This window comes from Kocuria marina, from assembly GCA_014652975.1.
Lineage (GTDB): Bacteria > Actinomycetota > Actinomycetes > Actinomycetales > Micrococcaceae > Kocuria > Kocuria marina.
On sequence record BMZV01000001.1, the window covers coordinates 684,259 to 798,951 of the forward strand.

Below are 114,693 nucleotides of genomic sequence, written 5' to 3' on the forward strand. Positions count from 1 at the left end.
GAGGGAATCCAGGGCCCTCTCGATGCCCTCGGCGGCACTCACGAACTGTCGACCCAGATCCGTGGGCTCCCACGCCCCGTCCGATCGGACCAGGGCGTCCTGGCGCTCGCCCCGAAGGACGCCCTCCTCATCGACAGTTCCACGATCGACGTGGAAACCGCCCTGGAGCTTCACAAGGCCGTGGCGGAGAAGGGTTTCGCGTTCGTGGACGCCCCGGTCTCGGGCGGAATCAGCGGTGCTGCGGCGGGAACACTCACGTTCATGATCGGGGGCGACAAGGACACCGTGGCCCGGGCCGAGCAGGTCATCACTCCCATGGCGGGTCGGATCGTGCACACCGGCGGGCCGGGCATGGGGCAATCGGCCAAGATCGTGAACAACATGATGCTCTTCGTCAATCTCGAAGCGTGTGCGGAGGGTTCCGTCCTGGCCGCCAAGGACGTGGGGCTCGCGCTGTCCGCCGGTGAGCAGACGGGCGTGGACCTCCCCGCGGCCGCCCGGAGCACGACACGCGCTCAGACCCCCGCGCCCACGACCAGCATGGTGGCGGTGAAGACGATTCCGGAGACCAACAACACCACGGTCGTGTAGCCCAGGATGTCCCGGATCTTCAGTCCCGCGATGGCCAGCAACGGCAGGGCCCAGAACGGCTGGATCATGTTCGTCCATTGATCGCCGTAGGACACGGCCATGATCACCACGGCGGGGTCCACGTCCAGGCGGGCGGCGGCGTCCAACAGGATGGGTGCCTGGATGGCCACCTGCCCGCCGCCGGACGGGACGAAGAAGTTGACCAGCCCTGCGGACAGGAAGGCCAGCAGGCCCAGCGTCTGGGGCGATGCCACGGCGACGATCGAGTCGGAGAGCACCTGGATCAGCCCCGTGGCGGTCATGATGCCCATGATCCCGGCGTACAGGGGGAACTGCAGCAGGATGTCCCCCACGTTCGACGCGGCGTTCTTGACCAGGCCCATGACCTCGAACGTGTTGCGGGACAACAGGAAGATCAGCCCCAGGAACATCCAGTTCACGATGTTCAGGGTGACCGTTCCACCCCCGGCGAAGTGGATGACCAGGTAGGCCACCAGTGCCAGGCCCACGAGAGTCGTGGGGATGCGGGAGGCATCCAACCGGTCGGCCGGGGCCTCTATGACCGGACGCTCGATCTCCTGTTCGGACTGGGCGAGCGCCTCGGCCGTGACCGTGTGGGACTCGGGAACGCTGCGCGGTGCCACGAGCCAGAGCGCCAGGGCCACCAGGATCAGGGTGACGACGATCGCGCTGATGTTCCATTACGAGAAAATGGTCTCCCTGATGGGAATGATGTGGCCCACCTGCTTCTCGATGAACGAGCCCGGGGTCGCGGCGGTCAGTGGGCCGGAGCCCGAATACCCCATGTGCCACACCACGAACCCGGAGAACCCGGACGCCACGAGCATCGGGAAGCTCACGGCCTGGCGCCTGCGCGCGAACTCCGCGGCGACCTCCCGGGCGAGCAGACCGCCGACCACCAGGCCGAAACCCCATGTGATGAGGGAGGCCACCGCAGCGATGACGAACACGAAGATGTAGGCGCGCAGGGGTGAGCGGGGCACCGAGGCCAACTTGCCGAGACCGGCGCGCACGGGCCGGGTACTGGCCAGGGCATGACCGAGCAACAGCACCAGCGCCATCTGGGTCATGAACTCCAGCAGCCCAGACAGTCCCGTGCCCCATCCCTGGATCACGGCCACGGGCCCGGAATCGGTCAGCAGCAGGGCCATGAGGGCCACCAGGACGGTGAGGACTATGGCGAAGATCAGCGCCGAGGGGATGAACCTCTCCACGGCGGTGTTGAGCGGCCGCATCACGCGGGCCAGCGGCGGTTCGGACCGGGCGGCGGTGGCCTGCGGGGTTCCCGGGGTGCTCATGACAACGGCTCTCGATGGTGGCGGGACACGGGTGGTTCTCCGATCTGGGTCAGGGTTGGGGACATGCGATCGGTTGCCGGGCGCGGGCGCGTGGCCCGGTGGTGGTCCAGGAACAGCAGGACGATCAGCAGGACGTCCACGACGTCGCCGCCGTAGTACATGACCTGCGCGCCCACGTGGGCGTCGTGGGGCGCGACTCCCGCGGGCGGATGCGCGTAGAGCCACTTGGCCAGGACCGAGTGCGCCGCGATGAAGAGCACCAGGACCACGGCGCGCACCCGGAAGGACGAACGATGCGGATCGGGGTCCGGTCCGGCAATGGCCGCCGTGAACACGTAGCCGGCCAGGAAGATGTGGGTGTGGACGAGCGCGTGGCCCCACGCGGAGGCGTGCATCCAGTGGAACAGCGCGGTGGTGTAGAGCAACCACAACCCGCCGGCATTGAGGATCGCGGCCACCACGGGGTGCGTGACCCAGCGGACGACCGGGAACCGCAGCACCCGCGAGACCCGGCGCGCCCCGGCGGTGGACAGCCCGCGCAGCGCCACCCGCACGGGCGCGCCCAGGACGAGCAGCAGGGGTCCGAGCATCCCCACCAACAGGTGCCCCACCATGTGAGCGGTGAAGCTGGTGTGCCCGGCGTGGGCGAGGGGCCCCACGAGGCCCACCCCCACGCCCAGCAGGCCGACGTAGAAACTCACGGGACGCCACGGACTCGGGCCCGTCCTGTGACGGCCCGACCACAACAACCACCCGTACCCCGCGGCAGCCAGTACCAGCACCACCACGACCAGCCACTCGAACACAGGCCATCCGACAGCAGCGGTGGTCTCCGCGTGGTGGGTGTGATCCGCATGGTGGGCGTGGTCCGAGGACATCAGCGGGTCCGATAGGCCCGCGCGCCGCGCCGCAGCACCACGAACCCGATGAGCATGAGGATCACCGCGGTGCCGTTCCACACGAGGTCGTACGGCAGGATGTCCACCCCGTAGCGGATCTGGTGGATGCCCAGCAGCTTGTGGTCCACGATGCCATCGAAGAGCTGGAAGGTCCCCACACCCAGGATCACGGCCCCGATCCAGTGGGGCCAGTGCACCCCACCCCGTCGGCGCACGTCAGCGAACAGGAACAGACCCCAGATGGTGATGAACCACCCGAAGGCGTGGAAGAACCCGTCCGTCACGAGGGCCACCTCGTGCGTGGAGAGGTCGTAGAAGTGATGCCACTGCAGGCCCAGGTGGAAGATGAACAAGTCGATCATGGAAGCGGCGATACCGCATCCGAACAGGAACCCGGACAGCGCCGCCCGCTTGCGGGTGCGCCGCGGGTCCGGGACAGGCCCGCCCCCTGATCCAGGGCCCTCCAACGATGTCGAGTCCGGTGTGGATGCCGTGTGCGCCATAGTTCCTCCTGAATCCATTCGATCAACCCGGCCGCCCGCCCCCGGGGACCACACGGGCCGGTCAGCCGGCTCGAGCCGGGCCGCCCCTGGTGCGGGTCACGCCCGCCCCGGGTCCGGGACGGGCGTGACCCACCTGCAAGGCTCAACGGCTCAACAACAACGCCTCACCCTGACCGCCGCCACCGCACAGGGACACGGCGGCCTTGCCGGAGCCACGCCGCGCCAGTTCCAAAGCGGCATGCAGCGCGATCCGCGCGCCCGAGGCCCCCACGGGGTGGCCCAGGGCGATCGCACCACCGTGGATGTTGACCTTCTCGGGGTCCACGCCCAGGTCGCGCACCGACTGCACGGCCACGGCCGCGAACGCCTCGTTGATCTCGATGAAGTCCAGATCCTCCAGGGTCCAGTCGGACCGCGAGAGCGCGTGCTCGATGGCCCGGGAGGGCTGGGAGTGCAGGGAGGTATCCGGACCGGCCACCTGACCGGGTTTGCCCACCACGGCGAGCCACTCGAGTCCGTGCTCCTCCGCGTAGCCGCGCGTGGTCAGCACGAGGGCCGCAGCGCCGTCGGAAATGGGGGACGAGTTGCCCGCGGTGATGGCGCCGTCCTTCGTGAAGGCGGGGCGCAGCTTGCCGAGGCCCTCCGCGGTGGAATCCGGGCGCACGCCCTGGTCCTCTGACACCGTGATCGGATCGCCCTTGCGCTGGGGCACCTCGATGGGCGCGATCTCGTCCGCGAAGATCCCGTCCTGCTGGGCCTTGCCCGCGAGTTGGTGGCTGCGCGCGGCCACCGCGTCCTGCTCGGCGCGGTCGATCTGACGCTCGCCGTTGCCGGACTCGGTGAGCTCACCCATGGGCACGCCCTTCTCGACGTCCACGAGCCCGTCGTGGGCGAGCGAGTCCGCGAGCCGCATGTCCCCGTAGGACTTGCCCTTGCGGGCGCCCAGGGCCAGGTGTGGCGCGTTGGTCATGGATTCCATCCCGCCGGCCACGACGACGTCCGCCTCACCCAGGCGCAGCATTCGTGTCGCTTCCGTGACGGCCACCAGACCGGACAGGCACACCTTGTTCAGGGCAGCCGCCGGGACGGTCTTAGGAAGTCCGGCCTTCACCGCGGCCTGCTTGGCCGGGTTCTGCCCGGTGCCCGCCTGCACCACGTTGCCCATATAGACGTAATCCACGTCCTCGGGGGAGACCCCCGCGCGCTGCACGGCGTGCTTGATCGCGTGCGCGCCCAGGTCCACGGCGCTCAGGTCCGCGAGCGCGCCCAGCAGTTTGCCCTGGGGTGTGCGTGCTCCGTTGACGATCACCACGTCATTGGCGTTCTCTGTCATTTCTCCTCCTGTACGGGCACGGAGTCCGGGGTGACGTCCATGAGCTCAACCCGGTATTCGGCCTCGGTCTTGGCTGCTACTTCTTCTTCGGTCACACCCGGGGCGAGGGTCCGCAACACCAGCCCGTGTTCCTCCACGTCGAAGACGCACAGGTCGGTGATGATGCGGTTCACGACCCCGACACCGGTCAGGGGCAGATCGCACTCCCGCTTGAGCTTGGCGGAGCCGTCCTTGGCGACGTGTTCCGTCAAGACCAGCACACGGGGTGCTCCGGTCACAAGGTCCATGGCCCCGCCCATTCCCTTGACCATCTTGCCGGGAATCATCCAGTTGGCCAGGTCGCCGCGCTGCGAGACCTGCATGGCCCCCAGGATCGCCATCTTCACGTGTCCACCGCGGATCATCGCGAAGGACATCGCGGAGTCGAAGATCGCGGCCCCCGGCTGCAGGGTGATCGTCTGCTTCCCGGCGTTGATCAGGTCCGGGTCCTCGTCCCCCTCGTACGGGAACGGGCCCATGCCCAGCGCCCCGTTCTCGGTCTGCAGCACCACGCTCACGCCCTCGGGCAGGTTGTTCGCCACGAGGGTCGGGATCCCGATGCCCAGGTTCACGTAGTCGCCGTCATGCAGTTCCGACGCCGCGATGGCCGCCATCTCATCACGCGTCCAGCTCATGCCACCGCCCCTTCCGCTCCGCCGTTGCCCGCGCCCCGGGCGGCACCACCGCCGGTCCGCACGTCCGTTCCGCCCTCCGACGACGACGCCGCGCCGCGGGCCTCGGTCGCGTGGTGCGCTGCTCGATCTCCTTGGGCGCCCCCGAGTACTGCACCACGTGCTGCACGAAGACCCCGGGGGTCACGATGTGGTCCGGGTCCAGCTCACCCGGGGCCACGACCTCCTCGACCTCCGCGAACGTGATCCGCGCGGCCGTGGCGCACACCGGGTTGAAGTTGCGCGAGGTCCTCCGGTAGATCAGGTTGCCGTCCGTGTCCCCTCGCCACGCGTGCACCAGGGCGATGTCCGCGACGATCCCGCGTTCCAGGATGTAGGTGCACCCGTCGAACTCCGCGGTGGGCTTCCCCTCCGCCACGCGCGTGCCCACACCGGTGGCGGTGTAGAACGCGGGGATCCCCGCACCGCCCGCGCGCAGCCGTTCGGCGAGCGTGCCCTGCGGGTTGAACTCGACCTCGAGCTCACCCTCCAGGTACTGGCGGGCGAACTCCTTGTTCTCCCCCACGTACGAGGACAGCACCTTACTCACCTGCTTGTTCTCCAGCAGCAGACCGAGCCCTTTGCCGTCCACGCCCATGTTGTTGGACACCACGGTCAGGTCCTTGGCTCCGTTGTCCCGGACCGCTTCGATGAGGTCCCGCGGGATCCCGGACAGTCCGAAACCGCCCACCGCCACGGTCATCCCGTCCCGCAGCGTCTCGGCGAGCAACTCGGCCACGTTGTCCCTGAGTTTGGACATGGTCACCCCTCCAGTGCGTGATCTGCCTCTCAGGCTAGAAAGTGACCACATCTTGGTCAATGCTTCACCCGTAATCGTCGGTGAAGGGATCACAATCTGAAAAACTGTCGCTAGTCTGTCCATATTGTGAACGTCCCGACGCAGGAGCGTGTATGACCCCGCAGAAATCCCGGAACCCGCAGTCCTCCCCGCAGGGCACGCAGGTGGTCTCCCGGATCGCCGCGATCCTGCAGGCCGTGGCATCCGGGGAGTCAGCCGGATCCACCGCGGCCATCGCCCACCGCACGGGGCTGACCCGGCCCACCGCGCACCGATTGCTCGCAGCGCTCGCCGCCGAGGGGTTCGTGGACCGCACGGAGGACGGCAACTGGGCCCTGGGTCCCGAACTGCACATCCTGGGCACGGTGGCCGCCCAACGTTATCCCGCCCAGGACCTCGCGACCCCGTGCCTGCAGCGGCTCGCCGAGGCCACGGGCGAGTCCGCGTTCTTCTCCGCTCGCCGCGGCAACGAGGTCATCTGCCTGGCCCGGGTGGAGGGGGCGTTCCCGGTGCGCTCGCACGTGCTCTACGAGGGCCTGCGGTTGCCCCTGGGCGTGGCCTCCGCGGGACTCGCGATCCTCGGTCACCTACCCCCGGACCAATTGGAGACCGCCCTCGCGGACACCCGGGAGGAGCGGACGCGCCTCGGTCCACAGCACGACGACGCTCACGTCCGCCGCCTCGTCGCCCAGGTCCGGGAGGACGGCTGGTCCCTGAACCCCGGACGTATTGTGGAGGGCTCGTGGGGCATGGCGGCCGCGGTGTTCGACGCGACCGGCCAACCCCGCTACGCACTCTCCCTGACGGGGATCGAACCCCGGTTCACCGCGGAACGCAGACCCCGCCTCGGGGCGGCTTTGCTGGACCAGGCCCACAGGCTCTCCACGGCGCTGCGCGCGGGGGCCACGACCGTGTGAACCGGACGCAGCGGCGTCGTCCCGTACCGTCAGACCCCGCGTTCTCGCACCCCGGAACATCTGTGTCCCGATACCGCATGCGTTGTGCGACTGCGGGTGTTTTTTCGGGACGCAGATGTTCGGGCCCTTGGCCGGAGAGGGGCCGTGGAACGCGGGCCATTGCCTCGACACCGAACGGCAGCGAGGGTGGACGCGGCGACGTCGCCCCGCACTCAGAACGCCGTCCAGCCACCGTCCATCGTGTAGGACGCACCCGTGACCATGCCCGCGGACGGGCCGGCCAGGAACGCGATGAGCTCGCCAACCTCCTCGGGTTCCACGAGGCGCTTGATCGCGGACTCGGTGAGCATGATCTTCTCGATCACCTGGTCCTCGGGGATCCTGTGGGTCGCGGCCTGGTCCTTGATCTGCTTGTCCACGAGCGGGGTGTGCACGTAGCTGGGGTTGACGCAGTTGCTGGTCACACCGTGCTCAGCGCCCTCCAGGGCCACGGTCTTGGACAGCCCTTCGAGCCCATGCTTGGCCGTGACGTACGCGGATTTGTACGCGGACGCGCGCAGACCGTGGATGGAGGAGACGTTGATGATCCGGCCCCATCCGCGCTCGTACATGTGCGGCAGTGCGGCACGGATCAGCAGGAACGGAGCCTCGAGCATGAGCGTGAGGATGCGGTGGAAGTCCGCGGGGTCGAAGTCCTGCACGGGGGCCACCTTTTGGATCCCCGCGTTGTTGACCAGGATGTCCACGTCCAGGCTCAGTTCGGCGAGCGCGGCGGTATCCGAGAGGTCCACGACCCAGGCTTCCCGCCCACCTCGGAGGCCGTCGTCTGAGCGGCTTCTTCATTGATATCCGCGACGACCACGTGGGCGCCGCGGTCCGCGAACGCCTGCACGGCGGCGCGGCCGATCCCGCTGGCCCCACCGGTGACCAGGGCCTTCTTTCCCTCGAGTGATTGCTCCATGACAGCCTCTTTGCGCGTGGACGGTTCTCCTACCGCGTCACGCTACGCCCCGGGGGGGGGCCGCCGGGTCACGATCCGGAACGGACCACCCCGGACCAGCTACGAGTCACAGCCCGCACCGGAGTCCGCCGGGTCACGGAAGCCCCGGTGACCCCAGCCCGAGGGGCCGGGGCAGGAGGAACCCGGGGAGCGGCGTCGTCGTCCGACACACCACGACTGGCGTCCGCTCCTCGCGATGCTGTTGGATGGAGCAGTACCCATCCAGAGCGGCCGAGAGATCTGGCTCGTGGAAGCCGCAGCAACCGGGGTGACACCGGTGCTAACGCCAGGACCGATGGAAAGGAACAGCACAGCCATGCCCTTGAACACCGATCGCATCCAGACCACCCACGTGGGCTCCCTGCCTCGCACGCCCGAGCTGCTGAAGGCCAACAACCGTTTCCAGGCGGGCGAGATCGACCTCTCCCAGCTGGGCGAGGCGCTCGACGAGGGCGTCACAGAGATCGTGCGCACCCAGCGCGAGATCGGCATCGACATCGTCAACGACGGCGAGTACGGCCACACCACGTCCGGCGCCGTGGACTACGGGGCCTGGTGGAACTACTCGTTCCACCGCCTGGGCGGGCTGACCCCCACGGACGAGGACCGCTGGAACGAGGGCGAGAAGCACCGTTCCAGCCCGGGACACATCGTGCTCACGAGCTTCCCCGACCGCCGCGACCGGGAGCGCTTCCGGGACGCCTATGAGGACCCCACAGCGGGCGTGCTCGTGCACCGCAACACGGTCTCCCAGCCCAAGATCACGGGCCCGCTGACCTACACGGGTCAGGAGGCTGTGGCCGGGGACATCCGCCGCGTGAAGGACGCGATGGCCCTGAACGGTGCCACGCAGGGCTTCGTCGCGGCACTGTCCCCCGGCTCCTGCGCGCGCGTGAAGAACGAGTACTACGCCACGGACGAGGAACTGGTCTACGCGTGCGCGGACGTGATGCGCGAGGAGTACAAGGCCATCGTAGACGCCGGACTGACCGTGCAGATCGACGACCCCTCGATCGCCGAGTCCTGGGACCAGATCAACCCCGAGCCCACCGTGGAGGACTACCTGGCCTTCACCCAGCTGCGCGTGGACGCGCTGAACTACGCACTGCGCGACCTCCCCGAGGAGCAGATCCGCTTCCACCTGTGCTGGGGTTCGTGGCACGGCCCGCACACCACGGACCTCGAGTTCAAGTACCTCGTGGACCTCATGCTCACCATCCGCGCGCAGGGCTACAGCTTCGAGGCGTCCAGCCCGCGCCACGGCCACGAGTGGAAGGTCTGGAAGGACCACCAGCTGCCCGAGGGCAAGGTGGTCTACCCCGGTTTCGTCTCGCACTCGACCAACGTGGTGGAGCACCCCGAGCTCGTGGCGGACCGGATCGAGCAGTACGCGTCCGTGGTGGGCAAGGAGAACGTGATCGCCTCTACGGACTGCGGTCTGGGCGGGCGGTTGCACCCGCAGATCGCGCTGGCCAAGCTCGAGTCCCTCGTGGAGGGTGCGCGGATCGCGTCCGAGCGCCTGTTCTGATCAGGCCGCGCGGCTGGTCCTGCAGCTTTTAGTCCCACCGCGTCGCTGACCGTTCCGGTTCCCCGATCTTCCCGGACGACGCCGCCCGCCCCCTTCCGCTGCGCCCGCACCTTCCACGGTGCGGCACGGCGGGAGGGGGCGTTGCCGTGTCATGAACGCGTCACAACGGCCGACATGCTGCCCGCCCGGGTGAACGGCCCGGGAAAAATATACGATTTAGTACACGAAACGTGTGGTGCGCTTCACATTCTTTCGTACACTTATTTCGAGACCAATCGGTCGGTTATTCCCCTGATCCACCCCGCCACTGGCACCCCACGGACCCCGCGTCCGCCGATCCTGGAGACCCACATGGCATCCACCACCTCAGCGCCCGCTCAGCCGGCGCACACCATGACCCGAGAAGAGCGCAAGGTCCTTGCGGGCACCCTCGTGGGCACCACCATCGAGTGGTACGACTTCTTCATCTATGCGCAGGCGGCCGCCTTCATCCTGGCCACCCACTTCTTCAACCCGGCGGGCGAGCAGAACGCCACGCTGGGACAGATCGTCGCCTGGGCGTCCCTGGGCATCAGCTTCCTCTTCCGTCCCCTGGGTGCGATCGTGGCCGGTCACATCGGTGACAAGTACGGGCGCAAGATCACCCTGGTCATGACCCTCTTCGGGATGGGCGCGGCCACCACGCTGATCGGCCTGCTGCCCACGTACGAGCAGATCGGTATCGCGGCCCCCATCATCCTGCTGGTCCTGCGTATCCTGCAGGGCTTCTCCGCCGGTGGTGAGTGGGGTGGTGCGGCCCTGATGTCCGTGGAGCACGCGCCCGCGAACAAGCGCGGCTTCTTCGGCGCCTACCCCCAGATCGGTGTGCCCCTGGGCGTGCTGATGGCCACCCTGTTCATGTTCGGTCTGAGCACCATCCTGACCCCCGAGCAGTTCGAGGCCTGGGGCTGGCGCGTTCCGTTCCTGTTCTCCATCGTGCTGATCTTCGTGGGTTGGCTGATCCGCCGCTCCGTGGACGAGTCCCCCGTGTTCCTGGAGATGCGCCAGCGCGCCAAGGAGTCCTCCGCTCCCCTGGACCAGCTGTTCCGGACCAACTCCCCGCAGGTCATCCTGGCCGCGCTGATCTTCGCCGCGAACAACGCCGCGGGCTACCTGGTCATCGCGTTCTTCGCGTCCTACGGCACCAAGGCCCTGGGGATGTCCCGCCCCGAGACGCTGATCGCCACGCTCGTGGGCGGCGTCGGGTGGCTCATCTTCACGATGTTCGGCGGGTGGATCTCGGACAAGATCGGGCGCAAGCTCACGTTCCAGATCGGCTACGGCATCATCATCCTGTGGGCCATCCCCATGTGGTGGATGCTCAACACGGCGTCCCTGCCCCTGTTCGCGGCCGCGATCTTCATCCTGACGATCGGCCTGGGTCCGTCCTACGGGCCGCAGTCCGCCATGTACGCCGAGATGTTCCCGGCCCGCGTCCGCTACTCCGGTGTCTCGATCGGTTACGCCCTGGGGTCGATCATTGGTGGCGCGTTCGCCCCCATGATCGCCCAGCTGCTGCTCAACCGCACCGGCGCCGCGTGGACCATCGGCCTGTACATCTCCCTGATCTCGCTCGTGTCCTTCATCGCGGTCTCCTTCGTCAAGAAGTCGGACCAGGGCAAGGACCTGCACGTCGCGGAGGTGCACCAGGAGTACGTCCGGGCGCACCCGGACGAGATCGTTCCCCCGGTGGCCGGCGAGCCCGAGACCACCGCTCCGGCGCGCATCCGCCGCCACTGATCCCCGACATACGAACCAACCGTCCCGGCCTCTGATTCGTCGGAGGTCACGACGGCGCACGGCGGGCCCCGCAGCCATACGGTTGCCGGGCCCGTCGCGCTCTTCCCCGCGTAACCGTCATCGATTGACGTGGCTCACATGATCGGGGAACCTTTACAGTGAACGATCGGTCGGTTATTGCCCCACTTAGGAGTTGCCATGTCCTCGATGCCCCAAGCCTTCCTCGTCGGAGGGGCGCGAACCCCCGTGGGTCGTTACGGCGGTGCCCTGTCCTCGGTACGCCCGGACGACATAGCCGCACTGTGCATCCGTTCCGTCGTGGAGGACGCCGGCATCGATCCCGCGCTCGTGGACGAGGTGATCCTGGGCAACGCCAACGGCGCCGGTGAGGAGAACCGCAACGTGGCCCGGATGGCGTGGCTGCTCAACGGGTACCCGGACACGGTCCCCGGGATTACGGTCAACCGGCTGTGCGCGTCGGGGATGTCCGCGATCACGATCGCGTCCCAGATGATCAAGTCCGGGGCCGCGGACATCGTGGTGGCCGGTGGCGTGGAATCCATGTCCCGCGCGCCGTGGGTCATGGAGAAGCCCCGTACGGCGTTCGCCAAGCCCGGGGAGGTCTTCGATACCTCGATCGGGTGGCGGTTCGTGAACCCCGCGTTCGTGGAGGGCCCGCTCTCGCGGGACGGCAAGGCCACCTACTCGATGCCCGAGACGGCCGAGGAGGTCGCCCGGGTGGACGGAATCTCCCGCGAGGACGCGGACGCCTTCGCCGCGCAGTCGCACGAGAAGGCCCTGGCCGCGATCCGCGCCGGTCATTTCGACGCCGAGATCGTGCCCGTGGAGGTCCGCGGCCGCAAGGGTGCGGTCACGGTCGTGGACACGGACGAGGGCCCCCGCGAGGGCTCCACCCCGGAGGTGCTCGCCAAGCTGCGCCCCGTGGTCAAGGGCGGGTCCGTGGTCACGGCCGGTAACTCGTCCTCGCTCAACGACGGCGCGTCCGCCGTGATCGTGGCCAGCGAACGGGCCGTGACCAAGTACGGGCTCAACGCCCGAGGCCGCGTCGTGGACGGTGCTTCCGCCGGTCTCGCCCCCGAGATCATGGGCTTGGGCCCGGTGCCCGCATCCGAGAAGGTCCTGGAGCGCGCCGGCTGGAGCGTGGGCGATCTGGGCTCCGTGGAGATCAACGAGGCGTTCGCGACCCAGTCGCTCGCATCGATCCGCCGGCTCGGCCTGGACCCGGAGATCGTGAACCGGGACGGCGGGGCGATCGCCCTGGGCCACCCCCTGGGTTCCTCGGGCTCGCGCATCGTCATCACCCTGCTGGGCCGGATGGAGCGGGAGCAGACCGCCAAGGGCCTGGCCACCATGTGCATCGGCGTGGGCCAGGGTGCAGCACTGCTCGTGGAGCGGGTGTGATCCGGCCATGACGCAGCACGACACCCCCGAGTGGGCCGCGCAGTTCACGGCCCTGCGCATCACCGACACCCCGGACCGCATGCACGTGGCGCTGGACCGCCCCGCGGTGCGCAACGCCATCGACGAGGTCATGGTGGACGAGTTGCACGCTGTGTGCACCCGTCTGGAACGCGATCCCCGGATCATGATCCTGAGCGGCACGCACGTGAACGGGAAGGGGATCTTCGCCTCCGGTGCGGACATCGCGCAACTGCGCGAGCGGCGTCGTGAGGACGCCCTGCGCGGCGTGAACTCGCAGCTGTTCGACCGGATCGCCAAGCTACCCATGCCCGTGATCGCGGCCCTGGACGGCTACGCGCTGGGCGGGGGCGCGGAACTCGCGTGGGCCGCGGACTTCCGGATCGGCACGCCGCGGGTCACGGTGGGCCAACCCGAGACCGGCCTGGGCATCATCGCCGCCGCGGGGGCCCTGTGGCGACTGCGGGAACTGGCCGGTGAGTCACTCGCCAAGGACATCCTGCTGGCCGGTCGGACCCTCTCCGCGCAGGAGGCCCTGGAGGCCCACCTGATCACCGAGATCCACGAACCAGACGAGCTGCTGGCCGCGGCGGACGCCCTGGCCGATCGCATCGCCGCGCAGGACCCGCTGGCCGTGCGCGTGTCCAAACGTGTGTTCGCCATGCCGCGCGAGGCGCACCCCCACGTGGACGAGCTCGCGCAGGCCATCCTGTTCGAGTCGCAGGCCAAATTCGACCGTATGCAAGCGTTCCTGGACCGCAAGAAGGAGCCCAAGACATGACCGAGAACACCACCGCAACCGTCCCGTCCCGCGTGGGAGTCCTGGGAGGCGGGCGCATGGGCGCGGGGATCGCCCACGCGTTCCTGATCTCCGGAGCGCGCGTGACCGTGGTGGAGGTGGACGGGCCGGCCGCGGAGAGCGCCAAGGAGCGGGTGGAATCGGACCTCGTCAAGTCCCTCGAGCGCGGGAAGATCGACGGCAACCTGGACACGTGGACCCAGAACTTCTCCGTGAGCGTGGACTACGCGGACTTCGCGGACTGCGAGCTCGTGATCGAGGCCGTTCCCGAGACCTGGGACCTCAAGGTCTCCTCCCTCCAGCGGGTCGAGAAGAACCTGTCCGAGACGGCGTGGCTGGCCACCAACACGTCCTCGCTGTCCGTGGACGGGCTCGCCGATGAGCTCCAGCGCCCCGAGCGGTTCTGCGGCATGCACTTCTTCAACCCCGTCCCGCCCTCCAAGCTCGTGGAGATCGTGATCGGGCGCAAGACCCGTCAGGAGCTGAAAGAGCTGACCCTGCAGTGGGTCGCGGGCATCGGCAAGACGCCGGCCACCGTGAACGACGCCCCCGGCTTCGCGTCCTCCCGGCTCGGGCTGGCCCTGGGCCTCGAGGCCATTCGCATGGTCGAGGAGGGTGTGGCGTCCGCGGAGGACATCGACAACGCCATGGTCCTGGGCTACAAGCACCCCGTGGGTCCGCTCGCCCTCACCGACATCGTGGGTCTGGACGTGCGCCTGGGGATCGCGGAGTACCTCGAATCCACGCTCGGCCCCCGCTTCGCCCCGCCCCAGCTCATGCGGGACATGGTCGAGCGCGGCGAACTGGGCCGTAAATCCGGCAAGGGGTTCTACGACTACTCCTGAGCGCGTGCACGGCCGTACTCGTGGCGGGTCGGGTGCGCATCGGCTGTTCCGCGCGTCGAACCCCTTCTGACTTGGGGTTCGACGACGCCGCGGGGTTGTTCCCCACCCCCGGCCCGGTCACCGCTGCGAACACCGCGGGTGCGGGCAGCACCCCGGCCGCGTCAGCCACCGCTACGGCGCCGTCCCTGCCGGCCGTCGCGGACCCCTGCGCGGGGCCGTGCGACAAGACCGCAGCGATCCCGGTGCACCACCCCGTCTTCGGCGCCATGGAGATCGTGAGCTACGAACGTGTCGTGGAACCCGGCAGCGCCCCCGCGGGCAAGCAGGCCAGCTACGCCGTGTACCAGAACGGTCAGGCCGTGGGGTACGTGCCGCCCAGGGAGGGCACCACGGTGGTCTCCTTCGGCCCCGCTCCCGTGCTGGGAGCTCAGGAGTGGGATCTGCGCACCAACTCCACCGTGGACAAGTACGGCAACGTGTACCTGACGGACGGCCAGGAGTTCGTGGCCCAGAAGTAGTCACGACACCCGGCCCCCACCGGAACGACGACGGCGAACCCCGCGGGTGCGGGGGGTCGCCGTCGTATATCCGTCCAGCGGAGGTGGCGGGTTCAACGCTCTACCAGGACCCCGTCCTCGTCCGCCCACAGGGTCCTGCCCGGGCGGAAGGTTACGCCGCCGAAGGTGACGATCACGTCCACTTCCCCGGAGTCGTTGGGTTCGGACTTGCGGGGATTCGTGCCCAGCGCCTTGATGCCGATGTCCAGGGTGCCCAGTTCCACGCGGTCCCGCACGGGGGCGTTGATGATCAGCCCGGCCCACCCGTTCTCCATGGCGGTGCGGGCCACGTTGTCCCCGAGCAGCGCGCGGTTCATGGATCCCTGCCCGTCCACCACGAGCACCGCGCCCTCACCGGGGGTGGCCACGAGCTTCTTGACGTCCACGTTGGACTCGAAGCAGCGCACCGTGCGGATGGGTCCGGTGAACCGGTGGACACCACCCACCGAGATGAACTGGGTGGTCACGGACTGCAGGTCCTCGCCGTGTTCGTCGTACAGGTCGGCGGTCGCGAAGCTCATGGGTCACCTTTCGTGCCTACGGATCGCCGACGACGCTCGGGGCCCGGGCACGCGGCGTCCGGACACGGACGGTCTGGGCGCGTAGGGGTGGCGCGGCGTCGTCGGCGGGAACGTGATGGAGGTTACGCGAGGTCGCCAGATGAGGCAACGGGGGCGTGTCGCTGCAGGAAGCGGTAGACCTCGGTCTCGTCCACCCCGGGGAACGCGCCGGCGGGCATGGCGGCGAGCATGTGGGACGCGGGGCGGGCGGAGGGCCAGGATTGGCCGTCCCACTGCTCGGCGAGCGCCGGGGCGGGCTGTTGGCAGCACGCGGGGTCGGGGCAGGTGGAGGTGTGGCGCACCGTGGTGGCGCGGCCCCGGAACCATTTGACGTGCTCGTACGGCACACCGAAAGAGATGGAGAATTCCCCGTTCTCGGATCCCTCCACGCGGGCCGAGCACCAGAACGTGCCGTGCGGGGTGTCGGTGTACTGGAAGTGGGACAGCAACCGGTTGGTCCCCGAGAACGCCTGCCGTGCGGAGAAGAACCGGCAGGCCCTCTGCCCCTCCACCGCGCCGCTGTGGTCGGTGGGCAACTGCAACCCGTCGTTCTGCCAGGCCTTGTGGATGATCCCGGAGGAGTGCACCTTCTCGAAGTGGGTGGGGATGCCGAAGTGGTGGGTCATCAAGTTGGTCATCCGGTGTGCCGCGGTCTCGTGGGACACCGCGAACGCGTCCCGTAGGTCGTCCACGGACAACTCCCGCTGGGACTTGGCGCGCCCCAGCAGGTCCACCGCGGAGGCCTCCGGGATCATCAGGGCCGCTGCGAAGTAATTCGTCTCCACGCGCTGTTCCAGGAACTCGCCGTAGTCCGCCGGGCGGTGGTGTTCAAGCAAGTGATGCCCCACGGCCTGCAACAACACCGACCACGGCGAGCCCGCCCCGGCGGTGGCCGGCAGGTAGAACCGGCGGTTGCGCAGGTCCGTGACCGAGCGCGTGGAGTGCGGCAGGTCCGGGACCTGGTGGATCTCGAATCCCACGTGCTCCACGAGCCGCGAGATGTGGTGCTCGGACAGCGGTCCGCCCGTGTGGCGGATCGCGGCGAGCAGGTCCGCGGCCATGGTCTCGATGCGTTCGAAGTAGTTGTCGATCCCCCGCATGCGTGCTCGCAATTGCGTGTTGGCGCGCCGGGCCTCCTCGGGCGTGGCCGCTTGTTCCTCGAGCCGCTGGGCGAGTTGCCGCTGCAGTGCCGCGAGCGCCTCGAGGGTCTCGGTACTCGTGCCCGGCCCCACCCGCACCGTGGGCAACCCGAGGGACGCGTACATGGGTCCGCGCTGCACGCGCTCCACCTGGATCTCCAGTTCCATGCGGCGCGACGGCGCCTTGGTCCCCAGCAGTTGCTCCACGCTCATGTCCAGCGCGGCAGCGATGGCGGACAGCGCGCTGAGCTTGGGTTCGCGCTTGCCGTTCTCGATCAGCGACAGCGCCGACGCCGCCATGCCCACGGTGCGCGCGAGCTCCTCGAGCGTGATTCGCAGTCGCTTGCGGCGGTAGCGGATCCGCCGCCCCAGCACGATCGGATCGGTCGGGTCACCGGACTCCTCGGGTGGCACGTCGGACGACGAGCGCGCGGGGACCCGCGTGCCGGACGCGGGGTCCGTGCGCCGCGGTGTTGCCGTCCGGGCGGGCTCCGTACCCCGCGACCGCGCAGCGCGCGCGGGTTCCAAGCCGTGAGCGCTCCGCGGTGCGGCGGCGCGAGGGGGAGCGCCGTCGCCGGTGCGACGACGCCTGCGGGGTCCTGTGTCCGGGGTCATAGTCCGAGTTTAGGCAGATTTTTCTCAAACGTGAAGAAAATCAATTCTTCATCCTAAAAACCTCTATGCGGGAGTGCAGATCGCGGCAAAAGTGGAACACATCAAGTTACCCGTGCGGAGCTCCCACCGAGGCCGCCGGCTCGAACGATCAAAGGAGAACGAGATGAGCAACGAGAACAGCAACCTCCGCAGCGCCGAGGAACTCGCCCGGGACTGGGAGGAGAACCCCCGCTGGGCCGGCGTGACCCGTGACTACGCCCCCGAGGAGGTCCTGCGTCTGCAGGGTTCCTTTCGAGAAGAGCACACCAACGCCCGCCGCGGTGCGGAACGGCTCTGGTACCTGCTCAACTCGGAGGATTACATCAATGCTCTGGGCGCTCTGACCGGTAACCAGGCCGTCCAGCAGGTCAAGGCCGGGCTCAAGGCGATCTACCTCTCCGGTTGGCAGGTCGCCGGTGACGCGAACCTCGCGGGCCAGACCTACCCGGACCAGTCCCTCTACCCGGCGAACTCGGTTCCCCAGGTGGTGCGCCGGATCAACAACGCGCTCAAGCGTGCGGACCAGATCGAGCACGCCGAGGACGTCCACACCGTGGAGAACTGGATGGCGCCGATCGTCGCGGACGCGGAGGCCGGCTTCGGCGGACCGCTCAACGCCTTCGAGCTCATGAAATCCATGATCGACGCCGGTGCGGCCGGTGTGCACTGGGAGGACCAGTTGGCCTCCGAGAAGAAGTGCGGTCACCTGGGCGGCAAGGTGCTGATCCCCACCCAGCAGCACATCCGCACCCTCAACGCGGCCCGCCTCGCAGCGGACGTGGAAGACGTCCCCAGCATCATCATCGCCCGCACGGATGCCGAGGCGGCCACCCTGATCACCTCGGACATCGACGAGCAGGACGCCGAGTTCATCACCGGCGAGCGCACCCCGGAGGGCTTCTACAAGGTCCGCAACGGTGTGGAGCCCTGCATCGCCCGCGCCAAGGCGTACGCCCCCTACTCGGACCTGATTTGGATGGAGACCGGCACGCCGGATCTCAAGCTGGCCCGCCAGTTCGCGGATGCCGTGCATGAGGACTTCCCGGACCAGATGCTCGCGTACAACTGCTCGCCGTCCTTCAACTGGAAGAAGCACCTGGACGACGAGACCATCGCCAAGTTCCAGCGCGAACTCTCCGCCATGGGCTACCGCTTCCAGTTCATCACCCTGGCCGGTTTCCACGCGCTGAACTACTCGATGTTCGATCTGGCCCACGGCTACGCCCGCAACCAGATGACCTCGTACGTGGAACTGCAGGAGCGCGAGTTCGCCGCCGAGGAGCGCGGTTACACCGCCACCAAGCACCAGCGCGAGGTGGGTACCGGGTACTTCGACCTGGTCTCCCAGGTGGTCAACCCCAACTCCTCCACGATCGCCCTCACGGGCTCCACCGAGAGCGCCCAGTTCTGAACCCGGCGCCCTGAAGACCCGCGGAGACCGGAGCACGGTCACTGAGGCCAAAGAACTCCGGGCATCCGGTCTCCGCGTCCACCCTGTCCGCGCGGCATGAGAGGGGACTCCTCAGCCCTCCCGCGGGCCACGAACCGCCCCGACACCGTTCCCACGCGGTGCCGGGGCGGTTCCGTGTGTTCCCTGCGGTGCCGGGGCGGTTCCGCGCGCCCTCCGCGGTGCCGGAGCGGCTCCGCGGACGACGACGCCGCGGTGCCCTTCCCAGGGACGGGCACCGCGGCATCGTCGGACGAATGCTCAGGAGCGCTTCGCGGGCTTGAGGTAATTGGTGATCCGCACGGTGCACAGGCGCTTGCCGGTGTCGATGTGGGTGATGACCACCTCGTGGTTCGTGACGCTGCGCCCCAGGTGGATCGCCGTGGCCACGCCGCGCACCCGGCCGCTTGTAGCGGAGGCGTGGTGGGTCGCGTTGATGTCCACGCCCACGGCCACCTTGCCCATGGTGGAGCCGTGGATCACCGCGGCCCACGAGCCCAGCATCTCCCCGAGCGCCACGGACGCGCCGCCGTGCAGCAGCCCCAGGGACTGCCGGTTGCCCTCCACGGGCATGGTCGCCACCACGCGCTCGGCGGACTGCTCCTCCACCACCACGCCCATCTTCTCGTCCAGTTCACCCAACTCGATGATCCATGGCTCGTACGCCTCACCGAACTCCTCGGCGGGGGACGCGACTCGTGCGTTCTCGGCGCGGACGTCCGCGCGGGTGGGATCCTCGTGCATGCTGACTCCTCGGTGATCAGGCCCCACGCCGCGCCGGTGGGCCGCGCTGAGCGGCGTCGCAGAGCGGCGTCGAACGCCGACGGCGGAGCGTGGTGACCATGGTGCCCTTGTGTGACCTAGGTTATCCTGGAGCAAATACTGACCGATCGTTCGACTGATGGCCGCGAAAGTTCGGAGGACCCCGCGTGAACACCCAGCCCCAGGCATCCGAGGCCCAGGAACCGCAGATCCTGCCCAGCTTCGTCGCCGGGAAGTGGTGGCGGCCGAAGGACCCGCAGAAGATCGCGGACGTGCGCAATGCCACCACCGGGGAGCTCGTGGCCCGGGTGAGCACGGACGGGATCGACACCGCGGGCGCCCTGGACCACGGACGCACCGTGGGCCAGGCCGCACTGGGGCAACTGCGCATCCACGACCGCGCCCTGATCCTCAAGCAGCTCGCGCAATACCTGGGCGAGCACAAGGAGGAGCTGTACGAGATCTCCTACGCGACCGGGGCCACGGCCAAGGACCACCTGATCGACATCGACGGTGGGATCGGGACCCTCTTCACGTTCTCGTCCAAGGGACGGCGCGAACTGCCCAACGCCAACGTGATCGTGGACGGCGCGGTGGAACAGCTCTCGCGGGACGGCTCGTTCCTGGGTGAGCACGTCTACACCCGCGTGCCCGGTGTGGCCGTGCAGATCAACGCGTTCAACTTCCCCGTGTGGGGCATGCTCGAGAAGTTTGCGCCCGCATTCATCGCCGGGGTGCCCACCATCGTGAAACCCGCGACCCCCACCGGGTACGTGACCGAGGCGTGCGTGCGGCTCATGCTGGACTCCGGGCTGCTGCCGGAGGGTTCCCTGCAGCTGATCTCCGGCGCCGCGCGCGATCTGCTGGACCACCTGGACGCCCGCGACCACGTGGCCTTCACCGGCTCGGCCGCCACCGCCCAGTCGCTGCGCGCCCACACCAACGTGCAGGAGAAGGGCGTGCGTTTCACGGCGGAGACCGATTCGCTCAACGCCGCGATCATGGCCCCGGACGTCACCGAGGACTCCCCCGAGTTCGAGGCGTTCGTGAAGTCCGTGGTCCTGGAGATCACCGCCAAGGCCGGGCAGAAGTGCACCGCGATCCGCCGGGTCATCGTTCCGCAGGCGCTCAAGCCCGCCGTGATCGCCGCGCTGCGGGAGCGGGTGGCGCAGCGCGCCGTCGTCGGCGACCCGCGCGATTCCGCCACCACGGTGGGCCCGCTCGCGTCCGACGACCAGCACTTCGAGGTGCTGCGCTCCGTGCGCGCCCTGATCGACGCCGGCGCCACCGTGGAACTCGGCGGTCCCGAGGAACTCGCGTCCCTGCCGGAGCAGGGCGCCTTCTTCCCCGTCACGGTGCTCTCGTTCGACGATGCCCGCACCCCCGCCGTCCACGAGCTCGAGGCGTTCGGCCCGGTCACCTCGGTGCTGGGTTACTCGGGGGACATCGCGGACGCCGTGGAGATCGCCGCGCTGGGCGGCGGCTCGCTCGTGGTGACCGTGTGCACTCACTCCCCCGAGCTCGCGGCGCAGTTCGCCTCCGGAATCGGTGCGTACCACGGTCGCGTGCTCTTCCTGGATCGCGACGACGCTAAAACCTCCACAGGTCACGGCTCCCCCGTTCCCCACCTGGTCCACGGCGGCCCCGGCCGCGCCGGTGGTGGGGAGGAACTCGGTGGCGTGCGCGCGGTCAAGCACTACATGCAGCGCACCGCCGTCCAGGGCTCCCCGGACCTGCTGACCGGGATCACTGGCCAGTGGCACTGGGGCGCGACCGCCAACACCGTGACCCGCGAGGACGTGGAGAACGGCACTGGGGAGCATCCCTTCCGGAAGTCGCTGCAGACCCTGCGGATCGGGGACCAGTTCGTCTCGGACCTGCGCACGGTCTCACTCGAGGACATCCTGGAGTTCGCGGAGAAGACCGGGGACACGTTCTACGCCCACACGGACGAGGAAGCCGCCATGGCCAACCCGTTCTTCCCCCGGCGGGTGGCCCACGGCTACCTGCTGGTCTCGTGGGCCGCGGGGCTCTTCGTGGAGCCCGCCCCCGGGCCAGTACTCGCCAACTACGGGCTGGAGAACCTGCGGTTCGTCACCCCCGTGACGCATGACGACGCCATCCGGGTGACCCTGACCGCCAAGAAGATCACCCCGCGCGTCACGGACGAGTACGGCGAAGTCGTCTGGGATGCCCGCCTGACCAACCAGAAGGACGAGATCGTGGCCACCTACGACGTCCTGACCCTGGTGGCCAAGACCTGGCCCCCCGCCGAAGGCGTGGCCGCTGACTGAACCGGGGGCGGCGTCGGCAGGTGGTCACTGCCCCAGCAGCAACGACGGGCCACACCTGCGGAGAGTTGAGCGGCCGGGGAACTACGCCCGCAAGCCCGAGAACACCATTTTCACGACCGTGTCCGCGAGCTGGTCCACGGTGCCCGAGCGGCCGGGCTGATACCAGTCCACGATCGAGTTGACCATGCCCAGCATCAGACGCGGCGCCGACCTGCCGGAGATGTCCGTGCGCAGCTCGCCCTCCTCCTGCGCCTGCCGCACGAGTTCCTCCACGGTACGCGTCAGCGTACGACGCCGCTGCAGCGCCGCGAGCTCCACCTCCGAGTTGCCCCGCAACCGCAGGAGCAGGGTCACGTAGGGCATCTGGTCCACGAGCACGTGCACCGAACCGTCCAGGATCTGCTCGAGCTTGTTCACCGGCCCGCTGCCCCCCGCCAAGACCCGTTCGAACACGGCCTCCAACGCGTCGAGGGCACGGTCCAGCGCCTGCTCGAGGATCGCCTCCTTGGATTCCACGTGGTGGTAGATCGCGGACTTGGAGATCCCCAGGTGCTTGGACAGCGTCCCCATGGACGTGGCGTCGTAGCCGTGCCGGTTGAACACGTCCACGCACACGGACAGCAGGGTCTCGCGGTCGTAGCCGGGACGGCCGCGCCGCGGCGCCACAGCGACGTCGGCGGAGGAGTTGAGCTCGGTGGGCATGGACGTGGCCTCGACCTTCTGGCGGGGACGGAATACCTCAGGTTACCCGGTCGTCGCTTTCTCACCGCCGGGAAAGTGGCGGGGCGGCGTCGGGCGGGAATCAGGCGACGTCGCCGCGGAGGGGCCTACTTGTCGCGGTGGTCGTAGACGCGGCGCAGCTTGCCCGAGGAACGTGCGAGGGTCCCGGGCTCGGCGATGTCGATCGTGGCGCTCGATGTGGATGGTCATCTGGTCCATGCGGTTGGGCCGGGTGATCTCGAGCGTGAAGTGCGGGGAGAGCGCGGGGATCTTCAGCGCGAGTTCCTCGATCTGGGACGGGAAGAGGTTCACGCCGCGCAGGATGATCATGTCGTCCGAGCGCCCCGTGATCCGGCCCATGCGCCGGTGACCCGGACGCGCGGTGCCCGGCAGCAGGCGGGTGAGGTCGTGGGTTCGGTAGCGGATGATCGGCAGCGCCTGCTTGGTCAGCGCGGTGAACACGAGCTCGCCGGGGCGCCCGGTGGGCAGCACCGTGTCGTCGAACGGGTCGATGACCTCCGGGCGGAAGTGGTCCTCCCAGATGTGCGAACCGTCCTTCGTCTCGCAGGACTCGCCGGCCACGCCGGGGCCCATGACCTCGGAGAGGCCGTAGATGTCGCACGCGGAGATGTTGAACGTCTTCTCGATCTCGTGGCGCATCTCCTCGGTCCACGGCTCCGCCCCGAGTACCGCGTGCCGCAGGGAGGTCTCGCGCGGGTCGAGACCGAGCTTGCGGAAGCCGTCCGCGATGGTGAGCAGGTACGTGGGGGTGGAGAGGATGGCCTGCGGCTCGAAGTCTCGGATGAGCTGCACCTGTTTTTCCGTCTGCCCTCCGGACATCGGGATCACGGCGCATCCCAGGCGCTCCGCACCGTAGTGGGCGCCCAGCCCGCCGGTGAACAGCCCGTAGCCGTACGCGTTGTGCACCTTGTCCCCGGGCTTCATTCCCGAGAGCCGGAAGCAGCGTGCCACGAGGGCCCCCCATGTCTGCAGGTCCTCCTCCGTGTAGGCCACCACGGTGGGCTGCCCGGTGGTGCCCGACGACGCGTGGATGCGTCGGATCTCGGACATGGGCGTGGCAAAGGACGTGAACGGGTAGGCCTTGCGCAGGAATTCCTTGTCCGTGTAAGGGAACTTCGCGAGGTCCTCGAGCTCCCGGAAGTCATCCGGGTGCACCCCGTGCTCGTCGAAGAGCTCCTGGTAGGCGGGCACGTTCTCGTACGCGTAGTGCAGGGTCCAGTTCAGGCGCTCCGTCTGCAGCGCCTCGATCTGGTCCCGGCTCATCAGCTCCTCGGGATCCGGCTGAGAGGAGTCCCCGGAGGCCACGGGGTGGTACGGGCTGGGCACGGAGCACGACGTCATGGGTTCACGCTTTCTGGCGAAGGGGCACGGTGCGGCTGCGGCCGCGGAACTGGGCGACGACGTCCCCGTCCTGGGTGGAGACGGTGATGTCGCACAGGCCGCTGCGCCCGGTGGTGGCGATCTGGCGTCCCTCCGCGACGAGGGTCTGGCCCGGGTGGGCCGAGCTGAGGAAGTTGATGTCCACGCCCTGAGCCACGGTCATGGAGGTGCCGTCCGGTTCCGGGTCGTTGCACGTCATGGCGAAGCACGAGTCCGCGAGCGCGAAGATCATCCCGCCGTGCACGATGCCGAAGCCGTTGAGCATCTCCTCCCGCACGGCCATGGAGATCACGCAGTGCCCGGGGTCCACGCGCTGCACGGTGATCCCCAACCACTCGGAGGCACGGTCGCCAGTGAGGACGGGATGGTGTGGCACGGGGGCTCCTCAGATTTTCAGAACGATCGGTCAGTAGGTAACCGCGAAATGTGACGTGTGTCAACAAGTCCAGGGCTCCGCCGCGGCGTCGCCACCCCTGCACATCCATTGGCGGGTCCCCGCCTCCCGGGCGGAAATTGTGTTGACGACCACACCGGGGGCCTATATTCTGAACGAGCGGTCAGTTATTATTGTCGGCAGCGTACAGAGTTCATCCTCCGCTCCCATCTCACCCGCGAACCGAGGACACACACCATGACTGAGCAGACCACCTCTGCGGACCAGGCGGAATCCACTGCCGAGCAGCAGCACTTCGAGCACCTCCTCAGTGAGGACTCCCGCGTGGAGCCCCGGGACTGGATGCCGGAGGCCTACCGGAAGAGCCTGACCCGCCAGGTCTCCCAGCACGCGCACTCCGAGATCATCGGCATGCAGCCGGAGGCCAACTGGATCACCCGCGCCCCGAGCCTCAAGCGCAAGGCCGTGCTGATGGCCAAGGTCCAGGACGAGGCCGGCCACGGGCTGTACCTCTACTCCGCGGCGGAGACCCTGGGCACCCCGCGCTCCGTGCTCAACGAGCAGCTGCTGAGCGGCAAGGCCAAGTACTCCTCGATCTTCAACTACCCGGCCCGCACCTGGGCGGACATGGGCGCGATCGGCTGGCTCGTGGACGGCGCCGCGATCTGCAATCAGGTGCCGCTGTGCCGCGCCTCCTACGGCCCGTACGGCCGCGCGATGGTGCGCATCTGCAAGGAGGAGTCCTTCCACCAGCGCCAGGGCTGGGAGATCCTCTACGAGCTCTCCCACGGCACCGAGGCGCAGAAGCAGATGGCCCAGGAGGCCGTGAACCGCTTCTATGGCCCCGCCCTGCAGATGTTCGGTCCCCCGGACGCCGACTCCCCCAACTCGCAGCAGTCCATGGAGTGGAACATCAAGCGCTTCTCCAACGACGAGCTGCGCCAGCGCTTCGTGGACATGATCGTCCCGCAGGCCGAGGCCCTGGGTCTGACCCTGCCGGACCCGGACCTGAAGTGGAACGAGGCCCGCGGCCACTACGACTACGGCCAGCTGGACTGGAACGAGTTCATGTCCGTGATCAAGGGCTCCGGCCCGTGCAACGTGCAGCGCATGAAGCGCCGCCGCGAGGCCCACACCAACGGCGCCTGGGTCCGCGAGGCGGCCGAGGCCTATGCCCAGCGGCAGGCGCGCGAGGCCGCCGAGGTGGAGGCAGCGGCGTCGTCCCCCGAGGCCGCCGTGGCGATCGACGAGACCACTGTGATGGCGGGCCGCGGCTCCGCCGAGCTGATCGGAGCCTGAGCATGAGTGAGAACCAAACCGGCAACTGGCCCCTGTGGGAGGTCTTCGTGCGTTCTTCGCGCGGGCTGTCTCACGTGCACGCGGGCTCCCTGCACGCCCCGGACGCCACCATGGCCGTGCGCAACGCGCGTGACCTCTACACCCGGCGCAACGAGGGCACGAGCGTGTGGGTGGTCCCCGCGGACGCCATCACGGCCTCGGATCCGGACTCCAAGGGCGGCTACTTCGAGTCCGCGCAGGGCAAGAACTACCGCCACGCCACGTACTACACCAAGAGCGAAGGGGTGAAGCACCTGTGAGCGCGTTCGCCTCCCACGACTCCGCCACCAAGCAGTCCGCGGGTGACGCGATCACCGCCGAGGAGATCGCGGAGACCGGCGGCAAGGCCTCGGAGGCTGTGGCCCAGTACGCGCTGCGTCTCGGCGACGACGCCCTGATGCTGTCCCAGCGTCTGGGCTGGTGGATCTCGCGGGCACCCGAACTCGAGGAGGACATCGCGCTGGGCAACATCGCGCTGGACCTCATCGGCCACGCCCGGTTCCTGCTGACCTACGCGGGCTCCGCGTGGGGCAAGACCGAGGACGAGCTCGCGTACTTCCGCAACGAGGAGGAGTTCCGCTCCGTGCGCCTCGTGGAGCAGGAGAACGGGGACTTCGGCCAGACCATCGCGCGTCAGCTGCTGTTCTCCTTCTACCAGTACGAGCTCTACTCCGCGCTGCAGTCCTCCACGGACCAGACCCTTGCAGCGATCGCGGACAAGGCCCTCAAGGAGGTGGAGTACCACCAGGACCACGCGGCCCAGTGGATCCTGCGCCTGGGCCTCGGCACCGAGGAGTCCAAAAGGCGCATCCAGGACGGGCTCTACTACATGTGGCCTTACCTGGACGAGCTGTTCGCGGACGAGCCGCTGCACGACGAGCTCGAGGGCGTGGCCGTGCGCCCCTCCACGCTGCGCGAGCGGACCATGGACCGCGTGACCGCGCTGCTGGCCGAGGCCGAGCTCGAGGTCCCCAACGTGGCCCAGGCCCGTCTCTCCGCGGAGCCCCGTGACGGCGCGTATTCCGAGTACCGCGGGTACATCCTCGCCGAGATGCAGTGGCTCGCCCGCCAGCATCCCGGCGCCAGGTGGTGAGTTCCGTGTTCTCCCGCGTTCCACCCCGTTCCCTGCCGCCCACGGGTGGCGTGGCACCCCGTGAGGTCCCCCTGGGGCCCTCGCAGCGCCCGGACGACCCGGCCGACGCCGCCCTGTGGGACGTCGCCGCCACCGTGTGCGACCCCGAGATCCCCGTGCTCACGCTCGAGGACCTCGGGGTGCTGCGGGACGCCGTGGCCGGGCAGGACGAGACAGTGGTGGTGATCACCCCCACCTACTCCGGGTGCCCCGCCATGGACACCATGGCCGCGGACCTCGAGGCGGCCGTGACCGCCGCCGGCTACGAGAACGTGCGCGTGGTGCAGGTGCTGCGCCCGGCGTGGACCACAGACTGGATGTCCGCCGAGGGCCGCGCCAAGCTCAACGAGCACGGCATCGCGCCTCCCACCGGGCGCACCGCCGCCGGTCACAACTCCGGGCCCGTGCGGCTGAGCCTGTCCGTGAAGTGCCCGCGCTGCGAGTCCCTGCGCACCCACGAGATGACCCGCTTCGGGTCCACGTCCTGCAAGGCCCTGTGGGTCTGCGACGACTGCAAAGAACCCTTCGACTACTTCAAGGTGCACTGATCATGAGCGAAACCGCGGACACCTCCACGCTGGAGGACGCCACCGAAGCCAGCGCGGGCGGCGGCAAGCGCCGTGCCGTGTTCAACACCCTCACGGTCTCCGAGGTGCGCAAGCTGACCTCCGGCTCCGTGGAGGTCACGTTCGACGTGCCCGAGGACCTCGTGGCGGACTACGACTACCTCCCGGGTCAGTACGTGGCCATCCGCGCGCAGATCAACGGCCACGAGGTGCGCCGGTCCTACTCCATCTGCGCCGATCCCACCCCCGGTGAGATCCGCGTGGCCATCAAGAAGGACATGGGCGGCGTGTTCTCCACGTGGGCGAACGAGCAGCTGGCCGCCGGGGACACCCTGGACGTGATGAACCCGCAGGGCGCGTTCACCTCCAAGGTCAACATCACCTCCATGAACGACCCCGAGAAGCTCGCCGAGCGGGAGGTGGCCAAGAAGCGCAACGTGCACCTGGTGGCGTTCGCCGCCGGGTCCGGGATCACGCCCATCATGGCGATCGCCCGCGCGCTGCTGCGCGCCTCCGACACCGCCGCGATAGACGTCATCTACGCCAACCGCTCGTCCATGGACGTGATGTTCTCGGAGGAGCTCGGGGACCTCAAGGACAAGTACCCCGCCCGCCTGGCCGTGCACCACGTGCTGTCCCGCGAGCAGCGGATCTCGCCGCTGATGTCCGGGCGGATCGACCACGACAAGCTCGAGGAGCTGCTGGACCACGTGATCCAGGTGGACTCCGCGGACGAGTGGTTCCTGTGCGGCCCGTTCGAGCTCGTGCAGCTGTGCCGGGACGTCCTCAAGGAGCGCGGCGTGGACGATTCCCGCGTGCACTTCGAGCTGTTCACCACGGGCAAGCCCACCGCACCCCAGGGACAGCAGGGCCGCCCCGTCGTGGCCGACCCCGAGGGCGAGAACTACACGATCGTCTTCAACCTGGACGGCACCTCAGCCCAGGTGGAGTCCCCCAAGTCCGCCGCGGAGACCGTGCTCAACGCCGCACTGCGCGTGCGCCCGGACGTCCCCTTCGCGTGCGCCGGCGGGGTGTGCGGCACGTGCCGCGCCAAGGTCACCTCCGGCGAGTTCGAGATGGAGGAGAACTTCGCGCTCGAGAAGGACGAGCTGGACGCCGGGTACGTCCTCACGTGCCAGACGCGCCCCACGTCCGACCGGTTGAGTGTGGACTTCGACGCCTGAGTCCCATGCACTCCGCCGACGACGCCGCGCCGGGACCACGCGGCGTCGTCGTCGTACCTGCCCGCTCGCCCCGCGGGGCGCACAGGAACCCCGAACCGCAAGGAGAACCCCATGATCGACCTGACGATCGAGGACGCGATCGCCCGCGTGGTGCTCGACGCGCCCAAGAAGCTCAACTCGCTGGACGAGACCGCGCTGGACGATCTCGCCGCCGCATACACCGAGGCCGAGCGGGCCGGCGTGCGAGCGCTCGCGCTGAGTGGCGAGGGGCGTGCGTTCTGCGCGGGCCGGGACATCTCCGCCGTAGACCCGGCGAGTGACGACACCGACGGCTACCTCACCGGCAAGGTGCAACCGCTGCTGCAGCAGATGTCCCGGTTCCCCGCGCCCACGTTCGCCGCGGTGCAGGGCGCGTGCTTGGGCGTGGGGCTGGGGCTCGCGATCGCCACGGACGTGGTGTACGTGGCGCAGGACGCGACCATCGGATCCCCGTTCGCCAACCTGGGGGCCACGCTGGACTCGGGCGGGCACGCTCTGTTCACCGAACGACTGGGCCCCCACCGCACCCTGGACCTGATCTACACCGCCGAGATGATGACCGGCGCTGAGGCCGTGGCGGCGGGACTGTTCTCCCGAGCCGTGCCGGCGGAGGAGCTCATGGAGTTCACCATGCAGCGGGTGTCGAAGGTGGCCCGCGGTGCCACGCAGTCCTACCTGGCGTCCAAGGAACTCGTGGCCCAGGTGCGGGACAACCGCGTGGGGCTGTGGGAGTCCATGGCCGCGGAGAACAAGGCCCAGGCGGCCCTGTGCGCCACGGACGACTACAAGGAGGGCTTCACGGCCTTCCAGCAGAAGCGCAAGCCGGAGTTCACGGGACGGGACTGAGCGCTTGGGCCGCAGCCGGGCCGCGGTGAGTAGGGACGCCGTCGGCCTTCGCTGCGCATACCTGGGCGGCCGCTCCGACGCGGTGAGTACATCTGTGCCCCGGAAAGACCACGGGAAGCGCCTGTCCGTGTTTTTTCGGGGCACAGATGTATCGCGTGATGGCTTCCCGCGTGGCCTACGCTGAGGCCCATGCCCACAGCGCGTGACAGCGAGTCCAAGCGGCGTTCCTCGGGACGCACCGATCAGCCCCTTGAGGACGAGCTGGTCGAGGAGTTCCAGAACACCGTCCAGGAAGGCGCGGATCGGCTGCACCGCACGTGGCGGGCGTTGATCATCACCGGCCTCTTCGGCGGGATCGATGTGGGCCTGGGCATCATGGCCATGCTCGCGGTCATGGATGTCACCGACTCCAAACTGCTGGCGGGCATCGCGTTCGGCGTGGGGCTGCTCGCGTTGCGCCTGGCCCACTCCGAGCTGTTCACCGAGGACTTCCTGCTCCCCATCAACGCGGTGGTCGCCGGTCACGGGACGTGGTGGTCACTCGTGCGGCTGTGGGGTGGGACCCTGCTGGCCAACCTCGTGGGTGGCTGGGTGTTCATGTGGGTGGTCGTGGCGGCGTTCCCCGACTTCACGGACTCCCTGGTGGAGGTCGCCTCGGGGTACGTCGCGGACGGGATCGGTTTGGAGACCGTGTGCCTGGCCCTGTTGGCCGGTTCCACTATCACCCTCATGACCCGCATGCAGCAGGGTACGGACAACGACATGATGACCGCGGTGATCTCCCTGATCGGCGGCCTGTTGGTCGTGGGCCTGGGCATGCTCCACGGAGCGCTGAACTCCATCGTGATCTTCGGGGCCATGCACGCCGGTTGGGACTACTCCTACCTGGACTGGTTCGTGTGGTTCGCGTGGGTCATCCCGCTGAACATGATCGGCGGCCTGGTGATCATCTCCATCCCCCGCCTCATCCGCACGTGGGAACTGCTCATGGCCGAGCGCCGCGGCGAGAGGATCTCGGACGCGTCGTCCGAGGAGGAAGAGGAAGACCGACCGTGACAAATGCTCCTCGTCGACACATGTTCGGTTTCCCGTGAAGGGTTTACCCATTTGATCAACAATCCTCTGATCGTCCTCTCGATCGCGGCTGGAAGGGGTACCCCATCACCGAGAACTGGGTAGCCTCCGCAGGAATGGACACCTTCGCCTGTCTGATGGGAATCCTTCCTGTACGCCCAGCAAAATCGACCATTAATTCCTCTAATGCCGGCCCTTCCGCTTCGGTGTTCCAACCATTGAGTATCCGGATCCCACCCTCGACAGGAATAAACATTTCCCGTACCCCCATGGAGAATGGTTGCCGAGAAGGGTACAGGCTGGCCATATTCACCTGATTCACCCGACACGGGAGGTAGCTCGGATTGTTGATCCGCAGGACAGCTTTCCAGGCGGTGGGGCAGGTCAAACTGCCACCGGTTCGCTCCTCACGCCCGATCCGCTACCTCCCTTCAATTACCGGACTGGGGTCAGGTTTCCAACGGCTTCCCTGTACAAGCTCGTTGTCATGGCCGCCTTCTGTCAGGCTGCGGACGATGGCCTCATCGACCCGGCTGCACCGGTCGATCTGGTGCCTGAGACCCGCGTTCCCGGGCCCACGGGGTTGTCGATATGCCTGGACCCCGTGTGCATGTCGTGGCGAGACCTGGTCGAATTGATGACGACCATCTCGGACAACACGGCTGGAAAAGCGGTGCTATGCGCCATGGGTCACGATCGTGTGGCACACACTCTGAGACACCTCGGGTTGCTGCAAACCGATATCCGGCCCTACCTTCTCGCAACCGATCTGCACACGGTCGAGGATGCCCGGGACGCCGATAATCTGGATCCCTACCTTCTGCCCGATCCCCGGGAATACGACCCCCTGCTGGTATCGAGTACCACGGCCTCCGATCTCGTAGATATCCTTTCGTTCATCTGGGAGGACCACGCAGCCACTCCCTCCCAGCGCTCGTTCATGCGGCATGTACTGGGATAACAAGCATGGGGACACCGTTTCGCTGAAGTCTTCACGTACCCGGGTGTCCAGAGCGCAGCCAAGACTGGGTCTTTGGCGGCGCTCAGCCATGAGGCTGGGGGTCATTTCCCACCCCGACGAACCGCCTATCGCGGTCGCGGTCCTGACACAATCGGCCCGCAGGGAGCGGACCATTCCTCTGTCCAACACGGTGGGGGGGGGCAGATCGCTCGCCACTGCGTTCGTAGCTACCGCCAGGTCCTGCAAATACTCACGGATGGCGCCCATTTAGGTCATCATTGCGATACGGCGTACCGGGGGCTGCCAATCCGCCGGTACATCTGAGTCCCCAAAAGGCCGGTGGTGGCGGGTTCTGATCGCATTTCCGGGCCTCAGATGTTCTGCGCATGACTGACCGTCCCGCCCCTACGGGCACGACGCCGTACGGTTCTGCCCTGCGGGAACAGGCCGAGCCCCGGTGTGACCCGCTCCACCGCCGCTCAGTACCGTGGGGCTCATGACCACTTCCGTGTTTGACCTCGATGCCTTCGACCGCTCGGTCCGCCCGCAGGACGACCTCTTCCGCCACGTCAACGGTTCATGGCTGAAGGAGGCCCGGATCCCGGACGACAAGGCCAGCACCGGGGCGTTCATCGAACTGCGGGATCAGGCCGAGCAGGCGGTGCGCGAGATCATCACGGGCGCAAGCGCGGAGGGCGGCGCCGCGGCGTCGAACCCGGCGGAGCAGAGCGCCGAGACCAAGATCGCGCTGCTGTACGCGTCCTTCATGGACACGGACCGGATCGAGGAGCTGGCCACCGAGCCGCTGCGCGAGGACCTGGACGCCGTGGCCGCGATCGACTCCCCGCGTGCGCTGTCCAAGTGGTTCGGTACGGCCATGCGCCGGGGGATCGGGGCGGCGCTGGACATCGACCTGGACTCGGACCCCGGGGACCCGCAGCGCAACCTCGTGTTCGTGGGCCAGTCCGGGTTGGGACTGCCGGACGAGGAGTACTACCGCGAGGAGCAGTACGCCGAGATCCGCGAGAAGTACGTGGCGCACGTGGCGAAGATGCTCGAACTGGCCGGATTCGAGGACGCCGCCGAACAGGCGCAGGCGGTCATGGAGCTGGAGACGCGCATCGCCGCGCAGCATTGGGACAAGGTCACGGTGCGGGACCTCACCAAGATGTACAACCCCATGGGGTTCGCGGAACTCACGGACCAGGTGTCCCGCCTGGATTGGGACGCCGTGCTCGAGGGCATGGGGCTCACCCCGGAGCACCTGAGCACCGTGATCAACGCCCAGCCCAGCTTCTTCACGGGCCTGGACGAGCTGCTCACCGACGATCTGCTGGACGCGTGGAAGTCCTGGGCCCGCTGGCACGTGGTCTCCGCCCGCGCTGCGTACCTGCCGCAGGCCTTCGTGGACCAGAACTTCTCGTTCTACGGGACCGTGCTCTCCGGGACGCCGCAGTTGCGCGAACGCTGGAAGCGCGGCGTCGGGCTGGTCAACGGCGCCTTGGGTGAGGCCGTGGGCGAACTGTACGTCGCCGAGAACTTCTCGCCGTCTGCCAAGGCGCGCATGGACGAGCTCGTGGCGAACCTGCTGGAGGCGTACCGCGACTCGATCGAGCACCTGGACTGGATGACGGAAGACACCCGGGCCGAGGCGCTCAAGAAGCTCTCCGGATTCACTCCCAAGATCGGCTACCCGGAGAAGTGGAAGGACTACTCGGGCCTGCTGGTGCGCGGGGACGACCTGGTAGGCAACGTAGTGCGCACCGCCCAGTTCGCTGTGGACGAGCTCGCGCGCAAGGCCGGCAAGCCGGTGGAGAAGCACGAGTGGCTCATGACCCCGCAGACGGTCAACGCGTACTACCACCCGCTGCGCAACGAGATCGTGTTCCCCGCGGCCATCCTGCAGCCCCCCTTCTTCAACGAGGACGCGGACGACGCCGTGAACTACGGGGCCATCGGCTCGGTGATCGGTCACGAGATCGGTCACGGCTTCGACGACAAGGGTTCCACGTGCGACGGCGAGGGCAAGCTGCGCAACTGGTGGACGGACGAGGACCGCGCGGCGTTCGAGCAGCGCACGGCCCGTCTCGTGGGCCAGTACGCGGCGCTGTCCCCCGCGCAGTTCGCGGACGACGACGCCGCTCCGCACGTCAACGGCGAACTCACCCTGGGTGAGAACATCGGAGACCTGGGCGGCTTGTCCATTGCCTACAAGGCATGGAAGACCGCGCAGGAGAAGAAGGACCGTCCGGACAGCGAGAGCGTCGACGGGTACACCCCCGCGCAGCGGCTGTTCATCTCCTGGGCCTACGTGTGGCAGGAGAAGTCCCGGGACGAGGCGCTAAAGACACGCATCGCCACGGATCCGCACTCCCCCGCCGAGTTCCGTGCCGGCCAGACCCCGCGCAACGTGGACGCGTTCTACGAGGCGTTCGACGTCCAGGACTCGGACGGCATGTGGCTGCCGGAGGAGGAACGCGTGGCCATCTGGTAGCGCCCCTCGAGCTACGTGGACAGGAGCCCCGCCGGTCGGACCGGCGGGGCTCCTGCGCGTCTCAGACGCTCGAGCGGGATTGCTGCATGAACTCGTTCATCGCGAATCCCCAGATCGCGAAGAAGAACACGAACCACAGCACCATCAGGATCAGCAGCACCACACCGACCCAGCCCAGGACCTTGCCCGCGGTCGCCCTGCCGCCGAGTTTCTCAGCCTTCGTGGCCTGCCACAGGGCGAACGGTGCGAGGATCGGCAGGACGGTGACCCCCAGGATGCCCAGCACGAGTGACGTCTCCGAGCTGGAGCTCGCCTGCTGTTGCCGCTGGGCGTCCTCCGGTCCGGCGGGGACGTAGTGCCACTGTCCTGCGGGCTGCGCGTAGGGACGGTGGGTATCGGCCGACACGGACAGGGGCTGCGTGTCGCGATGGTACTCGGTTCCCGGGTACCGGGTTCCTTCCTCGTGGGGCGAGGCGCCACTGCCCGGGTGGTTGCTCGTGCTCATGACCTGTTCTCCCTACGCCAGTGGTCTGCGAGTGCGACCATCTTCTCGTGCGCGGCACGAGCGGACAAGGGTGCCCCCCCCGCCCACGACGCCGCTTCCGGCCCCCGAGCGCATACCATCACCTCAGGATCCTGCTTCTGCACCGAGAGGCGCGTACGGAGAGCCCAGACGAAGGAGAACCGTGAGCCACCCCGAAGACCCGGCCGAGCGGCGTCGTGGATCGATCAGCCACCGTGTCCTGCGCGGCGGGACGGAACCGGACCCCCGCTTCACGCTGGCAAACGAACGCACGTTCCTCGCCTGGATCCGCACGTCCCTGGCCTTTTTGGCCGGGGGCATCGCCATCGAGGCGTTCACCGGGGACATCTTCGACATCGCGGTGCGCAAGTTCCTGGCCCTGGTCCTGCTGGTGCTGGGTATGTTCCTCAGTGCCGGAGCCGCACTGCGGTGGCTGCGCGTGGAACGTTCCATGCGGCACAAGGCTCCCCTGCCCCTGCCGCTGATCGTCCCGCTCGTGGCGGTAGGGGGCGCGATCGCCTCCGGGGTGCTCGTGGTCGTGGTGCTGACCCGATGAGTTCCATCACCCCGCCGGGCGTGCGCACGCACGAAGATCCGGGACTGCAACCCGAGCGCACCGTGCTGTCCTGGGGCCGGACCATGCTGGCACTGTGCACCGCCGCAGCGATCTACCTGAAGTGGCTCCCGGCCCACGGCGCGTTCGTGCTCTCGTTGTTCACCGTGGCGTTGTGCCTCTCCGGAGGGATCTATGCCACACAACGCATGCGTTATCGGCGAGAATCCGTGGGAATCGCCGGGGAGCGGATCACGCCGGACCTGGTGGCCGTGGTCGTGACCTCCGGGACGTGTCTGGTGCTGGGCGTCCTGGGAATCATCACGGTGATCGTCTTCTGAGAATTTGTGGCCACTTCGGTGGACCCTTGCGTGGGGATCCCCACGTGTGCTGCGATGCCGCGCATAATGTCCCTCAGCCGCCGCGATCCGCTGCGGCGCCGGACCATCACAACTACGGGAGAACCCTGTGTCTTCATCTTCGTCCGGTGGGGGAAACATCTCGACGGCGGCCACGCCGCCCGATCCACACGCATCCCACCGCCCCGATCCACGGCCCACCGGCCAGGACGTCGCGCCCGACGGCTCGCTGCGCCGCACCCTCAAGTCGCGTCACCTGACCATGATCGCGATGGGCGGTGCGATCGGCACCGGTCTGTTCGTGGCCTCCGGCAACTCCATCAACACCGCGGGTCCCGGCGGGGCGCTCGTCGCCTACGCTGCGATCGGGTTCATGGTGTTCCTGCTCATGCAGTCCCTGGGCGAGATGGCCACGCACCTGCCCGTGGCGGGCTCGTTCGAGGAGTACTCCACCCGCTACATCAGCCGCTCCTTCGGCTTCGCGATCGGGTGGAACTACTGGTACAACTGGGCGATCACCGTGGCCGCGGAACTCGTGGCGGCCGCGCTGGTGATGCGCTACTGGTTCCCGGACGTCCCCGCGTGGATCTGGTCCGCGCTGTTCCTGGTGATCCTCTTCTCCCTCAACGCCCTCAGCGCTCGCGCGTACGGCGAGAGTGAGTTCTGGTTCTCCCTGGTCAAGGTGATCACCGTGGTGATCTTCCTGGTCCTGGGTGTCCTGATGATCCTGGGCATCCTGGGCGGCCCGTCCCCCGGGTTCCACAACTGGACCGCCGGCGAGGCGCCCTTCGTCAACGGCTTCACCGGCATCATGGCCATCTTCATGGTCGCGGGGTTCTCCTTCCAGGGCACCGAGCTCGTGGGTGTCGCGGCCGGCGAGGCCGACAACCCCCGCGAGACCGTTCCCAAGGCCATCCGCACGGTCTTCCTGCGCATCCTGCTCTTCTACATCGGCGCGATCGCCGTGATCGGTTTCCTGATCCCCTACACCGATCCCCACCTGCTCGCGAGCGATGTGGAGGACGTCTCCATCTCCCCGTTCACCCTGGTGTTCGAGCACGCCGGTGTCTTGGCCGCGGCGAGCGTGATGAACGCCGTGATCCTCACCGCCATCCTCTCCGCGGGCAACTCGGGCCTGTATGCCTCCACCCGTATGCTCTACGCGCTCGCGAAGAGCGGGAAGGCTCCCCGGTTCCTGGCCCGGGTCAACCGCCGCGGTGTCCCGATGCTCGCACTGCTGGCCACCACGCTGATCGGCATGTTCTGCTTCCTGACCACCCTGATCGGTGAGGGTCAGGCGTACGTGTGGCTCATCAACGCCTCCGGCCTGGCCGGTTTCATCGTGTGGATGGGGATCGCGTGGAGCCACTACCGGTTCCGCAGGGCCTACGTCCTGCAGGGCGGGGATCCCAAGAACCTCACCTACCGTGCCCGGTTCTTCCCCATCGGCCCCGTGGTCGCGCTCATCATGTGTGCCGTGGTGATCCTGGGTCAGGGCTACAGCCTGATCACGTCCGGGGAGGTCAACGCCCTCGGCCTGCTGTCCTCGTACCTGGGCCTGCCCGTGTTCCTGGCCCTGTGGCTCGGGCACAAGGCCGTGACCAAGGACAAGCCCGTGGACCTGCTCACCGCAGACGTCTCGCAGCACTGATCCGACCGTGCCCCACGGATGACATGACGACGCCGCTCCAAGGCTTGGAGCGGCGTCGTCGTGTCCGCGGGTGGGAATCGGGGCGTCAGTCCGCGATCAGGTCCCGCATCACGATGGTGTCGTCCCGATCCGGGCCCACACCGATCGCGGAGATCCGGCACCCGGACATCTTCTCCAACGCCTCGACGTACGCGCGGGCGTTGGCGGGGAGGTCCCCCAGGGTGCGGGCCCCGGTGATGTCCTCGGTCCAGCCCGGGAAGTTCTCGTACACGGGCTGGGCGTGGTGGAAGTCGGACTGGGTCATGGGCATCTCGTCGAAGCGCTGACCGTCCACCTCGTAGGCCACGCACACCGGGATCTCACGCAGCCCGGTGAGCACGTCCAGCTTGGTGATGAACAAGTCCGTGAAGCCGTTGATCCGCGCGGCCTGGCGGGCCATGACGGCGTCGTACCAGCCGGTGCGGCGCGGCCGGCCCGTGTTGACGCCAAACTCGCCGCCGGTCTTGCGCAGCTGCTCGCCCATCTCGTCGAAGAGCTCGGTGGGGAACGGACCGGCGCCCACGCGCGTGGTGTACGCCTTCTGGATGCCGATCACCCGGGTGATGCGCGTGGGGCCCACACCCGAGCCCACGGACGCGCCGCCCGCGGTGGGGTTCGACGACGTCACGAACGGGTAGGTGCCGTGGTCCACGTCCAGGAACGTGGCCTGGCCGCCCTCCATGAGCACCACTTCGTCGCGGTCCAGGGCCTCGTTGAGCACTCGCGTGGAGTCCACGATCATGGGCGCGAGGCGCTCGGCGAAGCCCAGGAAGTACTCCGCGATCTCATCCACCTCGAACGCGCGGCGGTTGTAGAGCTTGACGAGCAGCTCGTTCTTCTGGCGTAGCGCGCCCTCGATCTTCTGCCGCAGGATGGACTCGTCCAGCACGTCCTGCACGCGGATGCCCAGGCGGCCCACCTTGTCCATGTACGTGGGACCGATCCCGCGGCCCGTGGTACCGATCGCGCGCTTGCCCAGGAACCGCTCGGTGACCTGGTCCAGCGTCTGGTGGTACGGGGCCACGAGGTGCGCATTGGCGGAGATCCGCAGGTGGGACGTGTCCGCGCCGCGGGCCTCGAGGCCATCGATCTCCTCGAACAGGGCCTGGGGGTTGATCACCACGCCGTTGCCGATCACAGAGGTGGCGTTGGGGCTGAGGATGCCCGCGGGAAGGAGCTTGAGCTCGAACTTCTCACCACCCACCACCACGGTGTGCCCGGCGTTGTTGCCGCCGTTGGGCTTGACCACGTAGTCCACCCGGCCACCCAGGAGATCCGTGGCCTTGCCCTTGCCCTCATCGCCCCACTGGGCTCCGACGATCACGATTGCTGGCATAGCTGGCTACTCCTGCCCGGGCTTGCACCCATTCGGCACGACAACGGTTGAGGAGTACGCGCGGGGCACGTACCAACCAATTCTAACGGTGACGCCCACCACCGCCGCCCTCGTCCGCCTACCCCGGTCACGGCGCGAATCCGGCGTCCGACACGCCACGGACATCGCGACTGGTGAGAGCACAGAATATTTTGATGAAACCTTTACTTTTCGGTAGGTCGCACGCAGGCTTGGGTCATTGCGATGCACCTCACGACATCCCCCGAATGTCAAAGGACGAGACATGAACCACGAGACAAGGGCTGGTCGTGGCAGAGCCGCCAAGGCCTGCCTCACGACCGCCCTGGGCCTGGCACTGGCCCTGGGCACGGCGCTGCCGGCGAGCGCCGTCGACATCACCCCGGCGCCCAAGACGGACGACCACAACACCCAGAACCCCGACCGGCTGATCGGCTCGGACCTCAAGGATGCCGAGGGCCAGGTGGCGGTCTTCGTGCAGCTGCAGGGACCGAGTGCCTTCGAGGCCACGCAACCCGAGGGCGTGCGCTCCGGGAGCCAGGACCCGGTCCAGGCCGCCGCGCGGGTGCGGGCCATCCGCCAGTCGGTGGAGAGCATGGGTTCCACCCTGGCCTCCGCCTCCGGGTCCGACCTGCTGTACACCACATCCAACGCCCTGCGCGGAGTCGCCCTCAAGGGAGATGCCGCGCAGTTGCGTGAGCTGAGCAAGCGCTCCGACGTGGTTAAGATCTCCAAGATCGTCCCCGCCTACCGCAACAACGCGGGTTCCGTGCTGGACACCAACACCCTCAACGCCTGGACCCAAACCGGCCAGACCGGTAAGGGCGTCAAGGTCGCCATCATCGACTCGGGCATCGACTACACCCACGCCGACTTCGGTGGTCCGGGCACCGTCGACGCCTACAAGAAGGCCAAGGCCTCGAACGACCTGCCGGGCAAGGACTCGGGTCTGTACGACTCCAAGAAGTTCCTCGGCGGGTACGACCTCGCGGGCGACGCCTACGACGCCCAGATTCCCACCAGCGTCCCGAGGCCAGACAACAACCCGCTGGACTGCGAGGCCGGCGGCCACGGAACGCACGTGGCGGGCACCACCGCGGGCTACGGCGTGGGCGCGGACGGCAAGACCTACAAGGGCGATTTCACCAAGCTGACGCAGGAGCAGATCGGCAAGATGCGGATCGGCCCGGGCACCGCGCCCGAGGCGCAACTGATCGGGCTGCGCGTCTTCGGCTGTGAGGGTTCCACCAACCTCGTCCTCGACGCCCTGGACCGTTCCCTGGACCCCAACATGGACGGGGACTTCTCGGACAAGGCGGACATCATCAACATGTCCCTCGGGTCCGACTTCGGCCCGGCCGACGACCCCCAGAACGACCTGATCGACGCGCTGTCCCGCCAGGGCATCCTCTCGGTCATCGCCGCGGGCAACGCCGGGGACGCCCACGAGATCTCCGGCTCCCCGGGCAGCGCGCGTTCCGCATTGACCGTGGCCAACTCCCAGGGCAGCACCGCCGCGCAGGACAAGGCCGAGGGCCTCTCGCCTGACAGCGCCCAGGGTGAACTGACCGGCTCCTACAGCGGGAGCTTCAACTACAGCGATGCCAAGCCCGAACAGCTCCAGGGCGACGTCGTGGTCGGCCCGCAGGACAACCGTTTCGGCTGCACTCCCTTCTCGCAGGACTTCGGCGGCAAGTGGGTCATGCTCGACTGGGAGGACAAGGCCGGCTTCCCGTGCGGCTCCAAGGTCCGCTTCGACAACGTCCAGGCCGCCGGCGGCAAGGGCGTGGTCCTGGAGTCCGACTACTCGGTGGATCCCACGAGCATCGCGGGCAACGCCGGCGTCCCGGGTCTGCTGATGAGCAAGGAATCCATCGCCAAGATCAAGCCGGCCGCCCAGGCCGGCGGGGCCCGGGTCAAGCTAGCCCCGGAGTGGATCGGTGCCGCCAGGGCGCAGACCGGCCAGAAGGACCAGGTCAACGATTCGACCTCCCGCGGTCAGCACGGCAGCAACGGGGTCATCAAGCCCGACGTCGCCGCACCCGGCACCAACATCGGTTCCGCCGGTGTGGCCGCGGGCAACGGCGTGTCGGTCAAGACCGGCACCTCCATGGCCACCCCGCACGTGGCCGGGATCGCCGCCCTGGTGCAGCAGAAACACCAGAACTACAACCCCCAGATGATCAAGGCCGCCATCATGAACTCGGCTGTGCACGACGTGCACGCCGCGAACGGGGCCACCTCCGCGGTGGACCGCGTGGGTTCGGGTCGTGTGGACGCACTGCGCGCCGTGAACCAGGACGTGCTGGTCTACGACAAGGCCAATCCGGCCCTGATCTCCTCGACCTTCGGGGTCACCGAGATCAAGAACGGCAAGGAGACCTTCTCCCGTGAGCTGGTCGTGGACAACACCAGCGGCGCGGCGCACACGTACCAGGTGCGCTTCGACGCTTCCACCGACGTCCCGGGCGTGAGCTTCTCCACGCCGGGCTCGGTCAGTGTGGCCAAGGGCGGCAAGGCCACCGTCAAGGTGACCGCCACCGTGGATCGCGCGCAGCTGGCCAAGACCCACGACCCCTCCGAGGCCGTGACCCAGCTGGGCTTCGCCCGTCAGTTCCTGGCCTCCGAATCCGGCCGCCTGGTCCTGACGGAGAACGGCCAGGACCTGCGCGTCCCCATGTCGATCGCCCCGAAGCCGGCGGCCGACATGCGGGTGGACAACGCCACGCTGGACCGGTGGGACAAGAACGGCACGAGCGCCGTCGCCCTCGCCGGCACCGGCCTGGACCAGGGCGGCTGGCAGTCGGCCCTGGGGGCCTTCGAGCTGGGCGCCAAGTCGGGCCGCCTGGATTCCACCAAGCTGGCCGGCGGCAACTCCCAGTTCGCCGATCTGCAGTACGTGGGCGCTTCCTCGAACCTCCCGCAGCTGAAGGCCGAGAAGAAGGACGTGAGCAAGGACGGCATGATCAACTTCGGTGTCTCCAGCTGGGGCAACGCGAGCACGATCAAGCCGGACGTCTCCACGGAGATCGCGATAGACACCACCGGCAATGGTCGCCCCGACTACATCGCGGCCCTGGGCCGGACGGATGGTCTGGACTACCCGGTGGTGAACCTGTACGGCTACGTCAACGGTGAGCTCACGGTGATCGACAGCCAGCCGCTGAACGGTTCCTGGGGTGACGTGGACACCAACACGTTCGACACCAACGCCATGGTGATGCCGGTCAGCGCCGCGAAGCTGGGTATCGATCCCACCAAGACCGACACCAAGCTGACCTACCAGGTGACCACCTTTTCCGGGAGCATCGACGGCCCCGTGGACCGCACGGGCGTGATCGAGTACAGCCCGGCCACCCCGAAGATCTCCTTCCGCGGGGAACAGATCAACACGTCGCTGTTCACCGACCTGCCCGGTAAGAAGCTGACCGCGCACCGCGGTTCGGAGAGCGCCAAGGGCGAGGCCCTGTTCCTGCACCTGCACAACGCCGCCGGGGACCTCTCCGGTATCCGCGCGGGTCAGGACGGCGCCAAGGCCGAGGTCAAGACCTTCCAGTCCGCGGCGAAGGCCCCCGAGACCCAGAACCCGATGTTCAAGGACGTTCCCAAGAACCACGTGTTCTACTCGGAGATCTCCTGGCTGGCCAACAAGGGCATCACCCGCGGTTGGCCGGACGGGACGTTCCGCCCCGCCCAGGCCGTGAACCGTGACCAGATGGCCGCGTTCCTCTACCGGATGGCCGGCTCGCCCCAGTACACCCCTCCCACCAAGTCCCCCTTCAAGGACGTGCCCACCAGCCACGTCTTCTACAAGGAGATCGCCTGGATGAGCGAGCAGGGCATCACCAAGGGGTGGCCGGACGGGACCTTCCGCCCCACCCAGCAGATCAACCGCGACCAGATGGCCGCGTTCTTTTACCGGATGGCGGGATCCCCGGCGTACACCGCTCCGAAGGCCTCCCCCTTCAAGGACGTGCCCACCAACCGCGTCTTCTACAAGGAGATCGCCTGGATGAACGGGCAGAACATCGCCCGTGGTTGGTCGGACGGGACCTTCCGCCCCTACGAGCCCGTGAGGCGCGATCAGATGGCGGCGTTCCTCTTCCGCTACGACCAGCAGAAGTAGTCGCTCCCAGCGGGGTTCACCACATCGGTTGATCCTCCGCAACGGCGAGGGCCCCGTGGCAGCCACAGTGTGGGTGTCACGGGGCCCTCGCCGTGTCCGGGTCAGGCCTTTTGCCCTACCGGCCGTAGAGCTGCTTCGCCTCGTCCCGCTTGGCACGCACCGCCTCGGCGAAGCCCGCGGGCGCCGTCAGTTCTTCCAGGGCCACAGGCTCCGAGGTCTGCCCGGCATGGACCAGCGACCAGTTGGAGCCGACCTCGATCACGGACTGGTGCTTGACGTCGTAGTACCCGGGTTTGCCGCTGAGCGCGACACCCCTGGCCCCGTGCAGCGCCGCGACCAGGTGGTGGTGGAAACGGGTGGTCAGCCACACCTGGTGCGGCCCGAACGTGAAATCCCCGTCCCATGCGGCCTGGAACGGGATGAACCCGTCCGGGGCCACGAGATCCCGCAGCCGGTCGAAGCCCTCATGATCGTCCCCGGGGATGGCCTCGAGGTAGCGCACGGATTCCCGGGGTAGGTCCCACCGCCGCAATTGCGCCCCGGCGAAGTCCAGCATCCGTTCGAAGGACCCCTCCGCCAGGGTGTCCGACTGCACGCACACCACCACCTCGCTCGGGGCGTCCGTACCTTCGGTGCGAGCGGACGACCCATCCCCCTTGTGCCCGGCCAGGAGCCCGAGGGCCCGTGCGTGGCGGGCGTCCTCCGCGAGGAGGAAAGCGTCGTCGAACCCCATGGGCACTCCGGCGGCCTGGGCGCTGGGGCGGTCTCGCACGCTGAGGTGGTCCAGGTCCGTGAGCGGGTCCCCCGCGAAGGGCATCAGCCCCTGACCCGTGGCGAACAACCGCGCTCCCGAGACCTCCCGGACCGCGCGCATCGCCTCGACGATGTGCAGGTTCGCGGCCCAGTCCCGGTGCAGCACCCCGCCGCCCAGCAGGTGCACGGTGCTCGCTTCGCGCAGGGCGAGCAATCCCGCGTCGTACTTCGGGGACCCCAGATCCTCGATCAGGCTGCGCATCGAGCGCCCCGAGCCGTGTTCCACGTCGTGCAGAGCGCGGAAGACCGTATTGACCACATGCAGTCGTGGATGGATGCCGCGCAGCAGGGCGGTGACGGTCCCCGGTTCGCGGACGTCCAGCCACACGTCCGTGGTGGGTGCCACCTTGGCCAGGTAGTTGACCCAGGTGGCCGCAATCAGCTCGTCCCCGAAATTCGGGTAGCCCGCCCACGAGATCAGGTAGATCGGGGGCTTGCGAGCGGGAGGGACCCGTCGATGGTCCTTCAGAAGATTGCGCATGGATGCAGGGTACCCACAGGTCGATCCCAGGATTTAGGGGTTGCACGGTGTCCCCATCGGCGGGGCCGTTGTCGGCTCGGCGAATCACCGCGCCGAACACATCGGCCGCGGCAGCCCCAGAGTAGCCCCATCCGGTCCCGTCTGCCGCGCGCAGGATGACGGACGGCCACCACCGGTGCCCGTGCGGACGGGTAATGTTCTCTCCCATGAATGCACCCCGCCCACCCCATGACGGTCCCACCGGCGCACGCGGTTCGGCCAGCGTGATCCACGGGGGATCCCGCGAGCACTCGCCGCACGCGCCGTCGCAACCGCCACAGGGGAGTTACCTCAAGCCACGCCACCTGGTGATGATGGCGCTCGGCTCGGCCATCGGCACCGGCCTGTTCGTGGGGACGGGCGCGGCGATCCAGACCGCCGGGCCCGCCGTATTGATTTCCTACCTCGTGGCGTGTCTGCTGCTCGTGCTCGTGATGCGCGCGCTGGGCGAGATGGCCGCCGCGGATCCGTCCTCCGGCGCGTTCTCGACCTACGCGGGCAAGGCCATGGGACCCACGATCGGTCGCGCCCTCGGGTGGTTGTGGTGGGCCCAGATCGTGGTGGTCGTGGCCGCGGAGGCCACCGCCGCCGCGCAGCTCGTGACCGAGATGTGGCCCTCGCTGCCCCAATGGTTGTGGGCGTTGATCTTCATGGCCGTGTTCACGGTCATCAACCTGGTGCGCGTGGGCACGTTGGGTGAGACGGAGTTTTGGTTCGCGCTGCTCAAGGTCGCCGCGGTCGTGGCGTTCCTGGTCGTGGGTGTGCTGTTGCTGATCGGTGTGCTGCCCGCTCCGAGCCCGGGGCTGTCCAACCTCACGGAGCACGGCGGGTTCATGCCCAACGGCATCACGGGGGTTGCGGCCGCACTGCTGGTGGTCGTCTTCGCGTTCGGCGGCACCGAGCTCGTGACTATCGCCGCCGCCGAGACGGAGGACCCGCAGACCAACGTGGCCCGCGCGATCCGCACCATCCTGATCCGCATCCTGATCTTCTACGTGGGCTCCGTGACCGTCATGGTGCTGGTGCTGCCGTGGAACAATGAGGGCCTCTCCTCCAGCCCGTTCGTCGCGGTCCTCACGGAGGTGGGGATCCCCGGTGCGAACGTCCTGATGAACATCGTCATCATCCTGGCGCTGCTGTCCGCGCTCAACGCGAACGTGTATGGCAGTTCGCGCATGCTCTACTCCCTCGCGCGCCGGGGATCCGCACCGCGTGGGCTCGCGGCCACCTCCTCGCGCGGGGTTCCCCGCCTCGCCGTCACGATCTCGGTGCTCTTCGGCTTCATCGCCGTGGTGCTCAACTACCTGTGGCCCGAGACGGTGCTCAACGTCATGCTCAACGTGATTGGCTCCACGTGCCTGGTGGTCTGGGCCCTGGCGCTGATCTCCCAGATCATCCTGCGCAAGCGCGCCGACCGCGCCGGGGTGTCCTCGCCGCTGAAGATGTGGGCCTTCCCGTGGCTGTCCTACTTCGCCCTGGCCCTGTTGGCCGCGATCATCATCCTGGGCCTCCTGGACACCGCCGTGCGGTTCCAGCTCATCGCCACGTTCATCCTGGTGTGCCTGATCGCGCTCGCGTGCAAGGTCTTCACGAGTTCACGCGTCCGCCCCGAGGAAACCTCCTCCGCCGGCGAGGCCGACGACGTCGTACCCCGGTTCTGACCCGGCTCCAGGGCGCGCCGTCGGCGTCCTCAGCTCGCCGCGGGTAGGTCGGGGAAGGCCGCGGCCACGCCCGGTGAGTGCAGTTGCCCGGCACGGGTCGAGAGCCCGGCGGCCAGAGCGGCGTCGTTCTCCAGGGCGGAGTCCACACCGCGCGCCAACGCCATGACGTACGGGGACGTCGCGTGCGTGAGCGACTGGGTGGCCGTGACGGGCACGGCGCCGGGCAGGTTCGCCACGCAGTAGTGGCGAATGCCGTCCACGGCATAGACCGGGTCGTCGTACGTGGTGGGCCGGGTGGTCTCGAAGCACCCGCCCTGGTCCACGGCCACGTCCACGAGCAGCGCATGGGGCTTCACGATCGACAGGTGCTCCCGGCGCACGAGCTTGGGGGCGGAGGCGCCCGGGACCAGGACGGAACCCACGACCACGTCCGCGCGCGGCAGTTCCTCATCCAGGCGGTGGGTGTCGCTCATCAGGACCCGGGCGTGGGGGAACAGCGCGTCCAGTTGTCGCAAGCGATCGCCGTTAGCCTCGAGGATCGTGACGTCCGCGCCGGCCCCCACCGCTGCGCGGGCCGCGTGTTCACCCACGGTGCCACCACCGATCACCAGCACGGTGGCCGGAACAACGCCGGGCACCCGACCCAGGAGGATCCCGGGGCCGCCCGCGTGGTGCTGGAGGTGGTGTGCGGCGTTGGCGATCGCCAGGCGGCCCGCGATCTCGGACATCGGGCGCAACAGGGGCAGCGTGCGTCCCACCCGAACGGTCTCATAGGCGATCCCCGTGGTGCCCCTGTCCAGCAGTGCTTCCGTCAGCGAACGGCTCGCGGCCAGGTGGAGGTACGTGAACAGCGTGAGGTCCGGGCGCAGGAAGTCGTACTCGGAGGCGATCGGCTCCTTGACCTTCACCAGCAGCTCGGCCTGCGCCCATGCGTCCTCCTGGGACGTGATCCGCGCTCCCGCCGCGCGGTAGGACTCGTCCGAGAAACCCGCGCCCTCCCCCGCGTGCTCCGCGACGAACACCTCGTGGCCTTCGGCAACCAGTGCGGTGACCATGGTGGGGGTGAGGCCCACGCGGGCCTCTTCCGGTTTGATCTCACGGGGTACGGAGATTCTCATGACGGCGCGCTCCTCTCATGGGGCACGCGTACCCGAGGAGGTGTGCTCGGGTCTGACGATGGGCCCCGGCTGTCCTTCCATTGTGCCCCGCGTCACCCGCACCCGCACAGGGGGCCGGGGCGAATATGACCAGGTCGCCCGGTCCGTTCAGGACCGGGCGACCGGTTCATCGTCGCAGCCGGACGGGGTCAGCGGCGAGCGATCTGCTCCGCCGCCTCCGGGTCCGAATCGTGGAGGAACTTCTCGATCCGGGCGGCCTCATCCATCTCGCCGATCTGCGCGGCGGCCTGGCCCAACGCTGCCAGCGCCCGTAGGAACCCGCGGTTGGGTTCGTGGGAGTACGGCACCGCGCCGTGCCCCTTCCATCCATGGCCGCGCAGCGAGTCCAACCCGCGGTGGTAGCCCACCCGGGCGTAGGCGTACCCCTCCAGAGTGCGGCCGTCCGCGAGCGCCTCCTCCGCGAGCATCGCCCACGGCAACTGCTCCTTGGGGAAGGCCGCCGCGAGGTCCTCGGCCACGTCACCCGCGTCGAGGCGGGCCGTCAGCTCGGGGTTCTCGTCCAGATAGGTGGGAGCCGGTTCGTCCAGCAGATTCTTGCCGAGCAGTGCCACGGTGGGTTCCTTTCCACGCCGAGTTCAAGGGTTCGTAGCCACTCTACGCAGCGTGCACGACGCCGCTCCACGCCGTTCGCGCACGACGTCACCGAGCGCCGTCGAAGCGGCTCAGTGCGTAATCATGATGCCCACTCCCGGGCCCAACGGCAGTCCGAGGAAGTAGAAGACCATGAGAATGAGAACCCACACCACCCAGAAGGGGACTACGAACGGAATCATCCTGGCCATCACCGTCCCCAGCCCGGCAGAGGGTTCGTACTTACGGAGCATGGCGAGCAGCACGACCATGTAGGGGTTGAGAGGGGTCATCACCTGCGTCGCCGAGTCACCCACGCGGAACGCGGCCTGGATGAAGGCGGGCTCGAATCCCAGAATGCCGAACATCGGCACGAAGACTGCGGCCATCAGAGTCCACATGGAGGATCCCGAAATGATGAACAGGTTCAGGATCGAACACAGAATGATGAACCCGATGATCACGGGGAAGCCGGTGACACCTGCGTTTTCCAGACCCGATGCGCCGGTGACCGCGATCCAGGAACCGATCCCGGACCAGTTGAACAGCGCGATGAACTGCCCCAGGATGAACGCCAGGACCAGGAAGGACGTCATGTCCTTGAGGGCTGCTCCCATCATCACCGGGACGTCCTTGAATCCCCGAACGGTTCCCGCAATCCGGCCGTAGACGTAACCGCTCACGGAGAAGAACACGAAGATGATGAAGACGATGGACGCCAGCAGCGGTGATTTGGGGAGGAAGTTCCCGTCTTCGTTGCGCCATGGTGAACTCGGCAAGAGTGTGAAGACGGTCAGTGCGACACCGATCAGCACGAACGTCACACATGCCCACAGAAGTGCCTTTTTCTCCCTAGGGGACAATCCGGCCTCGACCTGGGGTTCCCGGGATTCCGCAACGGTTTGCTCGTCCCCCACGACGCGCATGGCGCGGGTGTCGGTCATGAGCTGACCCGTCTCCGGGTTGACCTCGTCCTTGGACACCCCTGCTCGCATGACTCGCGGTTCCACCACCTTGTCGATGACGAACCCCGCCACGCAGGAGAGTACGACCGCCGCGACGATGTTGAAGTAGTAGTTGGACAGCGGGTTGGCCTCGGTGGCGTGATTCGCGAGCGCGGGCACGGTAGGGATCACGGCGTTGGTAATGCCCGCGAACAGGGCATCGAGCGACGTCGGGAAGATATTGGTGGAGTAACCAGCACCGGCCGACGCGAAGCCGCCGAGCAGACCTGCCACCGGGTGACGGCCGGCTGCTTTGAACGCGAGGGCGGCCAGGGGCGGAATCACCACGAACGCAGAATCGGCCATGATCGACCCCACCACGCCCACGAAACCCACGGTGTACGGCAGCAACCAGCGCGGGGCTCCACCGATCGTGAATCGGATGGCTGCGGCCAAGAACCCGGACTTCTCCGCGATCCCGATCGCCAGCAGAATGGTGGCCACGGTGACCAACGGCGGGAACCCGATGTAGTTCTCACCCAGGGTCGTGGTGAACCACGCGAGACCTTCCCCGGTGAACAGACCCTTGATCGCCAGGGGTTCATCCTTCCCCGGTACGTGTACGACCACGTTGCCCCAGGCCATGGCGGTGGACACGACCGCCGTGATGAGGAACAGGATGGTGAACAGGGCGAAGGGCTCGGGCAGCTTGTTGCCCACCCGCTCGATACCGGTGAGGAGTCTGTCTCCCACATTCGATCTCTTGGTCGCGGTGGCGGTCATGTGTACTCCATCGAGGTCAGTGGTCGAAAAATGTCGATGCGTGGCCCGCCGGCTCCGGTTCAGTCGAAATAGCTCTCCACGGCAATGCCGCCCCCGCCGGCGTGGAAGTCATCACGGACGTGTTGAGCCAGTGCATCATCGACCAGATAGTCGAGAGCCACCGCTGCCAGTCCGTAGGCGCCGTCGACACCCGCAGCTTCTGCCTGCGGGGTAGCTGCAGCAGCCGCGAAATCCCGGGTGTGCAGGCCCATGTCCTGGTCCGTGATGCTGATCAACGGGTGAATACCGGGAATCCGATAGCTGACGTTGCCGAAGTCCGTGGACGCAGCCAGCACCTCGGACACCGTGCCCGCCGGGTAAGGATCGCGCCCGCGGCGTCGCTGAGCGAGGACCCACCGATCGGAGAGGGGCGAATTGCCCAGCACGGGAAGGGTGGCGGGGGACGAATCCCAATCGATCTCGACATCCACCCCGGCCATCAGCGCGGCACCCTGGAGAACCTCGGTCACCCGTTGAGACAAGGCCTTCAGGGTCGCAGGGCGCTGGGAACGGACGTACAGCTGCAGGGTGGCGGCCTCGGTGATGATGTTGGGGCGTTCTCCGCCCTCGGGTAGTACGGCATGGATCCGATCGGTGGGCGGGGTCTGCTGTCTCAGCAGGCCCAGCCCCTGGTAGGCGAGCACCGCGGCGTCGAGAGCGTTGCGTCCCATGAACGGGTGCGACGACGCGTGAGCTGCCGCACCGCGATAGTGCACCGTGCACTGACGGCGACCGAGCCACACCTGGTCCACGAGATCCGCGATGTAGGAGTGCACCATGACCGCGGCGTCGATACCCTCCAGTGCACCTGCTCTGGCCATGATCTCTTTGCCACCTTCACCCTCCTCTGCGGGCGTTCCCAGGTAAACCACGCGGCCGGAAAACGCGGAGGGTGTGCCCCGGATGAGCTCGACGAGTGCCACGAACGCACCCAGGCCGGTCACGGCGATCACATTGTGTCCGCAGCCGTGGCCGATACCGGGCAGGGCGTCGTACTCCGACATGATCGCGATGGTGCGGTGACACGCCGGGTCGAAGTCCTCGGAGGTCACCTCAGCGCGAATGGCGGTGTCCAGACCGAAAGCGGGGTTCTCCGCGGGAATGTCATGGTCCGCCAGATGATTGACGATCAGCTTGACCGCACGATGTTCCTGGAATGCCGTTTCGGGGTTCTCATGCAGTTCGTGCAGTACGTGACCGAGGGCCGTGGTCTGGCCCTCGATCGAGGATTCGAGACGCTCATGCAGCTCATCCGCTGCGCCGTCGTGGCTGGCCAAGTGATGTTTCAGCTCGTTCTTACGACGTTCCGTATCCTGCTCGAGCTGTTCGAGGTAGGCCCGGGAGGGCTCGGAATTGACCGTCAGGTGGTGGCGGTCGCGGTCTGGGTTTTCTTCCTGCGAGTGGCTCGTTCCCATACTTGGGGAGCGTAACAAGTGATTCGAATCACCCCGGTGAGCGACCCTGTAGTGTTGCGGCCCGAGACACGACGGTGCCCCGCACCACGGGGTACGGGGCACCGGAGGAGCACGGGGAACCTACTTGATGGAGGTACCCGCGGAACCGAGGTTCTGGCACGCCTCCACCACGCGGGCGGCCATGCCGGTCTCGGCCTCGGCGCCCCACACGCGGGGGTCGTACTTCTTCTTGTTGCCGACCTCGCCGTCGACCTTGAGGACGCCGTCGTAGTTGCTGAACATGAACCCGGCCACGGGGCGCGTGAACGCGTACTGGGTGTCGGTGTCCACGTTCATCTTGATCACGCCGTAGGACACCGCGTCCGCGATCTCCTGCGCGGTGGAACCGGAGCCGCCGTGGAACACGAGGTCGAACGGGCGGTCCTTGCCGATCTTGGCACCCACCTCGTCCTGGATCTGCTTGAGCAGTTCGGGGCGCAGGCGCACGTTGCCGGGCTTGTAGACGCCGTGGACGTTGCCGAAGGTCAGGGCGGTGATGTAGCGCCCCTTCTCGCCGGCGCCGAGCGCCTCGATGGTCTTCATGCCGTCCTCGACGGTCGTGTAGAGTGTGTCGTTGATCTCGCCGACGACGCCGTCCTCCTCGCCGCCCACGGCCCCGATCTCCACCTCGAGGATGATCTTGGCCTTGTGGGTGCGCTCCAGCAGTTCCTGGGCGATCTTGAGGTTCTCGTCCAGATCGATCGCGGAACCGTCCCACATGTGCGACTGGAAGATGGGGTCCTCACCGCGGGCCACGGCCTTCTCCGACTCGGCCAGCAGCGGCAGCACGAAGCCCTCGAGCTTGTCCTGGGGGCAGTGGTCGGTGTGCAGCGCGATGTTGACGTCGTAGTTCTTGGCGACCTCGCGGGCGAACGCCGCCATGGCCAGCGAACCCGTGACCATGTCCTTCACGGAGGAGCCGGACCAGTACGCCGCACCACCGGTGGACGCCTGGATGATGCCGTCCGAACCCGCCTCGGCGAAACCGCGGATCGCGGCGTTGAGGGTCTGGGAGGAGGTCACGTTGATGGCCGGGTAGGCGAAGCCCTTCTCCTTGGCCCGGTCGATCATCTCGGAGTAAACGTCAGGGGTTGCGATGGGCATGAAACACTCCTTCTACTGGGTTCCCGATGCACGGCTGGACCGTGGCCTGAGGCCTGTTTCCAGTCTAGGTGACGGGTCTGCTCGTGACCCGGGACGGCACCGCAAAATTGCGGCCCGATCGGCTCAGAGCCGCGCCGTGGTCACGCCGCCGTGACCACGTGCGGACCCACGGGTGACCTCCTCGGTGGGTGCGCGGCGCCCGGGGGTCGTTGCCCCGTGGCGATCACAGCCGCCAGCATGAGCTGGTCTGCGGGATGCCATTGAACCGTGCGTCCAGGTAGACGAGCATCGAGGGAATGCCTTCCAGGGAGGCACCCACATGGGTGGGCGTAGCGAGCGTCTGCATGGAGACGTTCACCCCGGAGGCGCACCATTTCTGGGCGAGCCGTCGGCCCGACTGGTAGGGCACGACGTCGTCCGCCACGGTGTGGGCGATGCGCACCGGGACACGAGGGTGGCGGCCCGCGGCACCGATGGTCTGCTCCTCCAGGTACGCCTTCAGAGCGGGGTCCCCGAGCAGCTGGGAGAAGGAGCGCCCGTCAGCCGTGAGCTTCTCGGACGGCACCAGGGCGTCGGCGAGGACGGTGCCCACCAGGCAGCTGTCCTGGGCCTTGTCATAGCGCCTCTGCCCTTCAGCATTGAGTCTGTCCCGAACCGCCACCCCGGAGTCCTCGGCCGCCCCCATCACGTAGAAGGACAGGCCGGAGAAGAGAGAGGAGTCGATGTGCTGACCCGTGAGTGTGAGGTCCGCGGGCGGCGCACCCACCCAGGCACTCTTGAGCTGCACCTCCGGGGCGTACTCAGGGGCGCTCTCCGCGGCTGCAGCCGTGGCACCGCCGCCCTGCGAGTATCCCACGGCGGCCACGGGGGTCTTAGCGTCCACTCCCTCCATGCCGAGCTGCTGCGCACCGCGCACGGCATCGAGCACGGCGTGAGCCTGGTCCACACGGTTCATGTAGGTGTGGGCGCCGTCAGTGCCCAGACCGATGTAGTCCGGGGCCACCACGTTGTAGCCAGCATTGATCAGGCCGGCCAGGCTGAGGCCTTCGGAGTTCGTGCCCAAGGCCATCTGACGGGACGGCGCGCACGAGTCGCCCATACCCTGGGTACCCGAGGACAGCACCACGAGCGGCCGTGGGCCGGGCTTGCGCCACGCAGCCTTGGACTGCAGCACGGTGCCCGTGGTGGCCACGGCCTGGTTCTTGCTGTTGGTGGTCCTGTACATGATGCGCGTGGCGGACGCATTGGGCTTGATGAGCTTGACGGGGTCCAGGTAGAACGTGGACGGCTCCGAACGCACCACGCCCCCGTTGGCGGCAGGCAGCTGCGCCGGGGTGCTGTAGAAGTCCGTGTCCGTGGAGCTGCGGAGCTTCTTCAGCGCATCCTCGCGAGCAAGATCATCGCGGGTCAGCCCCTGCTCCTGGAGCTTCTGGTCCTGCTCGCTACGCGGCAGCTCGGAGAAACCGCCATCCGGTGCGGAGCCTGCTGCGCTCTGCGCATTCGCGGGCTGCAGTCCAGCAAGCAGCAGCCCAACGCCCAGGGCGAGGGCACCCGCAGAACGCCGCAAGGACGATGGTCGAGTGGTCGAGGCAGCCATGAGCATGCGAACCTTTCATCATGTGATTCAATTCACATGACCCTACGGTAACTTCTGCCTCCTGGCTATGGTCGGCCGGCCTTTTTCACGCTCCCGCGCCCTTCGTGACCTCGGACGAGGGCGCAGGACGCTGCTCGAACACGTGGCGGCGGATCCATGCATGCATGGTCACGGCGGCGGCCGCTCCGGCGTTGATGGAGCGGGTGGAGCCGAACTGCTCGATGGCCAGCACCGCGTCCGCCTCCGCGACGAGCTCCTCGGAGACCCCCGGGCCCTCCTGACCGAACACCAGGACGCAGCGTTCGGGCAGCTCGAACGTCTCGAGCAGCTGGGAACCGGGGACGTTGTCGATCGCGAGCACCGCGAGTCCCTCGCCGCGTGCCCAGGCCGTGAACTCCGCGACACTCGCGTGGTGGCGCACGTGCTGGTAGCGGTCCGTGACCATGGCTCCGCGGCGGTTCCAGCGGCGTCGCCCGATGATGTGCACCTCACGAGCCAGGAACGCGTTGGCGGTGCGCACCACGGAGCCGATGTTGAAGTCGTGCTCCCAGTTCTCCACCGCCACGTGGAAGGCGTGGCGCCTGGAGTCCAGGTCCGCGATGATCGCGTCCATGCGCCAGTAGCGGTACTGGTCCGCAACGTTGCGGCGGTCGCCCTCGCGCAGCAGCTCGGGGTCCCAGCGCTCGCCGGCGGGCCACTCGCCCTGCCAGGGGCCCACGCCGACGACGCGGGGCGCAGCGTCGTCCTGCCGAGACCCGGACGCGTCCGGCTCAGTCAAGCCCGAGCTCGTCCTTGGAGTAGGCGTACAGGCACGGGACGCCCGCGGTCTCCTCGATGCGCTCCTTGGCGCCGGTGCGGCGGTCCACGATCACGGCAACGGCCACGACGTTCGCGCCCGCCTTCTGCAGCGCCTCCACGGCGGTCAGGGCGGAACCGCCGGTGGTGGAGGTGTCCTCCACGACCACCACGTTGCGGCCCACCACGCTGGGGCCCTCCACCTGACGCCCCATGCCGTAGGACTTCTGAGCCTTGCGCACCACAAAGGTGTCGACGGCGCGGCCCTGGTCCCCGGCCGTGCGCATGATCGCGTGGCCCACCGGGTCCGCGCCCATGGTGAGCCCACCGGCGGCGTCGAACGCGATCCCGGCCTCGTCCAGCAGACCGAGCATGACCTGACCCACGTACCGGGAAGCCTCGTGGTGCAGGGTCACGCGGCGCAGGTCCACGTAGTAGTCCGCTTCGATGCCGCTGGCCAGCGTGACCTTGCCCCGCACCACGGCGAGGCCCTTGATCAGTTCGCGCAGGCGCTCACGGGCGGTGGCCAGGTCCACGGGAGAGAAGTCGGTGCTCATACGGGCAGTTTACGTGTCGGGGCTAACCCCTCAGCCCAGCCTGCCGCCGGATTCTCGCAGGTAGCACGCCGCGCACAGGGACTCGTAGGTGACGGCCACGCCGTCGATGGCCACCTGGTCCCCCTCGAACACGAAGTCGTCGCCCACCCTCCGCGTGTTGAACAGGGCCTTGCGTCCGCAGCGGCAGATGGTCTTGAGCTCCTCCAGGGTGTGGGCGAGCTCCATGAGCCGCTCGGAGCCGGGGAAGGAACGGGTACGGAAGTCGGTGCGGATGCCGTAGGCCATCACGGGCACGTCCAGCAGCACGGCGATCCGTAGCAGGTCGTCCACCTGCCCGGTCTCCAGGAACTGCGCCTCGTCCACCAGCAGGCACGCCACGGGCTGGGCGTCCACATGCTCGAGCAGGGCCTCCGGGTCATCGCCGGTGGAGTGGCGCTTGAACAGGCCCATGGCGCTCTCGCCGGGCTGGATCAGGAAGTCCACCGTGCGGGTGACACCCAGCCGGGAGAGGATCTGGTCCTCGCCCTTGGTGTCCACGTGGGGTTTGGCGAGCAGCACGCGCTGCCCGCGCTCCTCGTAGTTGTAGGCGGCCTGGAGCAGCGCCGTGGATTTCCCGGAGTTCATCGCGCCGTAGCGGAAGTAGAGCTTGGCCACGGTCGGTCAGTCTATCGCCGCCCGCAGCCACGCCTTCGACGGGCGCGGCCAGCGCTGCACGCGGCCGTCCTCGGGGGTCGCCTCGACCGCGTACTCGATCTCACCCGAGGCCGGGCCTGCGGCAAGTGGGCCGTGTACTCGCCGTTCAGTGCGGTCTCCCGCATGGGCGTGCGGGAGCTTCTCGAACGGCAGACCCAGCGTCCGGGCGAGCGCGGGCTGGGCACGCTGGTCCACGGGCTCGGACTCGAGCGCGGCGAGGGGCTCGCGGCCTGCAGTCTCCAGGGGCGCGCCCGGCTCGTGGGCAGTGAACGGCGTGGCGTAAACGTACCGCGGGCCCACGCACCACAGCTGACCATGCTCGTCCATCACGGGGTGCGGGCCCCAGTCGCGCACCCACACGGCGTCGTCGCCCTGCGGCGCATGGACGAACGTGACCCGGTCCGGGGAGACGCCCTGGGACGCGAACCACGCGGCGGCGTCGGTCTCCGAGGCGGCGCCCGTGACGAGGACCCACAGGTGTGCGTCCAGCGCGGGGTCCCGCAACAGGGCACCCAGCAACGCCGCGGGCCAGGTGACGAAGGCCCCGAGCGCGGGCTCCCACTCGGCGACAAGTCGTTTCTTCCCAGGGTCCACCATTCCACGCCCAGGGGGTGCTGCGGCTCACCCTGCGGAGCGGGTCAGGCCGCGCACCCCTGGTCCCTGGCCTCAGCGCTCCTGCACGCGCCCGGTAGAGGCACGACGACGCCGCCCCACGGCCATAGGCCATAGGCCATAGGACCAGGAAGACGGCCACACCGCGCGAGTTGGCCCAGGCCACCCACGTGAGGCCGCCGTAGGCGCCGTGCAGCGCGGCGACGACGATCGCCTCGACCACCATGACCCCCGGCGGGGCGAGACGGCCTGCATCAGGTAGCCGCGGTCCTGATCTCCTCGGTGGAGGACTGGACGCCATGGCGCACGTGCTGCGGCGGGGGTTGAGGGTGGCCGCCGGCACCCAGGGGCCGGTCCGGAATGACAGACCTTGCTGCGGCATGGAATAAGGTCCCCGCCCGGGGCTGTTGAGACAGACATGACCACAATGAAGGCGCAGACATATCAGCAGTACGGCGACACCTCCGTACTGGAGCTCACCGACCAGCCCATGCCCAAGGTGGGCCCCGGTGAGGTCCTGGTGAAGGTGAAGGCCGCGGGCATCAACCCGGTGGACTGGAAGGTCATGTCGGGCGGGCTGGATCCCATGATGACCGTCCAGTTCCCGGCGGCCCCCGGCTGGGACGTCGCGGGCGTCGTCGTGGGCAAGGGCTTCGACACCCCCAGCGTCTCCGAGGGCGATGAGGTGATCGCCTACGCCCGCAAGGACTGGATCCACGGCGGCACGTTTGCCCAGTACGTCTCCGTCCCCGTGCGCGCACTCGCCCCCAAGCCGAAGAGTCTTTCCTGGGAACAGGCCGGAGGGCTGCCGCTCGCGGGACTCACCGCGTACCAGGTGCTCACCCGACTGGGTCTCGCGGAGGGCAAGACCGTGCTGATCCACGCGGCCTCCGGTGGTGTGGGGAGCATGGGCGTGCAGATCGCCAAGGCGTTCGGCGCGCGGGTGATCGGCACCGCATCGACCAAGAACCACGACTACGTGCGTGAGCTCGGCGCGGAGCCCGTGGAGTACGGGGACGGTCTCGTGGAGCGCGTCAAGGAGCTTGCCCCGAACGGTGTGGACATCGTCGTGGACTTCGTGGGCGGCGTGGTGGAGGACTCCGTCGCCGTGCTCGCGGACGGCGGCCAGCACGCCTCCATCGCGGACCCCGAGGTGGAGGAGCACGGCGGGAGCTACATGTGGGTCTCTCCGGACGCAGAGCAGCTCACCGAGCTCGGTCGCCTGGCCGACGACGGGAAGCTCACCGTCCGCGTGGACCGCACCTTCCCGCTCTCACAGCTGCCGGACGCATTCACCGCCAGCCAGGAGGGCCACGCCGTGGGCAAGATCGTGCTCACGGTCGACTGATCCGCGGAACGCCCCGGGGGCGTCTCGACCTCAGCGGGGCGACTCCCGGGGCCTTTCGCGCAGGCCGGGGCCACGGAGCTCTGACCACATCACGACGATGCCTCGTCACGGGTGGACCGTGACGAGGCATCGTCATGTGCGGGGCCGTGCGGTGTCGTCGCCCGTGGCTGCGTGGCCGGGACGGGACAGGCGCGCGGCAGCGAGGATCAGCGCGGCGCCATGCGCAGTGCGCCGTCCATGCGGATGGTCTCCCCGTTGAGGTACTCGTGCTCCACGATCATCCCCGCGAGCTGGGCGTACTCGTCCGGGCGGGCCAGGCGGCGCGGGAAGGGGACGGACTCCGCCAGGGCGCTGCGGAACTCCTCGCTCACCCGGCCGAGCATGGGGGTGTCCACGATCCCGGGGGCGATCGTCATCACGCGCACCCCGCGGGAGGACAGGTCACGCGCCGCGGCGATCGTCATCGAATGCACACCGCCCTTGGACGCGGCGTACGCGGCCTGGCCGATCTGTCCCTCGAAGGCAGCCACGGAGGCGGTGTTGATGATGACGCCGCGTTGACCGGCCTCGTCCACGGGGTCCTGCGCGGTCATGACCTCCGCGGCGAGCGCGAGGACCGTGAACGTGCCCACCAGGTTGATCCGCACCACGCGCTCGAACAACGCGATGTCGTGTACGCCGTTCTTGCCCACCACGCGCGCGGAGGTCCCGATGCCCGCGCAGTTGACCACGGTGCGCAGCGGCGCCACGTCCGCGGCGGTGGCCACGGCGACCCGCACCTGCTCCTCGTCGGTGACGTCCGCGGACACGTACTGCACGCCATCGACCGGCGTGGCGGCGTGCACGACCTGCGGCAGATCCAGGCCGATCACGCGCGCCCCACGCGCCACGAGTTCCGCGGCCGTGGCCGCCCCCAGCCCGGAGGCCGCCCCCGTGACGACCGCCGTCGAGTCCCTGATGTCCATGTCCGCTCCGTTCCCCGCCTCGTGGGCGGTCCAGCACGCTGTTGATGACGCCGTTCGTCGCTTTCTCCGCCCGATCGTACGGCTCCGGTGCGCGCAGGTCGACGGGCCCCATGAGCCGGCAAGCCCCGGTCAGCGCGCGACCAGCGACGACGCCCCGGTGCGGTGCAGTAAATTTGAGGAACCAGCCACCCCCGGTTCGAGGCGCGAGCACCACCGGCGCGCCGGGCCGCCCTCCCGTGGACGGGCCGGGGATCCGCACACGTCGCAGCGAGGATCCCATGAGCGAGACCACCGCCTCAGAACACTCCGTCACGCAGCGGTTGCGCGCCGCACGGGACCAGCTGCTGCGCCTACGCACCGACCTGGACGCCGCACACCGCGAGTTCGAGTGGCCCCGGTTCGAGTATTTCAACTTCGCCCTGGACTGGTTCGACGTCCTGGGCAACGGCGAGGAAGCGGACCGCGAGGCCCTCGTGATCGTGGAGGAGGACGGCACCGAGACCCGCCGCACGTACGCGCAGCTGTCCCGGCGCTCGTCGCAGCTGGCCACGTGGTTGCGCTCGCGGGGCGTGCGCCGCGGTGACCGGGTCATCCTCATGCTCGGCAACCAGGTGGAGTTGTGGGAAACCATGCTTGCGTGCACCAAACTGGGCGCACCCATGATCCCCACGACCGTGATGCTCGGGCCCGCCGATCTGCAGGACCGCGTGGAGCGCGGCCGGGCGGCCTGGGTGGTCACGTCCCACACGAACGCCCTGAAGTTCGAGGACGTCCCCGGGGACTTCACGATCATCGAGGTTCCCGATCAGCCCGATCACCGTCCCCGTTCTGCACCGTCGGTCTTCGCATCCTCCGCTGGGCACGACGACGCCGCGCCGTCGCCCGCTGCTGCCGGCGACGACGCTGCGGGAGCGCCGGAAACCGGGACTGCGGCGTCGTCGGGCGAGGGTGAAGAACCGAGCCCGCGGAAGATCGGGCAGCACCCCGTGATCGACTACCGGGACTCCTTCGCGGGTCCCGAGGAGTTCGAGGTGACCGAGCCCTCGCCCGCGGATGACCCGCTGCTGTTGTACTTCACCTCCGGGACCACGTCCCTGCCGAAACTCGTGGAGCACACCAACGTCACGTACCCCGTGGGGCATTTGTCCACGATGTACTGGATCGGGCTGGAACCCGGGGACGTGCACCTGAACGTGGCGTCGCCGGGGTGGGGCAAGCACGCGTGGTCCAACTTCTACGCACCGTTCATCGCGGGTGCCACCGTGTTCCTCTACAACTACTCGCGCTTCGACGCCGTGGCACTCATGGACCAGATGGACCGCGAGGGCGTGACGTCCTTCTGCGCACCGCCCACCGTGTGGCGCATGCTCATCCAGTCGGACCTGACCCATCTGAAGAACCCGCCGCGCAAGACGGTGTCCGCGGGTGAACCACTGAATCCGGAGATCATCGCGCGGGTCAAGGCCGCGTGGGGCACCGAGATCCGTGACGGGTACGGTCAGACCGAGTCCTCACTGCAGATCGCCAACACCCCCGGGATGCCCGTGAAACCCGGGGCCATGGGCCGTGCGCTCCCCGGGTACGAGACCGTGCTGATCGACACCACGACCGGTGAGGTGAGCGAGACCGAGGGCGAACTGTGCTTGCGTCTGGACCCGCGTCCCGTGAGCCTGACATCCGGCTACCACGGGGACGCCGCGAAGACCGATGAGGCGTTCCGGGACGGCGTCTACCACACCGGGGACGTGGTCTCGCGGGACGAGAACGGGGTCTTCACCTACGTGGGCCGCGCGGACGACGTCTTCAAAGCCTCCGACTACCGGCTCTCTCCCTTCGAGCTGGAATCCGTGGTGATCGAACACCCCGCGGTCGTGGAGGTGGCAGTGGTGCCTTCGCCGGATCCCATCCGCCTGGCCGTTCCCAAGGCGTACGTGGTGCTCGCCGCGGGTCACGAACCCACCGCCGAGACCGCGGAGAGCATCCTGCATCACTGCCGCGTGAACCTCGCGCCGTACAAGCGAATCCGGCGCCTCGAGTTCTTCGACCTGCCCAAGACCATCTCCGGCAAGATCCGCCGGGTGGAACTGCGCACCCGGGAAGCCCAGCTGCACCCGGGCGGCCCGGAGGGCGGGACCACCGGGGAGCACACCGAGTTCTCGGACTCTGACTTCCCCTCGCTGCGCGGGAAGTAGGGGTCCGGGCAGTTCACCCACCTCGCGTGGCACCCGACAGACCACGCGGCAGGATAGCGCCGCAGCGGCGTCGTCCTTACGTGGCGATCCGCGCTATCGCAGCGAACGCCACCCTCCCGGGCACGTGCAGGGTATCTTCGGCCAGCACACCGCAGGAATAGGCGTTGTTGTCCGCGACGTGGGCGGGCAGTGCGGCGGGCACGATTCCCTGACCACGGGTCACGGGAACTCCTGGAGGTGACGACTGTTGATCCACCAGCCAGCCTTCCAAAGCGCTGTGACGGGTGCAACAGAGGGGTCCAGCGCGTCACTCCCACGTCACGGCGTGATGTCGGGGTCGCGCGTTCCCGGGCCTGTGCTCCGAAGCTCCGGCGCGGACGTAAGCTTGCCGGGCGTCGTCGTCCCCGGATGACGGCGCTCTGGAACCTCCTTGCTGCGAAAGGCCCGCCGTGAGCATCACAGTCACTCCCGTGGAGACCACCGACCGTTCACGCGCCCGCGTCCTGGGGTGGGTGGGACTGGGCATCACCCTGGCGATCCTCGTGGGCGGGCTGTTGTGGGCCAAGTGGCTCCCCTACGAGGCCAAGACCCAGACGCTCGCCGAAACCGGGGTGTGGAACGGTGCGGCGATCTTCGGCTCCGCGGGCGAACCGGGGTCCGCGCCGTCGTTGCGGGGTGCGATCGACTTCACCGTGGTCTACCTGAAGGCCGTATGGAAGGCCGCTCTCGTTGCCCTGCTCGTGGCCGCGGCCCTCGAATCCCTGGTCCCCCGGCGCTGGTTGCTGCGGGTGCTCAGCCGCAAGACCTCGTGGGGTCAGGGGATCTCCGGGGCGCTGCTGGCACTGCCCAGCATGATGTGCACGTGCTGCACCGCGCCGGTGGCCATCGGACTGCGCCGCAGCGGTGCGCCCGCGGGGGCCACCATGGCGTACTGGCTCGCAAACCCCTTGCTCAACCCGGCGGTGCTGGTGTTCCTGGCGCTGACCATGTCCTGGCCCTTCGTGACCACGCGCGTGGCCGTGGGCATCCCGGTGGTGTTGATCGCCGCAGTGCTCGTGAGCCGCACGTTCTCGACCGTCACGGTGCAGACCCCCGAGGCCCTCCCCGCCGATCCGCAGCACTGGGGTGAGCTGGTCACCCGGTTCGGGCGAGCACTGGGCCGGTACCTGGTGGTGATCGTCCCGGAGTACGTGATCCTGGTGCTGCTGGTGGGGTTGTTCGCCGGATGGCTCTCGGACTTCACGGGTCTCGCGGACCACGCCGGGCTCTTCTCGCTGCTCATCGTGGGCCTGATCGGGGCGGCCCTGGTAATCCCCACCGGCGGCGAGATCCCGGTGATCGTGGGGCTCACCGCGGCGGGCGCAAGTTACGGGGTGGCCGGGGTCCTGCTCATCACCCTGCCGGCCCTGAGCATCCCCTCGATCATCATGGTCGCCCGGCATTTCGGGACCAAACAGACGCTGCTGGTCACCGGGTGGGTCGTGATCGGCGGGTTGGTGGCCGCAGCGCTGCTCACCGCGCTGGTCTGAGCCGGCGGGTCAGGGCCGGTTGGTCCGGGCAACAAACCAGGTACTCGAGTCGCCCGCATAGCGGTCGGCGCCCCGGCCGCCCGTACATGGGCCGACGGCACGATGACCCCTGGCGCGGCGACGGCACCGGGCCGCGCGGCGTCGTCGTCAACCGGCGATCAGTGCGTAGATCCCGCCCAGGACGACGATCCCGAAACCGAAGCCCGCGAACAACTGGGCCCACGTATGGGCGCGCAGGACGCGGCGGCTCACGCACACCGCCACCGCGACGGGCAGGAACAGCAGACCCCACGGCCCCACCGCGACGGGCAGGATCACCGCAGTGCCGCCCATCATCATCCCGTGCACGGAAATCTTCCAGAACGGGCTCACGAGCGCGACCATTGCGCTCGCCGCGAGCGTGGCCATGAGCAGTCCGGTGACCTCCACGGGTCCGTGGAACGCGAGGTTGACCGCCAGGAACACGGCCACCAGCGCGAAGGTCCCCAGCATCACGGGTCGGCGGTGCTCCTTGACGCTCACGTGGTGGTCGGTGAGCACACCCCGGCGCGCCAGCACCGTGACCGTGGCGAGTGAGACCCCGCAGACCGCCAGCGCCGCCATCACGCCCCACAGCAGTGCCCCGAGGCTCCTGTGCACGGTCCACGGCAGGACCACCAGCAGCGCGGCCAGCACGAGCGGCGCCTGGAAGACCTCGCTGAGGACAAGGGCCCATGCGGGCCCTCGTTCAGCCGGGGCAGGATCCGGGCGCGGCGACGTTGTCCCCTCGTAGTTGGTCACGTGTGGCGGTCAGAAGTCGAGCGTCTCGTAGGTCTTGTGCGCGCGCTCCGCCAGGGCGGGGATCGCCTGGCGTGTTCCCCACTGGTCGAAGTGCTCGGAGCTCACATGGGCCGTGAACGCATCCTCGTCCGTGTACACCTCGAAGATGCGGAACACGGCAGGCTCCTCCGGGCTCTGGTACGCCTGGTAGTAGAGGTTCCCGGGCTCCTGGCGAGCGGCCGGGGAGAGGTGGGAGAGCGCGTCACGCACGGTGTCCTCCTCTCCGGGCTTTGCAGTCCAGGTGGCGCTGCAGACGAAGGCCATGGGTTGTCCTCTCTCGATGTTGACGCCGGACGGTCACCGGCCCGACTCATGCTACCGACCCGAGCTGGCGCGGTTCAGCGGGGAGGCATGCGCTGCCGTGCACCGTGGCCCCGGCAAGATGTCCCCACCACGCGCTGTCCGTCCACACGAGAGCACCGGCCATGGCAGAACCACCCGTCGTTCGCATGTTCAACGAGTACACCTTCAGCTGGCCGTTCTGGGGAGAGAACGGTCTCCCGGACCAGGAGGACTTCCCCCTCCCGCTGAAACTCACCAGGGACGTCCTGGTCTGGACTCGGAACTTCGACCACGAGAGGGGCTGGTCAACGGCAGAGCAGCGGGAGGCCAGCCGCCGTGAGGGCGAACGACTCGCAGGGAGGGTGCAGGATTCGGTGGGCCCAGGGGTCACCATCGACCTGGACAGGTGGGAGGCACATGTCCACAAACCACGCCTGCCTCGGTGGCTGCGGTGCTCACCGGTCTCACGCCGGCGAGCTCGTGTGAGGCGCTCGTGCTGGGCCGCCGCTACGCGGAGCTGCCGAACCCCAGCCGACACGTGGGCGTGATGCTCGACGCCGCTGCGCAGCACCCCGGACGCACCGGCCGCGAGGTGCTGCAGCTCTCCGCCACCATCACGGATGCGGGCAGGGCGCGGGTGGGCGAGATGCTGGACCTCGACGCCGTGTGCCCCTGACCCTGCCGCGCGGCGAGCTGCGCAAGCAGGTGGACACCCGCGCCGGGCGCGGTCTGCTGATCGCCATCGGCGTGCTGACCGCTCTGGCCCTGGGCTTGTTCATGTGGGTCGCACGCAACGACGGCGCACCCTTGTCGGCGGCCCTGGCCGTGACCACGACCCCCAGGGTCTGCTGCTGCCCGTGCTCGGGATCATCACGGCATGCAATGAGTGGAGCCAGCGCACCGCGCTCATCCCCTTCACGCAGGAACCCCGCAGGCTGCGCGTGGTCCTCGCCAAACTGCTCTCGGCGGCGGCGCTGGGCACCATCGCGGTGGCTCTCGCCTGGGTCATGGCCCTCGGGGCCTTCCTGATCCTCGCCGCGCTGACCGGCCAGTCCCTGAATCCCGATCCGGACTGGGGACAGCTCGCGGGCGGGTGGCTCACCCAGCTGATCGCCGTGCTCCAGGGCGTGGCGTTCGGTCTCGCCCTGCTGTCCGTCCCGTTGGTGATCGGGATCTGGCGTGTGCTCATGCGCGAGGTGAAGTAGGCGCGCCGCGCTCAGTCGGCGGTCGTGCGCGGTGCCGGATCCCGGTTGCCGGCCCGCTCCAGCCGCACCACATGGTCCGCGAGTTCGGCCACGTCCTGCGGGTCGTGCGTCACGATCATTGCGGTGCGCCCGGCGAGCACCCGCTGGAGCACCTTCCTCATCCGAGGCCGCGCGGTCACGTCCAGGGCGCTCAGGGGCTCGTCCAGCAGGATCACGCGCGGCTCTGCGGCCAGCACCCGCGCGATCGCCACGCGCTGGGCCTGCCCGCCGGACAGCTCGTCCGGCATGCGCTGGGCGAACGCCCGCGCGTCCACCTCGCGCAGCCACGCCAGGGCACGACGCCGAGCCATCGCCTTCCCCGCGCCACTCGCCCGGGGGCCGAAGGCCACGTTGTCGAGCACGTTGAGATGGGGGAACAGCAACGGTTCCTGGGCCATCAGGGCCACACCCCTGCGATGCGCCGGGACCCACATGTCCTGGGCCGTCCCACCGGCGCGCAGCACGGATTCGTCCCCCACCCTGATCTCACCGTGGTCGGGGGCCAGCAGGCCCGCGATCACGTCGAACACGGTGGACTTCCCCGCGCCATTGGGCCCGATCAGGGCCGCGGTGGTTCCCGGCTCCACCGTGAACTCGGCGGCCACACGGCGGCGGTCGTGTTCAACACGGACCATCAGTCCGGGCGCCTCCCCCGCTGCGTGGGGCGTGCTCCCCCCTAGGGCCGACGCGCCCCCGGGTGCAACCGCGGATGCGGCTGCGGTCCTGACCACGGCGCCGTTCCGCCCGGCCCCGGCGTCCGCCGTCCCAGACCCGGCCGCGGGTCGGTCACCGACCGCATGGGCAGTGCGGCTGTCCTTCGAGGACTGCGTCGAGCCGCCGGACCGGGGCCGTGATCCCTCCGGATCGGGACCCCACTGCGGACCCGGCGCGAACCACCGGGTGAGGTTGGCGCGGAAGCCGGCGCCGCGGCGTCGTCGGGAGGGAGCACTGACCCCCACGACGAGCAGAGCAACGAGCACGAGCAGCAGGGAGAGGGCCACGGCGGCGTCGGGATCGGTCTCGCGCTGCAGGTAGATCTCGAGCGGGAGCGTGCGGGTCACGCCCTGCAGGCTGCCCGCGAATGTGAGGGTGGCGCCGAACTCGCCGAGGCAGCGCGCGAAGGACAGCGCGGTCCCGGAGAGCACCGCGGGCAGCACCAGGGGCAGCGTGACCCGGAACAGGGTGCGCGTGGGGGATGCACCAAGGCCCGCCGCGACCCGTTCGTAGCGAACGCCCGCGGTGCGCAGCGTGCCCTCCAGGGAGACCACCAGGAACGGCAGGGCCACGAACGTCTGGGCGAGCACGACGGCCGCGGTGGTGAACGCGATGTCCACGCCCGCCGAAGACAGGGGGCCGCCCAGGAAACCCATGCGTCCGAAGGTGTACAGCAGCGCGATACCGCCCACCACGGGTGGCAGCACGAGCGGCAGCAGCACCAGCGAGCGCAGGAGCGTGAGGCCGCGCACGGTGGAACGGGCCAGGACCAGGGCGAGCGGGCACCCCAGCACCAGGCACAGCGCCGTGGACGCGACCGCGGTGCGAAGGCTCAACCACAGCGCGGCGAGCGAGGACTCGCTCGTGAGCAACTCCCCCAGGTGCACCCAGTCGATGCGCAGCACCATGCCGAGCAAGGGCAACAGGATGACCAGCGCCCCCGCCACCGCCGGGACCAGGACCCACCGGGGGGTCGTGACGAACCCGCGCGTCACGGTGCGCCGAAGCCCGCGTCCTCCAGGACCTTCCGGCCCTCGTCACCCTGGACGAGGTCCACGAACTGCCGGGCGAGCTCCGGCTCCGCGGAATCCTTGAGGGCGACCACGGGGTAGTTGTTGACCGCCTGATCCGTGCGCGGGATCTCGACGGTCGTGACCCTGTCCTTCGCGGACTTGGCATCCGTGACGTACACGATCCCGGCGTCCGCCTGCCCGGAGGTCACCTTGCCGAGCACGTCTGTGACCGCGTTCTCCTGGCTCACGGGGTGGAGCGCGACACCGTTGGCCTTCTCGATCTCCTGCGTGGCCGCACCGCACGGTACCTCCGGGGCGCACGTGACCAGCTTGACGTCCCGGTCCACCACGTCCCGGAAGGAGGTGATGTCCGCGGGGTTGTCCTTGGGTACCGCGAGGGTGAGCACATTGGACGCGAACACGCTCGGCTCCCCCGCGGCCAGGCCCGCGTCCGTGAGCTTCTTCATGTTCTTCTGGTCAGCGGAGGCGAAGACGTCCGCGGGGGCGCCCTCGGTCAGCTGTTGCACGAGCCCGGACGAGCCTCCGTAGTTCATGCTGACCTTCACCCCCGGGTGCGCCGCCTCGAACGTGCGCGCGAGCTCGTCGAAGGAATGGGTCAGCGAGGCCGCCGCGGACACCCGCAGGGTCGTCTCCTGATCGGACGACGACGCCGCGTCCCCTCCCCCGTCCGACGCTCCCGCGCACCCGGAGAGCGCCACCGCGCTCACCGCGCAAGCCAGGGCGCGCATGCGTGTCGCCGCGCGCCCCATCACTTGTGCCCCTCGGTCTCGACGATGACCGCGGTGGACTTCACCACGGCCGTGGCCACGGACCCCGGTTCCAGCCCCAGGTCACGCACCGCTTCCGTGCTCATGAGCGAGACGATCCGGTGCGGGCCGCACTGCAGCTCCACCTGGGACATCACGGGATCGGAGGTCACGGCGGTTACGAGTCCCACGAGGCGGTTGCGCGCCGAACTGTTCACCCCGGCGGGATCCTGAGGGCTCACGGCGTTGTCGCGCGAGTATGCCGCGAGTTCGGCGCCGTCCACCACGGCGTACCCCGCGGAATCCTTGTGCCCGGTGAGCGCGCCCTGCTCGATCCACCGCCGGACGGTGTCGTCGCTGACGCCCACGAAGGTCGCGGCCTGGGAGATACGGAGGTGGGTCATGGGAGCAGTTTATCCGCATCTGCGGAACTACGGCCCTGTTTGAACCGCACTTGCGTGGTGTTGACCTGACATGCGACGACGCCGCGCGGACCGGGCCGCGCGGCGTCGTCGTCCCCTACAGGGCTCATTCGTGGGAGAACCGCGCCTTACGCTTCTCCGCGAACGCCGACATGCCCTCCTTCTGGTCCGCGGTGGAGAACAGCCCGTGGAAGACCCGCCGCTCGTGCTGGACGCCGGCCCACAACCCGGACTCGTACGCGGCATTGACGGTCTCGACCGCGTGCTGGGCCGCGGGCTTGGACATCTCCGCGATCTTTCCGGCGACCTCCAGGGCGGTGTCCATGAGCTCGTCCGCTGCGACCACGCGGGAGACCAGACCGGAACGCTCGGCTTCCTCGGCGCGCATCTGCCGTCCGGTGAGGATCATGTCCATGGCCTTGGCCTTACCCACGGCGCGGGTGAGGCGCTGGGTGCCGCCCATCCCGGGGATCACACCCAGGGCGATCTCGGGCTGACCGAACACTGCAGTGTCCGCGGCGAGGATCAGATCGCACATCATCGCGAGCTCGCACCCACCGCCGAGCGCGTAACCGGCCACCGCGGCGATCTTGGGGGTGCGCAGCCGGGCGAAAGCGTCCCACCCCGCGAAGAAGTCCTCGTGGTACATATCGGACGCGGACTTGCCGGACATCTCCTTGATGTCAGCACCGGCCGCGAAGGCCTTCTCCGAACCTGCGAGGATCAGCGCGCCGATCCCCGAGTCACGGTCCAGCTCGGTCGCGGCGGCCACCACGTCCCGCATGGTCTGTTCGTTCAGCGCGTTCAGTGCCTTGGGGCGGTTCAGGGTGATGACACCCACGCGTCCCTCGCGGCGGACTTCAATGGTCTCGTAGGAGTTCTCGTTCATGTGATCAGCATCTCATAGGTCCCCCGGGGGGGGCGGGTCCGAGCGTGGGGGCCCAGCACCGGGGCCCAGCGCCGGCCTCCGTCCTCCGGGCCACGGGACGGGCCGGCGGTAGGCCCCTGTCCCCACGGGAACCGGCCACTAGCATGGACGCATGCGTGAATTGCAAGCACAGATCATTGCCGAGCTCGGCGTCTCTCCGCAGATCGATCCGGAGCGGGAGGCCCAACGCCGCGTCGACTTCCTGAGCGACTACCTCAGGGCCACGCACACCGCGGGGTTCGTCCTGGGGATCAGCGGCGGCGTGGACTCCACCCTGGCCGGGCGCCTGGCCCAGCTCGCGGTCGAGAAACTGCGCGAGGACGAGATCAAGGCCGAGTTCGTGGCCATGCGACTGCCTCACGGGATCCAGCACGACGAGGCCGACGCCCAGGCGGCGCTCGAATTCATTCAACCGGACCGGGTCATCACGTACGACGTCGCGCCGGCCGTCCGCGGTTTCGAGTCCGCCTACGGTGCCGCGACCGGTGAGCAGCTCACCGATTTCACCCGCGGTAACACCAAGGCCCGCGTGCGTATGACGGCGCAGTACGCGGTGGGCGGGGACCACAACCTGCTGGTGATCGGCACGGATCACGCGGCGGAATCGGTCACCGGGTTCTTCACCAAGTTCGGCGACGGCGGCGCGGACGTCCTGCCCCTGGGCGGGCTGAACAAACGGCAGAACCGCCAGGTGCTCGCGTACCTGGGGGCCTCCGAGCAACTCGTAGGCAAGGCCCCCACCGCGGACCTCCTGGACGAGAACCCCGGGCGCACGGACGAGGACGAGCTGGGCCTGCGCTACGACGACATCGACGACTTCCTCGAGGGCAAGGACGTCCCCGAGGAGATCGCGGAGAAGCTGGAGCAGACCTTCCTGCGCACCCGCCACAAGCGCACCGTGCCAGTGACCCCGGCGGATGCGTGGTGGCGGGAGGGTTGAACCCGCTCCCGTTCAGCGCCGACGCCGCCGAGCGGGTTGTGCCCGGCGGCGTCACTCACTGGGGCCCCGGTGATGCGGGCCCTCAGCGCGTCGTGGAGTGCCATGGCACGGCCCCGTTCCACGCGATCCGACCTCGCGACTGACACAGTTTCGGCCCCGGGAAGCGCCCGGCACATGCCCTCCGCAACGACCACCGCAGGGGACGGAAGCCCCCGGTCCCTACGCCTCTGCGGCGTCGTTCCCGAACACCCGGGGTGACGCGCTGCGGTAGCGGCGGTTGCGGACCGCCAGCACACCGCCGGCCAGCACGGCCGCCAGGACCGAGGCGGTCAGCACGGCCACTTTGGCCTGGTCCCCTGCGGCTGCGGACGGGTCGAAGCTGAGCTCCGCGATCAGCAGGGACACCGTGAACCCGATCCCGGCCAGCAGCGCGATCCCCACCAGGTCGATCCACCGGTAGGACGGGTCCAGCTTCCGCCCGGTGAGCAAGGTGGTGAGCCACGTGGCGGTAATGATGCCCAGAGGCTTGCCCAGGACGAGGCCCGCGATGGCGCCGAGCGTGACGGGGGCGGCGAGCGCCGTCGTCAATCCGTCCCAGCCGCCCACCGCGACGCCCGCGGAGAAGAACGCGAAGACCGGCACCGCGAACCCGGCGGACAGGGGCCGGACGCGGTGCTCCAGGTGCTCGGCGAGCTCCACGGGCTCCCCGGAGGCCTTCCCCGCGAGGACGGGGACGGCGAAACCGAGCAGCACGCCGGCAACCGTGGCGTGGATCCCGGCCTCGTGGACCAGGGCCCACGTGATCACGGCCAGCGGCACCAGGATCACCCACGCGGCCCACGTGCGGTGCGCGAAGAAGCGGGGGAAGCGGTGTGCGAGCAGCCCGAACACGGCCAGCGGGACGAGCGCGAGCAGCAGCGGGAGCATGTGCACCTCATCCGTGTAGAAGATCGCGATGATGGTGATGGCCAGCAGGTCGTCCACCACCGCGAGCGTCAGCAGAAACAGGCGGAGCGCGCTGGGCAGGTGCGAGCCCACGATCGCGAGGACGGCCACCGCGAACGCGATGTCCGTGGCGGTGGGGATCGCCCAGCCGCCCAGGGTCTCGGGGCTGCCGAGGTTAACGCTCGCGTAGATCAGAGCCGGGAGGACGACGCCGCCCACCGCCGCCGCAATCGGCACCGCTGCCTTGCCGAGGTCCCGCAGATCACCCGCGACGAACTCGCGCTTGAGCTCCAGGCCCACGAGGAAGAAGAAGATCGCGAGCAGTCCGTCCGCGGCCCAGGCGCCGAGGCTGAGGTTCAGGTGCCACGGCTCGTAGCCGACCTCGAGGTCCCGCAGCGCGAAGTAGCTCTCCGCGGAGGGCGAGTTTGCCCAGACGATGGCGATGACGGCGGCGACCACCAGGAGGATGCCGGCCACGGTCTCGCGGCGCAGGACGTCCTGGAGGCGGGAGAGGACACCGCCCGAGGGGTGGTCGGGCTCGCACGGGAGCTCAGGATGGTTGAAGAAACCGGGCTCCGAGACGAAGCCGGAGGACTCTTCCCGCTCCACGGGCTCCGGCAATCCGGGCTCACGGTGGGCAGGGGTGGTCGTGTGGTGCAGGGGCATGGACTTCTCCAATGTCGACGGGCATCACGCTCATTACCGCCGACCAGACTTCCCGGCACACCAGCCAGCAAGGGTAGCAGGGCGCTTTTGCGCGGCGCACGCGGGGCGGCTTTCAAGAAGGTGGTCCCGCAGCAACCCACTCGGCTTCTCTGTCGCTGCGACCCGGGACACGAGACGATCTGGCAGTGACCTGCCTACGGTGGGGGCATGCTGAAACGGAATTCGGTGGGCTTGCTGATCCTGGGGTCCGCGATGGTGGCCCTCTTCGTGATCACCTTCATTGGAGCGCGGGAATCATGGCTGCTCATGACCCTGGAACTGCTTTTCGCCGTCATCTTTCTCACCAAGGCGGTGCAAGAACGGCGTGCAGAAGTCGCGGCACAGCGCCGTCGAGCGGCGCGCCGCCCCGCGAGCAACGGCCTGTCTTGACCGAGCTGCCACCGGCGGGACCGGTTATCCCGGACTGCGGTGCGGCTGTGGCTTGGAAACACGAGCCAACATCAGGCTGATTCCCCACAGGAACAGGACCAGCAGCGGTACGAGAGTCATCATGGACGGCTCGTCCACGACTGTCACGCCGCCCACGTTCTCCCAGGTGCATGTGTGGCCCAGTGGCACCCAGCTCCACCCCGGCTCACCGTAGATCGAGCTTCCGTCGCCCAGTTCGCAGGACAGGGATCCGGAGTACACGAGTCGCTCCGCCACAAGCCCTCCGATCCAGGCGAGTACCGCTGCGAGCCACAGCACCCATCCGACGTTCCTTGCCCGCGAAGCGGCTGTTGGGTGTGACATTCACCCGTCTCCGTTCTGGCTGCCGTGCCCTTCCGCCGAGCGCACTGCCGGTTATTTGGTCTCGCCACTTTCCTATCAGGGTTCCCTGCGACCCCATCCTTCTCGGTCAATCCGCTCACTTGATCCTCGCCAAACCTCCTTGACTACACTGACCACCAGTGACACGGGGTGCCGCCACCCTCCCCGCCCACCGGGCGGGCAGACAGAGGACCGCAGCGGCTGAGATGACACCCGTCGAACCTGTCCAGTTAGTACTGGCGAAGGGATGTCACGGTGGCACCGCGCAGGTGGCGCACCGCTTTCTTCGCCGTGAGCCACAGGAGTGAGCATGCGGATCGAGAACACCATCGTCCTGGTCACCGGCGGAGCCCGCGGGCTCGGGGAGCACCTCAGCCGGGCGTTCGCGCGGGAGGGCGCGTGCGTCGTCGTGAACTACCACTCCAGCGATGAGCGGGCCCGTGCGCTGGTCAGCGAACTCGGGGAGGACCGGGCACTCGCGGTCCAGGCGGACGTGACCGACGCGCAGCAGGTGCGGGACATGGTCTCCCGGGCCCGGGAACACTTCGGCGCGCCGATCACGGTGGCGGTGAACAACGCCCTGGTGGACTTCAGCTTCAACGGCGATGCCCGCCCCACCCTGGAGCACCTGACCGCCGAGAACCTCACGCAGCAGTTCCAGGGCGCCGTGGTGGGTGCCCTCAACGTGATGCAGGCGGTCACCCCGGGCATGGCGGAGGCCGGTGAGGGGCGCATCATCAACATCGGCACCAACCTCTTCCAGAACCCCGTGGTCCCCTACCACGACTACACCGCCGCGAAGGCCGCCCTGCTCGCCCTCACCCGCACCGCCGCCAAAGACCTCGGCCCGCAGGGCATCACCGTCAACATGATCTCCGGCGGCCTGCTGCGAACCACGGACGCGAGCGCCGCCACCCCGGACGAGGTCTTCGACTTCATTGCCGCCGGCACTCCCCTGGGCCGCGTGACCACCCCCGAGGAGTTCGCGGACACCGCCCTGTTCTTCGCCTCGGACTGGTCCCGCGGGGTCACCGGCCAGAACCTGGTGGTCGACGGCGGGCTGGTGATGGACTGACATGGCCGCCCCCTCTCCGCACGACGACGCCGCCCGGCCCGGCCCCGCGCGAAGGGCACCTGCCGGGGGTGCGGCGTCGGCAACCACCCCCGAAGCTGAGCCGACGCTCGGGACGGCCGCTGCGGCGTCGTCGCCCACGACCGCACCGGCCCGCCGCCTCCACCTCAACGCGTTCCTCTACAGCGCCGGCCACCACCAGGCCGCGTGGCGCGCCCCGAACTCCTCGGTGCACCGCCTCACGGACATCGCCTACTACGAGGAGCTCGCGCGGACTGCCGAACGCGGTCTGTTCGATGCGGTGTTCTTCGCGGACGGGCACAGCGTGGGTGACGTCTCCGGCGGGCCCCGCTGGAGCCTGGAACCCCTGACAGCGCTGTCCGCGATGGCGCGGGCCACCGAGCGCGTCGGCCTGGTGTGCACGGTGTCCACCACGTTCTTCACCCCGTTCCACGCGGCTAGGATGCTCGCGTCCTTGGACCACATCTCGGGCGGGCGGGCGGGGTGGAACGTGGTGACCTCCATGTGGGACTCCGAGGCCCGCAACCACGGCTACCGGGCCATGCCGACCAAGGATGAGCGCTACGAGCGCGCCCGCGAGTTCGTGGAGGTGGCCCGCGCCCTGTGGGCCAGCTGGGACGAGGACGCCGTCACCGCAGACCCGGAGGGCCGGTGGGCTGAGCCCTCCAAGCTGCACCGCCTGCACCACGAGGGCCGCCACTTCCTGGTGGATGGACCCCTCACGGTTCCGCCCTCCCCCCAGGGGGAACCGGTCCTCTTCCAAGCGGGTGCCTCCGGGCCCGGCAAGGCACTCGCGGCCGACTTTGCAGAGGGGATCTACGCCGTGGCCTACGATCTGCCCGCCGCGCAGGAGTACTACGCGGCGGTGAAGGCCGAAGTGGCCCGCGCCGGGCGTGAGCCCGGTTCCGTGATCGTGATGCCCGGTCTGGTCACGTACGTGGGCCGCACGCACGAAGAGGCCCTCGAGAAGCAGGCCCGCGTGGACCGTTTGCTCCCTGTGGAGCAGTCACTCGCACAGCTCTCCACGTTCGTGGAGCAGGACTGCGCGCAGTGGGACCTAGATGCGCCCGTGCCCACGCTGCCGCCCCTGGAGGAGTTCACCGGTCCGCAGGGCCGCTACGGCACCATCCTGCGGATCATCGAGGCCGAGCGCCCCACGGTCCGCCAGTTGCTCGGCCGCCTCGCCGCTGGCGGGGGTCACTGCACGATGGTGGGCACCCCGGAGTCCATCGCGGATCGAATGCAGGAATGGTTCGACAACGGTGGCGCGGACGGCTTCAACCTCATGCCGCCCGTCCAGCCGGACTCCCTGGATGACTTCGTGGACCTCGTGGTCCCCGAACTCCAGCGCCGCGGCCTGTTCCGCACCGCGTACACCGCCACCACGCTGAGGGGTCACCTCACGCGGGGTTGAGGCCCCGCGGCGCAACCCCGCCGCAGGACGACGACGCCGCCCCGCACGGTGGGCGGAGCGGCATCGTCGGTGGCGTCAGCGGCGTCGTCGTCGATCGGGAGGGTCCGGTCAGAGGAACGGGCGCAGCGGTACCAGGATCGTCTCGGCGACCCGGGCCATGGGGTGGCGATCGCGCCATTGGGGCGAGGACAGCTCCTCACAGTGCTCGCTGTCGGCGAGGAAGACCTTATCCATCTCGGCCGCGAAATCCGGGTCCACGATCTCCACGTTGGTCTCGTAGTTGAACGAGAGGGAGAGCCGGTCGATGTTGGCGGTGCCCACGGTGGACCACTCGCCGTCGATCGTGGCGGTCTTGGCGTGGATCATGCAGGCGGCGTACAGCAGGATGGTGACCCCACCCTCCAACAACTGGCCGTAGAACCCGCGGGACACCCAGTCCGCCAGGATGTGGTTGGAGTCCTTGGGGACCATGATCCGCACATCCACCCCGCGAGCGGCCGCGTCCAGGAGGCAGTCCAGGATCTGCTGGTCGGGGATGAAGTAGGGCGTGTTCACCCAGATGTGGTGCTGCGCCCTGTTGATCGCGTTCATGTACATCTCGCGGATGGGGTACACGAGCTGGATGGGCAGGTTCGCGGAGACCCGCACCTCCGGGTCCCAATTCTTGGGCGCCACCCAATCGATGGCGTGTTCCGGGTCCCGGTCCTCGTTCCACACGCTCGCGATGGAGCTGCGTAACCCCCATACCGCAGGCCCGATCTCCCGGATATGTGTGTCCCGCCACTGCCGGGAATAGAGAGAACCGAAGTTGTAGCCCCCCACGAAACCGATGTTGTCGTCCACCACCAGGATCTTGGAATGGTTGAAGCCCGAGAACCGCAGGGGCCCCTTCCAGAACGGGCGGCGCACCACCGTCATCCGGTACACGTGGACCCGGTCCGAGAAGTCGTAGAAGGAGGACGGGATCACGAGGTTCGCGAACCCGTCGTAGATGATGAACACCTCCACGCCCCGATCCGCGGCCCGGTTGAACGCGTCCAGGAAGCGCTGACCCGTCTCGTCGTTCTTCCAGATGAACGTCTCCATGTGGATGGAGTGCTGGGCGTTGTCGATGGCCTCGAGCATGTCCTCGTACACCGACTCACCCGACGTGTAGATGGTGATGTCCGAGTCCTGCACGTGCGCGTTGAACGTCCCGGGGTGCGGGGCGTCACGCTGCTGACGCCCGTGATGCTTCCACCAGTCGAGCCCGGCGAGCGAGGCGATCACCACGGCCTGCGCCCCCAGCAGGGCACCAGCACCCGCACCGGCCGCTTTCAGGAGGATACGGCGTTCTCTGATCTCGGCTAGCGCCCGCCTTGCGTCCATGACCTCACACTACTGCGGCGTCACATGGCGCGTCCCGGATCATGACCGGACCGGCCCTGGGAATTCACACCGCCCGTCCCGCGACCAAGGGCACTGAGGTGTTACACGGCGGGAATCCGCCGAATGGCAATCCACCCCGTCCCATAAGCCCTCGTGGAAGGACGACCTCGTGGGCGACGCCGCCACACAGAACCCGGGCGCCGCCGCATCCGTGGCCCCGGACGCTCGCGGCCGCGACGTCGTCGTCGTTTCCCGGGTGTTCCCGTGGACAGCTGCCGCCGCGCACCCGGGCCGTGCCCGCCCGCGGTTTCCCAGCGTGGGCCGCGGCTCGCTACGGTGGACCCCATGAGAATCGCCACGTGGAACGTGAACTCCATCCGCGCCCGCGCCGACCGCATCGAGGCGTGGCTCGACCGCTCGGACGTGGATGTCCTGGCCATCCAGGAGACCAAGGCCAAGGACGAGAACTTCCCATGGGAGCTGTTCGAGTTCGCGGGCTACGAAGTGGCGCATTTCGGCGTGAATCAGTGGAACGGCGTCGCCATCGCGTCCCGCGTGGGGCTCAAGGACGTGGAGCGCACGTTCCCCGGTCAGCCCACGTTCGGCAAACCCGGCCAGGAACCCGCCCAGGAGGCGCGCGCAATCGCCGCCACGTGCGACGGCGTGCGGATCTGGTCCCTCTACGTGCCCAACGGCCGCGGCCTGGAGGATCCCCACATGCCGTACAAGCTCGAGTGGCTGCGCGTCCTGGAGGGCCACGCCGAACAGTGGCTGCAGGAGGACCCGCAGGCCCAGATCGCACTTGTGGGTGACTGGAACGTGGCCCCGCGTGACGAGGACGTGTGGGACATCCAGCTCTTCCGCGACGGCGGGTACACCCATGTGAGCGAACCCGAGCGCGCGGCCTTCAACGCGTTCATCGAGGACGCCGGGTTCCAGGACGTGGTCCGCGAGCGCCACCCCGGACCGGGCGTGTACACGTACTGGGACTACACGCAGCTGCGCTTCCCCAAGAAGGAAGGCATGCGCATCGACTTCCAGCTGTGCTCCCCCGCGCTCGCGGCCCGTGTGCAGGACGCGTGGATCGATCGCGAGGAGCGCAAGGGCAAGGGCGCGTCCGACCACGCCCCGGTCGTCATCGAGATCGACTGAGCCATGCCCCTGATCAACGTGGGCAGCGCCTACCGCAGCATCACGGGCCCGCCCATGCGCTTCGCGCTGCGGATCTACGTGCCCCAACAGGATCTCGACGCCGCCTACGCACCCGGCATCCCCCGCGCCCTGGACCCCTTCACCGCGGGCGTGCACGAACTTTCGGAGCAACTGGCCCGACTGTCCGACACCTCCCAGCCGTTGCTCCCGCCCGCACGCGAGCCGCTGTGGACCATGCCGTTCTCCACCGCACCCGCCGGTTCACGGCGCCTGCCCGGACCCACCGGCGACTTCCCGGTCTTCCACCCCACGCAACGGCTGCGTCGATCCCTTCGCCTGTTCACGGCCGCGGAGAACGACGACAGCGCCCAGTTGCTGCCGCTACTCGTTCCGGAGAAGCAGGTCAGCGACGCTGCGAAGGCCACGTCCCGCGAGACCTTCGACCCCGTGTACACCCGTGAGTCCGCGTACGTGGTCCCGCTCGCGTGGTTCGCGGCTTTCGCCCCAGAGGACCACGTGACCTCCTACCACTCCGGGCACGAGGTGCACCGACTCATCGCCCCCGCGGACACCGCCGCGCGCCGGGTGATCCAGGCCGCCCAGACCGTGGAGGACGCCGCTCAGCAAGCCTCGGGGGGCGCTGACGAGCACGACCTCCCGGACGAGGCGCGCCAGGCTGCGGCGTTCGCGCAGGACCTCACCCGCCTGGGGCGGTGGCTGGGCGCGTTCAGCGCTGCCTCCGTGGTGAGCCTGGACTACGGGTCCATCGCGGATCGGCTCCAGCCGGACGAGAGCCCCCGGGACATGGCGGACGCCGTGGAACTGCTGCGCGAAGGGGATCTGGCGGCGGCCACCGCGGCGCTACGCCGGATCTTCATGCGCTGGGCCCCGATGGCCCACTTGCAGCAGGCGAACTGAGGCGGGGAGGGGCGGCGGGTGTGTGGCCCCCGCGGTAGATGGGTAGCCTGGATCCCGTGACTTCCGACCCCGTAACGCACCCCGACCAGACCACCTCGGCCCCGACGTCTGGCGGCGGCACGAACTCCACCACCGGCACGGAATGGTGGCGTGACGCCGTCATCTACCAGGTGTATCCCCGCTCCTTCAAGGACTCCAATGGGGACGGCATGGGGGACCTGGGCGGGGTCACCCAGAAGCTGCCGTACCTCAAGCACCTGGGCGTGGACGCGGTGTGGCTCTCCCCGTTCTACCTCTCCCCGCAGCACGACGCCGGGTACGACGTCGCGGACTACCGCACCGTGGATCCGCGCTTCGGTTCGCTCGAGGACTTCGACCGGATGCGGGAGGAAGCGCACCGGTTGGGCCTGAAGATCATCGTGGACCTGGTACCCAATCACACGTCCGAGGACCACGAGTGGTTCCGGGCCGCCCTGACCTCCGAGCCGGGCTCCCCGGAGCGGGACCGCTACATGTTCCGCGAGGGCAGGGGCGAGAACGGCGAGGAGCCGCCCAACAATTGGAAGTCCTTGTTCGGGGGCCGGGCGTGGACCCGGGTGCCGGACGGGCAGTGGTATCTGCACCTGTTCGATTCTTCCCAACCAGACCTCAACTGGGAGAACCCGGAGGTGTGGGAGGAGTTCCGGGCGATCCTGCGGTTCTGGCTGGACCGCGGGGCGGACGGTTTCCGGGTGGACGTGGCCCACGGCATGATCAAGGCCCCGGGCCTGCCGGACTGGGACGAGCAGGTCCACATGGTCGAGGGCACGGATGCCCAGGGCGCCCAGGACGAGCCCGACGGCCCCAGCAAGACCATGGACACCGGCCCCTACTTCGACCAGGACGGGGTGCACGAGATCTACCGGGACTGGCACACGGTGCTTCAGGAGTACCCCGGTGATCGCATGCTCGTGGTGGAGGCATGGGTGGGCCCCGCCGAGCGCCTGGCTCGCTATGTGCGCCCGGACGAGGCGCAGCAGGCCTTCAACTTCGACTTCCTGGTGGCCGGGTGGCATCGCGACCGCATGCGGGACACCATCGAGATCTCCCTGCGCGCCAATGCGGCCGTGGGCGCGCCGTCCACGTGGGTGCTCTCCAATCACGACACGGTCCGCCACGCCTCGCGCTACGGGTTGAGCTCCCGCACGGCCTACCCCAACGGGATCGGCGCGCAGGACGAGCAACCACACGCCGGTCAGGGGCTGCGCCGGGCGCGCGCCGCCGCCCTCGTGGAGCTCTCCCTCCCAGGTTCCGCGTACATCTACCAGGGCGACGAGCTCGGTCTGCCGGAGCACACCGAGTTGCCGGATGCCGCGCGGCAGGACCCCACCTTCCATCGCACCGCGGGTTCGGAGCTGGGGCGCGACGGCGCTCGCGTCCCCCTGCCGTGGGCTCCCGTGGGTAACGGGCTGGGTTTCGGTCCGGATCCGTGGTTGCCGCAGCCCGAGTCCTTCGCTGGGATCACGGTGGACCACCAACTGGGTGACCCGCAGTCCACGCTCAACCTGTACCGCCGGGCTCTGGAACTCCGGCACGACCTGGAACTGGGCACGGCCGAGTTCGCGTGGCATCCCCTGAGCGAGGGTGACCAGGACGTCCTCGCCTACACCATGTCGTGCGGGACCGGCGAGACCGTGCTGGTGGCCGCGAACCTCGGGGAGAACGAGATCGGTTTCGACGAGCTCTCCCGCGGTGAGCTGCTTCTGGCAAGTGGCCAGAGCGCCGTGGTCAACGACCGGTTGAGCGTGGACAGCGCGGTCTGGCTGCGCCTGACGTGATCCCCACGCCGAGGCTGACCCCCGTCTAAAGGGCGAATCCCGGGGCGAATGGCAAAACGGATCTCGGAACGGACCTCGGGATCAGTGGCGCGGTGTGCTCGCGCAATTAGCCCGCAACCACGACTCGGCCGGCTCCAACGCCCGGTGGATCCGCACGGCCTCCGAGGGCTGGAGGGTGGCGCCGGCGCCGTCGAGGATGTCCCGGACGTCGTCGAACGCCGGACGCACCTCGGCGGGGAGCTTCCCACGGAGCCGGCTGACGGACTCAAGGGCCTGTTCCAGGGTGTCCTCGTTCGCGTCCTCGTCCTCGCTGCGATCGGTGAGGGGCAGCAGCTCCAGCCCGCTGTAGACCTCGGCCACGTCGAAGCACGTCTGGGTGTCCGCGGGGCTCGCGGACGGCGCGCGGGGCGCGGGGGCGCTCGCGGACGGCGTGATGGGTGAGAGTTCGATCGTGGTGGTCTGGCCCTGCCGCGCGCCACACGCCGCGAGGAGCACGATGAGACCGGCCCCCGCCAGCAGTGCGCGCACTTGGTGATTCACAGCTGATCCTTCCGATCCGGCCACCCGGGTCCGTCCGATCCGGCGTCGGGTCCCGCTGCGACGACGACGCCTCTTACGGCCGTCCGCGCCGTCGGAACCCGCTGCGCTCGCTGGCCCAGGGCTGCTGGACCGATGCAGCGGAACCGCGCAGTCCTTCCGCAGCGTGCGCGAACGTCCCTCTCCACGCTAGGGTCCCAACCTCGGCGCACCCTGGAGGTCGGGTGCACGCCACCACCACGCCACCAACCCGCAGCAGTGCTGGTCGAAGATACCGCCCGGCCCATGCCGAGCTACTTCGAGGGATCCGCCCGGCGCACGTCGGGCCGCTCCGAGAAGCGGGAAGACATGAAGAAACCCCCGCGTGTAGAAGCCACGCGGGGGTTCAGTGGCTCCGACCGGCGTCGATCCGGTGACCTTACGATTTTCAGTCGTACGCTCTACCAACTGAGCTACAGAGCCAGGCACGTTCCCGGAGGCAACCTCCGGTGATATGCCGCAACGGCGCGAAAAGTTTCCTTTTCATCGCCGCTTGAGCGACCCTGACGGGACTTGAACCCGCGACCTCCGCCGTGACAGGGCGGCGCGCTAACCAACTGCGCTACAGGGCCTTGATTGTTTCCAACGAGTGAATATCCTACCAGGACGAACGACTCACTGTGCAAATCGCTCACCCCGCGGTACCTCTCACGGGAAAACGTACCCCCAACGGGATTCGAACCCGTGCCGCCGCCGTGAAAGGGCGGTGTCCTAGGCCGCTAGACGATGGGGGCTAGAACGCCGTCCGAGCATCACCAGCGGCAATATCGGACGATGGACCGTGAGTAGCTTAGAGGCAAACGGCTCGGTTGCACAAACCCGCGCGGTGTCCCGCCGGGCCTGCGCACGCCGCGGAACGGCGGGGATGGCACCCCGGGGGGCGGCACCCCGATGGGGCACATCGCGTTCGACACCAGGCGTCGGCACCGAGCAGCGGCGCCGCGTCGATTCAGATCGCGACGTCCGGTCTGTCCGAGAGTCGCGGGTCCCGGATGCACGGCACAATCATGGCCGGCCCGGCACTGTTGTGCAGCACCCCCTGGGACGTGGAGCCCAACAGCATGCCCGCGAATCCGCCGCGACCGCGGGTCCCCGTGACCACCAGTTGGTTCTGGGCCGAACGTTCCACAAGGACGTGGATGGGGGATCCGTCCACGAGCTCGCCGGTGATGTCCAGGTTCGGGAAGTGCCCGCGCAGCCACCGCACGCCGGCGTCGATCGCGGCCTGGATCTCCCCGCGCAGGTTGTCGAAGTCCACGGGCGAGGGCAGCCACGCGGAGGATCCGGAGTCCGACGGCGCGGCGCACACCACGGTCAGCGGCACCCCGAGCTGTTCGGCCTCCTCCGCGGCCCACAGCATCGCGGAACTCGCCTGTTGGGAACCATCCGAGCCCACGGTCACACCGTCCACGAACGCCTGACGGCGGCTCACGTTCTCGTGCAGTTGGTACTCCCTGCCCCACTGAAGGGGGATGATGCCCACGGGGCAGTGCGCGTGGGCGGGCACCGCGGTGGACACCGAACCCAGCAGGCGGCCGATCAACCCGCCCCGACCGCGGGAACCCAGGACCAGCAACTGGGCGTCCTCGCTCAGTTCGAGCAACACGTCGGAAGGGTCCCCGGCCTGGACGGTGGACCGGACGTCCACGTCCAATTCGGCCACGCGGCGTCGTGCCTCGCCCGCGAGGTCCTCCACGGCACGGTTCATGGCGGTGTCGTCGAACGCCGCGTACCCCACGTCGAACGTGGACCCGCCGAACATGGGCACGGAGTAGGCAGTGACCATGTGGAGGGGCGCGCCGCGCCGTCGGGCCTCACGAGCGGCCCAGTGCAGGGCACCCATGCTCTGCTCGGAACCGTCCACACCCACGACGATCTCGGCCTCACGTGCGTTCATGGTGCTCCCTCCCTGGGCAGGATGTCCTGGTGCCAGCCTAGTCGTGTGCTCCCCCACACCGCGGAGGCGGTGAGATGATGGACGAGCCCCGGGGCGTGCTCCACGCAGCGCGTCCCGGAGGACGACATCGAGGGGCCGAGCCCCCGGAACGGAGGCGAGCCATGAGCGCAAGAGCCGAGCACCCCACCATGACGGCGCAGGTCAGGGGCGGCACGTGGCGGTCGTGGGGCGGCAACCTCACCGTCGAGCCGGCCGTGACCGTGCGCCCCACGGACTCGGACCAGGTGCTGCAGGTTCTCCAGGAGGCCGCCTCGCAGGGCGTGGCGGTGCGCCCGGCCGGGTCCGGGCGCAGCTGCTCCCCTCTGGTCCCCACCAAGGGCGTGCTGCTGGACACCTCGGCGCTCAAGGGTCTGGTGTCCGTGGATGAGGACCACCAGCGGGTCACGGTGTTTGCCGGGACCACGCTGCAGGAGCTGAACCTGGCCCTGGAGCAGCACGGGCTGGCGCTGGCCAACCTGCCCGACTCCTCGCACATGAGCGTGGGCGGAGCACTGGCCACGGGCACCCACGGCACGGGGCTGGGCCAGCCATCGCTGGGCGGGCAGGTGGTCGGGCTGAGCCTCGCAACCCCGGGGGGCGAGCTGATCTCCTGCTCCGAGACCCACCGCCCCGAGCTGCTCGACGCCGCCCGGGTGAACCTGGGCGTGCTGGGCGTGGTGGTCTCCGTGACGTTCCAGTGCGTCAACGCGTTCCGGCTGCACTGCGCCGAGTTCCGCGAGCCGATCGGATCCCTGCTGGACACCATGCAGGAGCGGATGTCCGCCGCGGACCACTTCGAGTTCTCGTGGATGCCGGGCACCACCGTGGCCCACACCCGCATCCTGAGCCGGTTGCACCGCCTCCCGGACACCTACACGCGCCCCGCCTCGCTCATCTCCCGGGCGCTGCGACGCACGGACGACGCCGTCCTGCGCACGTCCCTGACCGCCGGGCTGGGCCGCGTGGGGAACCTGATCCCGCGTGCGGTGAGCCGGCTCAACCGGATCGAGTCCCTCGCGGAGAGCTCCCGGCGCTACACGGACGTGTCCTACCGCGTGTTCACGGTGGCCCGCCCGGTGCGCTACGTGGCCGCCGAGTACGCCCTACCGCTGGAGGCCACCGCCTCCGCGGTGCGCGAACTGCGCACCCTGGTGGACGCGCACGTGTACGACCTCGCGTTCCCCATGACCGTGCGCTGCTCCCCGCCGGACCAGGGGCACCTCTCCCCCGCGGGAGGCCGGTACACGGGGTGGATCAACCTGCGCCAGTACGGCCGACGACCCAGCCAGACCTTCCTCACCGCCGCCGAGCAGATCCTTGTGGACCACGGCGGCCGCCCCCACTGGGGCACACTGCACACCCGCACCGCCGAGGAACTCGCGCCCCTCTACACACAGTGGGACGAGTTCCTCACTCTGCGCGCCGCCATGGACCCCCAGGGCACCCTGCTCAACCCCCACCTCCGGAGGCTGCTGGGACTCTAATGCCCGCTCGTTCCGCCCCTACGCGGAGCCTGCACTGCTCAGAGCAGACCGTTGGCTTCGAGGAGGGGACGGACGCCTTCCCCGAACCAGTAGGCCTCTTCGAGGCACGGATATCCGGAGAGCACGAACTCGTCAATGCCCGCGGCAACATACTCCCCCATGAGGTCGGCCACCTCCTGGTGGGACCCCACCATGGCCGTCCCCGCTCCACCACGCAGTAGGCCCACTCCTGCCCACAGGCCGGGGTGGACCTGCAACTTGGTCGCGGAACCACCGTGCAGATCCAGCATCCGGCGCTGCCCCTCGGACTCGGAACGGCGCAGCGCTTCCTGCTGCTCCTGGATCATCCGTTCGTCCACGCCCGCGAGCATGCCCTCGGCCACCGCCCATGCCTGAGCCGACGTCTCCCGCGAAATGGTGTGCAGACGGATGCCAAAGCGCACGCCGCGTCCGCGTGCCCTGGCGAGTTCACGGATCCGGTCGATCTTATCCTTCGCCTGTTGCGGTGGTTCGCCCCACGTGAGGAAGACATCCGCGTGTTCCGCAGCCACGGTGGCCGCAGCTGCGGAGGAACCCCCGAAGTACACCTGCGGACGGGGCGCAGGCGGGAAGTCCAGCCTGGCCTGCTCCACGGCGAGGTGCTCACCTCGGTAGTCGAAGGGTGGCTCGTGATCCCACAGACGGGACACGATGTCCAGGAACTCTCCGGTCCGAGCGTAGCGACCGTCTTTGTCCAAGAAGTCCCCGAAGGCGCGCTGCTCGGTGGACTCCCCTCCGGCCACGACGTTGACGTTGAGCCGTCCCCCCGTGAGGTCCTGGTACGTGGCCGCCATCTGGGCCGCCAGGGTGGGGGACATGGCTCCGGGACGCAATGCCACGAGGAACTTGAGTTTTTCCGTGTGCTGGGAGATGGCGGCCGTGGTCAACCAGGCGTCCTGGCACCACAGGCCCGTGGGCGAGAGCACGGATTCGAAACCGTTGTATTCCGCCGCCTGCGCCACCTGCACCAGATAGGGCAGACGCGGCCCACGCAGGGTCTCCGTGGCCTGAATCCTCGCCCCGTGGCCTCCGCCCACGATGCCGCGAGAATCCGACGCGGTGGGGAGGAACCAGTGGAGGGAAATCGGGGCCATGGGAAACACTCCTGTCGTAACTGTTCGGTCCAGGCCACGCTACGACTGGCGGAGCTGAGACTCACGCGTCACGTCACTCAAGGACACACAACCGATCCCACCCCGCGCCTGGGCGGGCGTCGACCCAAGGGCGTGCAGGGGAGGGGAGGACGACCCGATGGGCGCTACTGCTGGACAGCTCCGCGGGAGACCGCCACCATCTCCTCCCGCTCCACGACCTTGACGCGCTCGCGGGGGTTGCCTTCGGCGTCGTGGGAGGACTGCCCCAGGCTCTGTTCGTACTCGTCCAGCATGAGCCAGCCGTCCCACGTGGTGTACTGCACACCCTTGTCCTCGAGCAGTTCCACCACGGCCTCGAGCTGCGGGTGATCCGGATCCGCGAGGGACGCGCGGTCCTCCATGATGTGGTTCACGGTCTCGAGGGCGTCCGACTTGGTGGCCCCGATCAGACCCACGGGGCCGCGCTTGATCCAGCCCGTGGCGTACACGCCGGGAACCGGGGAACCGTCCGCCTCGATCACGCGGCCCTCCTCGTTGAGGATCACCCCGCGTTCGGGATCGAACGGCAGCTCGGGCAGGGGCGAGCCCAGGTACCCGATCGCGTGGTAGACGGCCTGCACGGGGAACTCGGTGTACTCGCCCGTGCCGGTCACGGAGGCGTCCCCGTTGAGCCGAGTGCGTTCCATGCGGATCGCGCGGACCTTGCCGTTCTCGTCCCCGAGGATCTCGTCCGGGGTCTGCAGGAAGTGCAGGTGCAGGCGGCGGGACGCCGTCTTGGGGGAATCGTCCTCGCGCCACTTCTGCAGCGTCTTCATCATGACCTTGATCTGGTTGTTCTCGGTCATGGCCTTCTCGGAGGCCTCGTCGAACTGGAAGTCGTCGTCGTAGACCACGATGTCCACGTCACGGGACTTAGCGAGCTCACGCAGTTCGAGCGGCGTGAACTTGATCTGGGCCGGACCGCGGCGGCCGAAGATGTGCACGTCCGTGACCGGGGACTTGCGCAGCCCTTGGTACACGTTGCCCGGGATCTCGGTCACGAGCATGTCCTCGGCGTGCTTGGACAGCACGCGAGCCACGTCCAGGGCCACGTTGCCGTTGCCGATCACCGCGATCTCCTTGGCCTCGAGCGGCCACGTGCGCGGGTAGTCGGGGTGGCCGTCGTACCACGCCACGAAACGGGCGGCGCCGTAGGAGCCGTCCAGGTCCGCGCCGGGGATCTGCAGCGGCGCGTCATTGACCGCACCCGTGGCGAAGATCACGGCGTCGTAGTGGGTCAGGAACTCCCCGAGGGTGATGTCCTTGCCGTACTCCACGTTGCCGAAGAACCGGATGTCACCGCGGTCCAGGATGGAACGCAGCGCCGTGATGATGCCCTTGATCCGGGGGTGGTCCGGGGCCACGCCGTAGCGGATGAGCCCGAACGGGGTGGGGTAACGGTCGAACAGATCCACGCTGACCTCGAGCTCACCCTCACGGACCGCCTCGGTCTTGGTGAGCATGTCCGCGGCGTAGATGCCGGCCGGGCCTGCGCCGATCACGGCCACGCGCAGCGGACGTTGGGTGTTGGAAGTTGTCACGGAATTCCTTTCGACGCGCACGCATGTCTCACGTGCTTGCGGGGACTGCCTCCACGGTAGTGACATCAACTCATTAGTGCCTAAACACGGGCGGACGAACGAGCATCTGCGGAGGGTGCGAGCGGCGTCGACGTAGTATTTCTACACAAACACCCCCGCCGTTGTCGGTGCTCCCTGCCCAGCCGTCCGTGAGGATCCCCATGTCGTCAAGCACTCCGCCAACCACCCGGACCGAACCACGAGGCGGACTGGACCGCTACTTCTCGATCACCCATCGCGGCTCCACCGTGGGCCGCGAGATCCGTGGTGGCGTGGCCACGTTCATCGCCATGAGCTACATCGTGGTGCTCAATCCTCTCGTCCTGGGTTACGGCGAGGACGGCGCGGGCAACGTCCTGGGCGGTGAACGTGTCGCCGCGATGACCGCACTCGTGGCTGGCGTGCTGACCATCCTCATGGGGTTGTGGGCCAAGTCCCCGTTCGGCATGGCCACGGGTCTGGGCGTCAACGCGTTCCTGGCCGTGACGATCGCCACGAACCCGGGGCTCACATGGCCCGAGGTCATGGGTCTGGTCATCTGGGCCGGTGTGATCATGGTGATCCTGGTGCTCACCGGGTTCCGCACCGCCGTGTTCAACGCCGTGCCGGACTCCCTCAAGACCGCGATCGTGGTGGGGATCGGGCTGTTCATCGCACTGCTCGGTTTCGTCAACGCCGGCTTCGTGCGGCGGATCCCGGACGCCGCCCACACCACGGTTCCCGTGCAACTGGGCAACGGCGGTCAGCTGTTCGGCTGGCCCACGCTCACGTTCGTGGTGGGGTTGTTGCTGACCGTGGCGTTCGTGGTGCGCAACGTCAAGGGCGGGATCCTGATCTCCGTGGTGCTCACTACCATCCTGGCGCACGTGTTGGAAGCGGTCTCCCCCGCGGGGTCCGCGACCGAGAACCCTCACGGCTGGTCGCTGGTGGTACCCGCCAACCCCGAGGGTCTGTTCGCCCTACCGGATCTGTCCCTGATCGGTGCGGCCGCGCCCATCGACGCGTTCCGTCAGCTCGGGGTCATCGCGTGCGCCCTGTTGATCTTCACGATCCTGCTCTCCATCTTCTTCGATGCGATGGGCACCATGGTGGGCCTGTCCCAACAGGCGGGTCTCGTGGACGCGAACGGACGGATCGAACGCGTGGACCGCGTGCTGCTCGTGGACGCGCTGGGCGCGGTGGCCGGCGGTACCGGTTCCGTGTCCTCGAACCAGATCTTCGTGGAGTCCTCCACGGGTATCGCCGAGGGCGCCCGCACCGGTCTTGCCAACGTGGTCACCGGCGTGCTGTTCCTCGCGGCCATGTTCCTCACCCCGCTCGTGAACGTGGTGCCCTTCGAGGCCGTGGCCCCGGCCATGGTGGTCGTGGGCTTCCTGATGGCCCGCAACGTGGTGCACATCGACTGGAGCGACTGGGGTGTCTCCGTCCCCTCGTTCCTGGCCTTCGCCGTCATGCCGTTCACCTACTCGATCGCCAACGGCATCGGCGCGGGCTTCGTCTCCTACGTCTTCATCCGCCTGGTGCAGGGCCGCGCCAAGGACGTGCACCCACTCATGTACGTGGTGGCGCTCGCCTTCGTGCTGTTCTTCGGTATGGGCGTCATCGAGGGTTGGACGCGCTGACGTCACCCGTCCCCTGACGACGACGCCGCTCCCGCCCTTCCGCACTCAGCCCCCGCGGGTGCCGTGGCGGGTCACGCCTCGGAACCGTTGCCGGGTGGGGGCATCGGGACCGGATCCGCGGGCTTGTCGTGCCACGGCTGGGCATCCCCCGCGAACTCCCGGCACCACGCGGTGTCCTTGTACTGCGCGGGCAGGGAACCGCCCAGCAGCTCCTTGGCGAGCGCGGCGGCGTCGGCGGAACCGGCCGCGGGCAGGGCGGCGCGGGAGGCTGCGAGCACCACGTTGCCGTAGCGGCGGCCCTTGAGCATCGCGGGATCCGCGACGGCGGCCACGTGCTCGAAGACCTCGAGCAACGCGGCGATCTCCGCGCGCGTGCCCTTGAGGTTGCGAGTGTCCCCCACGTTCAGCACGTAGATCCCGTCCGGGGAGAGCACCCGGTCCACGTGCCGAGTGAACTCCACCGTGCGCAGGTGTCCCGGGGTCTGCTCCCCCGCGAAGACGTCCCGCAGCACGACGTCGCGCGAGTCCTCCGTGAGTGTCTCCGTGACCTCCCGGGCCTCGCCCGCGCGGATCCGCAGCAGCGGTGCGCGGGGCAGATCGAGCCATTCGCGCACGAGGCGCGTGAGAGCGGCGTCGAACTCCACGACCACCTGCCGCGCTTGCGGGTAGCGCCACGCGAGGTAGCGGGCCATGGAACACGCGCCCCCGCCCAGGTGCAGGACCCGCAGCGAGGTGGGGTTCAGATGCGTGCTCACGTGCTCCTCGATCACGGTGGAGAACCAGCGCATGTACTCGAACTCGAGCTGGTCCGGGCGGTCCGGGACGATGTGCGAGGACGGCACCCCGTTCACGCGCAGCAACCACGCTCCCGGCACGTAGGGATCCCGCTGCAGCTCCACGGTGCCGGTGTCCGTGATCCAGGTGCGCCCCACGAGCCCCGGGGCGTCCGACGACGCACCGATCGCGTCCGCGCTCTTCTTCCGGTTCTTCCTGCTCACCTGTGTGACGTCACCCGCGCGCTCACCCGTTCCTGCTCACCCGTGCGCGCACCCCTGGGTGCTCGCCGGGCGGGGAGGCCTCTAGTTGTCACCGGTCGTGATCCCGCGCCGCTCCTGGGACCTGCCGAGCTCGTGAGTGTGCAGGGCGGACTCGAGGCGCTCCACCTTGCCCGCGAGCTCACCGGTGTGACCGGGGCGGATGTCCGCCTTGAGCACCAGGGACACGCGCGGACCGTACTCGGCCACCGCGGCCGTGGCTTCCTTGACCACAGCCATGCACTCGTCCCACTCGCCCTCGATCGTGGTGAACATGGAATCGGTGCGGTTGGGTAGCCCGGACTCGCGCACCACGTGCACCGCCGCGGCCACTGCGTCGTGGACGGAGGCGTCCGGGTTGTCCCCGCCGCTGGGAGAAACTGAGAAGGCAACCAACATGGACCCAGTCTCGCACCGATCCGTCGCGGGTGACAGAGCGCGTGCAGCACCGCGTGAGGACCTTCTTCCGAAGTAGTGCCGCGGCGCGAGCACTCCCCTGGCCATTCGAGAGCGGTGAGAAGATGGTGCCCAGCCTCACCCGTCAAGAAAAGCACATGTCCCGGTTCCTGCTGGCCATCACCCCGTTCGCGGGCCACGTCTTCCCCATGCTGGGGTTGGCCAAGGGCCTCCTGCGCCGGGGGTATGACGTAGTCGTGTACTCCGGCAGGAAATATGAGGCCACGGTCTTGGCCGCGGGGGCACGATTCCTGCCTTCTTACGCCGCACAGGATTTCGACGACACCGACCCGGAAGCCACGTTCCCCGCCATGGCCAGGGCATCGGGCCCCTCCGTGATGCTCACGGATTTTCGCGAACTGTTCGTCGGCACGGCCCCGGGCCAGGTGCAGGACATGCTCGACGCGCATGAAAAAATGCCATTCGATGCCGTGGTCGCGGAAGGTACGTGTTTCGGCGCGGAGTCGTTCCACGAACTACGCGGCGTTTCGTATGCGACGGTTTCGTTGTCGCTGCTCGGTTTGCCCAGCAAGCACCCCCTCCGGGGACCCCCTTCAAGCCGGGGCGCACCGTAGTCGGCCGCACACGCGATGCCGTAGTGCGAGCCCTGTGGGAGCACACGCTCGCTGCCCAGTTCCGATCGCTTCACAACCGGGCGAGAACGGCGGTGGGGCTGGAGCCCACGACACGCCGTGGGCTTCACGGCGCACGGTCACCGCAACTCGTCATCGCTCAAGGCGTTCCAGCGTTCGAACCGCCGCGGCCGGATCTACCCACCCACGTGCACTTCATGGGTGATCTCGCGGCAGGTACACGGGGTGCTGAGGTTCATCCGGCGTGGTCGGATGCCCTCGATCCGAGTCGCCCCGTCATTCACGTGAGCGAAGGCACGTTGGGCCGAGATCGAGGATCTTTGGTGGGGCGCACGGTTGAGGCCCTTGCGGACGAGCCGATGCAAATCGTGGTCGGCGGCCGCCACTGGGCCGAGCGTCTTCCGGATTCGGTCATCGCTGCGGAGTGGGTGCCGCAAGACCTGTTGTTCCCCCGTTACCGACCTGTTCGTAACCAATGTCGGATACGGGGGCATGATGGCCGCGTTGTCGCACGGAGTCCCCGTGCTCGCGGTGCCGCCGTCCACTGAGAAGTGGGTGGGCGCCGGGAATATGGTGAACAGTGGCCCGGGTTTGCGGCTTCAGGTGAAGGAGGCCGCCCCTGGCGTCATGAAACGCAGGGTTGGCACACTGCTGACGGATCCCACTTTTCGGGCAGCCGCGAGGAGAGTGGCGCACGCCATGGACCGCGCAGGCGGTGCCGAACGAGCGGCGGAACTGTGCGAAACGATTGCCCGCCCGTAGGCTGCCGAGAGCATCTGAACCAATAGTGCACTGCGTCCAGTTTCCCGGACCCGTGTCGTCAGAGCGCGTCGATGAGTTCGCGCATCAGCTGGGAAGGCGTGGTGTGCCGCTCCCGCGCCGCCTCATCCAACTTCGCGCGCCGCGCGGCGTCCAGACGGAGCGTGAAAGGACGCGCCTGAGCGCCCACACTGATGGGACGTCCGGGCACCGAGGGACCGACATGTCCACCCGTGTACCCCTGCTCGGATTCCGCTTCGGCGGCCCACTGTTCGATGTCTTCGTCCGTGAACGGAGTACCGTTCACATCGCTATACCTGCTCATGTGCCTACCTCCTCAGCCCTACCTCGATGAGAACTCTCTTGGTCGCAGCCATGGCGTGGAACACCAGCCATCCGTCAGGCTCGTCCTCGACCGTGATGAACTCCAACAACCGCCCACTGGCATCGGTCCCGACGCCCACCCACTGCACCGGGTGAGTCTCGCGCGCCCGGGACCGCAACGTGCCCTCGAACGCCTGAATCACATCTGCCGCCGTGATGTCGGGATGCCGCGCCATGGTCCTGGGATGCACATGGACACGCATCATGCCTCGCTCCATCAATTCGTACTACAAGATTGTAGTACGAAACCGTCCCGATGGAGCGACTCGTGGTCGGAGGCGGGTTCCCTAGACTGGGACGTATAGCCGGTCGACCGTGAGGGAGCTCGTTCCATGACGCAGGGCATCTACATTTCCGCCATGACACCGCGGAGCGGCAAGACGCTGGTGGCACTGGGCCTCGCGGACACCATGTTCAAGCGCACGGACGCCCTGGGTTTCTTCCGTCCGGTCTTCGACGGCGCGGCACCGGAAGACGACTCCGTCCTGCAGCTCATGAAGCGCACCTTCGACCTCCCGGACTCCCGGTGCCGGGGCGCGGTGTCTCTGGAGCGCTGCCGCGAGATCCTCGCCTCCGGTGAGCACGACGACCTCGACTCCGCCGCCATGGCCGTGTACTCCGAGATGGCGCTGGAGTGCGATGTGATCGTCGTGGACGGCACCGACCTGCTGGCCCACAACGCTGTCACCGCCGAGTTCGACCTCAACGCCCGCCTGGCCAACAACATGGGCTGCTCCGTGGCCGCGGTGATCGGAGCCCACGAGTCCGGACGTGTGAAGGACGTGCTCAACGCGATCGACGTGACCCGCACCGAGCTGCGCCAGGCCGGGTGCGACATCTACGCCGTGATCGTCAACCGCGCGGACCCGGAGCAGGCGGAGCAGATCCGCCGGGAGGCCAAGCCCGGCAACCACAACCTCCCCGCGTACGTGATCCCGGAGATCCCCGCGATCTCGAACCCCACCGTCGCCGAGCTCGTGGATGCCCAGGGCTACGGCACGGACTTCAACTCCACGTCCCTGGACCGCGACATCAAGGCCGTGAAGGTGGCCGCGATGACCGCCGGGAACTTCCTGGACCAGATCGCGGACGGGGACCTGGTGATCACCCCCGGGGACCGGACGGACGTGGTCTCGGCGACCCTGGCGTCGTCGTTCGCCTCGACCCTGCCCGTGCCCGCGGGAATGTTGCTCACGGGCGGGTTCCACCCCGAGGGCGCGGTCGCGTCCTTGCTGGCCGCGGCGCCGTTCCCCGTGCTGACCACAGACCAGGACACGTTCTCCACCGCGGAGGCCGTGGGCACCACGCGCGGTACCCTGGCCGGCGCCCACTCCCGCAAGATCGCCGCCGCGCGCGGCGCGTGGGCCGAGTACGTGGACAGCGACGAACTCTCCGACCGGCTCTCCCTGCCGCGACCCGTCAAGCGCACGCCGCTGCGTTTCCTCCACGAGCTCGTGGAATCCGCGCGCGCGGACCGCAAGCACATCGTGCTGCCCGAGGGTGACGACCCCCGCATCCTGCGCGCCGCGGAGATGATCCACCGCCGCAACTTCTGCGACCTCACCGTGCTGGGCGAACCCGAGAGCGTTCGGGCGCTCGCACAGTCGGAGGGCATCGATCTCGACTTCGACGCCGAGGGTCTGCACGTCGTCGACTTTCAGCACGACGCCGCACTGCGCGAGAAATACGCCGACGAGTACGTGAAACTGCGCTCCCACAAGGGTGTGAGCAAGGAACAGGCCCTCGAACGGATGACCGACGGTTCCTACTTCGGGACCATGATGGTGCAGATGGGGGACGTGGACGGAATGGTCTCCGGAGCGGCCCACACGACCGCCAACACCATCCGCCCCGCCCTGGAATTCGTGAAGACCCGCGAGGGCGTACACATCGTCTCCTCCGTGTTCTTCATGCTGCTCGCGGACCGCGTGCTGGTCTACGGCGACTGCGCCGTGAACCCAAACCCGGACGAGCAGGCCCTCGCGGACATCGCCCTCGCCTCCGCCCAGACCGCCCGGGAGTTCGGAGTGGAGCCGCGCGTGGCCATGCTCTCCTACTCCACCGGCGGGTCCGGTTCCGGGGAGGACGTGGAGCGCGTACGCGCCGCGACCGACCTCGTGCGCGAGGCCCACCCCGATTTCGAGGTCGAGGGGCCCATCCAGTACGACGCCGCCGTGGATGCCTCGATCGCCAAGTCCAAGCTCCCGGGGTCGAACGTGGCCGGACAGGCCACCGTGTTCGTGTTCCCGGACCTGAACACGGGCAACAACACGTACAAGGCCGTACAGCAGTCGGCGGGCGCGGTGGCCGTGGGGCCCGTGCTCCAGGGACTGCGCAAACCCGTGAACGACCTCTCGCGCGGGTGCACCGTGGACGACGTCGTCAACACGGTCGCAATCACCGCGATCCAAGCACAAACGCTGTGACGACACGGCGGCCCCGCGCGCGGGGTCGCCGTGCCCGCGTTGGTGACGCAGCGGCGTCGTCAACCCCGAACTCCGCCACTGGCAACCGCGGCCCGCGCGCCGCCGAAGGGAAACCACCATGCTCGTACTGGTCGTCAACTGCGGCTCGTCCTCCATCAAGTACCAGGTGCGGGAGGTCGAACCGGCGGACGGGGAACCGCAGGCCTACACTTCCTCCATGCCCGCGATCGACGAGAACGTCCCCCTCGCCACGGCCACGGCGGGAATGACCGGCGGCGAGGTGATCACCAAGGGGCTGATCGAGAACATCGGCACGTCGGAGATCCAGGACCACACCCAGGCCCTGGAAATCCTCGCCCAGCGTCTGGACGAAGAGCTCGGCGGGCGCACCATCGACGCCGCGGGCCACCGCGTGGTGCACGGTGGCGAGCGCTTCTCCGCCCCCGTGTTGGTGAACAACGAGATCATCCGGGCGATCGAGCGGCTGGCCCCGCTGGCACCGCTGCACAACCCCGCGCATGCCCTGGGACTGCGGGCCATCCAGAAGACCTATCCGGGGATGCCCCAGGTGTGCGTGTTCGACACCGCCTTCCACCGCACGATGCCCGAGAAGGCCTGGCGCTACGCCGTCCCCGAGCAGTGGTACGAGCTACACGGGATGCGCCGCTACGGTTTCCACGGCACCTCGCACGACTACGTGACCGGCAAGGCTTGCGAGTTCCTGGGCATCCCGCGGGAGCAGTTCAACACCGTGGTGGCCCACCTGGGCAACGGCGCCTCGGCCACCGCCATCCGCGAGGGCCGCTCCTACGACACCTCCATGGGCTACACCCCCCTGGCCGGACTGGTCATGGGCACCCGCAGCGGGGACCTGGACCCCTCCGTGGTCACCGCCATGCTGGAGCGCAACCCCGGGATGAGCGCCCAGGACATGAACCGGATCCTCAACAACGAGTCCGGTCTGCAGGGCGTCTGCGGGGACTCGGACATGCGGGCCGTGGCGCAGCGGGCCAGCTCCGGGGACCGGCGGGCGCAGCTCGCACTGGACATGGCCGCCTACCGCCTGGCGAAGTACATCGGCGGCTACCACGTGGCAGTCGGTGGAGCCCACGCGCTGATCTTCACGGCGGGCATCGGCGAGAACTCCCCCAAGTTCCGCGCCCTGGTGTGCGACCAGTTGGGCGCGCTCGGGATCACCCTGGACCCCACGCTCAACGAGGCCCCCCGGGGGGACGTGGCCCGCATCAGTGCGGAGACCTCCGCAATCGAGGTCCTCGTGGTGGCCACGGACGAGGAGCGGGCCATCGCGGAGGCCACGGCCGGGCTGGTGTGGGAGCGGGTCAAGAAGTAGCACCTCGCGCACCAGACCCCCACGCCCCGCCCCCGCAATCGCGTGCTGTAACGGAGCAGGTGCCATCTACTGTTCGGTAGACGGCACCTGCTGAGTTTTTGCAGCGCGCGGGGCGGCGCCGACGGGCGGATCAGCCCTGCTTGGTCACCGGCTCCTGCGCGGACCACGGGAAGACAATCCACTCGTCCGTGGACTTCCAGGAGAAGTCCGGACGGACCTCCGAGCGGGGCTTCTCGTAGACCACGGCGGAGCGGCACTCGGCGCCATAGCCGCGCAGCAGCTCCAACACGAGGGAAAGGGTGCGTCCGGAGTCCACGACGTCGTCCACGACCAGCACCTTCTTGTCGCTGATGGAGTCCGTGTCCAGCATGGGGGCGAGCAGCACCGGGTCCGGAAGGGTCTCGTGGACGTCCGTGTAGAACTCGACGTTCACGGCGTCAGAGAGCTTCACGCCCATGGCGTAGGACAGCGCCCCGGCGGGCAGCAGACCACCGCGCGCCACCGCAATGATGATGTCTGGGACGAATTCCGAGTCCACGATCTGCTGGGCGAGTTCCCGGGTGGCGGTCCCGAACCCCTCCCAGGTCAGGATTTCCTTGTTGTCCAGTTCGGTGGAGTCCGCGTGAAAGGCCATTCCCGTAGGGTAGTCGGTTTTGCGCGGCGGGCACTGCACGCGCCGCGCCCGCCTACACTTTCTGTGTCCCCTCACGACTGCCCCGATCGAGGATCCTCATGCCCAGCAGCGCATCACCCGCCCTTTCCCACGAGCGGGGGTCCCGCCCCGAGGACGAACGGCTGGGCGCCGGGCGCACCGTGGCGTACGCCGTGCAGCACATCCTCACCATGTACGGCGGTCTGATCGCCGTGCCGCTCGTGGTGGCCAGTGCCGCCGGGTACGACGCCGCCACCACCGCCCTGCTCGTGGCCGCCGCCCTGTTCGTGGGCGGGTTCGCCACGTTCCTGCAGGCGTGGGGGCTGCCGCGGATCGGTTCCCAGCTGCCGCTCGTGCAGGGGGTCTCCTTCACCGGGATCGCCACGATGCTGTCCGTGCTGGCCTCGGGGGGCGGCATCCAGTCGGTGATGGGCTCCATCATGGTGGCCTCCGCCTTCGGGTTCCTGGTGGCCCCCTTCTTTGCCCGCGTGCTGCGCTTCTTTCCGCCCGTGGTCACGGGGTCCATCATCACGACCATTGGCATCACCCTGGTGCCCGTGGCGGCGTCGTGGTCCATGGGCGGGGACGAGAAGGCACCCGGCTACGGCTCGCTGGGCAACATCGCCCTGGCGGGGGTCACGCTGCTTGCCGTGCTGCTACTGTCTAAGTTCGGCGGAGCGGTGCTGTCACGGCTGGCCATCCTGGTGGCGATCGTGGTGGGCACCGTGGTGGCGTGGGCCACCGGCATGGCGGACTTTTCGCACGTGGGGCAGGGGCCGTGGGTTGCGCTGCCCTCCCCCTTCCACTTCGGTGCACCCACGTTCCACATGGCGGCGATCGTGGCCATGGGCATTGTGATCCTGGTGAACATGGCGGAGACCACCGCTGACATCCTGGCCCTGTCCGAGATCACGGGCTCGCGCATCAACTCGGCACGCATCGCGGACGGGCTGCGCGCGGACATGCTGTCCTCCGCCGTGGCGCCGGTGTTCAACTCCTTCACGCAGACGGCGTTCGTGCAGAACGTGGGCCTGGTGGCGATCACCAAGGTCAAGAGCCGCTACGTGGTGGCCCTGGGTGGCGTGTTCATGGTGCTGCTGGGCATGCTGCCCGTGCTCGGCCAGGTCATCGCCGCCATCCCCCTGCCGGTGATGGGCGGTGCGGGCTTCGTGCTCTTCGGCACCGTGATGTCCTCGGGCATCCGCACGCTGGCCCGCGTGGACTACCGCGGCGGCATGAACCTGATCATCGTGGCCGTCTCCCTGTCCTTCGGCATGGTCCCGATCGTGGTCCCCACCTTCTACGATGCGTTCCCCGACTGGGTGGGCATCATCTTCTCTTCCGGTATCTCGTCCGCCGCCGTGGCCGCGCTGGTCATGAACTTCTTCTTCAACGAGATGGGCCGCAGCCGGCGCACCACCGAGGCCATGGGCATGAACACCGTGGGGCTGCGGGTGCTCTCCCCGCGCGAGGCCGGCGCACTGCAGGACGGCGACCAGTTCGTGGACGGCCGCCTGCTGGATGCCCAGGGGCAGGAGATCCCGTTCGCGTCCTCCCAGGAGCAGTACGAGTCGGTGCGCGAACGCATCAACGCGGGCGAGCTGACTTCGCTGGAGGACATTCGCCGCGCGGTGGATAACTAACCCCGGACGACGTCGCTCCCCACCTGCGCGCCTCTCCTCCCCTTCTCCTCCGCGAGTCTCGGCCTGTGCACCGCCGGTGCTCCACCGCCGCGGATTTCTGCCCCTACTCTGCCCCGAGAGAGCAGCCGTACGAGGGGACGCACACCGCTGCCGGGTCACGCGCTGCCCCTCATCGGCGCACCCGGTGGTAGGCCGCCACTACGTCCTGCGCACGGGGCAGCGCCAGATGTCCCGGGTGGCCCCTGTGGTGGGCCAGGGCGTCCAGTCCGTCCCGCACCACCCGTTCCAGGGCCGCGTCCACCAGCTCGGTCAGAGGAGTGCGGCCGTTGGCCGTGCGCTCGACCTCCTCCAGAAGCCGCGCAATCGCTTCCGTCTGCGAAGGGTCCACGAGCTGGCTCAGAGCGGAGAGGTCCACGTCCTCGCGGCCCCGCTGGATGGTGTCGAGACCGCGAGCGCGAGCGGGTTTGTCCCTGCCGCCCCGCTGGGCGGCGCCATGTCGCGGACCGGACCGGGAGACGTCGTGCCCCGCGGCACCTAGTCCGGACGGGGTGGCACCGCGTTCGGCCGGGACCGTGCCGGGCGCTTCCGGGGCGCCGCCAGGAACGTGCGGGCGGATCTCCCCGAAGGATGCCGCAGGACGCATGTCCTCGGGGCGCGGGAAGTCCCGCACCACCTGCCGGGCGCGGTCGGTGACATCCACGGCGCGGTAGGCGTCCATGGCTATCACCAGGTCCGCGACGTCCAGGAACGCCCCGGAGCCACCCGTGACCAGGATCGAAGACACCCCACGCTCCGTGTAGAGGGCCCCCACGCGGTCCACGAACGGGGTGATGGGCTCGCGTTCGCCCGGAACCATGGCCCGCATCCGCTCGTCCCGCACCATGAGGTTGGTGGCGCACGTGTCCTCGTCCAGCAGGAGCACCGCCGCCTGCGCCTCGACGGCCTCCACAGTAGCGGCCGCCTGGGACGTGGAGCCGGAGGCGTTGGACGTGCTGAAGTCGCGGGTGTCCGCGCCGGTGGGCAGGTTGTTGATGAACGGCGAGACGTCCGTGTTGCTCACGGCCCGGCCGTCCTCCGCGCGCACGGACATGGCGCTCGGCAGGGTGACCACGCGTTCGCGGCCGTCGCCAGGCACGTGGCTGTAGACCCCGCGCTCCAGGGCCTGCAGCAGCGTGGACTTGCCGTGGTAGCCGCCACCCACGACCACCGTGACGCCCTCGGGGATCCCCATGCCGCTCACGGTCGACCCGTCTTCGAGCTCGAGCTCCACGCGCAGCTCCGGAGGCGTCTCGAACGGGACGGCGCCCCGGGCCAGCGGTTCGTCCCGGTGCCCGGAGGCGCGCGGCAGCACGGCGCTGTCCGCGACGAACGCCACGAGTCCACGCTGCGGCAGCTGCTTCCGCAGGTGCTGGGCGTCCAGGTGGGAGGTCACGTGGGCCTGCAGGGCGCGGGCGTCCAGGTTCTCGTACCGCAGCGCGCGCTCGACGACGCCCGGCAACACCTCGGTGAGCAGCCGGTGCGCGGCATGGCCCCTGATGCGGCGGCCCGCGGCGGGCAGGGCGATCTCGCAGCGCACCTCCACGTGCGCATCCGTGGCCGCGGGGTCCGGCACCACGACGGACGAGCGCTCGAGGATCTCCTGGCCAGTGCTCTGGATGGAGATCCCGCCCGAGTCCTTGCCACCGCGCGGGCCCAGCTCACGGGCGGCACGGGAGAACTGCCGGGTGAGGAAGTCCCCGGCCGCCACGCGTCGGTCCTTCGAGGCGATCAGCTCACTCGGGATCCCCGTGCTGCGCAGGGGCAGCCGCACGCGCGCGAGGGACGGCGGGGCGTACGGGTCCGACTGCACGCGGTCCAGGACGAGCTCCACCTCCCCGAGCCGCCACAAACCCTTGAGCTGCTTGTACGCGCTGTAACTGCTGCCATCCAGGCGGCGGAGGGTCTGCGAGAGGTCCGTGCGAGGTGTGCTCATGGGTCCATCGCACCACATGTGCGGGGGCCGGGGCACGCGGCAGGGCCGCCTCCCCGTGCGGTTTCCCACAAGCAACGGGCCGGGGGACCAGGCCCAAGCGAGCGCTGCGCGCCCCGGGCCCCGTTCACATCTCAGGCTCTGCGTGCCTGCACCCGCCCGAGCACCAGCGCGGCCACAAAGCACAGCACGTATGCCCCAGCGACGGCGGCCCATCCGGCGGTGAACGCCTCCGTGAGGTCCACGAGCTGGCCCACCACCACGGGCCCCAGCGCGAAGCCCAGGTACATCCCGGTGGCCACCAGTCCGGACGCCACACCGATCCGTTCCCCGGACACGGCGGCGACGATTCCCGAGTTGATCACCACGTTTGCGGCCAGCGGCAGCGCGGCGTGGAAGGCGACGCCCAGCCACATGAGCCAGTGCTGCTGCGTCGTCTCCGCGAGCACGAGCAGCCCGAGCCCCACGATCCCGCCCAGGCTCATGACCTGGATCAGCGGTGCGGGTCTGCCGAGCCTGCCGGTCACCCGGCCCCACCCGATCCGGCTTCCGATCCCGATCACCCCCATCATGCCCAGCAGCAACCCGGCCACCGTGACGGTGTACCCCATGGCCCGCACCGCGAACAGGGACGCGTACACGTTCACGCCCTGCGTGCCCACCGCGTTGAGGAAGGACGTCAGCGTCAGCAGCCACACCGCGGGCGGCAGCGCCCCCGACGACGCCGCGGCGGAGGGCGCGACGGGAGAGGGAGCGGGCGGCGTCGTCGGGGTGTTCTCTCGGGCGCGGCGCTGCAGCCGGGTGACCACGGTCCACCCCGTGATGAGCAGGGGAGCGCACAGCAGCGCGCCGAACAGTGCGGCACCCCGCCACCCGAACGCCGCGCCCGCCACCGGGAACGTGAGGCCCGCGACCAGCAGACCCACTTGCACCCCGGACTGCTTCCACCCCATCCACGCGGAGCGCTGGGCCAGCGGCACGCGCTGCGCGACGATGCGGTTGGTCACCGGGTTGGAAAAGGACTGCGCGAGACCCGCAATCAGGGCCGCGACCAGCAGCATGGCGTAGGACTGCCACGTGGCGCTGAGCAGGAACGCCACCAGCACACCCCCGAAGATCAGGGTGAGCTGCACGCGGGTGTCAATGCGGTCCGCGAGCACTCCCAGCAGCGGCGCCGCGAGACCCGCTACCACGAACACCGCCGTGATGATGAACCCATACTGCCCCTCGGTGATCCCGTAGCTCTCCACGATGGTGGCGCTCAGCGCACCCACCCCGTAGTTGAACACCGGCCCGGCGGCCATTGCGGCCATGAGCACCACCAGCAGGATTCCGGGGGCCTTGCGCGTCGGCGCGGATGGGGTGCGGGTCACAGTCGATCACCCTAGCCCCGCACCGCGCCCTCGACCTCCCGTAGGCTTTCCCCACGACTGAGAAAGGCGGACGTCATGAGTGACTCACTGGATCCGGAGCTCGCCCGGGCCCTGCAGGAACCGGCGCGGCTGGTGCGCGCGGACCCTGCACTGCTGGACACGGTCCGCCAGGCGGGTTCCCCTGCCCAGGCGGAACTGATGCGCCGCGTTTCAGACGTGCGCACCGTGGAGGACCGGTACGCGGCGGCCGCCATGCTCGCCGCCCTCTTCGGCCACCGCGGCCCGCTGGACCAGGCCGCCCACGGCTACGGCAGCACCCCGCCGTCCGAACTGCTCGCGCTCGCGGACGTCCCGGCGCTCCAGCCCGCCCTGCGGGAATCCCTGTCCTCCCCCGTCCGCACCGGCCTGCTGGAGTGGGCCACCACCGCGGACCCTTCTCACCCGCCCCTCGAACTCGCCATGGCGGCCCGGGATCTCGGGCTGTCCGACACTGCAGTGCTGCGTTCCGTCGCGGATCGCGCGGACCAGGTTGCCCACGACGCAGCACCCGCGCAGCGGGAGCCACTGGTCCGTTTCTCGGAAGTGCTGCGCGCGGCGGCGGACAACCCCCGGGACGGCGGAGCGGCGGCGTCGTCCGCGCCCGGTTCGATGCCGACGCCGCAGGGTCCCGTCGGCTCGCAGGGCCCCGCAGTCACGACCACCGGCATCCCGGCCTCCGAGATGCTGGGTGAGGACGAGCTGGACGAGCCCTCCCGGCCCGGACATCGCTACCCGGGCGAGGGTGTGCCCGTGCGCGACTCGATCGCGGGCCCCGGCGCCAACGCACCGCGGCAGACCTGGGAGCCGGGCAGCCTCTCGGGACGTCCCACCGGCGGCGAGTCCCAGGACGGGAACGACGCCGCCCACCCGGCCGGTCCCTCGGGCTCGCCCGACCGCCACGGACCGCCGGTGCCCCCGCGCGAACCGTCCACCAACGAGCTGTACTACGGCGTGGGCAGCGACCGGTACGCGGACCGGGACCCGGACAGCGAGCAGACCCGGGCCGAGGACCGCCACGTGGCCCGCAACTGGGCCATCGTGTTCGCAGTGATCGTGGCGGTCATCGTGGTGCTGGTGCTCCTGTTCTGACCGCTTCAGGACCGCCGACCCCCGCCGGGCCGGTAGGTTGGCCAGATCCGCCAGGCCCTGCCTGTTGCGCCACCCGATCGAGTCCAGCTGCCCGTCGGTGAGCGGCTCGGTCATCAGCGCGTAGTCGGAGACCGGGACGGTCTTGAGCCTGTCGCGCTCGAGCAGGGACGGGAACACGTTGGTGGCCAGCACGGCACGAGGCGCCCCCACGAGCCCGGCGTCGGTGCGGGCCACCACGCCGTCACCCGAGGTGTCCAGCTCGGTCACGCGGCTGTATTCGTGGATCCCGCCACCCAGCTCCATGACCACCCGGGCCAGTGTGGCGGGGTGGACCATGGCACACGCCCGCTTCCTCCACCGCCCGGCAAGGTACGTGGGGAGTGGACCTGCCCACGCACCGCGCTCATCCAGGAAGACGCTGGAACCGTCCTCGGCAGTAGGCTCGTTCAGCCACCGCACCCGGTGAGGTTCCACGGCCAGGTTGAGAGTACCCGTGCGCTCGAAGTCCACGTCCTTCCCATGGTGCTCAATCGGGGCGAGCGCGGCCCCGGTCCGGGTCGCTCTGCGGGGCGTTCGAGCAGCACTCGACCGCGCCCCGTGGTGATGGGCGGTCATGCGGCGCCCGCGGGGATGTCGACGGTGTTGACGACGCTGTATGGCTGGTTGTCCCCCATGCCGGACACCGCCGAAGGGCAGGCCCGCTCCGCCTGACGGAACCCCCGGGTAGCGTGGACTAGGTGACTACTGAACAGAACGGCACCGCATCCTGGCAGCACGGCGTGGTGGTGCGCGGCGCGCGCCAGAACAACCTCCGGGACGTCTCCCTGGACCTGCCCCGGGACTCCATCGTGGTGTTCACGGGGGTGTCCGGCTCGGGGAAGTCGTCCCTCGCCTTCGGCACGCTGTTCGCGGAGTCGCAGCGACGCTACCTGGAGTCCGTGGCGCCGTACGCGCGCCGGCTGATCGACCAGGCGGGTGTCCCGGACGTTGACGTGATTGAGGGGCTGCCGCCCGCCGTCGCGCTCCAGCAGCAGCGCGGCGGGGGTGGAGCGCGCTCGGACGTGGCCACGGTGACCACGCTGTCGAGCCTGGTCCGGATGCTGTACTCCCGCGCCGGCTGGTACCCGCCGGAACAGGCCATGCTCTACGCGGAGGACTTCTCCGCGAACACCGTGCAGGGCGCCTGCCCCACCTGCCACGGGATCGGGCGGGTCTACGAGGTCACCGAGGACACCATGGTCCCGGACCCGTCGCTGACCATCCGCGAGCGCGCTGTCGCCTCCTGGCCCGTGGCGTGGGCGGGGCAGAACCAGCGGGACATCCTGGTCTCCCTGGGCTACGACGTGGACACACCCTGGAAGGACCTGCCGAAGAAGGACCGGGACTGGATCCTCTACACCGAGGACCGTCCCACGGTGGGCGTGTACCGCGGGCTCACCCCGAACCAGACGCGCAAGGCCCAGGAGGAAGGTGCGGAGGCCACGTACCAGGGCACGTTCATCGGGGCGCGGCGCTACGTGCTGGACACCTTCGCCAACGCGAAGAGCCCGAGCACCAAGAAGCGCGCGGCCCAGTACCTCACGAGCGAACTGTGCCCGGAGTGCCACGGCAAGAAGATCAAGCACGAGTCCCTGTCCGTGACGTTCGAGGGCCTGGACATCGCGGAGTTCTCGCACCTGCCGCTCGCACGCGTGGCGGAGATCGCGCGCTCGGTGACCGCGGAGGACTGGACCCCGGGTGAGGCCCAGCACCTGGAGGACCACATGCTCGACGCCGAGGCCCGCGCCGCCTCCACCGCCTCGCGGGTCGCGGAGGGAGGTGCCTCGCACGACGCCGCCCCGGACGTCCGGCGCACCCCGAACCTCTCCGTGGAGAAGCGGGCCGCCGCGCAGCGCCTCGCCGCGGACCTCGTAGCGCGGCTGCAGCCCATGATCGACCTGGGCCTCGGCTACCTCTCCCTGGACCGCACCACGCCCACGCTCTCCGGGGGTGAGCGGCAGCGGCTACGGCTGGCCACCCAGCTCTCGTCCCAGCTCTTCGGTGTGGTCTACGTGTTGGACGAACCCTCCGCAGGTCTGCACCCCCGGGACCTGGACGCGCTCATCGGGATCCTGCACGGACTCAAGGACCGCGGCAACAGCCTGTTCGTGGTGGAGCACTCCCTGACCGTGATCCACGAGGCGGACTGGCTCGTGGACATCGGCCCGGACGCCGGCGAGCGCGGCGGGCGGGCGCTCTACAGCGGTAAGCCGAGCGGTCTCGCGGACGTTCCCGAGTCCGCGACACGCCGCTACCTTTTCGCCGAACATGCGCCGTCGGCAGAGGCGCGCGAGCCCCGCACGCCGCAGGGGTGGCTGCAGCTCGAAGGCGTCACGCGCAACAACCTGCGCGGCCTGGACGTGAGCCTCCCCGCTGGGTGCCTCACCGCCGTCACCGGCATCTCCGGCTCGGGCAAGTCCAGCCTGGTCAGTCAAGCGCTGCCGGTGCTGGTGCGCGAGCGGCTGGGCCACGGCGGCCAGGAGGACACGGAGATCACCGGGGACCCGGAGGCGGACCTGCTGACCGCCGACGACGCCGCGGACGAGGTGCGCGGGCACGTCGTCTCCCTGCCGGGGAGCGTGCGGCGCGTCGTCGTGATCGACCAGAAGCCCATCGGGCGCACCCCGCGCTCCAACGTGGCCACCTACACCGGGCTGTTCGACGCCGTCCGCAAGCTCTACGCGGCAACCGACGAGGCGAAACGGCGCGGCTACAAGGCCGGGCGGTTCTCGTTCAACGTGGCCGGCGGTCGCTGCCCCACGTGCGAGGGCGAGGGCAGCGTGATGGTGGAGCTGCTGTTCCTGCCGAGCATCTACGCACCCTGCCCGGACTGCCACGGCACCCGCTACAAGGCCGAGACCCTGGAGGTGCTGTGGCGGGAGCGCTCCGTGGCGGATGTGCTGGCCATGAGCGTGGACGAGGCGCACACGTTCTTCGAGGGCGAGGACGCCATCCACCACACCCTGGGCGTGCTGCGGGACGTGGGACTCGGCTACCTCCGGCTGGGCCAGCCCGCCACGGAGCTCTCCGGCGGTGAGGCGCAGCGGGTCAAGCTCGCCTCCGAGCTGCAGCGGGCCTCGCGCGGGGACACCCTCTACGTGCTGGACGAGCCCACCGCCGGGTTGCATCCCTCGGACAGCGACCGGCTCATGAACCATCTGCAGGGCCTGGCGGACGCCGGCAACACGGTGGTCATGGCCGAGTTGGACATGCGCGTGGTTGCCCAGGCGGATCACGTGATCGACATGGGCCCGGGTGCCGGCTCGGACGGCGGGCGGGTGGTTGTCGCGGGCACTCCCGCCGACGTCGCGGCGCACCCGGACAGCGCCACTGCACCGTACCTGCGGGCCGTGCTGGGCTGACCCGGCGGTCGGGCCGGGTGGTCTGCACGGGCAGGGGGATGGCCCGGCCCCAGCGGCGGCGCCAAACGGCGTCATGCCGCCGCGGCGTTGTCGAAACCTCGTAATGTTGTCCCCGGGGAAGACGTCGTGTGTGCCACCTCACCACGGCGTGGGGACGCACCGCGGCCGCATCACTGCGGGCAGCGGGCTGGCTGTGCACCACCGCCCGCAGGGGCCGTGACGCACGAGACGGGGGAACACCGAGATGACCGATCCTGGAACGCACCGGCACCGCGGAGCGCACCGCGCCGAACGCCGCGGGCCGAGCGGCACGCTGCTGACCTGGCTGGCCCTGGGCCTGGTGGCCGTCCTGCTGCTGCTCGCCGCCGTCTTCCTGATCCCGCGCGGGGACGACGCCGCGAGCGAGAAACCCTCGGACGCGGCCTCGAGCGCCGCGTCCGGTGACGCGAGTACGGCGGGTGGGGAGCCCGTCGTCGTCGCCCGCGCCAAGACCAGCGCGACCACCTGGTCCGCCGTGCTGCAGGACAACAACGTGGAGCTGGGGCGCCCCCAGGAGGACGCCGGCACGCGCGAGCTGGTCTCCCGTGCGCTGGGCGAGGCCGAGAACGGGCGCGCGGATAAGGCCGCCACGGACGAGGCCCTGAAATTCCGTGCGCGCACGGAGGGCGACGCCGCGCCCGTGCGCAGTGCCGACGAGCGACTCGAGCAGATCGTCAAGCACTCCACCGCGGCGACCACCGCCAGCCCGAGCCCACTGAGCCCCGCCCTGGCCGCGGGCGCGGCCTCCGGCGCCCCGCCGCGCAGCGCGACCGTGGTTTCTCGCGCGGAGTGGGACGCCTACCACTCCCGTAACGCGGACACGGAACTCGTGGCGAGCACCCCCGGCGATGACGCCCCCACCGCGGACGACGCCGCCCTGCAGCAGGCGCTCGCCCAGTGGCAGCACCTCGCGGAACCGTTCCACGCACTCGTGGCGATCGACGCCTCCGGGTCCATGGGCGAGAAGGTGGACCAGGACGGCTCCACCCGCATGGATCTGACGAAGGCCGCCGCCGCGACCGCCGTGGGGCTGTTCCCCGAGCACGACGCCCTCGGCCTGTGGACCTTCCAGCGGCACCTGGACGGGGACAAGGACTACCGCTCCCTCACCCCGGTGCGCGAGCTCTCCGCGTCGGTGGACGGCGGCACCCAGCGGGACCAGCTCTCCCGGGACGTGGAGTCCCTGACCTACGCCCCGGACGGCTACACCGGCCTGTACGACACCACCCTGGCCGCCTACCGCGAGGTGCTCCACGAAGACGCCCCCGGGCATCTGCGCACGGTGATCGTCCTGACCGACGGCATGAACCACGACCCCGGCTCCATCTCCCTCGACAACCTGCTCACCATGCTCAAGGACGAGCAGGACCCGGACAACCCCGTGCGCGTCATCACCGTGGGCATCTCGAAGGACGCGGACGCGGACGTCCTGAAGCAGATCGCGGAGGCAACGGGCGGCTCCTCGCACGTCGCCCGCACCCCGGAGGATATCCAGGACGTGTTCGTGAAGGCGCTCACGAGCGAGTGACCCGGTCCTCCGGCAAGCGCCAACCCGTTCGGCCAATGCTCCCGTGCCCTGGCCCTCGGTACCGTGGAGACATGAGTGCGCAGGCCTCACGACGGACCCGGCTCTACTTCCCCGGCGCCCTCCTGGCCGTGCTGGCGGCGACTCTCCTCACGTTCACCGACGTCGCCTGGCGAGGTCTCATCGGGTGGGCCCTCCTGCTGGTGGCGGTGCTCGTGATGGTGACCGGTGGGCTGACGTGGCGGCAGCAGAAGGAGAACACCAGGGGGCGGTGAATCTGAGGCGCGAAACGCCCCGAGGCCGGGAACCGCACCGTGGGCCGGGGAGCGGCGCACCGGGACCGCCCCTCACGGCACGAGCCGCGCCCCCGTGAATCGGGAGCGCGACTCGTGCCGTGAGGCGTCAGGGGCGACGCCACCGGGTCACCGCACCAGCTCGTCCACCACCCGCTGCATGGACTGGCTATGGTTGCCGAAGCGGTGCATGGTGATGGACACGGCCTGCTCGGCCAGCATGTACATCATCTCCACGCGCCCGGCGCCCACCACGTCCTCGGTGATCAGGGCGATGTCCGGGTGCTCGGCGCGCACCGCGTAGAGGTCCTTGAGGTCCTCCTCGGAGCCGTCCCACGGGGAGATCACGCGGACGCGGGCGCCGTGGCGGACGTCCAGGGCGGCGTCGTCCAGAGCGCGCAGGTCCGAGAGCTGACCCAGCGGGCCCAGGGAACCGGTGCCCAGGGCGTGCGCGAACCCGGCGTCGGACGCGGGGTTGAGCACCGTGGCGAACAGCCCGTGCACCGCGTGCGGCAGCGACTCCGCGGCGCTGAGGACCACCTGCGAACCCGAGCGCACCGCGGCGAGACCCACGCGCAGGACGTCCGTGAGGGACGCCCCTTCCTGGGCGCGCACCACCACGGTGCGGGGGCGGTAGCGGAACAGGTTGGCCTCGCTGAGCAGGGCCGTGGGGTCCTTGACCTGGCCGAACTCGCGCTGCCACTCGGACTGGTCGGACTGCGCGGCGCGGCGCAACCACACGAGGTCCTCGTCCGAGATCAGCGGGGTCACGGCGTCCAGCGCGCGGTGCACGCGCGGGTCCAGGACCCATGCACCGGCCGCGCCGCGGTCCGTGCTCGACTCCGAGAACGGCGCCCGAGTCCACCGGCCCAGGGAAGCCAGGTAGTTCGGACCGCCGGCCTTCGCGCCGAGGCCCACGGAGGAGCGCTTCCAGCCGCCGAAGGGCTGGCGCTGCACGATCGCACCCGTGATCCCGCGATTGACGTAGAGGTTGCCCGCCTGGACGGTGTCCACCCAGCGCAGGATCTCGTCCGCGTCCAGCGAGTGGATGCCCGCGGTGAGCCCGTAGTCCGTGGCGTTCTGCAGTTCCACGGCGTGGTCCAGGTCCTCCGCGGCCATGAGCCCCAGCACCGGCCCGAAGCACTCGGTGAGGTGGAAGAAGGACCCCGGCTTCACACCGGTGCGGATCCCGGGACGCCACAACCGTCCGGTGTCGTCCAACTGCTTGGGCTCGATCAGCCATTCCTCGCCGGGTTCCAGCTGGGTCAGCGCCCGCAGTAGCTTGTCGCCGGGCTGTTCCACGGTGGGGCCCACGCTCGCCTGAAGGTTCACGGGCCAGTCCACGACCATGGAGGACGCCGCGTCCACGAGCTGACGGTGGAACCGCTCGGACGTGGCCACGGACCCCACGAGGATCCCGAGCGATGCCGCGGAGCACTTCTGCCCCGCGTGACCGAACGCGCTGGACACCAGGTCCCACACCGCCTGGTCACGGTCCGCGCTGGGCGTGATCACGAGCGCGTTCTTCCCGGAGGTCTCGGCCGTGAGGGGCCGCGCGGGATCCCACGACGCGAACAACTGCGCCGTCTCGTACGCGCCCGTGAGCACCACGCGCTCCACGTCCGGGTGGGAGATCAGCTGCTGACCGGCCTCCCCCTCCACGGGGGCCACGAGCTGCAGCACGTCCCGGGGCACACCGGCCTCCCACAGTGCTTCACACAAGGCGGTGGAGCAGCGCCGCGATTCGGGCGAGGGCTTGTGGATCACCGCCGAGCCCGTGGCCAGGGGCGCCACCGTAGTGCCCATGGGGATGGCCAGCGGGAAGTTCCACGGCGGGGTCACCACGGTCACGGCGTGCGGCACGAAGTCCCCGCCGTCCACGGCGGCCAGCTCGAGCGCGCGCCGTGCGTAGTAGCGGCAGAAGTCCACCGCCTCGGAGACCTCCGGATCGCTCTGCCCCAACACCTTGCCCGTCTCCGCGCCGGTCACGGCCATGAGGTGACCGCGGCGCGCGGCCAGGATGTCCCCGGCGCGGTTGAGGATCTCGGCGCGCTCGCGAGCGGACGTGGCGGCCCACCGCTGCCCCGCGGCCTTGGCGGTGGCGACGACGTCGTTCACGGCCTCGACCGCATCCCCCGAGTTCTCCTCGACGTCCCGCAGCAGCTCGGGGACCGCCAGCGATGCGTACCACTGCAGGTCCCCGATGCGTTCGGCGATCTCCTCCGCCCACTTCTGGTTGGCGGGGACGGAGACGTCCGTGTCCGGTTCGTTGCGGAACGGCTCGTCCAGGGGGATCGTGGGGGTCTCCCCCGCGGTTTCCGCGCGGCGGTCCTGCACGCGCCGCGGATCGAGCGACTGGGGATCGTCCTCGAGGTCAGCGAGCGCCGCCCGGAACCGGGCCTCCTCGCGTTGGAAGACCCAGTTGTCCGGACCCAGGTCGAAGATCCCGGACATGAAGTTCTCGTTCGCGGAGTTCTCCTCGAGCCGCCGCACCAGGTAGGACACGGCGACGTCGAACTCCGCGGGCTTGACCGCCGGGACGTAGAGCAACAACTGGCCCACGTCCGTGGACACGGCCTCGCTCTGGGAGGTGGCCATGCCCTGGAGCATCTCGAACTCGATGCGGTCGGTGACACCGCGCTCCGCCGCGAGCAGGTGGGCGAACGCGATGTCGAAGAGGTTGTGCCCCGCGACCCCCAGTCGCATACCGCGCATGCGCTCAGGGTGGAACAGCCAGGTGAGCACGCGCTTGTAGTTGGTGTCCGTGGCCTGCTTGGACTCCATGGTGGCCAGCGGCCAGCCGTGCATTTCCGCGTCCACGTTCTCCATGGCGAGGTTCGCGCCCTTGACCAAGCGGACCTTAATCTGTGCGCCGCCGTCCGCGACGCGCTGCCCGGACCACTCGGAGAGCCGCTGGATGGCGCCGAGGGCGTCTGGAAGGTAGGCCTGGATGACGATGCCGGCCTCGAGGTTCTTCAGCTGGGGCTTGTTCAGCAGCCGCTGGAACACCTCGATGGTCAGTTCGAGGTCTGAGTAGACCTCCATGTCCAGGTTGATGAACATCTTGCCGGTGCCCTTGGTGGCCGCGGTCTCGTACAACGGCAGCAACCGCTCGACCACGCGCTCGGCGGTGCGGTCGAAGCCCCAGTGGGACAGTTGCGGTACCACGGAGGAGACCTTGAGGGAGACGTAGTCCACGTCCTCGCGGCGCAGCAGGCCCTCGGCGTCCGCGAGGTGCTTCTTGGCCTCGTCCTCACCGAGCACTTCCTCGCCCAGCAGGTTGATGTTGAGCCGGTGCCCGTGCAACCGCAGGGCCTTGACGGACTTGCCGAACGGGCCGGGGCGGGCATCCACGACCATGTGTCCCACCATTTGCCGCAACCGGGTGCGTGCCGCGGGGACCACCACGGAGGGCAGCACGCCGGACAGCGCCGTGCCCGCCTGGATCTGGGCCCGGTCCGTGGCGGGCATGGACTGCGGGGTCAACGTCGCAATGTCCTGCAGGGCCTTGGCCGCAGCCTTGGTGTCCTCGGTGCGGACCACGCGGTCCACGAATCCCACCGTGAACTCCAACCCGTTGGGGTCCTGGAGCACGGCGGCCAGACGGTCCTCCGCAGGATTCTTCTGGGTGTTCTTCCGCTGGTTCTCCTGCGCCCTGAGCAGCCACGTGCGCACGAGGTCCACGGCGGGATCGGCGAGGGCGTGAGGATCGGTTCCGGTATTGACGGTGCGTGCCATTGCAGCGCCTCCAAAGTCTCGGCCCGGGAAGGGTGCCGAGGCAATCCCTCGGCCACCAGCCGAGTCTCACCGGGCCCGGCGTGGCTGGTCCTCACACGCTATCGTGATCCTCACCACGGCGAAGAATCGCGGGTCTACGACCGGTCGGACTCCGCCTGCAGGATGTCCAGCACCCGGATGAGGTTCAGGTGGGCCTCCACCTGCGGGAAGTTGCCGGTGGCCCGGCGCTGGGACGGCGAATAGGTGGAGGGCAACAGACCCAGCTCGTTGGCGGTGCCGAGCACGAGATCCGTGAGTCGCGTGGCGTCCCCCGTGTGACCGCACAGCGCCAGCTGCTCGGCCAACTGCAGGGTCGCGGACACGGACGGCACCGACTGCCCCGCGAAACCGTCCTGACCGATCGAGGACGCGAACGCCTCGGCGTCGTCCAGGTCGGTGAGCTGCGGGAGGTTGCGGTAGCGGTGCAGCAGCCCCGATCGGTCCGTGAGCTCCTTGCGGATGCGCGCCACGGTGCCGAGCATGCGTTCGTCGTCGTAGGCCACGAAACCCACCGTGGGCAGCTGCAACAGGGAGGCGTCCACGTCCGTGGAGCCGTAGTACTGCACGAACGAACCCACCTGGGGGTCGTAGCCGTTGGTCCAGATCTCGTGCGCGAGCTGGTCCCGGTGTTCCTCCCACGTCTCCACGTCCCCGGGCAGCCCGTGGATCCGCACGGCGTCCACGCCAGCCTGCAGCGCGGCCCACATCATCACGCGCGAGTGCGTGTAGTACTGGGGTTCGCCGCGCATCTCCCAGACGCCCTGGTCCTTCTCCTCGTAGTTGGCCACGACGGCGCGCAGCAACGCCTGCTGCAACGGCCAGGACAGGTGATCCTCCTGCACGCCGCGCCGGCGCAGCATCTCGAACACCCGCAGCACGTGACCGGCCACGTCCGCCTGGTAGTGGTTGCCGGATGCGTTGCCCTCGCGCACCGGGCGCGATCGCTCGTAACCCGGCAGGTCCACGAGGCGTTCGCGGATCTGTCCGGAGCCGTCCAGCGTGTAGATGTTGGAGGGGTTGTCCACGTCCCCGGCCACGGCGCGCAGCAACCAGTTGCGCAGTTGCGCGGCCTCCCGGTCGTGGCCGTGGTCCAGCATGATCTCCAGCGCGGAGGCCACGTCCCGGGGCCACGCGTGGCGGTGGTCCCAGTTGCGTTCCCCGCCCAGCACCTCCGGCACGGACGTGGTGTCCGCGGCGATCAGTCCGCCCGTGGCCTGGTGCATGAGCCCGCGCACCACGAGCAGGCTGCGGCGGATGATGTCCTCGGGGGCATCCTGGGTGCTCGTGAAGTGCACCGTCTCCTGGGCATCTGCGTCCGCCGGGCGATCCCCGTGGCGCCCCACGTCCCGGCCTGACGCGGGCTCGCCCGCGTCTCTCCTTTCCGCCGCCGACGCCGCCCACGCGCCGTCGTCCCCGTCCTCCGGGAGTTCGGGGTCCGCGGTGGAGTCCGTGAGCGGATCGTACGGTTCGTACAGATCCGTCCACTCCTGCCACAGGTTCAGCGTGGCCGTGAGGGTCTCATTGACATCCACCGCTTCCGGCGGGACGCCGTGGGACGGGAACCACGTGAGCGTGAAGTCCCTGGTCTGGCCTGCGGCCACCGTGAAGGAGCCCGCATGGCGCCGCTTGCTGCGGTCCGGGTCCGCCTCCGGCAGCGGGTCACCGTGGAACACCACGGAATCGGGGCCGGCCATGCCCACGAGCACGGACTCCGCTACCGCGCCCTCCTCCGATTCCTCCTCGAGCACGTCGAAGCGGCTCAGCCACGGGACCGACGAGCCGTAGTTGAAGCGCAGCCGCAGGTCCTGGAACATCTCGACCTCGCCCGTGAGGCCCTCCACCCGGCGGATCAGTTCCGTGCGGGAGTTCAGGGGCATGAAGTCCGTGACCCGCACCGTGCCGGTGTCCGTGGTCCATACGGTGTGCAGCACGAACGTGTTCTCCGCGTAGAACCGCTCCACCGCGGTGACGCCGGGCAGGGAGAGGTCCACAGCGGCGTCGTCGTTGACCGCGCAGTACGGCGCCAGCAACCAGCGGCCGTGGTCCGGGGTGCCCAGCAGCGCCGCGAACAGCGCGGGCGAATCGAAGCGCGGGACGCACCACCAGTCCACCGAGCCATGACGGGAGACCAACGGCCCGCTGCGCATGTTGGAGAGCAGGGCGTAGTCCTCGATCTTGGAAGCCATGGACCCAGAATCCCATAAACGCCCCCGGCGGCTCACGCCGCACGGAACTCTGGCCGTTCGGCCAGTGCCCGCTGGGCGGGTCCCCGATACCGTGGATGCTCCATCCAGTTCCGTCCGACGGCTCCGGGGCCCGGGCCCCCTCGACCCGGCGGACGCCACCGCGACCGATGCAGGAGGACACCACCCGTGACCATGCCCTACCAGCCAGCGTTTCGCGCCACCCAGCCCGGCGAGCGCGTGGGCCCCCTGAAGGCCCTGCGCAACTTCTTCGGCAGGGGCTTCCAGTTCTCCGGCCGCGCATCCCGTTCCGACTACTGGTGGATCGCCCTGTACGCCGCGCTGCTGTCCTGGGGCGGCAACTATGCTGACGACCACAATTACTTCAGCGGACCCCTGACCGACGGACCCGAGTGGATCGCCGTGGTCTACCTCGTCCTGGCCCTCGCGCTGCTGGCTGCTGCGATCCTGTGCGTGGTCTTCGGGATCGCGCTGTCCGTCCGGCGACTGCACGACGCCAATCTCTCCGGGCTCTGGTACCTCCTGATCCTGGTCCCCTTCCTGGGCGCTCCGGCACTGCTCACCCTGGCGCTGCTGCCCCCGGACCCGCGGGGCGTGCGCTTCGACAACCAGCTCCTGCCGCAGGCACCGGGCGCGGGCCCTCGCTGAGCGGTTTCTTCAGCCACAGCACATGGACGCACAACGGGCCCGGCAGCACCATGCGGTCAGTGCCTCCCCACTGCCACCCGGTGGCGCCACACCTCGCAGCGCGTGCCCAGCACCCGCCCCGCCCCTCAAGTTCGACACACCGAATATGTACGATTCAACATGGCGGAGGTGCGTCCTGGTGGGACGTCGGCTCGGGGGGAGAGCAGCGGTGGTGGCCGTGGTCGGAGTGCCGGTCCTGAGCGGGTGCGCGCAGTCTGGAGGCGCCGGGCGCCTCCGGCGCAACAAAGTCCGGCAAACCCACGGTCCTGGCCGCCTTCACGGTGCTCGCGGCATGGCCCGGGTGGTTGGCGGTGAGCACGTGACCGTGGAGTCCGTGACCAGGCCCGGGGCGGAGATCCACGACTACGAGCCCACCCTCACGGACGTGGGCAAGGCGTCTGGTGCCCAGCTGGTCCTGGACAACGGGCTCGGCCTGGAGGGCTGGCTCGGGCAGTTCGTAGCCTCGGCCAACGTGCCGCACGCGGTGGTCTCCGAGGGCGTTCCCACGGTGAACATCGCGGACCAGCCCGGAACACCCAATCCCCACACCTGGATGAGCCCTACGAACGGGCAACGCTACGTGGACACCATTGCGACCGCCCTGAGCGACCTCGATCCCGAGCACGCCGCGCAGTTCCGGGAGAACGGCGACAGGTACAAGGAGCAGCTGGACGAGGTCCGCACGGACCTACGGGAACGGCTGGACCGGGTCCCCGCGAACCAGCGCGCACTGCTCACGTGCGAGGGCGCCTTCTCCTACTTCGCGCGGGACGCCAGACTGAGCGAGCATTACCTCTGGCCCGTGAACTCCGATACAGGAGGCGGGTCCACAGGAACTGCGCTCGGCGATCGACACCGTGCGGCAGAACCACGTCCCGGCGGTGTTCTGCGAGTCGACCGTCTCGGACCGGCAGATGCAGCAGGTGGTCGAGGCCACGGCCGAGGTAGTGACGGGGTCCTCGGACCACTCCCCCAGGTTCTAGATGGCCCGCAGGTAGTTCTGGTGGCTCACCGAGAGCTTCGCGACCGACATGGTGGGAGACTCTAGCAAGGCAGAGAACCTCTCACCGAGCAACCGGACGTCATGCAGGCGCTCCACGGTGCGTCCTGGCGCGAGAAGTTTATGTCGTGTGCATACACTCCGGTAGACCACCCGCTTGGGTGGAAGTCACACTACCCTGTCACCGCCCCGCCAGGCGGTTTACAGGTGGAGCGGAGGGCCTGCCTGCTGCCCCCTCATGAACCGACGTCGAGCCCCCTCGGGACGACCGCCGTCGACCCCTCTTCCCCCGTTCCCGCCCGCGTACCGGGCGTGCCGCTCGACGCCGTGGCCC

The 114,693-nt window shown here is 68.9% G+C and carries 98 protein-coding genes, 3 tRNA genes, 2 pseudogenes and 2 riboswitches (2 of these 105 cut by a window edge); of the genes and pseudogenes, 50 read left to right on the forward strand and 53 right to left on the reverse strand.

The annotated features are described in order from the left end of the window. Positions 1-42, reverse strand: the 5' portion of a protein-coding gene (locus IE157_RS03220) for a LysR substrate-binding domain-containing protein (RefSeq protein ID WP_318281280.1). Its footprint begins 669 nt before the window's first position; only the first 42 of its 711 coding nucleotides appear in the window; the start codon lies at positions 40-42; the stop codon falls past the left edge of the window. Positions 43-129: 87 nt separating this feature from the next. On the opposite strand from IE157_RS03220, the gene IE157_RS03225 reads away from it, so the two are divergent. Next, positions 130-591 carry an NAD(P)-dependent oxidoreductase gene (locus tag IE157_RS03225; protein WP_404820587.1) on the forward strand — a complete coding sequence of 154 codons (462 nt, stop codon included), beginning with the start codon at positions 130-132 and terminating at the stop codon, positions 589-591. Here IE157_RS03225 and IE157_RS03230 read toward each other — a convergent pair. The 6 genes and pseudogenes from IE157_RS03230 to IE157_RS03255 all read right to left on the reverse strand — a co-directional run bounded on the left by IE157_RS03230 (position 516) and on the right by IE157_RS03255 (position 6,115). Continuing rightward, positions 516-1,847 (reverse strand): annotated as a pseudogene (locus IE157_RS03230) (short-chain fatty acid transporter). The gene IE157_RS03225 and the pseudogene IE157_RS03230 overlap by 76 nt on opposite strands. Before the next feature lie 59 nt (positions 1,848-1,906). Next, the gene (locus tag IE157_RS03235; protein WP_193519077.1) at positions 1,907-2,788 is read right to left on the reverse strand and encodes a cytochrome c oxidase assembly protein; all 882 of its coding nucleotides are present in this window, start codon (positions 2,786-2,788) and stop codon (positions 1,907-1,909) included. After that, a complete protein-coding gene (locus tag IE157_RS03240; RefSeq protein WP_193519078.1) occupies positions 2,788-3,312 on the reverse strand; it encodes a DUF2243 domain-containing protein in 525 nt (174 codons plus the stop codon). Before IE157_RS03240 ends, IE157_RS03235 begins: the two co-directional genes overlap by 1 nt. Positions 3,313-3,454: 142 nt before the next feature. Further along, on the reverse strand, positions 3,455-4,645 hold the full coding sequence (locus IE157_RS03245) for an acetyl-CoA C-acetyltransferase (protein ID WP_085107954.1): 1,191 nt from the start codon (positions 4,643-4,645) through the stop codon (positions 3,455-3,457). Then, the gene (locus IE157_RS03250) at positions 4,642-5,319 is read right to left on the reverse strand and encodes a CoA transferase subunit B (protein ID WP_193519079.1); all 678 of its coding nucleotides are present in this window, start codon (positions 5,317-5,319) and stop codon (positions 4,642-4,644) included. The genes IE157_RS03245 and IE157_RS03250 overlap by 4 nt, the downstream gene beginning before the upstream one ends. Beyond that, the gene (locus tag IE157_RS03255) at positions 5,303-6,115 is read right to left on the reverse strand and encodes a CoA transferase subunit A (protein WP_193519080.1); all 813 of its coding nucleotides are present in this window, start codon (positions 6,113-6,115) and stop codon (positions 5,303-5,305) included. The genes IE157_RS03250 and IE157_RS03255 overlap by 17 nt, the downstream gene beginning before the upstream one ends. 152 nt (positions 6,116-6,267) lie before the next feature. On the opposite strand from IE157_RS03255, the gene IE157_RS03260 reads away from it, so the two are divergent. Then, positions 6,268-7,071 (forward strand): IclR family transcriptional regulator, encoded by an 804-nt coding sequence (locus IE157_RS03260; protein WP_064846511.1) that lies wholly within the window; start codon positions 6,268-6,270, stop codon positions 7,069-7,071. A gap of 212 nt (positions 7,072-7,283) precedes the next feature. Here the strand turns inward: IE157_RS03260 and IE157_RS03265 are convergent. Beyond that, positions 7,284-8,032, reverse strand: a pseudogene (locus IE157_RS03265) (3-hydroxybutyrate dehydrogenase). A 254-nt stretch (positions 8,033-8,286) separates the two neighbouring features. Next, positions 8,287-8,373, forward strand: a riboswitch (SAM riboswitch). A gap of 14 nt (positions 8,374-8,387) precedes the next feature. Here IE157_RS03265 and IE157_RS03270 point away from each other — a divergent pair. The 6 genes from IE157_RS03270 to IE157_RS03295 all read left to right on the forward strand — a co-directional run bounded on the left by IE157_RS03270 (position 8,388) and on the right by IE157_RS03295 (position 14,980). After that, positions 8,388-9,599 (forward strand): cobalamin-independent methionine synthase II family protein, encoded by a 1,212-nt coding sequence (locus IE157_RS03270; RefSeq protein WP_098053537.1) that lies wholly within the window; start codon positions 8,388-8,390, stop codon positions 9,597-9,599. A gap of 351 nt (positions 9,600-9,950) precedes the next feature. Beyond that, complete coding sequence (locus IE157_RS03275; protein ID WP_193519081.1) at positions 9,951-11,378, forward strand: MFS transporter; 1,428 nt, start codon at positions 9,951-9,953, stop codon at positions 11,376-11,378. Between the two features lie 198 nt (positions 11,379-11,576). After that, the gene (locus tag IE157_RS03280; RefSeq protein ID WP_064846508.1) at positions 11,577-12,800 is read left to right on the forward strand and encodes a thiolase family protein; all 1,224 of its coding nucleotides are present in this window, start codon (positions 11,577-11,579) and stop codon (positions 12,798-12,800) included. Between the two features lie 7 nt (positions 12,801-12,807). Beyond that, complete coding sequence (locus IE157_RS03285; RefSeq protein WP_193519082.1) at positions 12,808-13,599, forward strand: enoyl-CoA hydratase/isomerase family protein; 792 nt, start codon at positions 12,808-12,810, stop codon at positions 13,597-13,599. Continuing rightward, complete coding sequence (locus IE157_RS03290; protein WP_193519083.1) at positions 13,596-14,462, forward strand: 3-hydroxyacyl-CoA dehydrogenase family protein; 867 nt, start codon at positions 13,596-13,598, stop codon at positions 14,460-14,462. The genes IE157_RS03285 and IE157_RS03290 overlap by 4 nt, the downstream gene beginning before the upstream one ends. A gap of 71 nt (positions 14,463-14,533) precedes the next feature. After that, the gene (locus tag IE157_RS03295; protein ID WP_064846505.1) at positions 14,534-14,980 is read left to right on the forward strand and encodes a hypothetical protein; all 447 of its coding nucleotides are present in this window, start codon (positions 14,534-14,536) and stop codon (positions 14,978-14,980) included. Positions 14,981-15,072: 92 nt separating this feature from the next. Here IE157_RS03295 and rraA read toward each other — a convergent pair whose 3' ends face one another. Both rraA and IE157_RS03305 read right to left on the reverse strand, forming a co-directional pair. After that, positions 15,073-15,540, reverse strand: coding sequence for a ribonuclease E activity regulator RraA (rraA, locus tag IE157_RS03300; RefSeq protein ID WP_064846504.1), 468 nt, complete (start codon positions 15,538-15,540; stop codon positions 15,073-15,075). A gap of 122 nt (positions 15,541-15,662) precedes the next feature. Next, a complete protein-coding gene (locus IE157_RS03305; protein WP_064846503.1) occupies positions 15,663-17,132 on the reverse strand; it encodes an XRE family transcriptional regulator in 1,470 nt (489 codons plus the stop codon). A 364-nt stretch (positions 17,133-17,496) separates the two neighbouring features. Here IE157_RS03305 and aceA point away from each other — a divergent pair, with 364 nt between their 5' ends. Beyond that, positions 17,497-18,783 carry an isocitrate lyase gene (aceA, locus tag IE157_RS03310; RefSeq protein WP_064846502.1) on the forward strand — a complete coding sequence of 429 codons (1,287 nt, stop codon included), beginning with the start codon at positions 17,497-17,499 and terminating at the stop codon, positions 18,781-18,783. A 297-nt stretch (positions 18,784-19,080) separates the two neighbouring features. Here aceA and IE157_RS03315 read toward each other — a convergent pair whose 3' ends face one another. Then, positions 19,081-19,563 (reverse strand): hotdog fold thioesterase, encoded by a 483-nt coding sequence (locus tag IE157_RS03315; protein ID WP_098053542.1) that lies wholly within the window; start codon positions 19,561-19,563, stop codon positions 19,081-19,083. A 185-nt stretch (positions 19,564-19,748) separates the two neighbouring features. On the opposite strand from IE157_RS03315, the gene paaZ reads away from it, so the two are divergent. After that, a complete protein-coding gene (gene paaZ / locus IE157_RS03320; RefSeq protein WP_193519084.1) occupies positions 19,749-21,875 on the forward strand; it encodes a phenylacetic acid degradation bifunctional protein PaaZ in 2,127 nt (708 codons plus the stop codon). 81 nt (positions 21,876-21,956) lie between these two features. Here paaZ and IE157_RS03325 read toward each other — a convergent pair whose 3' ends face one another. The 3 genes from IE157_RS03325 to IE157_RS03335 are packed head-to-tail and all read right to left on the reverse strand — an operon-like array spanning position 21,957 to position 24,372. Continuing rightward, positions 21,957-22,577, reverse strand: coding sequence for a TetR/AcrR family transcriptional regulator (locus tag IE157_RS03325; protein ID WP_098053544.1), 621 nt, complete (start codon positions 22,575-22,577; stop codon positions 21,957-21,959). Positions 22,578-22,619: 42 nt separating this feature from the next. Beyond that, positions 22,620-23,957, reverse strand: a complete 1,338-nt coding sequence (locus IE157_RS03330) for a phenylacetate--CoA ligase family protein (protein ID WP_404820558.1) — start codon at positions 23,955-23,957, stop codon at positions 22,620-22,622. Between the two features lie 4 nt (positions 23,958-23,961). Next, positions 23,962-24,372, reverse strand: a complete 411-nt coding sequence (locus IE157_RS03335) for a PaaI family thioesterase (RefSeq protein ID WP_064846495.1) — start codon at positions 24,370-24,372, stop codon at positions 23,962-23,964. Positions 24,373-24,627: 255 nt separating this feature from the next. On the opposite strand from IE157_RS03335, the gene paaA reads away from it, so the two are divergent. From paaA to IE157_RS03380, 9 genes are all read left to right on the forward strand, one after another. Continuing rightward, complete coding sequence (gene paaA, locus IE157_RS03340; RefSeq protein WP_193519085.1) at positions 24,628-25,689, forward strand: 1,2-phenylacetyl-CoA epoxidase subunit PaaA; 1,062 nt, start codon at positions 24,628-24,630, stop codon at positions 25,687-25,689. Positions 25,690-25,691: 2 nt separating this feature from the next. Beyond that, complete coding sequence (paaB, locus tag IE157_RS03345) at positions 25,692-25,988, forward strand: 1,2-phenylacetyl-CoA epoxidase subunit PaaB (protein ID WP_193519086.1); 297 nt, start codon at positions 25,692-25,694, stop codon at positions 25,986-25,988. After that, positions 25,985-26,821: a 1,2-phenylacetyl-CoA epoxidase subunit PaaC gene (gene paaC, locus IE157_RS03350; RefSeq protein WP_193519087.1), complete on the forward strand. Its 837-nt coding sequence runs from the start codon at positions 25,985-25,987 to the stop codon at positions 26,819-26,821. Before paaB ends, paaC begins: the two co-directional genes overlap by 4 nt. A 50-nt stretch (positions 26,822-26,871) precedes the next feature. Further along, positions 26,872-27,408, forward strand: a complete 537-nt coding sequence (gene paaD / locus IE157_RS03355) for a 1,2-phenylacetyl-CoA epoxidase subunit PaaD (RefSeq protein ID WP_193519332.1) — start codon at positions 26,872-26,874, stop codon at positions 27,406-27,408. Between the two features lie 2 nt (positions 27,409-27,410). Then, entirely contained in the window at positions 27,411-28,610 is a 1,200-nt protein-coding gene (gene paaE / locus IE157_RS03360; RefSeq protein WP_193519088.1) for a 1,2-phenylacetyl-CoA epoxidase subunit PaaE, read from the forward strand. 111 nt (positions 28,611-28,721) lie between these two features. Next, positions 28,722-29,495 carry an enoyl-CoA hydratase/isomerase family protein gene (locus IE157_RS03365; RefSeq protein WP_193519089.1) on the forward strand — a complete coding sequence of 258 codons (774 nt, stop codon included), beginning with the start codon at positions 28,722-28,724 and terminating at the stop codon, positions 29,493-29,495. Positions 29,496-29,684: 189 nt separating this feature from the next. Next, positions 29,685-30,551 (forward strand): formate/nitrite transporter family protein, encoded by an 867-nt coding sequence (locus IE157_RS03370; protein WP_064846489.1) that lies wholly within the window; start codon positions 29,685-29,687, stop codon positions 30,549-30,551. A gap of 298 nt (positions 30,552-30,849) precedes the next feature. Next, positions 30,850-31,530 carry a serine hydrolase gene (locus IE157_RS03375; RefSeq protein WP_193519090.1) on the forward strand — a complete coding sequence of 227 codons (681 nt, stop codon included), beginning with the start codon at positions 30,850-30,852 and terminating at the stop codon, positions 31,528-31,530. Positions 31,531-32,026: 496 nt separating this feature from the next. After that, entirely contained in the window at positions 32,027-34,024 is a 1,998-nt protein-coding gene (locus IE157_RS03380) for a M13 family metallopeptidase (protein ID WP_193519091.1), read from the forward strand. A 61-nt stretch (positions 34,025-34,085) separates the two neighbouring features. Here the strand turns inward: IE157_RS03380 and IE157_RS03385 are convergent, their stop codons facing one another. After that, positions 34,086-34,529 carry a DUF4190 domain-containing protein gene (locus tag IE157_RS03385; protein WP_193519092.1) on the reverse strand — a complete coding sequence of 148 codons (444 nt, stop codon included), beginning with the start codon at positions 34,527-34,529 and terminating at the stop codon, positions 34,086-34,088. Positions 34,530-34,710: 181 nt separating this feature from the next. Here IE157_RS03385 and IE157_RS03390 point away from each other — a divergent pair, with 181 nt between their 5' ends. The 3 genes from IE157_RS03390 to IE157_RS03400 all read left to right on the forward strand — a co-directional run bounded on the left by IE157_RS03390 (position 34,711) and on the right by IE157_RS03400 (position 37,110). Further along, positions 34,711-35,103: a YidH family protein gene (locus IE157_RS03390; protein ID WP_064846485.1), complete on the forward strand. Its 393-nt coding sequence runs from the start codon at positions 34,711-34,713 to the stop codon at positions 35,101-35,103. Beyond that, positions 35,100-35,441, forward strand: coding sequence for a DUF202 domain-containing protein (locus tag IE157_RS03395; protein ID WP_085106814.1), 342 nt, complete (start codon positions 35,100-35,102; stop codon positions 35,439-35,441). Before IE157_RS03390 ends, IE157_RS03395 begins: the two co-directional genes overlap by 4 nt. A 127-nt stretch (positions 35,442-35,568) precedes the next feature. After that, on the forward strand, positions 35,569-37,110 hold the full coding sequence (locus IE157_RS03400) for an amino acid permease (protein WP_449768862.1): 1,542 nt from the start codon (positions 35,569-35,571) through the stop codon (positions 37,108-37,110). An 85-nt stretch (positions 37,111-37,195) separates the two neighbouring features. On the opposite strand, the gene IE157_RS03405 is transcribed toward IE157_RS03400, so the two are convergent. Continuing rightward, a complete protein-coding gene (locus IE157_RS03405) occupies positions 37,196-38,485 on the reverse strand; it encodes an adenylosuccinate synthase (protein ID WP_064846482.1) in 1,290 nt (429 codons plus the stop codon). Positions 38,486-38,768: 283 nt separating this feature from the next. Between IE157_RS03405 and IE157_RS03410 the strand changes: the two genes are divergently transcribed. Continuing rightward, on the forward strand, positions 38,769-42,629 hold the full coding sequence (locus tag IE157_RS03410; RefSeq protein WP_193519093.1) for a S8 family serine peptidase: 3,861 nt from the start codon (positions 38,769-38,771) through the stop codon (positions 42,627-42,629). A 115-nt stretch (positions 42,630-42,744) separates the two neighbouring features. Here the strand turns inward: IE157_RS03410 and IE157_RS03415 are convergent, their stop codons facing one another. Then, entirely contained in the window at positions 42,745-43,923 is a 1,179-nt protein-coding gene (locus tag IE157_RS03415) for a polysaccharide pyruvyl transferase family protein (RefSeq protein ID WP_193519094.1), read from the reverse strand. Positions 43,924-44,129: 206 nt separating this feature from the next. Here IE157_RS03415 and IE157_RS03420 point away from each other — a divergent pair, with 206 nt between their 5' ends. Further along, positions 44,130-45,623 carry an amino acid permease gene (locus tag IE157_RS03420; RefSeq protein WP_318281284.1) on the forward strand — a complete coding sequence of 498 codons (1,494 nt, stop codon included), beginning with the start codon at positions 44,130-44,132 and terminating at the stop codon, positions 45,621-45,623. Between the two features lie 29 nt (positions 45,624-45,652). Here the strand turns inward: IE157_RS03420 and ald are convergent, their stop codons facing one another. The 10 genes from ald to IE157_RS03470 form a co-directional block, all read right to left on the reverse strand. After that, a complete protein-coding gene (gene ald, locus IE157_RS03425; RefSeq protein WP_085106809.1) occupies positions 45,653-46,741 on the reverse strand; it encodes an alanine dehydrogenase in 1,089 nt (362 codons plus the stop codon). Positions 46,742-46,929: 188 nt separating this feature from the next. Next, on the reverse strand, positions 46,930-47,352 hold the full coding sequence (locus tag IE157_RS03430; protein WP_064846478.1) for a DUF3151 domain-containing protein: 423 nt from the start codon (positions 47,350-47,352) through the stop codon (positions 46,930-46,932). 111 nt (positions 47,353-47,463) lie between these two features. Next, entirely contained in the window at positions 47,464-49,098 is a 1,635-nt protein-coding gene (locus tag IE157_RS03435; RefSeq protein ID WP_193519095.1) for an AbgT family transporter, read from the reverse strand. 59 nt (positions 49,099-49,157) lie between these two features. Further along, the gene (locus IE157_RS03440) at positions 49,158-50,552 is read right to left on the reverse strand and encodes an amidohydrolase (RefSeq protein WP_193519096.1); all 1,395 of its coding nucleotides are present in this window, start codon (positions 50,550-50,552) and stop codon (positions 49,158-49,160) included. A gap of 120 nt (positions 50,553-50,672) precedes the next feature. Further along, a complete protein-coding gene (gene fbaA, locus IE157_RS03445; protein ID WP_064846477.1) occupies positions 50,673-51,695 on the reverse strand; it encodes a class II fructose-bisphosphate aldolase in 1,023 nt (340 codons plus the stop codon). Positions 51,696-51,918: 223 nt separating this feature from the next. Next, the gene (locus IE157_RS03450; protein ID WP_318281285.1) at positions 51,919-53,292 is read right to left on the reverse strand and encodes a lipase family protein; all 1,374 of its coding nucleotides are present in this window, start codon (positions 53,290-53,292) and stop codon (positions 51,919-51,921) included. 85 nt (positions 53,293-53,377) lie between these two features. Then, on the reverse strand, positions 53,378-54,070 hold the full coding sequence (locus tag IE157_RS03455; RefSeq protein ID WP_193519098.1) for a TrmH family RNA methyltransferase: 693 nt from the start codon (positions 54,068-54,070) through the stop codon (positions 53,378-53,380). Continuing rightward, positions 54,063-54,644, reverse strand: a complete 582-nt coding sequence (gene pyrE / locus IE157_RS03460) for an orotate phosphoribosyltransferase (RefSeq protein WP_193519099.1) — start codon at positions 54,642-54,644, stop codon at positions 54,063-54,065. Before pyrE ends, IE157_RS03455 begins: the two co-directional genes overlap by 8 nt. 30 nt (positions 54,645-54,674) lie before the next feature. Beyond that, complete coding sequence (locus IE157_RS03465; protein ID WP_064846473.1) at positions 54,675-55,298, reverse strand: thymidine kinase; 624 nt, start codon at positions 55,296-55,298, stop codon at positions 54,675-54,677. A 6-nt stretch (positions 55,299-55,304) separates the two neighbouring features. Next, positions 55,305-55,934: an amidinotransferase domain-containing protein gene (locus IE157_RS03470; RefSeq protein ID WP_318281286.1), complete on the reverse strand. Its 630-nt coding sequence runs from the start codon at positions 55,932-55,934 to the stop codon at positions 55,305-55,307. A 442-nt stretch (positions 55,935-56,376) separates the two neighbouring features. Here IE157_RS03470 and IE157_RS03475 point away from each other — a divergent pair, with 442 nt between their 5' ends. After that, entirely contained in the window at positions 56,377-57,297 is a 921-nt protein-coding gene (locus tag IE157_RS03475) for an NADP-dependent oxidoreductase (protein ID WP_193519334.1), read from the forward strand. A 206-nt stretch (positions 57,298-57,503) separates the two neighbouring features. On the opposite strand, the gene IE157_RS03480 is transcribed toward IE157_RS03475, so the two are convergent. Continuing rightward, complete coding sequence (locus tag IE157_RS03480; RefSeq protein WP_193519100.1) at positions 57,504-58,262, reverse strand: SDR family NAD(P)-dependent oxidoreductase; 759 nt, start codon at positions 58,260-58,262, stop codon at positions 57,504-57,506. A 278-nt stretch (positions 58,263-58,540) separates the two neighbouring features. On the opposite strand from IE157_RS03480, the gene IE157_RS03485 reads away from it, so the two are divergent. Continuing rightward, complete coding sequence (locus IE157_RS03485) at positions 58,541-60,454, forward strand: AMP-binding protein (protein ID WP_193519101.1); 1,914 nt, start codon at positions 58,541-58,543, stop codon at positions 60,452-60,454. 76 nt (positions 60,455-60,530) lie between these two features. On the opposite strand, the gene IE157_RS03490 is transcribed toward IE157_RS03485, so the two are convergent. Beyond that, entirely contained in the window at positions 60,531-60,677 is a 147-nt protein-coding gene (locus IE157_RS03490) for a hypothetical protein (RefSeq protein WP_193519102.1), read from the reverse strand. A 226-nt stretch (positions 60,678-60,903) separates the two neighbouring features. Here IE157_RS03490 and IE157_RS03495 point away from each other — a divergent pair, with 226 nt between their 5' ends. Next, entirely contained in the window at positions 60,904-61,983 is a 1,080-nt protein-coding gene (locus IE157_RS03495) for a permease (RefSeq protein WP_318281287.1), read from the forward strand. 147 nt (positions 61,984-62,130) lie between these two features. Here the strand turns inward: IE157_RS03495 and IE157_RS03500 are convergent, their stop codons facing one another. Then, positions 62,131-62,763, reverse strand: coding sequence for a hypothetical protein (locus tag IE157_RS03500; protein ID WP_064846469.1), 633 nt, complete (start codon positions 62,761-62,763; stop codon positions 62,131-62,133). 9 nt (positions 62,764-62,772) lie between these two features. Beyond that, complete coding sequence (locus IE157_RS03505; protein ID WP_064846468.1) at positions 62,773-63,066, reverse strand: putative quinol monooxygenase; 294 nt, start codon at positions 63,064-63,066, stop codon at positions 62,773-62,775. 460 nt (positions 63,067-63,526) lie between these two features. Here IE157_RS03505 and IE157_RS03510 point away from each other — a divergent pair, with 460 nt between their 5' ends. Both IE157_RS03510 and IE157_RS03515 read left to right on the forward strand, forming a co-directional pair. Next, positions 63,527-63,760, forward strand: coding sequence for a hypothetical protein (locus tag IE157_RS03510; protein WP_064846467.1), 234 nt, complete (start codon positions 63,527-63,529; stop codon positions 63,758-63,760). Between the two features lie 103 nt (positions 63,761-63,863). After that, complete coding sequence (locus IE157_RS03515) at positions 63,864-64,289, forward strand: hypothetical protein (protein WP_318281288.1); 426 nt, start codon at positions 63,864-63,866, stop codon at positions 64,287-64,289. Positions 64,290-64,300: 11 nt separating this feature from the next. Here IE157_RS03515 and IE157_RS03520 read toward each other — a convergent pair whose 3' ends face one another. From IE157_RS03520 to IE157_RS03535, 4 genes are all read right to left on the reverse strand, one after another. Further along, on the reverse strand, positions 64,301-66,037 hold the full coding sequence (locus IE157_RS03520) for an ABC transporter permease (RefSeq protein ID WP_193519103.1): 1,737 nt from the start codon (positions 66,035-66,037) through the stop codon (positions 64,301-64,303). Next, positions 66,034-66,804: a molybdate ABC transporter substrate-binding protein gene (gene modA, locus IE157_RS03525; protein ID WP_193519104.1), complete on the reverse strand. Its 771-nt coding sequence runs from the start codon at positions 66,802-66,804 to the stop codon at positions 66,034-66,036. Before modA ends, IE157_RS03520 begins: the two co-directional genes overlap by 4 nt. Before the next feature lie 20 nt (positions 66,805-66,824). Next, positions 66,825-67,226 carry a TOBE domain-containing protein gene (locus IE157_RS03530; RefSeq protein WP_193519105.1) on the reverse strand — a complete coding sequence of 134 codons (402 nt, stop codon included), beginning with the start codon at positions 67,224-67,226 and terminating at the stop codon, positions 66,825-66,827. A 124-nt stretch (positions 67,227-67,350) separates the two neighbouring features. After that, positions 67,351-68,133: an enoyl-CoA hydratase gene (locus IE157_RS03535; RefSeq protein WP_098053563.1), complete on the reverse strand. Its 783-nt coding sequence runs from the start codon at positions 68,131-68,133 to the stop codon at positions 67,351-67,353. Between the two features lie 151 nt (positions 68,134-68,284). Between IE157_RS03535 and nadE the strand changes: the two genes are divergently transcribed. After that, positions 68,285-69,112 (forward strand): ammonia-dependent NAD(+) synthetase, encoded by an 828-nt coding sequence (gene nadE / locus IE157_RS03540; protein WP_193519106.1) that lies wholly within the window; start codon positions 68,285-68,287, stop codon positions 69,110-69,112. 219 nt (positions 69,113-69,331) lie between these two features. On the opposite strand, the gene nhaA is transcribed toward nadE, so the two are convergent. Beyond that, on the reverse strand, positions 69,332-70,723 hold the full coding sequence (nhaA, locus tag IE157_RS03545) for a Na+/H+ antiporter NhaA (RefSeq protein WP_193519107.1): 1,392 nt from the start codon (positions 70,721-70,723) through the stop codon (positions 69,332-69,334). 207 nt (positions 70,724-70,930) lie between these two features. Between nhaA and IE157_RS03550 the strand changes: the two genes are divergently transcribed. The 3 genes from IE157_RS03550 to IE157_RS03560 all read left to right on the forward strand — a co-directional run bounded on the left by IE157_RS03550 (position 70,931) and on the right by IE157_RS03560 (position 74,040). Next, complete coding sequence (locus IE157_RS03550) at positions 70,931-71,152, forward strand: hypothetical protein (protein WP_193519108.1); 222 nt, start codon at positions 70,931-70,933, stop codon at positions 71,150-71,152. 517 nt (positions 71,153-71,669) lie between these two features. Next, positions 71,670-71,798: riboswitch (TPP riboswitch) on the forward strand. A gap of 45 nt (positions 71,799-71,843) precedes the next feature. After that, positions 71,844-72,608 carry a 3-oxoacyl-ACP reductase gene (locus IE157_RS03555; RefSeq protein WP_193519109.1) on the forward strand — a complete coding sequence of 255 codons (765 nt, stop codon included), beginning with the start codon at positions 71,844-71,846 and terminating at the stop codon, positions 72,606-72,608. A 1-nt stretch (position 72,609) separates the two neighbouring features. After that, the gene (locus IE157_RS03560; RefSeq protein ID WP_193519110.1) at positions 72,610-74,040 is read left to right on the forward strand and encodes an LLM class flavin-dependent oxidoreductase; all 1,431 of its coding nucleotides are present in this window, start codon (positions 72,610-72,612) and stop codon (positions 74,038-74,040) included. A gap of 108 nt (positions 74,041-74,148) precedes the next feature. On the opposite strand, the gene IE157_RS03565 is transcribed toward IE157_RS03560, so the two are convergent. Then, positions 74,149-75,408: a phospholipase D-like domain-containing protein gene (locus IE157_RS03565; protein WP_193519111.1), complete on the reverse strand. Its 1,260-nt coding sequence runs from the start codon at positions 75,406-75,408 to the stop codon at positions 74,149-74,151. A gap of 345 nt (positions 75,409-75,753) precedes the next feature. On the opposite strand from IE157_RS03565, the gene IE157_RS03570 reads away from it, so the two are divergent. Genes IE157_RS03570 through IE157_RS03580 form a run of 3 tightly spaced genes read left to right on the forward strand, consistent with a single transcriptional unit; the run spans position 75,754 to position 79,295 of the window. Next, positions 75,754-76,560: an exodeoxyribonuclease III gene (locus tag IE157_RS03570; protein ID WP_064846570.1), complete on the forward strand. Its 807-nt coding sequence runs from the start codon at positions 75,754-75,756 to the stop codon at positions 76,558-76,560. 3 nt (positions 76,561-76,563) lie between these two features. Next, entirely contained in the window at positions 76,564-77,478 is a 915-nt protein-coding gene (locus IE157_RS03575; protein ID WP_193519112.1) for a hypothetical protein, read from the forward strand. A gap of 38 nt (positions 77,479-77,516) precedes the next feature. Further along, positions 77,517-79,295 carry a glycoside hydrolase family 13 protein gene (locus IE157_RS03580; protein WP_193519113.1) on the forward strand — a complete coding sequence of 593 codons (1,779 nt, stop codon included), beginning with the start codon at positions 77,517-77,519 and terminating at the stop codon, positions 79,293-79,295. 81 nt (positions 79,296-79,376) lie between these two features. On the opposite strand, the gene IE157_RS03585 is transcribed toward IE157_RS03580, so the two are convergent. The 5 genes from IE157_RS03585 to IE157_RS03605 form a co-directional block, all read right to left on the reverse strand. Beyond that, positions 79,377-79,835: a hypothetical protein gene (locus IE157_RS03585; RefSeq protein WP_193519114.1), complete on the reverse strand. Its 459-nt coding sequence runs from the start codon at positions 79,833-79,835 to the stop codon at positions 79,377-79,379. A 386-nt stretch (positions 79,836-80,221) separates the two neighbouring features. Beyond that, a tRNA-Phe gene (locus tag IE157_RS03590) sits at positions 80,222-80,294 on the reverse strand. A 75-nt stretch (positions 80,295-80,369) separates the two neighbouring features. After that, positions 80,370-80,443, reverse strand: a tRNA-Asp gene (locus IE157_RS03595). Between the two features lie 89 nt (positions 80,444-80,532). Continuing rightward, positions 80,533-80,605 (reverse strand) — tRNA-Glu (locus IE157_RS03600). Positions 80,606-80,820: 215 nt separating this feature from the next. Beyond that, positions 80,821-81,768 (reverse strand): universal stress protein, encoded by a 948-nt coding sequence (locus IE157_RS03605; RefSeq protein ID WP_064846457.1) that lies wholly within the window; start codon positions 81,766-81,768, stop codon positions 80,821-80,823. A 161-nt stretch (positions 81,769-81,929) separates the two neighbouring features. Between IE157_RS03605 and IE157_RS03610 the strand changes: the two genes are divergently transcribed. Then, a complete protein-coding gene (locus tag IE157_RS03610) occupies positions 81,930-83,291 on the forward strand; it encodes a D-arabinono-1,4-lactone oxidase (protein WP_238400041.1) in 1,362 nt (453 codons plus the stop codon). A 38-nt stretch (positions 83,292-83,329) separates the two neighbouring features. On the opposite strand, the gene IE157_RS03615 is transcribed toward IE157_RS03610, so the two are convergent. Together IE157_RS03615 and IE157_RS03620 are read right to left on the reverse strand one after the other, a co-directional pair. After that, positions 83,330-84,424 carry an LLM class flavin-dependent oxidoreductase gene (locus IE157_RS03615; protein WP_193519115.1) on the reverse strand — a complete coding sequence of 365 codons (1,095 nt, stop codon included), beginning with the start codon at positions 84,422-84,424 and terminating at the stop codon, positions 83,330-83,332. 164 nt (positions 84,425-84,588) lie between these two features. Next, the gene (locus IE157_RS03620) at positions 84,589-86,070 is read right to left on the reverse strand and encodes an FAD-dependent oxidoreductase (protein ID WP_404820559.1); all 1,482 of its coding nucleotides are present in this window, start codon (positions 86,068-86,070) and stop codon (positions 84,589-84,591) included. A 134-nt stretch (positions 86,071-86,204) separates the two neighbouring features. Between IE157_RS03620 and IE157_RS03625 the strand changes: the two genes are divergently transcribed. Further along, entirely contained in the window at positions 86,205-87,665 is a 1,461-nt protein-coding gene (locus tag IE157_RS03625; protein ID WP_193519117.1) for an NCS2 family permease, read from the forward strand. A 71-nt stretch (positions 87,666-87,736) separates the two neighbouring features. Here the strand turns inward: IE157_RS03625 and IE157_RS03630 are convergent, their stop codons facing one another. Both IE157_RS03630 and IE157_RS03635 read right to left on the reverse strand, forming a co-directional pair. Continuing rightward, entirely contained in the window at positions 87,737-88,663 is a 927-nt protein-coding gene (locus IE157_RS03630) for a spermidine synthase (protein WP_193519118.1), read from the reverse strand. 81 nt (positions 88,664-88,744) lie between these two features. Next, entirely contained in the window at positions 88,745-89,098 is a 354-nt protein-coding gene (locus tag IE157_RS03635; protein WP_193519119.1) for a thiamine-binding protein, read from the reverse strand. Between the two features lie 155 nt (positions 89,099-89,253). Here IE157_RS03635 and IE157_RS03640 point away from each other — a divergent pair, with 155 nt between their 5' ends. Together IE157_RS03640 and IE157_RS13060 are read left to right on the forward strand one after the other, a co-directional pair. Then, positions 89,254-89,730, forward strand: coding sequence for a glycosyltransferase family protein (locus IE157_RS03640; protein ID WP_193519120.1), 477 nt, complete (start codon positions 89,254-89,256; stop codon positions 89,728-89,730). Positions 89,731-90,093: 363 nt separating this feature from the next. Next, entirely contained in the window at positions 90,094-90,510 is a 417-nt protein-coding gene (locus tag IE157_RS13060) for a nucleotide disphospho-sugar-binding domain-containing protein (RefSeq protein ID WP_404820560.1), read from the forward strand. 58 nt (positions 90,511-90,568) lie between these two features. On the opposite strand, the gene IE157_RS03645 is transcribed toward IE157_RS13060, so the two are convergent. Next, positions 90,569-90,832, reverse strand: a complete 264-nt coding sequence (locus IE157_RS03645; protein ID WP_193519121.1) for a ribbon-helix-helix domain-containing protein — start codon at positions 90,830-90,832, stop codon at positions 90,569-90,571. Between the two features lie 4 nt (positions 90,833-90,836). After that, entirely contained in the window at positions 90,837-91,067 is a 231-nt protein-coding gene (locus IE157_RS03650; RefSeq protein WP_318281289.1) for a hypothetical protein, read from the reverse strand. Between the two features lie 156 nt (positions 91,068-91,223). Here IE157_RS03650 and pta point away from each other — a divergent pair, with 156 nt between their 5' ends. Then, positions 91,224-93,317 (forward strand): phosphate acetyltransferase, encoded by a 2,094-nt coding sequence (pta, locus tag IE157_RS03655; RefSeq protein ID WP_193519122.1) that lies wholly within the window; start codon positions 91,224-91,226, stop codon positions 93,315-93,317. Between the two features lie 118 nt (positions 93,318-93,435). Further along, complete coding sequence (locus IE157_RS03660) at positions 93,436-94,668, forward strand: acetate/propionate family kinase (RefSeq protein WP_193519123.1); 1,233 nt, start codon at positions 93,436-93,438, stop codon at positions 94,666-94,668. Positions 94,669-94,798: 130 nt separating this feature from the next. Here the strand turns inward: IE157_RS03660 and IE157_RS03665 are convergent, their stop codons facing one another. Beyond that, on the reverse strand, positions 94,799-95,302 hold the full coding sequence (locus IE157_RS03665) for a phosphoribosyltransferase (protein ID WP_064846448.1): 504 nt from the start codon (positions 95,300-95,302) through the stop codon (positions 94,799-94,801). A gap of 98 nt (positions 95,303-95,400) precedes the next feature. Between IE157_RS03665 and IE157_RS03670 the strand changes: the two genes are divergently transcribed. Further along, a complete protein-coding gene (locus tag IE157_RS03670) occupies positions 95,401-96,963 on the forward strand; it encodes a nucleobase:cation symporter-2 family protein (RefSeq protein ID WP_193519124.1) in 1,563 nt (520 codons plus the stop codon). Positions 96,964-97,132: 169 nt separating this feature from the next. On the opposite strand, the gene IE157_RS03675 is transcribed toward IE157_RS03670, so the two are convergent. Both IE157_RS03675 and IE157_RS03680 read right to left on the reverse strand, forming a co-directional pair. Next, a complete protein-coding gene (locus tag IE157_RS03675) occupies positions 97,133-98,935 on the reverse strand; it encodes an ABC-ATPase domain-containing protein (RefSeq protein WP_193519125.1) in 1,803 nt (600 codons plus the stop codon). A 131-nt stretch (positions 98,936-99,066) separates the two neighbouring features. Then, positions 99,067-100,305: an MFS transporter gene (locus IE157_RS03680; protein ID WP_193519126.1), complete on the reverse strand. Its 1,239-nt coding sequence runs from the start codon at positions 100,303-100,305 to the stop codon at positions 99,067-99,069. Positions 100,306-100,380: 75 nt separating this feature from the next. On the opposite strand from IE157_RS03680, the gene IE157_RS03685 reads away from it, so the two are divergent. From IE157_RS03685 to IE157_RS03700, 4 genes are all read left to right on the forward strand, one after another. Next, positions 100,381-101,433, forward strand: a complete 1,053-nt coding sequence (locus tag IE157_RS03685) for a hypothetical protein (protein WP_193519127.1) — start codon at positions 100,381-100,383, stop codon at positions 101,431-101,433. A gap of 737 nt (positions 101,434-102,170) precedes the next feature. Then, the gene (locus IE157_RS03690; protein WP_193519128.1) at positions 102,171-104,834 is read left to right on the forward strand and encodes an excinuclease ABC subunit UvrA; all 2,664 of its coding nucleotides are present in this window, start codon (positions 102,171-102,173) and stop codon (positions 104,832-104,834) included. 244 nt (positions 104,835-105,078) lie between these two features. Next, a complete protein-coding gene (locus IE157_RS03695) occupies positions 105,079-106,401 on the forward strand; it encodes a VWA domain-containing protein (protein ID WP_193519129.1) in 1,323 nt (440 codons plus the stop codon). 71 nt (positions 106,402-106,472) lie between these two features. Continuing rightward, positions 106,473-106,673: a hypothetical protein gene (locus tag IE157_RS03700; RefSeq protein WP_193519130.1), complete on the forward strand. Its 201-nt coding sequence runs from the start codon at positions 106,473-106,475 to the stop codon at positions 106,671-106,673. A gap of 147 nt (positions 106,674-106,820) precedes the next feature. On the opposite strand, the gene IE157_RS03705 is transcribed toward IE157_RS03700, so the two are convergent. After that, positions 106,821-110,429 (reverse strand): bifunctional proline dehydrogenase/L-glutamate gamma-semialdehyde dehydrogenase, encoded by a 3,609-nt coding sequence (locus IE157_RS03705; protein WP_193519131.1) that lies wholly within the window; start codon positions 110,427-110,429, stop codon positions 106,821-106,823. A 134-nt stretch (positions 110,430-110,563) separates the two neighbouring features. Beyond that, entirely contained in the window at positions 110,564-112,654 is a 2,091-nt protein-coding gene (locus IE157_RS03710) for a glycoside hydrolase family 15 protein (protein ID WP_193519132.1), read from the reverse strand. A 192-nt stretch (positions 112,655-112,846) separates the two neighbouring features. On the opposite strand from IE157_RS03710, the gene IE157_RS03715 reads away from it, so the two are divergent. The 3 genes from IE157_RS03715 to IE157_RS03725 form a co-directional block, all read left to right on the forward strand. Continuing rightward, a complete protein-coding gene (locus IE157_RS03715; RefSeq protein WP_193519337.1) occupies positions 112,847-113,320 on the forward strand; it encodes a DUF805 domain-containing protein in 474 nt (157 codons plus the stop codon). 331 nt (positions 113,321-113,651) lie between these two features. After that, on the forward strand, positions 113,652-114,407 hold the full coding sequence (locus IE157_RS13160) for a metal ABC transporter solute-binding protein, Zn/Mn family (protein ID WP_449768863.1): 756 nt from the start codon (positions 113,652-113,654) through the stop codon (positions 114,405-114,407). Between the two features lie 264 nt (positions 114,408-114,671). Next, positions 114,672-114,693, forward strand: the beginning of a protein-coding gene (locus IE157_RS03725; RefSeq protein WP_193519133.1) for a hypothetical protein. It continues 260 nt past the right edge of the window; only the first 22 of its 282 coding nucleotides appear in the window; the start codon lies at positions 114,672-114,674; its stop codon lies beyond the right edge, outside the window.

What these genes read in the sequence shown, in the direction of transcription:
- IE157_RS03550 (WP_193519108.1), top strand. Translation starts at nt 70,931, where the DNA reads ATGCTGAAACGGAATTCGGTGGGCTTGCTGATCCTGGGGTCCGCGATG.
- IE157_RS03575 (WP_193519112.1), top strand. Translation starts at nt 76,564, where the DNA reads ATGCCCCTGATCAACGTGGGCAGCGCCTACCGCAGCATCACGGGCCCG.
- IE157_RS03420 (WP_318281284.1), top strand. Translation starts at nt 44,130, where the DNA reads ATGAATGCACCCCGCCCACCCCATGACGGTCCCACCGGCGCACGCGGT.
- IE157_RS03405 (WP_064846482.1), bottom strand. Translation starts at nt 38,485, where the DNA reads ATGCCAGCAATCGTGATCGTCGGAGCCCAGTGGGGCGATGAGGGCAAG.
- IE157_RS03280 (WP_064846508.1), top strand. Translation starts at nt 11,577, where the DNA reads ATGTCCTCGATGCCCCAAGCCTTCCTCGTCGGAGGGGCGCGAACCCCC.
- aceA (WP_064846502.1), top strand. Translation starts at nt 17,497, where the DNA reads ATGAGCAACGAGAACAGCAACCTCCGCAGCGCCGAGGAACTCGCCCGG.
- IE157_RS03370 (WP_064846489.1), top strand. Translation starts at nt 29,685, where the DNA reads ATGCCCACAGCGCGTGACAGCGAGTCCAAGCGGCGTTCCTCGGGACGC.
- IE157_RS03570 (WP_064846570.1), top strand. Translation starts at nt 75,754, where the DNA reads ATGAGAATCGCCACGTGGAACGTGAACTCCATCCGCGCCCGCGCCGAC.
- IE157_RS03650 (WP_318281289.1), bottom strand. Translation starts at nt 91,067, where the DNA reads ATGGCGCGGCATCCCGACATCACGGCGGCAGATGTGATTCAGGCGTTC.
- IE157_RS03670 (WP_193519124.1), top strand. Translation starts at nt 95,401, where the DNA reads ATGCCCAGCAGCGCATCACCCGCCCTTTCCCACGAGCGGGGGTCCCGC.
- IE157_RS03675 (WP_193519125.1), bottom strand. Translation starts at nt 98,935, where the DNA reads ATGAGCACACCTCGCACGGACCTCTCGCAGACCCTCCGCCGCCTGGAT.
- IE157_RS03615 (WP_193519115.1), bottom strand. Translation starts at nt 84,424, where the DNA reads ATGGCCCCGATTTCCCTCCACTGGTTCCTCCCCACCGCGTCGGATTCT.
- IE157_RS03240 (WP_193519078.1), bottom strand. Translation starts at nt 3,312, where the DNA reads ATGGCGCACACGGCATCCACACCGGACTCGACATCGTTGGAGGGCCCT.
- IE157_RS03645 (WP_193519121.1), bottom strand. Translation starts at nt 90,832, where the DNA reads ATGAGCAGGTATAGCGATGTGAACGGTACTCCGTTCACGGACGAAGAC.
- IE157_RS03415 (WP_193519094.1), bottom strand. Translation starts at nt 43,923, where the DNA reads ATGCGCAATCTTCTGAAGGACCATCGACGGGTCCCTCCCGCTCGCAAG.
- IE157_RS03660 (WP_193519123.1), top strand. Translation starts at nt 93,436, where the DNA reads ATGCTCGTACTGGTCGTCAACTGCGGCTCGTCCTCCATCAAGTACCAG.
- IE157_RS03330 (WP_404820558.1), bottom strand. Translation starts at nt 23,957, where the DNA reads ATGACGTCGTGCTCCGTGCCCAGCCCGTACCACCCCGTGGCCTCCGGG.
- IE157_RS03700 (WP_193519130.1), top strand. Translation starts at nt 106,473, where the DNA reads ATGAGTGCGCAGGCCTCACGACGGACCCGGCTCTACTTCCCCGGCGCC.
- IE157_RS03635 (WP_193519119.1), bottom strand. Translation starts at nt 89,098, where the DNA reads ATGTTGGTTGCCTTCTCAGTTTCTCCCAGCGGCGGGGACAACCCGGAC.
- IE157_RS03410 (WP_193519093.1), top strand. Translation starts at nt 38,769, where the DNA reads ATGAACCACGAGACAAGGGCTGGTCGTGGCAGAGCCGCCAAGGCCTGC.
- IE157_RS03710 (WP_193519132.1), bottom strand. Translation starts at nt 112,654, where the DNA reads ATGGCTTCCAAGATCGAGGACTACGCCCTGCTCTCCAACATGCGCAGC.
- IE157_RS03705 (WP_193519131.1), bottom strand. Translation starts at nt 110,429, where the DNA reads ATGGCACGCACCGTCAATACCGGAACCGATCCTCACGCCCTCGCCGAT.
- IE157_RS13160 (WP_449768863.1), top strand. Translation starts at nt 113,652, where the DNA reads ATGGCCCGGGTGGTTGGCGGTGAGCACGTGACCGTGGAGTCCGTGACC.
- IE157_RS03385 (WP_193519092.1), bottom strand. Translation starts at nt 34,529, where the DNA reads ATGAGCACGAGCAACCACCCGGGCAGTGGCGCCTCGCCCCACGAGGAA.
- IE157_RS03565 (WP_193519111.1), bottom strand. Translation starts at nt 75,408, where the DNA reads ATGGACGCAAGGCGGGCGCTAGCCGAGATCAGAGAACGCCGTATCCTC.
- paaA (WP_193519085.1), top strand. Translation starts at nt 24,628, where the DNA reads ATGACTGAGCAGACCACCTCTGCGGACCAGGCGGAATCCACTGCCGAG.
- ald (WP_085106809.1), bottom strand. Translation starts at nt 46,741, where the DNA reads ATGAGAATCTCCGTACCCCGTGAGATCAAACCGGAAGAGGCCCGCGTG.
- IE157_RS03605 (WP_064846457.1), bottom strand. Translation starts at nt 81,768, where the DNA reads ATGAACGCACGTGAGGCCGAGATCGTCGTGGGTGTGGACGGTTCCGAG.
- nadE (WP_193519106.1), top strand. Translation starts at nt 68,285, where the DNA reads ATGCGTGAATTGCAAGCACAGATCATTGCCGAGCTCGGCGTCTCTCCG.
- IE157_RS03450 (WP_318281285.1), bottom strand. Translation starts at nt 53,292, where the DNA reads ATGGCTGCCTCGACCACTCGACCATCGTCCTTGCGGCGTTCTGCGGGT.
- IE157_RS03485 (WP_193519101.1), top strand. Translation starts at nt 58,541, where the DNA reads ATGAGCGAGACCACCGCCTCAGAACACTCCGTCACGCAGCGGTTGCGC.
- IE157_RS03685 (WP_193519127.1), top strand. Translation starts at nt 100,381, where the DNA reads ATGAGTGACTCACTGGATCCGGAGCTCGCCCGGGCCCTGCAGGAACCG.
- IE157_RS03270 (WP_098053537.1), top strand. Translation starts at nt 8,388, where the DNA reads ATGCCCTTGAACACCGATCGCATCCAGACCACCCACGTGGGCTCCCTG.
- IE157_RS03255 (WP_193519080.1), bottom strand. Translation starts at nt 6,115, where the DNA reads ATGTCCAAACTCAGGGACAACGTGGCCGAGTTGCTCGCCGAGACGCTG.
- IE157_RS03380 (WP_193519091.1), top strand. Translation starts at nt 32,027, where the DNA reads ATGACCACTTCCGTGTTTGACCTCGATGCCTTCGACCGCTCGGTCCGC.
- IE157_RS03620 (WP_404820559.1), bottom strand. Translation starts at nt 86,070, where the DNA reads ATGTCACTACCGTGGAGGCAGTCCCCGCAAGCACGTGAGACATGCGTG.
- IE157_RS03475 (WP_193519334.1), top strand. Translation starts at nt 56,377, where the DNA reads ATGAAGGCGCAGACATATCAGCAGTACGGCGACACCTCCGTACTGGAG.
- pyrE (WP_193519099.1), bottom strand. Translation starts at nt 54,644, where the DNA reads ATGAGCACCGACTTCTCTCCCGTGGACCTGGCCACCGCCCGTGAGCGC.
- IE157_RS03365 (WP_193519089.1), top strand. Translation starts at nt 28,722, where the DNA reads ATGATCGACCTGACGATCGAGGACGCGATCGCCCGCGTGGTGCTCGAC.
- modA (WP_193519104.1), bottom strand. Translation starts at nt 66,804, where the DNA reads ATGCGCGCCCTGGCTTGCGCGGTGAGCGCGGTGGCGCTCTCCGGGTGC.
- IE157_RS03665 (WP_064846448.1), bottom strand. Translation starts at nt 95,302, where the DNA reads ATGGCCTTTCACGCGGACTCCACCGAACTGGACAACAAGGAAATCCTG.
- IE157_RS03480 (WP_193519100.1), bottom strand. Translation starts at nt 58,262, where the DNA reads ATGGACATCAGGGACTCGACGGCGGTCGTCACGGGGGCGGCCTCCGGG.
- IE157_RS03625 (WP_193519117.1), top strand. Translation starts at nt 86,205, where the DNA reads ATGTCGTCAAGCACTCCGCCAACCACCCGGACCGAACCACGAGGCGGA.
- pta (WP_193519122.1), top strand. Translation starts at nt 91,224, where the DNA reads ATGACGCAGGGCATCTACATTTCCGCCATGACACCGCGGAGCGGCAAG.
- IE157_RS03530 (WP_193519105.1), bottom strand. Translation starts at nt 67,226, where the DNA reads ATGACCCACCTCCGTATCTCCCAGGCCGCGACCTTCGTGGGCGTCAGC.
- IE157_RS03315 (WP_098053542.1), bottom strand. Translation starts at nt 19,563, where the DNA reads ATGCACGAGGATCCCACCCGCGCGGACGTCCGCGCCGAGAACGCACGA.
- paaB (WP_193519086.1), top strand. Translation starts at nt 25,692, where the DNA reads ATGAGTGAGAACCAAACCGGCAACTGGCCCCTGTGGGAGGTCTTCGTG.
- IE157_RS03435 (WP_193519095.1), bottom strand. Translation starts at nt 49,098, where the DNA reads ATGACCGCCACCGCGACCAAGAGATCGAATGTGGGAGACAGACTCCTC.
- IE157_RS03275 (WP_193519081.1), top strand. Translation starts at nt 9,951, where the DNA reads ATGGCATCCACCACCTCAGCGCCCGCTCAGCCGGCGCACACCATGACC.
- IE157_RS03285 (WP_193519082.1), top strand. Translation starts at nt 12,808, where the DNA reads ATGACGCAGCACGACACCCCCGAGTGGGCCGCGCAGTTCACGGCCCTG.
- IE157_RS03440 (WP_193519096.1), bottom strand. Translation starts at nt 50,552, where the DNA reads ATGGGAACGAGCCACTCGCAGGAAGAAAACCCAGACCGCGACCGCCAC.
- IE157_RS03245 (WP_085107954.1), bottom strand. Translation starts at nt 4,645, where the DNA reads ATGACAGAGAACGCCAATGACGTGGTGATCGTCAACGGAGCACGCACA.
- IE157_RS03470 (WP_318281286.1), bottom strand. Translation starts at nt 55,934, where the DNA reads ATGGTGGACCCTGGGAAGAAACGACTTGTCGCCGAGTGGGAGCCCGCG.
- fbaA (WP_064846477.1), bottom strand. Translation starts at nt 51,695, where the DNA reads ATGCCCATCGCAACCCCTGACGTTTACTCCGAGATGATCGACCGGGCC.
- IE157_RS03640 (WP_193519120.1), top strand. Translation starts at nt 89,254, where the DNA reads ATGTCCCGGTTCCTGCTGGCCATCACCCCGTTCGCGGGCCACGTCTTC.
- IE157_RS03715 (WP_193519337.1), top strand. Translation starts at nt 112,847, where the DNA reads ATGCCCTACCAGCCAGCGTTTCGCGCCACCCAGCCCGGCGAGCGCGTG.
- IE157_RS03290 (WP_193519083.1), top strand. Translation starts at nt 13,596, where the DNA reads ATGACCGAGAACACCACCGCAACCGTCCCGTCCCGCGTGGGAGTCCTG.
- IE157_RS03695 (WP_193519129.1), top strand. Translation starts at nt 105,079, where the DNA reads ATGACCGATCCTGGAACGCACCGGCACCGCGGAGCGCACCGCGCCGAA.
- IE157_RS03535 (WP_098053563.1), bottom strand. Translation starts at nt 68,133, where the DNA reads ATGAACGAGAACTCCTACGAGACCATTGAAGTCCGCCGCGAGGGACGC.
- IE157_RS03250 (WP_193519079.1), bottom strand. Translation starts at nt 5,319, where the DNA reads ATGAGCTGGACGCGTGATGAGATGGCGGCCATCGCGGCGTCGGAACTG.
- paaE (WP_193519088.1), top strand. Translation starts at nt 27,411, where the DNA reads ATGAGCGAAACCGCGGACACCTCCACGCTGGAGGACGCCACCGAAGCC.
- IE157_RS03325 (WP_098053544.1), bottom strand. Translation starts at nt 22,577, where the DNA reads ATGCCCACCGAGCTCAACTCCTCCGCCGACGTCGCTGTGGCGCCGCGG.
- IE157_RS03505 (WP_064846468.1), bottom strand. Translation starts at nt 63,066, where the DNA reads ATGGCCTTCGTCTGCAGCGCCACCTGGACTGCAAAGCCCGGAGAGGAG.
- IE157_RS03555 (WP_193519109.1), top strand. Translation starts at nt 71,844, where the DNA reads ATGCGGATCGAGAACACCATCGTCCTGGTCACCGGCGGAGCCCGCGGG.
- rraA (WP_064846504.1), bottom strand. Translation starts at nt 15,540, where the DNA reads ATGAGCTTCGCGACCGCCGACCTGTACGACGAACACGGCGAGGACCTG.
- nhaA (WP_193519107.1), bottom strand. Translation starts at nt 70,723, where the DNA reads ATGCCCCTGCACCACACGACCACCCCTGCCCACCGTGAGCCCGGATTG.
- IE157_RS03610 (WP_238400041.1), top strand. Translation starts at nt 81,930, where the DNA reads ATGAGCGCAAGAGCCGAGCACCCCACCATGACGGCGCAGGTCAGGGGC.
- IE157_RS03580 (WP_193519113.1), top strand. Translation starts at nt 77,517, where the DNA reads ATGGGTAGCCTGGATCCCGTGACTTCCGACCCCGTAACGCACCCCGAC.
- IE157_RS03395 (WP_085106814.1), top strand. Translation starts at nt 35,100, where the DNA reads ATGAGTTCCATCACCCCGCCGGGCGTGCGCACGCACGAAGATCCGGGA.
- IE157_RS03260 (WP_064846511.1), top strand. Translation starts at nt 6,268, where the DNA reads ATGACCCCGCAGAAATCCCGGAACCCGCAGTCCTCCCCGCAGGGCACG.
- IE157_RS03235 (WP_193519077.1), bottom strand. Translation starts at nt 2,788, where the DNA reads ATGTCCTCGGACCACGCCCACCATGCGGATCACACCCACCACGCGGAG.
- IE157_RS03560 (WP_193519110.1), top strand. Translation starts at nt 72,610, where the DNA reads ATGGCCGCCCCCTCTCCGCACGACGACGCCGCCCGGCCCGGCCCCGCG.